At 63.2% G+C, this 115,343-nt stretch carries 88 protein-coding genes and 2 pseudogenes (2 of these 90 cut by a window edge); 44 read left to right on the top strand and 46 right to left on the bottom strand.

The genetic code is table 11. The features are described from left to right. The 3 genes and pseudogenes from AC6I6S_RS17885 to AC6I6S_RS17895 all read right to left on the bottom strand — a co-directional run. Window positions 1-354: the beginning of an LLM class flavin-dependent oxidoreductase gene (locus AC6I6S_RS17885; RefSeq protein ID WP_497952038.1), read on the bottom strand. It extends 627 nt beyond the left edge of the window; the window shows 354 of its 981 coding nt (coding positions 1-354); its start codon is at window positions 352-354; the stop codon falls past the left edge of the window. 202 nt (window positions 355-556) lie between these two features. After that, on the bottom strand, window positions 557-1,723 hold the full coding sequence (locus AC6I6S_RS17890) for an alpha-amylase family protein (RefSeq protein WP_497952039.1): 1,167 nt from the start codon (window positions 1,721-1,723) through the stop codon (window positions 557-559). Window positions 1,724-2,053: 330 nt separating this feature from the next. Further along, window positions 2,054-2,401: pseudogene (locus AC6I6S_RS17895) on the bottom strand (transposase); the annotation flags it as partial. Between AC6I6S_RS17895 and AC6I6S_RS17900 the strand changes: the two are divergent. Then, the gene (locus tag AC6I6S_RS17900; RefSeq protein ID WP_497952040.1) at window positions 2,393-2,773 is read left to right on the top strand and encodes a divalent metal cation transporter; all 381 of its coding nucleotides are present in this window, start codon (window positions 2,393-2,395) and stop codon (window positions 2,771-2,773) included. The pseudogene AC6I6S_RS17895 and the gene AC6I6S_RS17900 sit on opposite strands and share 9 nt — an antisense overlap. Before the next feature lie 58 nt (window positions 2,774-2,831). Here AC6I6S_RS17900 and tnpA read toward each other — a convergent pair whose 3' ends face one another. After that, window positions 2,832-3,230, bottom strand: coding sequence for an IS200/IS605 family transposase (gene tnpA / locus AC6I6S_RS17905; protein WP_497952041.1), 399 nt, complete (start codon window positions 3,228-3,230; stop codon window positions 2,832-2,834). Between the two features lie 43 nt (window positions 3,231-3,273). Between tnpA and AC6I6S_RS17910 the strand changes: the two genes are divergently transcribed. Then, the gene (locus AC6I6S_RS17910) at window positions 3,274-4,590 is read left to right on the top strand and encodes an RNA-guided endonuclease TnpB family protein (RefSeq protein WP_497952043.1); all 1,317 of its coding nucleotides are present in this window, start codon (window positions 3,274-3,276) and stop codon (window positions 4,588-4,590) included. Between the two features lie 519 nt (window positions 4,591-5,109). Here AC6I6S_RS17910 and AC6I6S_RS17915 read toward each other — a convergent pair. Then, the gene (locus AC6I6S_RS17915) at window positions 5,110-5,484 is read right to left on the bottom strand and encodes a RidA family protein (RefSeq protein ID WP_497952045.1); all 375 of its coding nucleotides are present in this window, start codon (window positions 5,482-5,484) and stop codon (window positions 5,110-5,112) included. Window positions 5,485-5,571: 87 nt separating this feature from the next. Here AC6I6S_RS17915 and AC6I6S_RS17920 point away from each other — a divergent pair, with 87 nt between their 5' ends. The 3 genes from AC6I6S_RS17920 to AC6I6S_RS17930 all read left to right on the top strand — a co-directional run bounded on the left by AC6I6S_RS17920 (window position 5,572) and on the right by AC6I6S_RS17930 (window position 9,061). Beyond that, entirely contained in the window at window positions 5,572-6,798 is a 1,227-nt protein-coding gene (locus AC6I6S_RS17920; protein ID WP_497952046.1) for a DegT/DnrJ/EryC1/StrS family aminotransferase, read from the top strand. Window positions 6,799-6,801: 3 nt separating this feature from the next. Next, the gene (locus AC6I6S_RS17925) at window positions 6,802-8,124 is read left to right on the top strand and encodes a neutral/alkaline non-lysosomal ceramidase N-terminal domain-containing protein (protein WP_497952047.1); all 1,323 of its coding nucleotides are present in this window, start codon (window positions 6,802-6,804) and stop codon (window positions 8,122-8,124) included. Window positions 8,125-8,206: 82 nt separating this feature from the next. Then, window positions 8,207-9,061, top strand: a complete 855-nt coding sequence (locus tag AC6I6S_RS17930) for a sugar phosphate isomerase/epimerase family protein (protein ID WP_497952049.1) — start codon at window positions 8,207-8,209, stop codon at window positions 9,059-9,061. Between the two features lie 54 nt (window positions 9,062-9,115). Here AC6I6S_RS17930 and AC6I6S_RS17935 read toward each other — a convergent pair whose 3' ends face one another. Continuing rightward, the gene (locus tag AC6I6S_RS17935; protein ID WP_497952050.1) at window positions 9,116-10,597 is read right to left on the bottom strand and encodes a sulfatase family protein; all 1,482 of its coding nucleotides are present in this window, start codon (window positions 10,595-10,597) and stop codon (window positions 9,116-9,118) included. A 121-nt stretch (window positions 10,598-10,718) separates the two neighbouring features. Here AC6I6S_RS17935 and AC6I6S_RS17940 point away from each other — a divergent pair, with 121 nt between their 5' ends. Then, window positions 10,719-11,867, top strand: a complete 1,149-nt coding sequence (locus AC6I6S_RS17940; protein ID WP_497952051.1) for a GNAT family N-acetyltransferase — start codon at window positions 10,719-10,721, stop codon at window positions 11,865-11,867. A gap of 37 nt (window positions 11,868-11,904) precedes the next feature. Here AC6I6S_RS17940 and AC6I6S_RS17945 read toward each other — a convergent pair whose 3' ends face one another. Further along, complete coding sequence (locus AC6I6S_RS17945; protein WP_497952052.1) at window positions 11,905-12,948, bottom strand: Gfo/Idh/MocA family protein; 1,044 nt, start codon at window positions 12,946-12,948, stop codon at window positions 11,905-11,907. Window positions 12,949-13,131: 183 nt separating this feature from the next. Between AC6I6S_RS17945 and xacF the strand changes: the two genes are divergently transcribed. After that, on the top strand, window positions 13,132-14,583 hold the full coding sequence (gene xacF / locus AC6I6S_RS17950; protein ID WP_497952053.1) for a 2,5-dioxovalerate dehydrogenase: 1,452 nt from the start codon (window positions 13,132-13,134) through the stop codon (window positions 14,581-14,583). Between the two features lie 167 nt (window positions 14,584-14,750). On the opposite strand, the gene AC6I6S_RS17955 is transcribed toward xacF, so the two are convergent. Then, window positions 14,751-18,545 (bottom strand): heparinase II/III domain-containing protein, encoded by a 3,795-nt coding sequence (locus AC6I6S_RS17955; protein ID WP_497952055.1) that lies wholly within the window; start codon window positions 18,543-18,545, stop codon window positions 14,751-14,753. A gap of 128 nt (window positions 18,546-18,673) precedes the next feature. On the opposite strand from AC6I6S_RS17955, the gene AC6I6S_RS17960 reads away from it, so the two are divergent. The 5 genes from AC6I6S_RS17960 (at window position 18,674) to AC6I6S_RS17980 (ending at window position 26,068) form a co-directional block, all read left to right on the top strand. Beyond that, the gene (locus AC6I6S_RS17960) at window positions 18,674-20,326 is read left to right on the top strand and encodes a glycoside hydrolase family 3 protein (RefSeq protein WP_497952057.1); all 1,653 of its coding nucleotides are present in this window, start codon (window positions 18,674-18,676) and stop codon (window positions 20,324-20,326) included. 41 nt (window positions 20,327-20,367) lie between these two features. After that, window positions 20,368-21,423, top strand: coding sequence for a HEAT repeat domain-containing protein (locus AC6I6S_RS17965; RefSeq protein WP_497952058.1), 1,056 nt, complete (start codon window positions 20,368-20,370; stop codon window positions 21,421-21,423). After that, a complete protein-coding gene (locus AC6I6S_RS17970; protein ID WP_497952059.1) occupies window positions 21,420-23,231 on the top strand; it encodes a BNR-4 repeat-containing protein in 1,812 nt (603 codons plus the stop codon). The genes AC6I6S_RS17965 and AC6I6S_RS17970 overlap by 4 nt, the downstream gene beginning before the upstream one ends. Window positions 23,232-23,469: 238 nt before the next feature. After that, window positions 23,470-25,224: a gamma-glutamyltransferase gene (gene ggt / locus AC6I6S_RS17975; RefSeq protein WP_497952060.1), complete on the top strand. Its 1,755-nt coding sequence runs from the start codon at window positions 23,470-23,472 to the stop codon at window positions 25,222-25,224. A 73-nt stretch (window positions 25,225-25,297) separates the two neighbouring features. Next, window positions 25,298-26,068 carry a sugar phosphate isomerase/epimerase family protein gene (locus AC6I6S_RS17980; RefSeq protein ID WP_497952061.1) on the top strand — a complete coding sequence of 257 codons (771 nt, stop codon included), beginning with the start codon at window positions 25,298-25,300 and terminating at the stop codon, window positions 26,066-26,068. 89 nt (window positions 26,069-26,157) lie between these two features. Here the strand turns inward: AC6I6S_RS17980 and AC6I6S_RS17985 are convergent, their stop codons facing one another. The 6 genes from AC6I6S_RS17985 to AC6I6S_RS18010 form a co-directional block, all read right to left on the bottom strand. Further along, a complete protein-coding gene (locus AC6I6S_RS17985; RefSeq protein ID WP_497952063.1) occupies window positions 26,158-29,514 on the bottom strand; it encodes an endo-acting ulvan lysase-like protein in 3,357 nt (1,118 codons plus the stop codon). Between the two features lie 296 nt (window positions 29,515-29,810). Beyond that, the gene (locus AC6I6S_RS17990) at window positions 29,811-29,984 is read right to left on the bottom strand and encodes a hypothetical protein (protein WP_497952064.1); all 174 of its coding nucleotides are present in this window, start codon (window positions 29,982-29,984) and stop codon (window positions 29,811-29,813) included. After that, a complete protein-coding gene (locus AC6I6S_RS17995; RefSeq protein WP_497952065.1) occupies window positions 29,969-33,733 on the bottom strand; it encodes a heparinase II/III domain-containing protein in 3,765 nt (1,254 codons plus the stop codon). Before AC6I6S_RS17995 ends, AC6I6S_RS17990 begins: the two co-directional genes overlap by 16 nt. A gap of 106 nt (window positions 33,734-33,839) precedes the next feature. After that, window positions 33,840-37,970, bottom strand: a complete 4,131-nt coding sequence (locus AC6I6S_RS18000; RefSeq protein ID WP_497952066.1) for a heparinase II/III domain-containing protein — start codon at window positions 37,968-37,970, stop codon at window positions 33,840-33,842. A gap of 124 nt (window positions 37,971-38,094) precedes the next feature. Continuing rightward, window positions 38,095-39,840, bottom strand: coding sequence for a family 20 glycosylhydrolase (locus AC6I6S_RS18005; RefSeq protein ID WP_497952067.1), 1,746 nt, complete (start codon window positions 39,838-39,840; stop codon window positions 38,095-38,097). A gap of 5 nt (window positions 39,841-39,845) precedes the next feature. Then, the gene (locus AC6I6S_RS18010; RefSeq protein ID WP_497952069.1) at window positions 39,846-40,703 is read right to left on the bottom strand and encodes an SDR family NAD(P)-dependent oxidoreductase; all 858 of its coding nucleotides are present in this window, start codon (window positions 40,701-40,703) and stop codon (window positions 39,846-39,848) included. Window positions 40,704-40,793: 90 nt separating this feature from the next. Between AC6I6S_RS18010 and AC6I6S_RS18015 the strand changes: the two genes are divergently transcribed. Continuing rightward, window positions 40,794-41,687: a Gfo/Idh/MocA family protein gene (locus AC6I6S_RS18015; protein ID WP_497952070.1), complete on the top strand. Its 894-nt coding sequence runs from the start codon at window positions 40,794-40,796 to the stop codon at window positions 41,685-41,687. 9 nt (window positions 41,688-41,696) lie between these two features. Here the strand turns inward: AC6I6S_RS18015 and AC6I6S_RS18020 are convergent, their stop codons facing one another. Then, complete coding sequence (locus tag AC6I6S_RS18020) at window positions 41,697-42,776, bottom strand: Gfo/Idh/MocA family protein (protein ID WP_497952071.1); 1,080 nt, start codon at window positions 42,774-42,776, stop codon at window positions 41,697-41,699. A gap of 135 nt (window positions 42,777-42,911) precedes the next feature. On the opposite strand from AC6I6S_RS18020, the gene AC6I6S_RS18025 reads away from it, so the two are divergent. From AC6I6S_RS18025 to AC6I6S_RS18035, 3 genes are all read left to right on the top strand, one after another. Next, the gene (locus AC6I6S_RS18025) at window positions 42,912-44,510 is read left to right on the top strand and encodes an N-acyl-D-amino-acid deacylase family protein (RefSeq protein ID WP_497952073.1); all 1,599 of its coding nucleotides are present in this window, start codon (window positions 42,912-42,914) and stop codon (window positions 44,508-44,510) included. 107 nt (window positions 44,511-44,617) lie between these two features. Further along, window positions 44,618-45,352: a fumarylacetoacetate hydrolase family protein gene (locus tag AC6I6S_RS18030; protein ID WP_497952074.1), complete on the top strand. Its 735-nt coding sequence runs from the start codon at window positions 44,618-44,620 to the stop codon at window positions 45,350-45,352. After that, entirely contained in the window at window positions 45,349-46,566 is a 1,218-nt protein-coding gene (locus AC6I6S_RS18035; RefSeq protein ID WP_497952075.1) for an aminotransferase class V-fold PLP-dependent enzyme, read from the top strand. The genes AC6I6S_RS18030 and AC6I6S_RS18035 overlap by 4 nt, the downstream gene beginning before the upstream one ends. 21 nt (window positions 46,567-46,587) lie before the next feature. Here AC6I6S_RS18035 and AC6I6S_RS18040 read toward each other — a convergent pair whose 3' ends face one another. The 4 genes from AC6I6S_RS18040 to AC6I6S_RS18055 all read right to left on the bottom strand — a co-directional run bounded on the left by AC6I6S_RS18040 (window position 46,588) and on the right by AC6I6S_RS18055 (window position 52,322). Further along, entirely contained in the window at window positions 46,588-47,283 is a 696-nt protein-coding gene (locus tag AC6I6S_RS18040) for a type 1 glutamine amidotransferase (protein ID WP_497952077.1), read from the bottom strand. Between the two features lie 126 nt (window positions 47,284-47,409). Beyond that, window positions 47,410-48,411, bottom strand: coding sequence for a Gfo/Idh/MocA family protein (locus tag AC6I6S_RS18045; RefSeq protein WP_497952078.1), 1,002 nt, complete (start codon window positions 48,409-48,411; stop codon window positions 47,410-47,412). An 86-nt stretch (window positions 48,412-48,497) separates the two neighbouring features. Continuing rightward, window positions 48,498-50,126 (bottom strand): SufS family cysteine desulfurase, encoded by a 1,629-nt coding sequence (locus AC6I6S_RS18050; RefSeq protein WP_497952079.1) that lies wholly within the window; start codon window positions 50,124-50,126, stop codon window positions 48,498-48,500. A 144-nt stretch (window positions 50,127-50,270) separates the two neighbouring features. Continuing rightward, window positions 50,271-52,322: an alpha/beta hydrolase family protein gene (locus tag AC6I6S_RS18055; RefSeq protein WP_497952081.1), complete on the bottom strand. Its 2,052-nt coding sequence runs from the start codon at window positions 52,320-52,322 to the stop codon at window positions 50,271-50,273. A gap of 131 nt (window positions 52,323-52,453) precedes the next feature. Between AC6I6S_RS18055 and AC6I6S_RS18060 the strand changes: the two genes are divergently transcribed. Then, window positions 52,454-53,905 carry an enolase C-terminal domain-like protein gene (locus tag AC6I6S_RS18060; protein WP_497952082.1) on the top strand — a complete coding sequence of 484 codons (1,452 nt, stop codon included), beginning with the start codon at window positions 52,454-52,456 and terminating at the stop codon, window positions 53,903-53,905. Between the two features lie 14 nt (window positions 53,906-53,919). Here the strand turns inward: AC6I6S_RS18060 and AC6I6S_RS18065 are convergent, their stop codons facing one another. Together AC6I6S_RS18065 and AC6I6S_RS18070 are read right to left on the bottom strand one after the other, a co-directional pair. Then, window positions 53,920-54,825 (bottom strand): hypothetical protein, encoded by a 906-nt coding sequence (locus AC6I6S_RS18065; protein ID WP_497952083.1) that lies wholly within the window; start codon window positions 54,823-54,825, stop codon window positions 53,920-53,922. Window positions 54,826-54,846: 21 nt separating this feature from the next. Further along, window positions 54,847-55,899 carry a Gfo/Idh/MocA family protein gene (locus AC6I6S_RS18070; protein ID WP_497952084.1) on the bottom strand — a complete coding sequence of 351 codons (1,053 nt, stop codon included), beginning with the start codon at window positions 55,897-55,899 and terminating at the stop codon, window positions 54,847-54,849. Between the two features lie 532 nt (window positions 55,900-56,431). Here AC6I6S_RS18070 and AC6I6S_RS18075 point away from each other — a divergent pair. From AC6I6S_RS18075 to AC6I6S_RS18085, 3 genes are all read left to right on the top strand, one after another. Further along, window positions 56,432-57,373 (top strand): dihydrodipicolinate synthase family protein, encoded by a 942-nt coding sequence (locus AC6I6S_RS18075; RefSeq protein WP_497952086.1) that lies wholly within the window; start codon window positions 56,432-56,434, stop codon window positions 57,371-57,373. A gap of 394 nt (window positions 57,374-57,767) precedes the next feature. Then, window positions 57,768-58,856, top strand: a complete 1,089-nt coding sequence (locus tag AC6I6S_RS18080; protein ID WP_497952087.1) for a M14 family zinc carboxypeptidase — start codon at window positions 57,768-57,770, stop codon at window positions 58,854-58,856. Window positions 58,857-58,936: 80 nt separating this feature from the next. Continuing rightward, a complete protein-coding gene (locus AC6I6S_RS18085; RefSeq protein ID WP_497952088.1) occupies window positions 58,937-59,497 on the top strand; it encodes a YdcF family protein in 561 nt (186 codons plus the stop codon). A gap of 64 nt (window positions 59,498-59,561) precedes the next feature. Here the strand turns inward: AC6I6S_RS18085 and AC6I6S_RS18090 are convergent, their stop codons facing one another. Further along, window positions 59,562-61,454 (bottom strand): ABC transporter substrate-binding protein, encoded by a 1,893-nt coding sequence (locus AC6I6S_RS18090; protein WP_497952090.1) that lies wholly within the window; start codon window positions 61,452-61,454, stop codon window positions 59,562-59,564. 170 nt (window positions 61,455-61,624) lie between these two features. Further along, entirely contained in the window at window positions 61,625-61,921 is a 297-nt protein-coding gene (locus AC6I6S_RS18095; protein ID WP_497952091.1) for a hypothetical protein, read from the bottom strand. A gap of 191 nt (window positions 61,922-62,112) precedes the next feature. Here AC6I6S_RS18095 and AC6I6S_RS18100 point away from each other — a divergent pair, with 191 nt between their 5' ends. The 7 genes from AC6I6S_RS18100 to AC6I6S_RS18130 all read left to right on the top strand — a co-directional run bounded on the left by AC6I6S_RS18100 (window position 62,113) and on the right by AC6I6S_RS18130 (window position 70,718). Further along, entirely contained in the window at window positions 62,113-64,299 is a 2,187-nt protein-coding gene (locus tag AC6I6S_RS18100) for an ABC transporter ATP-binding protein (RefSeq protein WP_497952092.1), read from the top strand. 70 nt (window positions 64,300-64,369) lie between these two features. Continuing rightward, a complete protein-coding gene (locus tag AC6I6S_RS18105; RefSeq protein WP_497952093.1) occupies window positions 64,370-64,603 on the top strand; it encodes a hypothetical protein in 234 nt (77 codons plus the stop codon). Window positions 64,604-64,673: 70 nt separating this feature from the next. Continuing rightward, entirely contained in the window at window positions 64,674-65,696 is a 1,023-nt protein-coding gene (locus tag AC6I6S_RS18110; protein WP_497952094.1) for an ABC transporter permease, read from the top strand. Further along, window positions 65,683-66,801: an ABC transporter permease gene (locus AC6I6S_RS18115; protein ID WP_497952096.1), complete on the top strand. Its 1,119-nt coding sequence runs from the start codon at window positions 65,683-65,685 to the stop codon at window positions 66,799-66,801. The genes AC6I6S_RS18110 and AC6I6S_RS18115 overlap by 14 nt, the downstream gene beginning before the upstream one ends. 294 nt (window positions 66,802-67,095) lie before the next feature. After that, window positions 67,096-68,730, top strand: a complete 1,635-nt coding sequence (locus tag AC6I6S_RS18120; RefSeq protein ID WP_497952097.1) for a hypothetical protein — start codon at window positions 67,096-67,098, stop codon at window positions 68,728-68,730. Between the two features lie 174 nt (window positions 68,731-68,904). Then, complete coding sequence (locus tag AC6I6S_RS18125; protein ID WP_497952098.1) at window positions 68,905-69,435, top strand: S-layer protein; 531 nt, start codon at window positions 68,905-68,907, stop codon at window positions 69,433-69,435. 8 nt (window positions 69,436-69,443) lie between these two features. After that, window positions 69,444-70,718 carry a CapA family protein gene (locus AC6I6S_RS18130; protein WP_497952099.1) on the top strand — a complete coding sequence of 425 codons (1,275 nt, stop codon included), beginning with the start codon at window positions 69,444-69,446 and terminating at the stop codon, window positions 70,716-70,718. A 62-nt stretch (window positions 70,719-70,780) separates the two neighbouring features. On the opposite strand, the gene AC6I6S_RS18135 is transcribed toward AC6I6S_RS18130, so the two are convergent. Next, on the bottom strand, window positions 70,781-71,605 hold the full coding sequence (locus AC6I6S_RS18135; protein WP_497952101.1) for a PIG-L deacetylase family protein: 825 nt from the start codon (window positions 71,603-71,605) through the stop codon (window positions 70,781-70,783). Between the two features lie 66 nt (window positions 71,606-71,671). Continuing rightward, window positions 71,672-72,691, bottom strand: coding sequence for a zinc-dependent alcohol dehydrogenase (locus tag AC6I6S_RS18140; RefSeq protein ID WP_497952103.1), 1,020 nt, complete (start codon window positions 72,689-72,691; stop codon window positions 71,672-71,674). A 173-nt stretch (window positions 72,692-72,864) separates the two neighbouring features. Between AC6I6S_RS18140 and AC6I6S_RS18145 the strand changes: the two genes are divergently transcribed. The 3 genes from AC6I6S_RS18145 to AC6I6S_RS18155 all read left to right on the top strand — a co-directional run bounded on the left by AC6I6S_RS18145 (window position 72,865) and on the right by AC6I6S_RS18155 (window position 76,590). Then, window positions 72,865-73,626, top strand: a complete 762-nt coding sequence (locus AC6I6S_RS18145; RefSeq protein WP_497952104.1) for an IclR family transcriptional regulator — start codon at window positions 72,865-72,867, stop codon at window positions 73,624-73,626. Between the two features lie 368 nt (window positions 73,627-73,994). Next, on the top strand, window positions 73,995-74,843 hold the full coding sequence (locus AC6I6S_RS18150) for a GNAT family N-acetyltransferase (protein ID WP_497952105.1): 849 nt from the start codon (window positions 73,995-73,997) through the stop codon (window positions 74,841-74,843). Between the two features lie 634 nt (window positions 74,844-75,477). Next, complete coding sequence (locus AC6I6S_RS18155) at window positions 75,478-76,590, top strand: mandelate racemase/muconate lactonizing enzyme family protein (protein ID WP_497952107.1); 1,113 nt, start codon at window positions 75,478-75,480, stop codon at window positions 76,588-76,590. A gap of 54 nt (window positions 76,591-76,644) precedes the next feature. Here the strand turns inward: AC6I6S_RS18155 and AC6I6S_RS18160 are convergent, their stop codons facing one another. After that, the gene (locus tag AC6I6S_RS18160; RefSeq protein WP_497952109.1) at window positions 76,645-78,813 is read right to left on the bottom strand and encodes a dipeptide ABC transporter ATP-binding protein; all 2,169 of its coding nucleotides are present in this window, start codon (window positions 78,811-78,813) and stop codon (window positions 76,645-76,647) included. A 183-nt stretch (window positions 78,814-78,996) separates the two neighbouring features. On the opposite strand from AC6I6S_RS18160, the gene AC6I6S_RS18165 reads away from it, so the two are divergent. Beyond that, window positions 78,997-79,209, top strand: coding sequence for a hypothetical protein (locus tag AC6I6S_RS18165; RefSeq protein WP_497952111.1), 213 nt, complete (start codon window positions 78,997-78,999; stop codon window positions 79,207-79,209). 9 nt (window positions 79,210-79,218) lie between these two features. Here AC6I6S_RS18165 and AC6I6S_RS18170 read toward each other — a convergent pair whose 3' ends face one another. From AC6I6S_RS18170 to AC6I6S_RS18180, 3 genes are all read right to left on the bottom strand, one after another. After that, window positions 79,219-80,253, bottom strand: coding sequence for an ABC transporter permease (locus AC6I6S_RS18170; RefSeq protein WP_497952112.1), 1,035 nt, complete (start codon window positions 80,251-80,253; stop codon window positions 79,219-79,221). Then, window positions 80,240-81,244: an ABC transporter permease gene (locus tag AC6I6S_RS18175; RefSeq protein ID WP_497952114.1), complete on the bottom strand. Its 1,005-nt coding sequence runs from the start codon at window positions 81,242-81,244 to the stop codon at window positions 80,240-80,242. The genes AC6I6S_RS18170 and AC6I6S_RS18175 overlap by 14 nt, the downstream gene beginning before the upstream one ends. Before the next feature lie 151 nt (window positions 81,245-81,395). Then, window positions 81,396-83,207: an ABC transporter substrate-binding protein gene (locus AC6I6S_RS18180; RefSeq protein WP_497952116.1), complete on the bottom strand. Its 1,812-nt coding sequence runs from the start codon at window positions 83,205-83,207 to the stop codon at window positions 81,396-81,398. Window positions 83,208-83,775: 568 nt separating this feature from the next. On the opposite strand from AC6I6S_RS18180, the gene AC6I6S_RS18185 reads away from it, so the two are divergent. Both AC6I6S_RS18185 and AC6I6S_RS18190 read left to right on the top strand, forming a co-directional pair. After that, on the top strand, window positions 83,776-84,540 hold the full coding sequence (locus AC6I6S_RS18185) for an IclR family transcriptional regulator (protein WP_497952118.1): 765 nt from the start codon (window positions 83,776-83,778) through the stop codon (window positions 84,538-84,540). 140 nt (window positions 84,541-84,680) lie between these two features. Then, on the top strand, window positions 84,681-86,276 hold the full coding sequence (locus AC6I6S_RS18190) for a family 10 glycosylhydrolase (RefSeq protein WP_497952119.1): 1,596 nt from the start codon (window positions 84,681-84,683) through the stop codon (window positions 86,274-86,276). Window positions 86,277-86,298: 22 nt separating this feature from the next. On the opposite strand, the gene AC6I6S_RS18195 is transcribed toward AC6I6S_RS18190, so the two are convergent. The 5 genes from AC6I6S_RS18195 to AC6I6S_RS18215 form a co-directional block, all read right to left on the bottom strand. After that, window positions 86,299-87,480 (bottom strand): anhydro-N-acetylmuramic acid kinase, encoded by a 1,182-nt coding sequence (locus tag AC6I6S_RS18195; protein ID WP_497952120.1) that lies wholly within the window; start codon window positions 87,478-87,480, stop codon window positions 86,299-86,301. Window positions 87,481-87,564: 84 nt separating this feature from the next. After that, window positions 87,565-89,106, bottom strand: coding sequence for a glycoside hydrolase family 3 protein (locus tag AC6I6S_RS18200; protein ID WP_497952122.1), 1,542 nt, complete (start codon window positions 89,104-89,106; stop codon window positions 87,565-87,567). Beyond that, window positions 89,106-90,272: an exo-beta-N-acetylmuramidase NamZ family protein gene (locus AC6I6S_RS18205; RefSeq protein ID WP_497952124.1), complete on the bottom strand. Its 1,167-nt coding sequence runs from the start codon at window positions 90,270-90,272 to the stop codon at window positions 89,106-89,108. Before AC6I6S_RS18205 ends, AC6I6S_RS18200 begins: the two co-directional genes overlap by 1 nt. 63 nt (window positions 90,273-90,335) lie before the next feature. Beyond that, on the bottom strand, window positions 90,336-91,328 hold the full coding sequence (locus AC6I6S_RS18210; protein WP_497952126.1) for an LLM class flavin-dependent oxidoreductase: 993 nt from the start codon (window positions 91,326-91,328) through the stop codon (window positions 90,336-90,338). Window positions 91,329-91,459: 131 nt separating this feature from the next. Then, entirely contained in the window at window positions 91,460-92,632 is a 1,173-nt protein-coding gene (locus AC6I6S_RS18215; protein ID WP_497952128.1) for a hypothetical protein, read from the bottom strand. A gap of 197 nt (window positions 92,633-92,829) precedes the next feature. On the opposite strand from AC6I6S_RS18215, the gene AC6I6S_RS18220 reads away from it, so the two are divergent. Beyond that, entirely contained in the window at window positions 92,830-93,582 is a 753-nt protein-coding gene (locus tag AC6I6S_RS18220; protein WP_497952349.1) for a creatininase family protein, read from the top strand. Between the two features lies 1 nt (window position 93,583). On the opposite strand, the gene AC6I6S_RS18225 is transcribed toward AC6I6S_RS18220, so the two are convergent. The 6 genes from AC6I6S_RS18225 to AC6I6S_RS18250 are packed head-to-tail and all read right to left on the bottom strand — an operon-like array spanning window position 93,584 to window position 98,344. After that, window positions 93,584-93,952 carry an AbrB/MazE/SpoVT family DNA-binding domain-containing protein gene (locus AC6I6S_RS18225; protein ID WP_497952130.1) on the bottom strand — a complete coding sequence of 123 codons (369 nt, stop codon included), beginning with the start codon at window positions 93,950-93,952 and terminating at the stop codon, window positions 93,584-93,586. Continuing rightward, entirely contained in the window at window positions 93,952-94,611 is a 660-nt protein-coding gene (gene phoU, locus AC6I6S_RS18230; protein WP_497952132.1) for a phosphate signaling complex protein PhoU, read from the bottom strand. The genes AC6I6S_RS18225 and phoU overlap by 1 nt, the downstream gene beginning before the upstream one ends. 2 nt (window positions 94,612-94,613) lie before the next feature. Then, window positions 94,614-95,450: a phosphate ABC transporter ATP-binding protein PstB gene (gene pstB, locus AC6I6S_RS18235; RefSeq protein ID WP_497952134.1), complete on the bottom strand. Its 837-nt coding sequence runs from the start codon at window positions 95,448-95,450 to the stop codon at window positions 94,614-94,616. Window position 95,451: 1 nt separating this feature from the next. Continuing rightward, window positions 95,452-96,354, bottom strand: coding sequence for a phosphate ABC transporter permease PstA (pstA, locus tag AC6I6S_RS18240; protein ID WP_497952136.1), 903 nt, complete (start codon window positions 96,352-96,354; stop codon window positions 95,452-95,454). Further along, window positions 96,354-97,358 (bottom strand): phosphate ABC transporter permease subunit PstC, encoded by a 1,005-nt coding sequence (gene pstC, locus AC6I6S_RS18245; RefSeq protein WP_497952138.1) that lies wholly within the window; start codon window positions 97,356-97,358, stop codon window positions 96,354-96,356. Before pstC ends, pstA begins: the two co-directional genes overlap by 1 nt. A gap of 14 nt (window positions 97,359-97,372) precedes the next feature. Then, window positions 97,373-98,344 carry a PstS family phosphate ABC transporter substrate-binding protein gene (locus AC6I6S_RS18250; RefSeq protein ID WP_497952140.1) on the bottom strand — a complete coding sequence of 324 codons (972 nt, stop codon included), beginning with the start codon at window positions 98,342-98,344 and terminating at the stop codon, window positions 97,373-97,375. A gap of 320 nt (window positions 98,345-98,664) precedes the next feature. On the opposite strand from AC6I6S_RS18250, the gene AC6I6S_RS18255 reads away from it, so the two are divergent. After that, window positions 98,665-98,895 (top strand): DUF7511 domain-containing protein, encoded by a 231-nt coding sequence (locus AC6I6S_RS18255; protein WP_497952141.1) that lies wholly within the window; start codon window positions 98,665-98,667, stop codon window positions 98,893-98,895. Window positions 98,896-99,145: 250 nt separating this feature from the next. Here AC6I6S_RS18255 and AC6I6S_RS18260 read toward each other — a convergent pair whose 3' ends face one another. Then, window positions 99,146-100,765 (bottom strand): transposase, encoded by a 1,620-nt coding sequence (locus AC6I6S_RS18260; protein WP_497952143.1) that lies wholly within the window; start codon window positions 100,763-100,765, stop codon window positions 99,146-99,148. A gap of 113 nt (window positions 100,766-100,878) precedes the next feature. On the opposite strand from AC6I6S_RS18260, the gene AC6I6S_RS18265 reads away from it, so the two are divergent. The 3 genes from AC6I6S_RS18265 to AC6I6S_RS18275 all read left to right on the top strand — a co-directional run bounded on the left by AC6I6S_RS18265 (window position 100,879) and on the right by AC6I6S_RS18275 (window position 102,780). Beyond that, a complete protein-coding gene (locus AC6I6S_RS18265; protein WP_497952145.1) occupies window positions 100,879-101,310 on the top strand; it encodes a hypothetical protein in 432 nt (143 codons plus the stop codon). A gap of 283 nt (window positions 101,311-101,593) precedes the next feature. Further along, window positions 101,594-102,046 carry a hypothetical protein gene (locus AC6I6S_RS18270; RefSeq protein ID WP_497952147.1) on the top strand — a complete coding sequence of 151 codons (453 nt, stop codon included), beginning with the start codon at window positions 101,594-101,596 and terminating at the stop codon, window positions 102,044-102,046. 125 nt (window positions 102,047-102,171) lie between these two features. Then, entirely contained in the window at window positions 102,172-102,780 is a 609-nt protein-coding gene (locus tag AC6I6S_RS18275) for a hypothetical protein (protein WP_497952149.1), read from the top strand. A gap of 24 nt (window positions 102,781-102,804) precedes the next feature. Here AC6I6S_RS18275 and AC6I6S_RS18280 read toward each other — a convergent pair whose 3' ends face one another. From AC6I6S_RS18280 to AC6I6S_RS18290, 3 genes are all read right to left on the bottom strand, one after another. After that, window positions 102,805-103,332: a hypothetical protein gene (locus AC6I6S_RS18280; protein ID WP_497952151.1), complete on the bottom strand. Its 528-nt coding sequence runs from the start codon at window positions 103,330-103,332 to the stop codon at window positions 102,805-102,807. 111 nt (window positions 103,333-103,443) lie between these two features. Next, window positions 103,444-103,812 carry a hypothetical protein gene (locus AC6I6S_RS18285; protein WP_497952153.1) on the bottom strand — a complete coding sequence of 123 codons (369 nt, stop codon included), beginning with the start codon at window positions 103,810-103,812 and terminating at the stop codon, window positions 103,444-103,446. Window positions 103,813-103,832: 20 nt separating this feature from the next. After that, window positions 103,833-104,054 (bottom strand): hypothetical protein, encoded by a 222-nt coding sequence (locus AC6I6S_RS18290; protein ID WP_497952155.1) that lies wholly within the window; start codon window positions 104,052-104,054, stop codon window positions 103,833-103,835. A gap of 604 nt (window positions 104,055-104,658) precedes the next feature. On the opposite strand from AC6I6S_RS18290, the gene AC6I6S_RS18295 reads away from it, so the two are divergent. The 4 genes and pseudogenes from AC6I6S_RS18295 to AC6I6S_RS18310 form a co-directional block, all read left to right on the top strand. Beyond that, window positions 104,659-105,927, top strand: coding sequence for a tyrosine-type recombinase/integrase (locus AC6I6S_RS18295; RefSeq protein WP_497952157.1), 1,269 nt, complete (start codon window positions 104,659-104,661; stop codon window positions 105,925-105,927). 453 nt (window positions 105,928-106,380) lie between these two features. Then, window positions 106,381-107,277, top strand: coding sequence for a ParA family protein (locus tag AC6I6S_RS18300; RefSeq protein WP_497952159.1), 897 nt, complete (start codon window positions 106,381-106,383; stop codon window positions 107,275-107,277). Further along, complete coding sequence (locus AC6I6S_RS18305; RefSeq protein ID WP_497952161.1) at window positions 107,274-107,696, top strand: DUF7970 domain-containing protein; 423 nt, start codon at window positions 107,274-107,276, stop codon at window positions 107,694-107,696. Before AC6I6S_RS18300 ends, AC6I6S_RS18305 begins: the two co-directional genes overlap by 4 nt. 245 nt (window positions 107,697-107,941) lie before the next feature. Then, window positions 107,942-108,994: pseudogene (locus AC6I6S_RS18310) on the top strand (RNA-guided endonuclease InsQ/TnpB family protein); the annotation flags it as partial. An 849-nt stretch (window positions 108,995-109,843) separates the two neighbouring features. Here the strand turns inward: AC6I6S_RS18310 and AC6I6S_RS18315 are convergent. After that, on the bottom strand, window positions 109,844-111,949 hold the full coding sequence (locus tag AC6I6S_RS18315; protein WP_497952163.1) for an alpha-L-arabinofuranosidase family protein: 2,106 nt from the start codon (window positions 111,947-111,949) through the stop codon (window positions 109,844-109,846). A 63-nt stretch (window positions 111,950-112,012) separates the two neighbouring features. Then, on the bottom strand, window positions 112,013-113,065 hold the full coding sequence (locus AC6I6S_RS18320) for a family 43 glycosylhydrolase (RefSeq protein WP_497952164.1): 1,053 nt from the start codon (window positions 113,063-113,065) through the stop codon (window positions 112,013-112,015). A gap of 130 nt (window positions 113,066-113,195) precedes the next feature. On the opposite strand from AC6I6S_RS18320, the gene AC6I6S_RS18325 reads away from it, so the two are divergent. Further along, on the top strand, window positions 113,196-114,488 hold the full coding sequence (locus AC6I6S_RS18325; protein WP_497952166.1) for an extracellular solute-binding protein: 1,293 nt from the start codon (window positions 113,196-113,198) through the stop codon (window positions 114,486-114,488). Window positions 114,489-114,549: 61 nt separating this feature from the next. After that, window positions 114,550-115,343, top strand: partial view of a carbohydrate ABC transporter permease gene (locus AC6I6S_RS18330; protein WP_497952351.1) — the 5' portion only. It continues 64 nt past the right edge of the window; only the first 794 of its 858 coding nucleotides appear in the window; the start codon lies at window positions 114,550-114,552; its stop codon lies beyond the right edge, outside the window.

Below are 115,343 nucleotides of genomic sequence, written 5' to 3' on the forward strand. Positions count from 1 at the left end.
CATCGGCACGCCGAAGGGCTCGATTTCGGCTTCGCGATAGCCGACGGCGGCCCCGAAGTGCATCCTCCCCTCCGAGAGCCGGTCGATCATCGCGACGTACTCGGCGAGGTGAAGCGGGTTGTACAGCATCGGCAGCATCGCCATCGTCGAGAGATCGAGCGTCTCCGTGCGTGCGGCGATGGCTGCGAGGCCGGTGATCGGCTCGACGACGCCCTCGTCGTGGACGTGCCGTTCGCCCAGCGAGACGCCGTCGAAGCCGACGTCCTCGATCAGTTCGACCTGGTCGTAGAGGTCGGTCACCTCGAACTCGCCGTCGGGCGTGTAGTACTGGTTGAGAAAGACGCCGAACTTCATACGGAGTTCACCCGGGTTCCGGTCGGAACGGGGAGACGCCGTCGACAGTTCTGGCAGCACATCGACATCCGTGTATCTTCGATACGACAGACAGACATTCGTTCGAGGCGATGTACGCGATCCTAATGTACCTTGTGGTGGGTGTAATCGTGTACCACTCAGACTCGAGTGAACCGACGCGCTCGGGCCGTTTGACCGCAACTCAGCCGTCGAGGGCGCTCGCGATCCACTCGAGGTGTGTCTCAGTCAGGAGGCTGTGGTGATAGACGAATGGCTCACCGTCGGTCGCCGCTCGAATCGCCGATACCAGTTCGACGAGTCGGTCCTCGCTATCGATAACGTCTGGGTCGAGCGTTACGCCCGCATCGATCGGACAGCCGACGGCCGCCTCGAGCGCCCCGATCCGTTCTCGCGCCTCCCCCGGATCGGCGACGTAACAGATCGCAGTCAGCCGATCCAGGTGCTCCTCGAGCCGCGAGAGGTCGACGCCGGCGAGTCGGAGCGCGTCGGGGTCGGAGCCGAAGGCCTCCATCGCGTAGTAGTTGAGCGGCGTCGAACCGGCGGCGGCTGCGATGTCCTCGAGCAAGTCCTCGATGATGGCGGCCCGGAACTCGAACAGTGCCTCGAGTTCGGGCTCCTCCTCGAGCAGAGCCGCAGCCGGTGGCAACGAGGCGGTCGGGTCCGACAGGCTGGGCTCGAGTAGCTCGCGTACTCGCGTCTGTGCGCGCTCGAGGTCGACCTCGTGGTTGTCGGCTGCGGCGCGACAGCCCTCACAGAAACACTGCGAGAGCAAGGCGGCCTCGCGGTCGTCCGTGATCGTCTGGCGCTTGTCGTGGCCGAACGCCGCGCCGTGATCGTGGAACGCGCCGGGAAAGCCGATCGACTCGAGCTGAATCTCGTCGACCCCGCGGTCCCGGATGGCGCCGACGACGGTCGCGTAGTACTCTCGGACCGCGGGGTGGGATGGACACAGCGAGTGGTCGTGGATGTCGTCGAACGCGCTCTGGAAGCGGTAGTCGGGGTTCGCCGTAGCCAGGGCGGTGTTGTGGAGGATGACCGTCCAGGCGTTGACCGCGACCCCGTGATCGTGCATCCCGTCGACGATCTCTCCCAGGGGATCGTTCCACGGGCCGACGTCGTTGACCGGTGGCTCGATCTCGAGATCGTCGAACCGATGGCCGGGTTCGAAGTAACAGCCGCCGGGGTAGGAACGAAAGAGGTCATCTGGAAACCGCGGCTGCATCGATCGAACCGAGTGGTAGTGACTGGCCACGTTCAGCGCGTCGATCCCGTGGGCCTCGAGTTCGGCGCAGGTATCGTCAAAATCGTTCTGCGCGAGCGTCCACGGATAGGTCCACAGTGCGGGCATACCCCGACAGTCGAAGACCGGGGTGAAAAGTATTCGCGACGCGGCCGACAGCGCCGTTTTCCCGATGAACGGTCCGATATCTATATAATATCGTGACTATCCACTGCTGGTGTATGGTCACACGAGACACAGGTTCAGTGGAAACGGGGAGTGTTTGGTCACGGCTCGGTGCCATCGGCCCGGCGCTCGTTCTGGCGGCTGTCGTCGTCGGCCCCGGCAGTATTGCACTCAGTACGATCGCGGGGAGTTTCTACGGCTTTGACCTCCTCCCGCGCCTAAAGTCGCGGGAATCCCACCATGGGATTTCAGGCCGATCGCGGCCCTAAGGTTTCAAGACGCATACGTTCCAAGCGTCTCTTGCTGGGTGTCAGCATCGGCTTGGCTGTCTTGTGGGACGGTCAAACGTCCCCCTTCCTCAGCCGAGTCATCGTCACTCATATATTCTCTTGAGTGACTCTCTCCGCTGAGGTAGCGGTCTGCAATATTGAGCGCGGCGTTAACGTCTGCTTGGTACTCCGAAACCCAACACTCCGAGTTGGAACACTTGAACGTCGCCTGCTTCGGACGGTAGCCCTGTTCTCCGCAACAGTGGCACGTCTTCGAGGTGTACGCGGGATTCACCGTCTCCACACGAATCCCTCTCTCAGCCGCTTTGTAGCGAATCTGAGCGTGCATCTTTTCTTCGCGAGCCTCTCCTCGCTCGTCGTCAACGCGCTCATCGGCGCGACGCTCCTCGTCGACGGCCTCGGGCGCGATCCGTCGATGGACAGTCGACCGGTCAAGCGCTGGTCGACGGCTGCGATCCTCTTCGGGCTGGCGATCGTGCTGGTGTTCGAGAGGGATCCCATCCACCTCCTCCGACTCGCCCAGGCGTCGGCCGTCGTCGCGTTCCCGATCCTCGGCTTTCTCATCCTCTCGATTGCCAACGACGACGCGCTTATGGGCCGGTACTCGAACGGGTGGATCGCGAACGGGCTCGGAATCGTCGGCTATCTCGCGATCATCGCGATCGTCCTCAACTACCTGTATGAGGTCGTCCAGTTCGTCTAAAGAAAACAGCGAGAGTTCCACGGGTCACCTGACCCGTGGGTGAATCGCGTACGCTCGCCTAATGTTCAGTCTCTTCGATGTACCGGCGAACTACATCCTCGGAAACAGCACCAGTCGTCCCGACGTAGTAGCCGTGCTTCCACAGTCCACTTCCCCAGAAGTACTGCTGTTTGATTTCTGGGTGGCGTTTCAGGATTGCTCGACCTGAGTATCCCTTGAATTGCTTGGCAATCTCGGCAGGACTCCATTTCGGGTCGGTCTCCACGAACAAGTGAACGTGGTCAGTAGCAATCTCCACCGACACAATCTCGTGACCGAACCGTTCAGTAGTTCCTCGGAACAACTCCGAAAGTTCGTCTCGAACTAACTCCAACATCCCGTGGCGATACTTCGGACACCACACGAAATGATACTTACACAAACTGATTGAATGTGCATGACTCCGGTACTCTTCCATCCTAATCCCTAATTTTATTATCACTTGGTTCGATAGTCAATGTATGGGTATCGAAGAAGTCACGAAGACCGCACGCACCCGACTCTGCATAGAGTCTGGTGAGCGGTCGTGGCTCAAAGATGCCCGTTACACCGCACGAGACCTCGCCAACGACACACTCCGACTCAAACAAAACGGCTACTCACGCACCAAGATTCAGAAGAAAGTTGACCGTGATGACTTCCTTCGGAACAACAAGTGCGCGGTCGTCGGGAAAGCCCTGGAAGCGTGGGACTCCTATAAAGAACTCCTCAACTGGTGGTACGACCAAGACGACACCAACGTTGGAAAACCGTCGCCACCCGCCACGGACAAGAAGGGAGCCTACCCGCTCGTCATGGCGCACACCGAAGGCTATCGGCTCACCCACAACGACGAGACCGACCGTATTCGGTTCCGTGTGAGTCCGAAGCCGTACAAGAAGGTGAAAGGACACCTTCGAGGGCGACCAGAAGACCTTAAACTCATCAAGTCAGCCTTGACCGAAGACGAATGGTCGTTGGGACAGGCCGAACTTTTGTACCGAGATGGCGTGTACTACCTACACGTCACGGTCAAAACAGAAGTTCAAGTGCCTGAACCCGAAGACGCTGACACACTCGTCGGCGTCGATATTAACGAGCGCAACATCGCTCTCACCGCTCTTAACCGTGAGACGATGGACACGCTCGGAACACTCGTGCTAGATTACGGCTCGGTGAAAGCCGAACGCCAACGCTACCACACCATCACGAAACGTTGTCAGGAACACGGCCAACACTCCATCCATCACCAACTCGGTGAGAAAGAAGAACGCTACACTGAGTGGGTTCTTCACCGACTCTCCCGAGTCGTGGTGGAGTTCGCCCAACAGTTCTCGAACCCCGTTATTGTATTCGAGGACTTGAGTGGGATTCGAGACGCCATCAAGTACGGCACGTATATGAACCGTCGTCTGCACAAACTGCCGTTCCACAAGTTCGAGCAACAAGTTCGATACAAAGCAACGTGGAACCAGATACCGTGTGAGACGGTTGAGTCGCCGTACAACTCGAAATCCTGCTCGTGCTGTGGAAACCGTGGCTACCGCCAAGGTCGGCGGTTCCGGTGTACGAATGACTCGTGTGAGGTTCAGCAAGACCACGCTGATCGGAACGCGAGTGTGAATGTGGCGTGGCGAGCGTGGGCAAAACACGCTAACGTGGACGTTGAATCAGTTAATTACCGGACTCGCAAAACCCAACCGTTTGTTCGGAAGGTGAGCCTGTCTGGGTCGGGGCGTTCAGTAAACCGCCCATCCTCATCCCGCGAAATCGCTTCGCGTGGAGTGCTTACGACATAGGCTGAGGGAACAAGAAAAGCCACGGGTCACCCGACCCGTGGTTGTTTACGCCGAGATTCTATTGATTTGGTGATATGGCCGGACGGATTCCGGCTGCACAAAAGTGTTTGGCTATACAAAACAAATTCTAATTGTACACAACCAATTCTGGCCGCCCTGTGGACCAATAGCTACCGAGTTCACACCCTGTGGAAATAGCCGTTGTCGCGCCCCACAGGTGGCACACATCCTCTCATGGGCCGTGTGCCCAGCCCACAACCGTTACACGGATATGCGTGTAATCTGTTGCTACAATTCTATCCCACCGTACTTTTTCTGACCCCCAGACGTTTGGAATCGTCGAACGAAAATAGAAACAGTGTATTCGAGGACGTCCGGATAACTATCCCGAAACACCTGGAGGGCCCTCGAGTGGGTACTCTCCGATGACACTCGTTCCCGTAGCCACCCACGAACCGACGGCGAGAAGAGTCGGCCTCGAGCCGTCACTCCGTTGGCTCGAGCCGTCGTTTACTCTCGCTAAACTTTCGCGACGACTTCGATCTCGACGCCGATGTCGATCGGCAGGTCCGATACCTCGACGGCACACCGGGCCGGGAACGGATCGGACATGTACTCGGCGTAGATGTCGTTCACCGCGTCGTAGTTGTCCATATCGGTCACGTAGACGTTCGCCTTGACCACGTTCTCGAGCGATGATCCCGCTTCCTCGAGAATCGCGCTGATGTTCTCCAGGGTCTGTGCCGTCTGGTCTTCGATGCTCTCGACTTCGACCTCGCGCGAGTCGGGGTCCGCAGGACCCTGTCCGGAGACGTAGACGGTGTCGCCGTGAACGACTGCCTGTGAGTACGGGCCGATGCTGTCGGGGGCGTCCGCTGAGTTGATCGCGTCCATGCATCGTCACGGTCACGCGAGGGGATGATAAATCCTCCTCCTGCTGTGGACGAACATTTATCACCGCCCCGTGTGAGTGATGGCAACATGGGAGAGCTTGCTATCAACGGTGGTCCGAAGGCAGCCGAAGCGCTATCGGTGCCGGAGTGGCCACAGCCAACTGACACTGCTCGAGAGTACCTCCTCGAGGCGTTCGAGGGGGCACAGTGGAGCCGCGGCCCCTGGATCGAGCGACTCGAGGAGGAGTTCGCCGACTACCACGACGCCGAGCACGCGATTGCCGTCGCGAACGGCACTGTAGCGATCGAACTCGCGCTGCGAGCCATCGGCGTCGAACCCGGCGACGAGGTGCTCGTTCCCTCCTACTCTTTCATCGCCAGTGCCAGTGCCGTGCCGGCGGTGGGCGCAGTCCCCCGATTTGTCGACACCAATCCAGAGACCTACAACATCGACCTCGAGTCGGTCCGCGAGCGGATCACCGAGGACACGGTCGGGATTATCGGCGTCCATTTTGCGGGGTACCCAATGGACATGGACGAACTGCTGCCGATCTGTGAGGAGAACGACCTCTTCCTGATCGAGGACGCCGCCCACGCCCAGGGCAGCGAGTGGAACGGCGAGAAGGTCGGCACGTTCGGGGACATCGGGACGTTCTCCTTTCAGGAGACGAAATCGCTCCCCTCCGGCGAGGGGGGTATCGTGGTCACCGACGACGACGTGCTCGCCGAGCGGGCCAGCATCATGCAGAACATCGGCCGCTCACGGGGCGAGACGGGCTACCGCCACTACCACCTCTCCTCGAACTCGCGCATGTCCGCGCTCCAGGCCGCCATCGCGATCGGCGCACTCGAGAAACTCCCCGAGGAAAATCGGATCAGGGAGGAAAACGAGGCGATCCTGCTCGAGGAGTTCGCCGACATCGACGGCATCGGGACCAAACCGCAGGACGACCGGATCACCGCCCGTGGCTACTGTCTCGAGAATCTCCGGTACGATCCCGCCGGATTCGAGGGGCTTTCTCGCGACCGGTTCATCGAGGCGATGCGCGCCGAGGGCGTGCCGGTGTACGACGGCTACGAGGTTCCCATCTACAAACAGCCGGCGTTCTTCCGCGATCAGGTGCGCCGGCTCCTGCCCCCGGGAACCGAGATCCCCGACTACCGGAACCTCCACCTCCCCGGTGCGGAGGAGCTGTGTGCGAGGAACGTCTCCTACTCCCACCCCGTATTGCTCGCCGACGAGGCCGGCATCCGGACGATCCCGGAGGCAGCCCGGAAGATCAAGGCAAACGTCGGCGAACTGCTCGAGGACTGAGCTGTGAGCACTTCGGACGCCGACGCGAGCGCCGACCGTACAACCGGCTGGGAGGCCGGCACCGCCACACGAGTCATCACGCCCGAAGATCCGCTGTGGATGGCCGGCTTCGCCTCGAGGGACGAACCCGCCGACGGGGTCGAAACCGACCTCCACGCGAAGGCCCTCGCGATCCGTGACGACGGCGGCGAGACGGTCGTCCTCGTCAGCGTCGAGGTGATCTCGATCCCGCCTGCGATGCGCGAGGAACTCGAGGCGCATTGTCTCGAGGAATACGACCTCGGCCCCGAATCGGTCGCGTTCACGGCCACGCACACCCACTGCGGACCACTCCTCCAGGAGTTCCGCGGCCGAATGTACGACGTCGATTCCGACCTGATCGACGCCTCGCTGGCCTACCGCGAGCGCCTGACGGACGACCTCGTCGCGCTCGTCGGGGAGGCGTTGGCGGCCTGCGAGCCGGCGACCCTCGAGTACAGCCACGCCCGCTGTGGTTTCGCGATCAACCGCCGGCTGCCGACGCCCGAGGGAATCGCCCACAGCGTCAACCCCGACGGCCCCGTCGACCACGACGTCCCCGTGCTGGCGGTCGAATCGGGTGGCGACCTCGAGGCGGTCGTCTTCGGCTACGCCTGCCACGCGACGGCGCTGAAACTCGACCGCTACTGCGGCGACTGGCCCGGCTACGCCATGGCGACGATCGAGGAGCGTTATCAGGAGGCGACCGCGCTGTTTCTCACCGGCTGTGGCGGCGATCAGAATCCGCGACCGAAACGACGGCTAGCGGTGGCGAAACAGCACGGCACTGCGATGGCGAACGCCGTCGAAACCGCACTCGAGGCCCCTCGATGGACGCTCCACGGTCCGCTGCGGCTCACCCACGAGGAGATCCCCATCGAGTTCGAGGGCTACGACCGCGACGACCTCGAGTCCCTGCGTGACTCCTCGGACCCCTACGAGCGACGTCACGCCCGGCTGTTGCAGGCGGAACTCGAGGAGTCCGATGGCGACGAGCTGCCGACGACCTATCCGTACCCGATTCGGGCGGTCGGCTTCGGCGACGACCTGACGCTGCTCGCGCTGGCCGGCGAAGTCGTCGTCGACTACGCGCTCGCACTCAAAGACGAGTATCCGGACCTCTGGGTCGCAGCGTACACTAGCGGCAGTTTCACCTACGTCCCCTCGAGGCGCGTCCTCGCAGAGGGCGGCTACGAGGGCGGCGACGTTACCCGCTTCCGACGCTACCCGGGCCGAGTAACTCCCGACACCGAGGAACAGCTACTCTCGAATGCCCAGGCGCTCGTCGATCGGGTTCGCGGTCCCTGAGGCAGTCGGATTCCGTCGCTGCTCGAACGCCGTTTCGGCGATTCACCGGTCTTTATTTCCCTTCCCTGTGAGGGGTGGACACATGGCACTCAAGCCCGCCCTGTTCAGCAAGGTGCTCGAGGAACGCAGCCTCACAGAAGTCGCAACGAAGACCGCGGAACTCGGCTACGACGGCCTCGAGCCGATGTGCCGTGATCCCCACCTCGGTGCCGACTGGTCGCTCGAGGCGGTCGCCGAGTTCGGGGACCACCTGGACGATATCGGTCTCGCAGTCCCCTGTCTGGCGACCTACACTGGCAAGTACGCCGGCCTCACCGAGGCCGAGTGCGAGGAGGAACTCGAGACCCTCGAGACCTTCCTCGAGTTCGCCGAGATCCTCGACTGTGAGATCGTCCGCCACGGGCCGGGAAAACCCGGCCTTCGTGAGGCGACCGATGAGGACTTCGAGCACGCCGCAAACTGGATGCAGAAGGCCGCCGACCGCGCGGCAGCGTACGACGTCACGATCGGGATGGAGATCCACGCCGACCGGCTGAGCGAAACCGTCGACTCGACCCGGCGGTTGCTCGAGGCGATCGACCGGGAGAACGTCGGCGCGATCCACGACGCCGGAAACATGTACCTCGTGGGCGAGGACTTCGGCCGGGAGTCGGTCCAGCGCCTCGGCGACGACCTCGTTCACGTCCACGTTAAGGATCTCGCACCTGCCGACGACCTCTCGGAGCCGGGGGCGTTCCAGCTCGAGACCGACGAGGGGCTAGAGACGTTCGGCCGCCACCTACTCGGCGAGGGCGCGGTCGATCACGGCCCGCTGTTCTCCGCGCTCGAGGAGACGGGCTACGACGGCTACGTTACCGCCGAATCGACGTTCGGCGCGGAGGACGACCTCTCTCTTGCGACCCACGAACTCGAAGAAATGCGTCGGTTGATTTCCTGACTCCCGCTGGAAACGTGCCGTCGTGAGAAACGACGTGGGCGGCGCTCGAGGTGGTTAGCCGTACTGCTCAGCGATCCACTCGGCGTGTTTCTCCCGACCCGTCTCGAGCAGTCGATCGACGTACGGCTCGAGGTGGTTCCAGGTGTAGAACGGCCCCTTCTCGCCTAAGACGTTCCACATTGGATCGGTGAACGCCCCGGGGGCGTGGGGGTTGCCGCCGTTCTCGCCGTTGGCCGTCTCGAACCGGCGGTCATCGTGCCAGCGCTGGAGTTTCGCCAGTCCCGCGTCGACGATTTCGGGATGCTTGTCGGCAAGATTCGTCGTCTCGTGGGGGTCAGAGGCGAGGTCGAACAGCATCACGTCCTCGAGGTCGCTCTTGAACGCGGTGTGGTAGGTTCGGAGCAGGAGCCAGTCGTCCCAGCGAACGCCCCGCTGGCAGGTCCAGGTCCCCTGGCTGATCACGAGTTCGTCGCGCCCGCTCTCTGCGCCGTCGGTGAGGGTGTCGGTGAAGGAGTTGCCGTCCCAGCCGTCGGGAACGTCGCCGCCGACGAGGTCGACCAGCGTCGGCGCGAAGTCGAGTTGGTAGCGAAGTCCGTCGTCGGCTCCCGGCTCTACCCCGGGGCCGCGGACGATGAGCGGGACGTTACAGGTCATCTCGTCGGCGGTCTGGTGGTCGCCGTAGACGTTGAGTTCGCCCAGGTTCTCGCCGTGGTCGCCGCTGATCACGATCAGCGTCTCCTCGAAGATGTCCTCCTCACGAAGCAGATCGAACAGCTTCCCGATGTAGTGGTCCATGTAGTGGACGCCGATGTCGTAGCCGTCGATCATCTGCTTGAAGTCCTCTCGCGAGGTGATCTCCTCGGGCATCAGATCGTACTCCCACTTCCGCCCGCCCCACCCTCTGAGATCCTGGGCGCTGTGTGCGCCGCTTTCCTCGTAGTGCTCGTCGATCATCTCCGCGGTGAGCCAGTCGGGCGCAGGCTCCTCCGAGAAGGGGTTCCCGTGCTCCGTGGGCGTCCGGTACGGCGTGTGCGGGTCCCAGAAGTTAACGTGGAGGTACCAGTCGTCCTCGCCCGCGTGGGACTCGAGCCAGTCCCGGGCGGTGGGATAGACTTCGTCAGCGGTCTCGCCGCCGTTGCCGCCAGTATCGTGGAGTTCCCTGAATCCCTCGACGACCTGCCAGCCGTCGTGGCGCGCCGGGAACGGGCTGATCATCGAGGTGTAGAACCCCTCCTCTCTCAGGATCGACGCCAGGGTTCGGTACTTGCGGGGGTATCTCGCGTGTCGTGGTTCGCCGTGGCGTCTCGGGTCGGCGTTTCGTCCCCCGTGGTTGACCACGCCAGTGTGGATGCCGAATCGACCCGTGTAGAAGGCGGTTCTCGAGGGCAGACACGGCGCATCGGAGGTGTAGACGTTCGTGAACGTCTTCCCGCCGGCCGCCAGTTCGTCGATGTTCGGTGAGGTATCCCGCTCGTAGCCGTAACAGCCCAGGTGGTCCGGGCGCAACGAGTCACAATCGATGTACAGGATCCGCATACCCGTGTGCTCTCACTCCGCTGCAATAACGTTTTCTCGAGTTGAGTGTACCGATAATGTGAGTCTCCTCGCGGGGAACGCATCTTTATGACGATGGGATACCTCGTAGCCGGTAGCACGCATGACGGACAGCAGCCCACGTCTCGCCACGACGGACGACTTTCCCGAGATCACCGAACTCATCGATCGCTACTTCGCCTACGAACGCGAGGGAATGGCCGCCAGACTCCCGTTCTGTTACGACCCCGATCGTCCCGAACGCCACGCCATCGTCGAGGCGGACGGTCGGATCGTCAGCCACATCGCGGCGGTTCCCCAGACGCTCGCCGTTGGCGGCGGCAGCGTCGAGTGCTGGGGGATCGGCGGCGTCGCCACGGACCGACGCTACCGGGGTAACGGCTACATGAGCGATCTGCTCGAGTTCTGGCTCGAGCGGATGGAAGCCGAGGGGGTTCCGCTGTCGGAACTCAGCGGCAACCGACAGCGCTACGGCCACTTCGGCTACGAGCGCGCCGGCATCGAACACCGGTATCCGATCGACGGCCGCTCCTTCGTCGGCACACCCGAAGCGGCCGACGACGAACTGATCTCGGTGTACGAGGGCGAGGCCGACCGGCTCTCGACGCTCCGGGAACTTCACGAGCGCGAACCCTACCGCGTCGAGCGCGACCGGGAACTCAGCGAGATTACGTTCGGCCAGCGCGGCCTCGAGACGCTGCTGTACGAGGGACCGGAGGGGCCAGCCTACCTCAGTCTCTCCAGGGAGAGCCGCAGCCGAACGATAAAGGAGTTCGGCGGCTCGAGGGGCGGCGTCGAGACGCTGCTCTCTCACGTTCTCGCCCTCTACGACCTGAACGAGCTCACGGTCCAGGTCCACCCGCGCCACCCGCTCGATTCGCTGTTTCACGAACACAGCCGCTACTGGAGCCAGCGGCCTCACCGCATGGTGAACATCCGGAGCCTCGAGGGGCTGTTCGACGGGTTCGGGGCACAGCTCGAAACGGCCTGGCGCGAGAGCGGCCGCACCGAGAGCGGAGACGTCACGCTCGAACTCGTCGAAACTGGCGAAGCCGTCGAGATCGTCTACGGACCCGGGGAACTGTCCGTCGACGGCGCGGCGGGTGAGCCGGATCTCTCGCTCGACCGCCGGGGAATGGCGACGCTCCTGTTCGGCTTCCACGAGCACATGCGCGACGTCCGCCGATCGGAACCGGTTCTCGAGGCGACGCTGCCGCTGCAGTTCTACATCTGGCCGACCGAGCACGTTTGAGGGGCTAGTTCTTTTGCCACTCGCGACTTCGATTTCCTCAGAGCGTGACGGGTTCGTGACGTTCCCCTGATTCGTAGGCCCCACGAACGATCTCGAGGGCGGCCCGGCCGTCGCGGCCGGTGATCGGCGGCTCCCGCCCCTCGAGCACCGCCGCCGCGAAGTCCTCGATCAGGCGATCGCCCGAGGGGCGGCGCTCGGGGCTCGAGACCTCGTGCCACTCCTCTGCGGGGCCGAGGTTCGTCTCGGCGTTCGTCCGGACCAGCAGCGGCTCCTCGAGGACGAGTTCGCCCTCGGTGCCGTAGATTCGTGTGCCGCGAGTCGACCGGTCTCGCGGGGCATCCTCGAGGAACGAACTCGCGTGAACGATGCCGATCGCGCCGTTGTCGTAGCGCAGCGAAACGCTACAGAAGTCCTCGACCTCCACGTCCGTGGCGAACGTGTCGAGTTCGGCGTAGACGCGGACGATCTCGAGGCCGGTCACGTATCGAACCGCATCGAGGTTGTGTATCGCGTTCATGTTCAACACGCCGCCGCCGCTGCGCTCGGCCGAGGTCCGCCAGTCGGTTTCGACCCGGCCCGTGTAGCCTCCGGTCCAGTAGCTCTCGGGCTTTCGCGCCATCACCTGCACCCGGATACCGATTACGTCGCCCAGCAGGCCGTCCTCGAGCAACCCTTTCGCCGTCTCGACCTGCGGGGAGTACCGACGGGGCATACAGACCGAGAGCGCGACCTCGTTTGCCGCACAGGCGGCGATCATCTCGTCGGCCTCTTCAACGGAGACCGCGATCGGCTTCTCGACCAGCACGTGTTTGCCCGATTCGGCGGCCGCGATCGTACCCTCGGCGTGGAGGTGATGCGGCGTCGCGATGTACACCGCGTCGACCGCTTCGGCCTCGAGCACGTCGGTCCGGTCGGTCGAGTGTGGAACGTCGAACCGGTTGCCGATGTCCCGTGCAGCCTCCTCGTCGACGTCCATAACCGGTCCGAGAGCGGCGTTTTCGGCAGTGTCGATACTGTCCGCGGTTCGTTTGCTCGTGATCTCGCCGCAGCCGAGAACCCCGATGACACAGGTCTCAGACACGGCTCACCTCCGATTGGGTGCCCCGTCCAGTGACGAACCGCCGACCGGGAACACCCCCTCTCGTGTGCGTTGCTGACATGGCTCGTCACGACCGAAGTGGTGATTCGTTATAAACGTGTCTGGCGAGACGACTGCATCGATCGAAAGCTATGTCCCGGTCGACGGAGAGTACCACCTGAACGCATGTCCGAGACACGCAGTAACTTCATCGGTGGCGAGTGGATCGACTCGGAATCGGGCGAGACGTTCGCCGTCCGAAACCCGGCGGACCCGAGCGACGAAATCGCGTCGTTTCAGCAGTCGACGGCCGAAGACGTTGACCGCGCTGTCGCGGCCGCGAGCGACGCCGCGGCGGCGTGGGCCGACACTCCCGCGCCCGAACGCGGGGCGATCCTCTCGCGAACCGCACGGGAACTCGAGGCCCGAAAAGACGAACTGACCGAGACGCTCGTCCGCGAGGAGGGGAAGACCCGGCCGGAGGCCGGGGGCGAGGTCGGCCGCGCGATCGACATCTTCGACTACTACGCGGCGAAGACGCACGATCTCGGCGGGACCGTCAAGTCGCCGAGCAGTTCCCGACAGAACCTGTACACGATCGCCGAACCCGTCGGCGTTACCGCGCTGGTCACCCCCTGGAACTACCCGATCGCGATTCCGGCCTGGAAGCTCGCACCGGCGCTCGCTGCCGGAAATACGGCCGTACTCAAGCCCGCCACCCTCGCCCCGGAAATCGGCCGGCTCCTGATCGAGTGTCTCGAAGAGGCGGGCGTCCCCGAGGGCGTCGTCAACTACGTCACCGGGTCGGGCAGCGAGGTCGGTGACGCTCTCGTCGGCCACGAGGACGTCGACGCCGTTTCATTCACCGGCAGCGCCCGGGTCGGCGACGCGGTCTACCAGCGCGCCGCCGAGGACCAGAAGCGCGTGCAACTCGAGATGGGGGGCAAGAACCCGACGATCGTTTCGGAGAGTGCGGACGTCGAGGAGGCCGCCGAAATCGTCGCCTACGGTGCGTTCGGCGTCACCGGTCAGGCCTGTACCGCCTGCTCACGGGCGATCGTCCACGAGTCGGTCCACGACGAGTTCCTCGAGGCCGTCGTCGAGCGCGCCGAGGGCATCGACGTCGGCCCCGGCCTCGAGGACGGCGGGATGGGCCCGCAGGTCAGCGAGGACGAACTTGAGAGCACCCTCGAGTACGTCGACGTCGCGAAACGGGAGGGTGCGACGCTCGAGATCGGCGGCGGCCGGCCCGAAGCCGAACAGTGTGAGTCGGGCTACTTCGTCGAACCGACGGTTTTCTCGGGCGTCGACTCCGAGATGCGAATCGCCCAGGAGGAGGTGTTCGGTCCCGTCCTCTCCGTGCTTTCCGTCTCGGACTTCGAGGAAGCCGTCGAGGTCGCCAACGACGTCGAGTACGGCCTCTCGGCGAGTATCGTGACGAACGACCACGCCGAGGCGAACCGATTCGTCGACGAAATCGAGGCCGGTGTCGTGAAGGTGAACGAGATGACGACCGGGCTCGAACTGCACGTCCCCTTCGGCGGGATGAAGGCCTCCTCGAGCGAGACCTACCGCGAGCAGGGCGACGCCGGACTCGACTTCTACACCATTACGAAGACGGTGTACGACAGCTACTGACGCCAAGGTTGTTCGGCGCCGATTTCTTCCCGACTCGACCGTGAGCGGACGCTTCCGTGGCTGCGGTTTTCACAGGAGTCGCCGGAGTGTCCGCGCCGCTTTCGGTCGCGGTGTTCGATCGAGAGCCGAATTCGAAAACGAGCGTAAAGCGCGCCCGGCAGGGGCGATTAGTCGGCCGACCAGGTCGACACCAGCGGGATCGATACGTCGTCGTCCTCGTCGATGATGTACCGGTAGCCGCCCGCTTCGAGCTGGTCGGGGTTCTCGAAGTCACGGGTGAACGTCTTCTCGCCGACGTCGACCGTGACGAGATTACCCCGCCCGCTCGAGAGCCCCTCGATCGGGTAGGCGCCGTTACCCCGGCCGCGCCGGCCGCGCGCGAACGGCGGCTCCTCGGGGTCGGGCTCGCCGCGCCACGGGTTCGACTCGTCGTTGTCGACGTAGACGAAGCCGGCGTGGCGCTCGAGGTCGTCGCGATTGCCGGCGACCCGCATCGTGAGCTCGTTCTCGAGGCTGATCTCGCGCGTGAACTCCTCGACGAACGCCCGGACCGACGCGGTCGACTCCTGTATCAGCTGCTCGCCGTCGACTGCGAGGTGGGTCCCGTCGTGGACGTAGGCGTACTCCGGTTCGCCGTTTTCGACGGAGCAGACGCCGAAGAAGCCCTTGAATTCGACGGTGCCGTCGACGACGACGGTGTCGTCCTCGTCGAACGCGCAGACGACGTAGTCGGTTCGTCCGTTCACGAGGTCGACCCTGACTGCGCGTGCGTCGACAGGGTCGCCGTCTTCATCGGTGACCGACGCGGCGTCGACCGAGTCGACGACCCGGTCGCCGTCGTAGTGCTCGATCGTCGAGACGAACGTGCTCTCGAGGTCGCTTCCGGTGCGGTGAAGGAACGCGTACGGAATCGAGGGCTCCGGCGTCGCGCCGTCGGTGCTGTTCGGCGGGTAGCCGTCCGCGAGGGCGACCTCGTCGAACTCGCCGAAGGAGGTCAGCCGCATGGCGACGCCCTCGGCGTTGTCGTCGCGGACGCCGAAGTGGTCCTCGACGTCCCACTCGATCGAGACCTTCTCGCCTGGATCGACGTCCCGGGAGACGGAGTCGAAGTAGTTGAAACCGGCGCCTTCCGCTCTTCCCCACCCAGGGATTCGCTCGGCGTTGTACTCTTCGTCGGCGAACGGCACGTCTTCGCCGGCCAGCGTCCCGCCGTTCTGTGGGACGAGATCCAGTCCCTCGGTGTTCACGTTCGCCCGCGTTCCGTGGAAACTGAAGTGGTGATCCTCGCCGCCGGCCACGCGGAAGAAGTCCACCGCGTAGGAGTGGCCCTCGTCGACGGTGATCATCGCGGTCGTGCGGCGGTACTCGTCGGCTTCCTCGTAGACGTGGGGCGCCTCGACGTCGATCAGGTTGACCCGGTCGTCGCTGCCGTCGAAGTGTCGTGGCAGTCCGACCCAGTGGTGGCGCTGGCCGGCCTTGTTCACGACGACGGTGTTGTGGCTGATCGTGTTATCGGTGAAGAAGCGCCGCGGCGGGTGGTCGCCGGTCGCTTCGGGGTAGCCCAGATCTCGAGCCAGTTCCATCTCGTTGGCCGCGAGCCCGATGTTCAGCGTGTCGCGGTGTCCGTGGGCCGTGCCGCCGGCGCTGATTCCGTTCCGGCCGTAGTACATCCAGAGTTCGCGTTTGGAGTTGCCGAGTTCGGCCACCCCGTCTCGAGTCTCGCGGTCGTCCTCGTCGAGCAGTTCGAGGTAGTACAGCGCCATCCGGTAGCCGTTGGCGTCGTCGTTCCGGCCGACGTTTTCGAACCGGATCTCGGTCGTTCCCGCGGCCAGTTCGCGCGTGTAGGTCAGCGTTTCGCGGCCGCTGCCGTCTGCCATGAAGTCGATCGTGTCGACGTGTTCGTCGGCGATATACAGCTCGTAGATGCCGTAGGTGTCGACGAACAGCGCCTCGATCTCGAGTTCGTACTCCTCGCTCGAGTCGATATCGAGCTCGAACGTCCACTGCTCGCCCGCGTCGTTCGCGTTGAGCTGGATCGCCTCAGGGAAGCTGTCGTCGATGTTCGCCGACGCCTCGACGAACAGGTTCGAGAAGTCGTAGGTGGTGCCGTAGGACTCGGTCAGGTAGTTCTCCCCGTCGCGCAGGGCGGCGAAGCCGTAGCCGGCGAGGTTCTCGCTCCGAAGATCGAGCGGTCCTTCCGCATCGATGACCGACTGAATCTCCGCGTCCAGTCCCTCGGGGTCTGCGTCGAAGATCGACCCCCGGATCCCGTCCGTGGAGTAGCCGTTCAGGAAGTGCCAGTACTGGGCGTAATAGCTGTCGCCGGTGACGTGGTAGCCGTCCTCGATTCCTGTACGACTCACCTGGTACGGCGGGCTCATGTCGTAGGTGTGCGTGTCGCCGATCTCCGGGACGAGGGTATCGAGGAGAACGAGATGGGAGTTGATACCCAGCGCCTGCTGGAGCTTTGGGTGCTGATAGAGGTCGGCACCCGCGAACCCGTCGTAGCCGTCGAGTACCTCCGCAACCTGGCGGACCGAGGACATCTGAATCCGGTTGTACAGCTGTGCGGCCTCGTGCCAGTACCCGTCCCGATCGCAGTTGTTGACGATCGGGGTCAGAATCTCCCCGCCCGTCGTGTTCCAGTTCTCGGGTTCTTCGTTCCAGACGTCGCCGTCGAAGATCTCGCCACCGGGCTGGAACAGCCACTCGAGGGCCTCGCGGGTGTACCCGTCCTCTCGGACGTCGTCCTGGACGCGCGCCGAAACCGCGATCGTCGGACGCTGACCCCGATCGGGGACGAGATCGGAGTTCTTCGCTGCGGGGAGCATCTCCATGATGAAGTTCTCCTCGATGTTCTCGCGGACTGCCTCGACGGAGTCTTTCGCCGGCAGGCCGGGATACTCCTCGACCCGGCCGCCCAGGAACTCGAGGACCTCGCCTGCGACGTCCTCGTCGTCGAGGGCGGGGAAGAACGCGTCGTAGGCGCGGATCAGCGGCCGCACGAGGTTCGTCTCCCAGGAACCGCCGATGATGCGGCCGGTCTGGCGGCCGCCGTGATTGTTCCAGAAGCCGTGGAGCGTGTCCGTGTACGCCGTGAGGTCCATCTCCGGGTAGACGTCGGCGATCCGGTCCAGCACGACGAGACCGGCGACGGCGTACTTCGAGTCGCCGGTCAGGAGGTAGGCGTCGGCCAGCCCAGGAACGATGTCGTCGATGCCTCGCGGCCGCCAGACGAACCAGTGGTTGTAGTAGGCGACGAAGTTCCACCGGTTTCCGGCGCCCAGTCCGAGGTCGTTGTTCTCGTCGTGCCAGCCCCAGCCGTCGTCGACGCCCCACCCCTCGCCCATCTCGGGGTGTTCCTCGTTTACCAGCAGCGAGTCGTCGGCGAGGTCGGGATCGAACATTCCGCGGTCGTCCAGCCCGCTCTGCCGGTAGGCTCCGAAGTCGTTCGTCGGCAGCACGAAGTTGCCGTCGCCGTGAGGGTTGTCGATCGTCGACTCGATCTTCCACGGTCTATCAGTGCCTGGGTTGCTGAACCCGCCGAGGGCGTGTCGTTCCGACGTCAGGCCGCCGCCGCGGGGAATTTTCTGGGAGGTGACGTGTCGCCAGAGACTCTCGAGATCCGGCCCCCACCGGTCGAGGTGCGATTCGGCGGTCGACACCGCCCCGTCGCGCTCGCTGGCCGCCCAGTCGTAGTTCTCGACGTTCTGTCGGGCGTTCTCACGCATCCCCTGGGTGTAGAGCGTCGGCCGGCTCTTCAGGTGGTAGGCTCCGTCTCCGTCGTCGGCCGCCGCACCGACGGCTCCGAACCCGGTGAACATGCCGCCGACGATCCCTGCCCCGGTCGTCTGCAGCAGCGTTCGTCGCGAGAAGCCGTCTCCGAGCTGGTCGTCGCCACTATACGATTCTGTCTCCCGCGATGTACCGTTCGGTAGGTCCCGATGGCTATTGCCTGCCATGGTTTGGCATGGCGTCCCCCGCTAATAACAGTTCCTGTGGCTTTCAACCAAATGAACACTTCAGGCATGGACGCCGTGGATCTCCCGGTCTCCACAAGAATATTATCGTCTCGCTCGAGAGGGAGCGTATGGTTGATTCGCCAACAGCGGCGGCAGAGCTGTCGCTGGAAGGGAAAGTCGGACAGCTCCTGCACATCGGAATCGGTCTGGGCCACCTCGAGACGGAGGCGGGGTGGCCGGCCGAGGAGATGCGGACCGTTATCGAGGAACTCGAACCGGGCGGGATCAGGGTGTACGGGAATCACGGCGTCACGCCTCACTTCATGGCGCAGTACACCAACAAGCTTCAGGAGTGGGCGGCCGAGACCTCTCACGGCCTCCCCGTACTGGTCTCCTGTGACGGCGAGTACGGCACCGTCGACATCACGCGCCACGAGGCCCAGGCCTATCCGGCGCTGATGGGCCGAACCGCAACCGGCGACCGCTCACTCGCGGCGGACGTTTCGAGCGCGGTCGCTCGCGACATGCTCGCGCTCGGGCTGAACATGAACCACCAGCCGGTCGTCGACGTCAACACGAACCCCGACAACCCGGTCATCGGGGTTCGATCGCCCGGAAGTGACCCCGGGACGGTCGCCGACTACGCCGAGGCTGCCCTCGAGGGAATCCACGCCGAAGATCAGATCGCGGTCGCGAAACACTTCCCCGGCCACGGCGACACGGAACTCGACTCCCACGAGGTACTTCCACACGTCCGGTACGACCGGGAGACGCTCGAGGAGATTCACCTCCCGCCCTTCTCGGCGATGATCGAGGCTGGCGTCGACTGCATCATGACCTCCCACATCGTCGTGGAGTGTCTCGACGACTCCCAGCCGGCGACGCTCTCGAAACCGGTGCTCACGGGGCTGTTGCGGGAGGAACTCGGCTACGACGGCGTCGTGATCACCGACGCGATGATGATGGACGCCATCGCGGACAACTACGGCGTCGGCGACGCCGCGGTGCGAGCGATCGACGCCGGTGCCGACCTCATCCTGACGGGGTTCGTCTCCGCCGCGGATCTCCGGACGACCCGCGACGCCATCCTCGAGGCCGTCCGCGACGGCACGCTGAGCGAGGATCGGCTCGACCGCTCCGTCGAGCGGATCCTCGACCTCAAGGAACGCTACGAGCTGGCCGACCGCCGGTCGGTCGACCCCCTCGCCGCCCTCGAGACGATCGGCAGCGACGACAACGCCTCGCTCGCGAGCGAGGCGTACGAACGTTCACTCACGCTGCTCGGAAACGACGACCTCCTGCCGCTCGGCGCCGATACGGACGTGCTCCTGACCGGTATCCGTGGCGTTCACGCTCTCGAGCCCCACCTCGACGCCGCCTTCGGCGATGTCGTGAGCTGTTCGCTCGCCGCCGGCGATGCACGGATGCTCGACGACGTCAAACCCGAGACGGAGCCGACCTCCCTCGAGACACAGCTCGAGACGATCCGGTCGCTCTCGGCGACCGTCGACTGTGCGGTCATCACCACCTACTCCCGCGAACGTTTCTCGGACGCCCAGCGTCGGGTGGTCGAAACTCTCGCGGCCGAACTTCCAGTTGTGGTCGTCTCGCTCGGCCTGCCAAACGAGTACGACGGCCTCCCCGAGGACGTCGCCTATCTCGCGACGTACCTCCAGGATCGGCTCGGAATGCCGGCACCGGTCCCCGACGAAGCCGCCAGCGCCGTCGCTACAGCCCTCGAGACGGGCCTCGAGGCTCGGCCCGATCTCCCGGTTCGGTGAGTATCAAGCTATAAGCACTCTCGGACGCTGATACGACAGGTATGAACGGGGTAGATCACGATCGGGCGGCGACGATTCGTAAACGCGCCGAGTCCGAACCGTCGGCGGTCGACATCGCCGACGTCGTTGCGATACTCGTCCACGGCACTCGCGACGAACGCGGTCTCGCGATCGAGGCGTACGATACCGTCGTCCGGGAACGTCCGGACGCCGTCGAGGCGGCCGCGGCTGCCCTCGAAATCCACCTCACGGACGAGTCGGCGGACGTCCGGTGTCGCGCGGCGAAAACCGCGACCGCGCTCATCGAACGCGACCCCGAGGGCTACGACGCCCTCGTCCCGTCGCTCCGGTCGCTCGCGGCCGACCCGGCCGAATCCGCTCGCGAACCGGCCGTCCTGGCGCTGGTGGCGCTCGCCCTCGAGCACCCCGACCGCGCCGCTCCGGCAAGCGACGCCCTCCTGTCGATGGCTCGCGCTCGCCTCGCCGATTCGGAGGACTCGACCACCGGCCCGAACCCAACCCGTGATCCGACGGTTCCGGACAATCCGGAACGGGAGCGACGCGACCAGATACGGGTTCGGGCGATGGCGGGGCTCACCCGGATCGCCGCCGAACAGCCGACAGCGGTTCGCGACGACGTCGCGGCGTTTGCGGCTCTCCTCGAGGACGATCATTATCACGTGAGAACGGGCGCCTGCGAGGTTCTCGACTCACTCGCGGCGGCAGTTCCCGAGAATGTCGAGCCACACGCCCACGCGCTGGCGACGCGGATCGACGTGGACACCAAACACCCCGTTCCCCGGCGGGCGGCCGACGCCCTCGAGACGCTCGCCGACGCCGCTCCGGAGCGCGTCGGTGAGGCGGTCGCCCCGATCGCTCCCGCACTCGAGCCGATGCTTGCGGCGCGGAAGCCGGCCGTTCGCCGAACCGCCCTCGAGCTGCTGGTCGTCGCCACTCGCCAGGAGCCGAGCGCCGCTGATGACCTCGTTCCGACGCTTCGCGAATTGCACGCGACGGACCCCGACGAGGAGATCCGGGGGCTAGCACGACGTGCGCTCGAGCCCGTCGACGGGAACGCCCCGGAGGACGGCGTATGAACGGGTCGCCGAATCAGCACCTGGTCGGTCACTGGCCGCTCTCGAAGCTGGACGACGGGCGGGCACGGGAGTCGGTTTCCGGTCGAGATGGCCGGCACGGCCTCGACGCGCGCTGGATCTGGTTTACCGATCCGCGGGCGGTCAGACACGTCGACCGGCACGATCGAACGTACGTCGGCTATCTCGGCGGGCCAACTGGCGGTGACATTCAGGTCGCCGCCTTCAACCACGAGACGGGAGCGCTCGAGCGAACGACGCTCGCCGCCTCGTTCTCGACGGACGACCACACGAACCCGTCCGTGCTCGTCTCCGAGTCCGGCCACCTACACGTCTTCTGGAGCGCCCACAACGGGGACGCGATCTTTCACCGACGCTCTCGCCGGCCGGAAGCGATCGACGAGTTCGACCCGGCTGCCCGGCTGGACGGGAACGTTGTCACCTATCCGAACCCGGTCCAGCTTTCGAGAAACCGGGACGCGCCGCTCTATCTCTTCTATCGGGATCGAACGATCACGCGGGACGCGACGGACGACGAGTACGGCTACATGGGCGACGGCCACGCCTACGTTCGCCGGTCGACCGACGAGGGAGCGACCTGGAGCGACGAAACGCGGCTCGTCACCGCCCCGGAGGGTCACTACGGGGCCTACTTCGTCCACGCCTCGACCCCCGACGCTGCCCACCTGTTCGTCACCGATGCCGAGCGCGGCGGCGACGCCCCGAAGTGGGACGTTCGCCACGCCCGCTTTACGGGCGACCGTCTCGAGACCGCGGACGGAACCCTCATTGCGACGCGCGAGGGGTGGCCGGTTTCGATCGCGGACCTCGAGTGCGTCTACGACTCGCGGGCCGAAGACGGCGAGCACGCCTGGGTGTGGGACGCGGCCGTCGACGACCGGGGCGAACCGGCAGTCGTCTACGCGACGTTCCCCTCGACGACCGCCCACGAGTACCGCTACGCCCGGTGGAACCCCGAGGCGGAGCGCTGGCTCGACGTCCACCTCCGCGATGCGGGCGGATTTATCGAGGAGGCCGGCGTCGAGGGTCACTACTCGGCGGGCGTCGCCCTCGATCCGACGGACCCGGACGTCGTCTACGCCTGCGTCGGCGCGGAGGGCGAGCAACTGCTCGAGCGCCTCGAAACGAGCGACGGCGGGCGAACCTGGCGGTCACAACCGGTTCGATCGAACCCCGTCGGCACGCCGCTGCGACCGGTCGTCCCGGTGAACGCTTCCCCGGAGCGTCCCGTGCTCTGGCTCGAGGGCGAGTACGAGAGCATGCACGCCTCCCAGACGGTGCTGTGTGGGTTCCCGTCGCCCGATAACGCGGCTGAAGGCGGACTGCAAGCCACCGGAGACGCCGGCGTCACGCTTGGGTTCGACTGCTTCGCCGCAGAGACGTTCGCCGATGGAATCTCGGTGTCGGCGACCGCCTCGACGACTACCCCCCGCGAGACACAGACGATTTTGCAGTTCGGCGGCGGTGTTCGGCTCGACATCGCCCGCAACACGGCCGACTCGCTCGAGTGGACGCTCTTCGACGGTGACGAGGCGGTCACCGCGAACTCTTCGGCGCTCGAGGCTGGCGAGCGCTACACTGTCGAGGGCCACTGGTCGGCGAGCGAGGCACTGCTTCGCCTCCGCGTCGACGGCAGCCTCGTCGACGAGCGACCGTTCGCGGGGCCGATCGCGTTCGACGGCCCGCGCGCCTCCTGGACGCTCGCGAAGGACGAGTACCTGCTCGGAAACGGCCTCCGCGGCGACCTCGCGGATGTTCGCCTGTATACTCTGGGGGAAGCGAGACGCTGATCTCACGGCCAATTCGCTCTCGACGGATGATGTCCGTGTCCTTGAGCATCTCTGTGATAGTATTGGATATCACCGATACACTTACTACGCACCAATGGGAGATAGTATTGCTATGTCAGACAGTCACAAGTCTGGGAACGATAGACACGGGGAGAACCGTTCGGACGATACGACCGGTCCCGGCCGTCGCGACTTCGTTAAAGGAACTGCCGCGGTGTTTGCGGTATCGGGAGCCAGCTTGCTCTCATCACCGGCCGCTGCGAGCGAGGGCGGCTGGGAGGTCGAGACGATCCGCGACGACGAGGGGATCGTCGCTGCCTCGCAGCCTGTCGCAGCGGAGGTCGGACGCGACGTTATCGCTGCAGGCGGAAACGCATTCGACGCTGCGGCGGCGGTACAACTGGCGCTGACGGTCGTTGACCCGTACGGTTCCGGTATCGGTGGCAGCGGGATGATGGTCGGCTACTCCGCGGCCGACGAGCGTACCTACACGCTCAACTCCCAGGTTCGTGCGCCGATCGGCGCCTCGGTCGACATCCGCTACGACGACGACGGGAACCTCAAGCCGTCGACTGAACGGCGCTTCGGCGGAATTTCGATTGGGACACCCGGCGTCCTCCGCGGGCTGGACGTGATGGTGAAGAAGTGGGGGACGATGTCGCTCTCCGAACTGGCGGGCCGCCCGGCCGAGATCGCCGAGGAGGGGTTCGAGGTGGACGAACGCGTTGCGAGCGTCGCCGCGGGCGTCGCCTGGCGGTTCACCGACGCTGCCGCGGAGATCTGGGCGCCGGACGGGGAGCCGGTTCAGGCGGGTGACACCGTTGTCCAGGAGGACCTCGGGAAGACGCTGCGTCTCATCGAAGACGACGGGATTCGCCCCTTCTATCGGGGTGAAATCGCCGAGGCGATCGTGGACCTGGTTCAGGACGCCGGCGGCGTGATGACCCTCGAGGACCTGGCGTCCTACCGACCGACGATCGACCGGCCGACGCAGGTCCGCTACGAGAACCCCCACCCGACGATCGCGAACAACGAACCCGTCGACGTGGTTTCTGCCCCCGCTCCCGTCGAGGGCGGGCTGATCGTCCCGGGTATGCTGAAGCTACTCGACGAACTCGACCTGTCGGACGTAGACTCGCGATCGGCAGAGCGGTTCAACCTCACCTGGCAGGCCCGCGCCGCGATGGAGAACCCGGTGATCACGACCGCCGCCGACCCCGAGTTCGTCGACGTGCCCGGAACCGGCATCCTCGACGAGGCGTTCCTCGACACCCGACGCGAGTTGATGGAACCCGGCTCGCGGAACCCGGACCTGCTCGGCGCGGAAAGCGACCCGTGGGCCTATCAGGCCGGCGAGCCGTGGACGACCGACCCGCCGGTCGGAATCGACGAGGCGGACGTGCCGGACGAACACGAGCCCCCGGCGGAGGACACGACCCACTTCACCGTTGCCGACGGCGACGGAAACGTCGTCTCGTTTACTGGCACGCTCTCTTCCGGGTTCGGTACCGGTGCGGTCGTCCCGGGCTACGGCTTCTTCCTCAACAACTCGGTGGCCCAACTCGGCAACAGCGGGCCGACCCAGATCGGCCCACTCCGACGGTACACCACCACCGTTGCGCCAACCATGGTGCTCCGCGGCGGGAAGCCGCTGTTCACGTGCGGTTCTCCCGGCGGCATCGTCATCTCCCAGGCGGTCGCGGACGTCCTCGTCAACGTCCTCGAGTACGGGATGTCGATACAGGAAGCGGTCGAACATCCGCGGATGTACGTCTTCACCGGTCAGTGGGAGCCCGGCACCCCCGAGGAAACGATCGAGGGTCTCGAGGCGCTCGGGTACGGGATGAACGCCTCGCCGGGCGGCGGCGTCGGCGACACCCAGATGATCGCCATCGACCAGGAACGCGACGAACTCGTCGGCGTCTTCGATCCGCGTCGGGGCGGCGGCGTCGCCGGAACCGGTAGCGGCCCCGGTCGCCCCCCGCGACGGTAGCGCCAGCCGCGACGTCCGGCTACCGTGGCGAACGGAACTGTTTTGGTTCCGGCGTAACGTGAGGAAACCATCCATGCAGATCGGGTTATGCACGCTTTCGGATACGGGATCGCCCGTCGATTCAGTTCTTCGAACGGCCGGTGAGGCTGGCTACGACGGCGTCGAAATCTGGGGAAAAGACCACGTTGGGGAGGGGACGGTCGAACGGTGTCGATCGATTCGCGACGCCGCCGGGAGCAACGGACTCGAGATTCCGGTGTACGGCTCCTACGCGCGAGCCGGTAACCCCGAGTTCGCCGAGGAGATCGATCACGAAATCCGAGTCGCCGATCGGCTGAACGCGGACCTGATACGTCTCTGGGCTGGAAGCCAGGAGTACGGCGATCACGCCGACGCACACTGGGACGCGGTCGTCTCCGATCTGCGAACGGCCACCGAACGGGCCGCAGACCGTGGACTCGCGGTGACCGTCGAAAAACACGCCAACTCCCTCACGAACGATACCGACGGTGCCGAGAAACTGATCGAGGCGGTCGATCACCCCGCCTGTCGGCTCAACTGGCAACCCGTCTTCGGAATGCCGGCCGACGAGATCGTGCGCGACGCCGAACAGTTGGTCGACCTCTCGAACAACGTCCATATCCAGGCCGTTCCCGATCCGGAAGCGTCCGCGAGCAACCGCTGTCTCCTCGAGGACGCCTACTTCGACATCGAGGCCATCCTCGACGTGTTCGCGGCCGACGGCTTCGACGGCTTCGTTAACGTCGAGTTCGTCACCGACGACGAACCGTACGAGGAGGCTATTCGTGCGGACCTCGAGTACCTCCGCTCGTCGACCACGTAGGGGCGGTTCAGGCAAACGGTAGATGCCAGAAAGAGCGTCACGCAGCACGACGCTCGCAAGCGAGAGTGGGGCCGCAAGTGGAGGCCGGGCTACGACCGCGACCAGGTCGTCACCAGCGGAACGCGGACGTCGTTGTCCTCTTGGATGACGTACTCGTAGCCACCGGCCTCGAGTTCGTCGGGATCCGAGAACTCCCGGACGAACGTTCGCTCGCCGACGTCGACGGTCACCGTGTTGCCGCGACCGGCGGTGACCCCCTCGACCGGATAGGCCCCGTTACCGAGTCCGCGCTGGTTGCGTTCCTCGATGGGCTGGTGTTCCTCGTAGCGGTCGCCACGCCAGCTATCGGAGCCGTCGTTGTCGATGTAGACGACGTCCGAGATCCGCTCCTCGAGGTTGTGCGGTCGACCCGGGATCCGTAACTCGAGTTCGTTCTCGAGACTCATCTCGCGGGTAAACTCCTCGACGAAGCCGCGGACGAAGCCCTGACTCTCCTGGATCAACTGCTCGCCGTCGACTGTGAGACGGGTTCCGTCGTGGACGTAGGCGTACTCGGGCTCGCCCTCTTCGAGCGAGAGCACGCCGAGGAAACCCTGGAACTGGAACGCGTCGTCGACGGTGACGGTGCTCTCCTCGTCGAACGCACAGACGACGTAGTCGGTCCGACCGTTCTCGAGGTCGACCCGAACAGCGTGTGCGTCGCCGCCAGAAACCGGCACCTCCTCGACGGAGGTGACGGCGCGGTCGCCGTCCCAGTGTTCGATCACGGACGTGAACGTGCTTTCGATGTCGGCCCCGCTCCGACGGAGCAGCGCGTATCCGAGGCTGTCCGGGTTGTCGCCGAGGTCGGGCGGATGACCATCAGCCACCGCGACCTCGTCGAACTCGCCGATGCTGGTCAGTCGCATGTGAACGCCCGCGGCGTCGTCGTCGCGGTGGCCCCAGTAGTCCTCGATATCCCACTCGACGGCGACGTTCTCGCTCGGGTCCGTATCACGAGAAACGTTGTCGAGGTAGTCGAAGCCGTTGCCGACCTCTCGGCTGTATTCGGTTTCTTCGCCGTAGTCCGGTTTGGGAACGTCCTCGCCGGCGTAGGTGCCGCCGTCCTGGAGAACGAGGTCGACGCCCTCGGCGGTCGTTTCACCCACCTGCCCGTGGAAGCTGAACACGTGGTCGTCGCCGCCGTCTACATGGAAGAAGTCCACGGCGTAGGAGCGCTCCTCGTCGACGGTGATCATCGCGGTGGTGCGCCGGTACTCCTCGCACTGGTCGTAGGCGTGACGTGCGTCGACGTCGATCAGGTTCACCCGCTCGTCGCTGCCGTCGAAGTGGCGCGGATCGGCCACCCACTGTGGATCCTGCTGTGCGGCGTCGACGGTCACCGTATTGTGGCTGATCGTTCCCTTGGTAAAGGCGTGTTTCGGCCAGTCGCCGGTCTGCTCGGGGTAGCCCAGATCCGGCGAGAGGTCCATCCCGTGGGCCATGACACCGAGGTTCAACGTGTCATAGTGGGTGTGAGAGGTGCCGCCCGCATTGATGCTGTTCCGGCCGTAGTACAGCCAAAACGCACGCTTTTCGTTACCGAGACCGTCCCCTGTGTCCGGCTCCTGGCCCACCTCCTCGAGCACGTCGTAATTTTGCCCGTCGCGGAGTGCGGCGAACCCGTAGCCTGCGAGGTTCTGGCTCGGCAGGTTCAAGGGGCCTTCGGCGTCGATGACCGCCTGAATTTCGTCTCCGACTCCTTCGGGGTCGGCGTCAAAGATACCCCCGCGCATCCCGTCGGTCGAGTAACCGTTCGAGTAGTGCAACAGTTGCGCGAACAGCGTCCCGTTCGTCACCTCGTAGCCGTCTTCGATCCCGCTTTGACTCCAGGCGGAACCGGTCGGAGTGTGCGTATCACCGATATCGGGGGATCGTTCGTCGAGCAGGAGCAGTTCGGCGTTGATCTTCAGTGCACTCTGGAACTTCGGGTGCTGGTAGAGGTCGGCACCATCGAAGCCGTCGTATCCCAGTAACGTTTCGGCGACCTGTCTGATGGAGGACATCTGGATACGGTTATAGCCCAGGCCGGCTTCGTGCCAGTAGCCGTCGCGGTCGCAGTTGTTGACGACTGGCGTCAGGACCTCGCCGCCCGTCGTGTTCCAGTTCTCGGGCTCTTCGTCCCAGACGTCGCCGTCGAAGATCTCGCCGCCCGGCTGGAACAGCCACTCGAGTGCTTCGCGAGTGTACCCGTCTTCTCGGACGTCGTCCTGGATGCGTGCCGAGAGAGCCACCGTCGGCCGCTGACCACGTTCGGGGATGAGGTTCGAGTTCTTCGCGGCCGGGAGCATCTCCTGTAAAAAGTTCTCTTCGATGTTTTCACGGATCTTCGCGACCGAATCCTTGTCGCCCAGCCCGGGATACTCGTCCGTTTTCTCACTCAGGAAGCCGGTGACCTCAGCCGCCACCTCCTCGTCGTCGAGCGCGGGGAAGAACGCATCGTAGGCGGGCATGAGGTTTCGAACGAGGTTCGTTTCCCAGGACCCGCCGATAATTCGTCCCGTCTGGCGGCCGCCGTGATTGTTCCAGAAGCCGTGGAGCGACTGGGTGTACTCCGTGAGATCCATCTCCGGATAGACGTCGGCGATCCGGTCGAGCATGACCAGTCCGGCGACGGCATACTCCGACTCGCCGGTCAACAGGTACGCGTCCTGCAGCGCCACGAGCGTTCGTCGGATTCCACCGGGTCGCCAGGTGAACCAGTGGTTGTGGTAGGCGACGAAGTTCCAGCGGTTGCCCGCACCGCCGCCGAGGTCGTCGTCTTCGTCGACCCAGCCGTAGCCGTCGTCGACGCCCCACCCCTCGCCCATCTCGGGGTGTTCTTCGTTGACCAGCAGGTCGTCGTCCGCAAGGTCGGGATCGAACATTCCGCGGTCGTCCAGCCCGCTCTGCCGGTAGGCTTCGAAGTCGTTCGTGGGAACGGTCAGCTTTCCGTCGCCATGGGGGTCGTCGACGGTAGTCTCGATCTTCCAGAGGCGGCCGTCACCGGAACTGGAGAATCCGCCCAGAATATCGCGCTCGAGGACGACGCCGCCACCGCGAGGGATCTTCTGGGAGGTCACGAGTCGCCAGAGACTGTCGAGATCCGGTCCGTACTGATTCAGATAGCTCTCGGCTTGCTGGACGGCACTGTCGCGCTCGTCTCTCGCCCAGTCGTAGCGTTCGACGTTCGATCTGGCGTTCTCCCGATCCTGCTCAGTCCAGAGCGTCGGCCGACTCTTGAGGTGCAGTGTCTCGTCGTCGTCGGCGCTCCCGATGCCGCTCGCGAGCGCCCCGGTCAGTCCTGCGCCTGTCGCGGCCAGCCACCGTCGTCGCGTCAGTTCGAACTCGAGCGCGCCCCTGCCGACGGAACACAGTTCCGAGGGGGACCACACCTCGTCGTCGTTGCCCTGATTATTGCGTGACATCCACACGCACTGTTAGCTCCATTGGTAATATAGTTTCGGTTATATTCTATGGAAACTAGATGGATCGTTGACCATATCCGGCTCTTTCGCGTGCCGATTCGTCCGAGGCAATGCCAACGGGGCGACGCGAGCGCTGCTACTGGATCGAAGCCGGTGATGGAACCACAGGTCGCACGCTCGAGGCTCGTGACTCGAGTCGCTGCTGGCCGACTCACACGTTCGATGGTCGGCGTTCCCCAGGGTCAGTGTTTTTATTGGACCGGGCTTCGGCGACGGGGAATCGACACGTCGCCGTTTTAACCGAGGACGTACTCGTCACCGTCCTCGAAGTCGTCGGGATCGGTGAAGGACTTGATGAACGTCCGGTCACCGACGTCGACCGTCGTGGTGACCCTCGAGTCCGTTCCCGTGGACCTCCGAACGAAGGAACCGTCGGTGACGAGCGACAGTCCCCTTATCTCCCGTCCCACGCCGCCGATAGCGGGATGCGGACGTCGTCGTCCTCGGAGATCATGTACTCGTAACCGCCGTCCTCGAGCTGATCGGGGTCGCTAAACTCGCGGACGAACGTCTGGCGGCCGACGCTCACAGTGTATCGGTTACCGCGGCCGGGTTCGACGCTCTCGATCTCGTAGACGCCGTTGCCGCGGCCGCGCTGGTTGCTCGCAGCCAGCTTCTCTTTGGGATCGGCGTCGCCGCGCCACGGATTGGAGTCGTCGTTGTCGATGTAGACGAAGCCGGTGTGGCGCTCGAGCTCGTTCCGTCCGCGCATGAGCTGAACGTCGAGTTCGTTTTCGAGGCTCATGCCACGGGTGAAGTCCTGGACGGCGCCGCCGACGAAGCCCTGGTCGACCTCGAGGAGTGGCTCCTCTTCGTCGGTGGGTGCCAGCAGCGTGCCGTCGTGGACGTAGGCGTACTCGGACTCGCCGTCCTCGAGGCAGTAGACGCCGAAGAAGCCCGCGAACTCGAAGGTGTCGTCGACGACGACCTCGTCCTTCGCGAACGAGCAGACGACGTAGTCCGTGCGGCCGGTCGTCAACTCGACCTTGAGCGCGCGACCCTCGCCGCCGGCAACCTCGACCTCCTCGACGTCCTCGACGACGCGCTCGCCGTCGTAGTGCTCGATGAGCGAGAGGAACTCGCTCTCGACGTCCTCGCCCTCGCGGTTGAACAGTGCGTAGTCGAGGGAGTCCGGATTATCGTCGCGATCGGGCGGGTGGCCGTCTGCCAGCGCCACCTCGTCGAACTCGCCGAACGTGGTGAGTCGGAGGTGGACGCCCTCCGCGTCGTCGTCGCGGTGGCCGTAGTGGTCGATCACGTCCCAGTCGACGGTCACCTTCGAGTCGGGGGCGTCGTCGCGGGCGACGTTCGTGAGGTAATTGAAGCCGCTGCCGTTCTCCTGGTTGTACTCCGTGTCCTCGCCGTAGTCGGGCTTGGGAACGTCCTCGCCGGCGTAGGTGCCGCCGTCCTGGGGAACGAGGTCGACGCCCTCGGCGGACGCCTCGCCGGCCTGGCCGTGGAAGCTGAACACGTGGTCGTCGCCGCCGGCGACGCGGAAGAGGTCCACGCCGTAGGAGTGGGCCTCGTCCACCTCGATCATCGCCGTCGTTCGGCGATACTCCTCACACTGGCCGTAGGCGCGGAAGGCGTCGACGTCGATCAGGTTCACCCGCTCGTCCTCGCCGTCGAAGTGTCGCGGGATGCCGACCCAGTGGCCGTCCTGTCCGGACTCGTCGACGGTCACCGTGTTGTGGCTGATCGTGTTCTGCGTCCAGTTGAAACGTTTGGGCCACGAGCCCGTTGCCTCCGGGTAGCCGAGGTCGGGCGAGAGCTCGAGATCGTGGGCCGCAACACCGATGTTGAGCGCGTCCCTGTGGTTGTGGGTGTGGCCGCCGCCGTCCGAGCCGTTGCGGCCGTAGTACATCCAGATGGCGCGCTTGGCGTTACCGAGGTCGGCGAGTTCCTCGTCCTCCTGCTCCTCCTCGTTGAGGACGGCGATCCGGTACAGCGCCATCAGGTAGTTGTCGGAGTCGTCGTTCTTGCCGACGTTCTCCCACCGCATCTCGTTGGTTCCCTCCCGGAGTTCGACGTCGTAGGAGATGGAGTCCTGCGTGAACGAGGATGCGTAGAAATCGACGGTATCGACGTGCTCGTCGTTGATGTACAGCTCGTAGATGCCGTAGGTGCCGACCCACAGTGCGTCGATCTCGAGTTCGTACTCCCCGGCTTCGATCATGTCGAATTCGAAGGTCCACCACTCGCCAGGCTCGTACGCCTGTAGCTGGATCGCCTCGTCGAAGCTGTCGTCGACGTACGCCGACGTCTCGACGAAGATCTCCGAAGTGTCGAACTCCCCGGCGCGCGTCTGTAAGCTGTAGTTCTCTCCGTCCTTCAGGGCCGCGAACCCGTAGCCCGGAACGTTCCGGCTGGGCAGGTCGAGGGGACCTTCTGCCTGGATTATCGCATCGATCTCCTCGGAGAGTCCTTCGGGGTCCTCGTCGAAGATCGATCCGCGGATTCCGTCCGTAGAGTAGCCCTCGTCGAAGTGCCACACCTGGGCGAACAGGGGCTCTCCGGTCACCTCGAACCCTTCCTGAATGCTGGTCGAGTTCCACTCGGAGGTGTGCGGTCCGTGCTGGTTCCCAATCTGCGGGGTAAACTGATCGATCACGAGCAGCGGTACGTTCACGTCCAGCGACTGCTGGAGCTTCGGGTGCTGGTAGAGGTCTGCGCCCTCGAACCCGTCGTACCCCTGCAGGAAGTCCGCGAACTCGCGGGTGCCGCTCAGCTGGATGGTGTTGTATCCCGGGCCCGCTCTGTTGTTGTAGCCGTCCCGATCCCAGACGTCGACCATCGGAGCGAGGATGTTTCCACCCGTAGCGTACCAGTTCTCCGGCTCCGCGTCCCAGACGTCGCCGTCGAAGATGTGTTCGCCGGGCTGGAACACCCACTCGATGGCCTCCTCGGTGTAGCCGTCTGGCTCGTCGAGGACGCGAGCGGCCTGTGCAAGTGCGCTGTTGCCCCCGCTGTCCATGTTCAGATCCTTCATCGCCGGGAGTATCTCCCGGAGGATGTTATCCTCGATGTTTTTTCGGATCTTCGCGATCGAATCCTTGTCCTCGAGTCCCGGGTACTCCTCGGTCTTCGCGTCCAGGAAGTCCACGAGTTCGTCGTCGCCCTCCATCGCGGGGAAGAAGGCGTCGTACGATCGGATGATCGGCCGCATGACGTTCGACTCCCAGTAGGCACCGACTGCCTTACCGGTCATCATGCCGCCGTGGCTGTTCCAGAACCCGTCGTTCCACACACCTGGCGGTTTCAGCATGTACTCCGTGATGTCCATCTCCGGGTAGACGTCCGCGATGCGGTCGAGCAGGACGACACCGGCGCGGGCATACTGCTGCTCACCCGACAGCAAATACGCGTCCGTCAACTCCTGTAGCACGCGCGCAAGGCCGCCGCCGTGGTGCCACACCGCCCAGTGGTTATAGTGAGCGACGAAGTTCCAGCGGGTGTAGTTCTCGTCGGCCACGCCGAGGATGTTCTCCTCGTCGACGAAGCCGTAGCCGTCGTCGACGCCCCACCCCTCACCGAGTTCCGGATGCTCCTCGTTGACCAGCAGGTCGTCGTCGGCCAGGTCGGGGTCGAACATCCCCCGGTCGTCGAGGCCGCTCTGACGGTAGGCCTCGAAGTCGTTCGTCGGGACCGTGATCGTTCCCTCGCCTTCCGGGTTGTCGACGCCGGTATCTGTCTTCCACATCCGACCGTCGTTGCCCGCGTCCGCGGAGATATATCGCTGCGGGGAAAAGCCCGCACCCCGCGGGATCTCCTGGGAGGTTACCACCCGCCAGAGGCTCTCGAGATCGGGCGTATCCGCATCCGAGCCAAATCGTCCCTGCCAGTCCTCGAGGCGGGATTCAACCCTCGAGATGGCGCTGTCTCGCTGGTCTTCCGCCCAGTCGTACTGCTCGACGTTGTTACGGGCGTTCTCGCGGTCCTCCTCGGTCCAGATCGTCGGTCGGGTCTTCGTGTTGAGCGCGTCGGACTCCTCGGCTCCGGCCGTCCCCGCAGTCGACAGGAGTCCGCCGAGGATTCCCGCTCCGGTCGTCGCCAGCATCGACCGCCGCGAGAGGTCGAATCGTCCGGTCGAATCGACAATCGAACACAGTGCGTCTCGAGACCAGTCGCTTTCGCGCTGGCTACCGCCATTGGGTGACATCTGCTCACACGACTCATTCACAAGTGCTTATAGCTTCTGGATGTCCCCGCTGGAATACAGATGCGAAGAAAAACCGGCTGGTCGACGGCCCGCGGCTTGTAGCCTGCTACTCTGCAGACCAGCTCGCGGTTAGCGGGATGCGAACGTCGTCGTCCTCGTGGATCACGTGGTGATAGCCGCCGTCCTCGAGTTGCTCCGCGTCGACGAAGTCCCGAGTGAACGTCTTCTCGCCGACGTCGACGGTGACGATATTACCCTCACCATCCTCGAGCCCCTCGATCGGGTACACGCCATTGCCACGGCCGCGCTGGCCGCGGGCTCCGATCGGGTCCTTCGGATCCGGGTCGTCGCGCCACGGGTTGGAGTCGTCATTGTCGACGTAGACGAAGCCAGCGTGGCGGTCGATCTCGCGGCGTCCGCGCATGAGCTGGACGTCAAGCTCGTTTTCGAGAGTCATTTCTCGAGTGAAGTCCCTGACGGCGCCGCCGACGAACCCCTGCAACTCGTCGATACTCGCGTCGCTGTCGAGCGCTTCGAGCTTCGTCCCGTCGTGGACGTACGCGTATTCAGATTCGCCGTCTTCCTCGCAGTAGACACCGAAGAAGCCCTTGAACCTGAAGGTATCGTCAACGACGACCACGTCGTCCTCGTGGGGTGCGATGACCACGTAGTCCGTCCTGCCGGTAGTGAGTTCGACCTTCACGGCGTGACCGTTCCCACCCTCGACCGGCACCTGCTCGGCGGTATCAACGATACGCTCGCCCTCGAAGTGCTCGATGATCGAGAGGAATGCGCTCTCGATATCGTTGCCCTGGCGGCGAAGGAGCGCGTACGGCATCGTTTCGGGGTTCCCGCCGAGCTGTGGCGGGTGGCCGTCTGCCAACGCAACCTCGTCGAAGTCGCCAAAGGAAGTGAGCCGCATGTGGACATCTTCGGCGTCGTCACTCCGGTAGCCCCAGAAGTCTTCGAGGTCAAACTCGATAGCGACTTTCGATCCGGGGTCGTCGTCGCGGGCGACGTTCGTGAGGTAGTTGAAGCCGCTCCCGACTTCCTGGTTGTACTCCGTGTTCTCCCCGTAGTCGGGCTTGGGAACGTCCTCGCCGGCGTACGTCCCGCCGTCTTGTTCCACGAGGTCGACGCCCTCAGCGGACGAGTCGCCTGGTGCGCCGTGGAAGCTGAACACGTGGTCGTTCCCGCCGACGATACGGAAGAGGTCGACCGCGTAGGAGTGTTCCTCGTCCACGGTAATCATCGCTGTCGTGCGGCGGTACTCATCGCAATGCCGGTAGGCGTGTGGCGCCTCGACATCGATCAGGTTGACGCGCTCGTCGTCGCCCTCGAAGTGACGCGGGTGTGCCGCCCACTGCGGGTCCTGCATGGATTCGTCGACTACGACCGTGTTGTGACTGATCGTGTTCTCAGTCCAGTTGAGCCGCTTGGGCCAACTGCCGGTCTCCTCGGGATAACCGAGGTCCGGCGAGAGTTCGATGTCGTGGGCTGCGACGCCGAGGTTCAGCGTATCGGCGTGGTTGTGCGCAGTACCGCCAGCGTCGTTGTTGTTCCGGCCGTAGTACATCCAGAACGCACGCTTGTGGTTACTGTCGGACTCCTCGCGGGCGGCCTCATCGGCCAGCGAGATGTCGTACAGGGCCATATTCTGACCGCCGGAGTCCTCGTTCGTGCCGACCAGCTCCCAGCGCATCTCGTTGGTTCCCTCGACCAGGTCCACCTCGTAGATGATGTTACCGGGCGAGAAGCTGTCGTAGAAGTCGACGGTGTCGACGTGCTCGCCGTTGATCTCCAGGTCGTAGGTACCGTAGGTGTCGCTCCACAGCGCGTGGATGTCGAACTCGTAGGAGCCACCTTCCGGCACGTCGAACTCGAAGGTCCACCAGTCACCCTCCTCCTCGGGTTCGAATTGAATCGCGTCGTCGAAGCTGTCGTCGACCGGTGCCGACGCCTCGACGAACAGGTTCGAGGTGTCGTAGTCGAGTTCGACGCCGACGTCGTCGTCCAGACCCAGCGAGTACAGCGCCATCTTGTACTCATTGGCGTCCTCGTTGTTGCCGACGTTCTCCCAGCGCATCTCGTTGGTCCCGTCGGCGAGGTCGAGCGTGTACGTCAGCGTCTGTCGACCGTCGCCGCCCGCGTAGAAGTCGACGGTGTCGACGTGTTCGTCGTTGACGTACAGCTCGTAAATGCCGTAGGAAGCGGGGCCGAACAGTGCATCGACTGCCACCTCGTACGTCCCAGCCTGGGGGGCCTCGAACTCGAAGCTCCACTGCTCTCCTTCTTGTTCGCCCTCGAGTTGGATCGCCTCGTCGAAACTGTCGTCGACCGCAGTTGAGGCCTCGACGAACAGTTGAGAGGTGTCGTAGGTAACCTCTGTGTCGGTGCCGATCGTGTGATTCTCGCCGTCGCGGAGTGCCGCGAATCCGAAGCCGGCGAGGTTCTGGCTCGGTAGGTCCAGCGGCCCCTCGGCGTCGATGATCGCCTGCAGTTCGTCGTCGAGTCCTTCGGGGTCCTCGTCGTAGATCGACCCGCGAATACCTGCCGTCGAGTAGCCATTGGAGCGGTGCCACAGCTGAGCGAAGATGGTGTCTCCCGATACTTCGTAGCCGTCCTGGACTCCAGACGTACTCCAGGCGGTGCTTGTCGGTGAGTGTTCGTTGCCGAGTTCGGGCGTGAGGCCGTCCAGCAACAGCAGGTCGGAGTTTTGCTTGAGCGCCTGCTGGAACTTTGGATGCTGGTAGAGGTCGGCGCCTTCGAAGCCGTCGTACCCCTTCAGCGCCTCCGCCACCTGGCGCACGTTGGACATGTTGATCCGGTTGTAACCGGGGGCAGCCTCGTGCCAGTAGCCGTCGCGGTCACACACGTTCACGACGGGGATAAGCAGCTCGCCGCCAGTCATGATCCAGTTTTCGGGCTCCTCGTCCCAGACGTCGCCCTCGAAGACCTGACCGCCTGGTTGGAACAACCACTCCAGCGCCTCGCGTGTGTAGCCGTCTTCGCGAACGTCGTCCTGAATGCGTGCGGACACCGCTACGGCGGGACGCTGGCCTCTGTCCGGTCGGAGGTCACAATCCTCAGCGGCCGTGAGGATCTCCTGGATCCAGTTCTCCTCGATGTTCTCTCGGATCGCCCGAACGGAGTCCTTGTTCTCGAGCCCAGGGAACTCCGCAGTCTTCCCTTGGAGGAATCCAAGCACCTCGTCAGCCACTGCGTCGTCGTCGAGCGCGGGGAAGAAGGCGTCGTAAGCCGGCATGAGGTTCAGCTGGAGGTTCCCCTCCCAGCCACTGCCGATGATCTTGCCTGTCTGGAGTCCACCGGTGTTGTTCCAGAACCCATCCATTTGTCCATAGACACCGGTCCACATCTCCGGGTAGACGTCGGCGATCCGGTCGAGCATGACGAGCCCAGGGATCGCGTACTTCGGGTCCCCGGTTAACAGGTAGGCATCCGTGAGTGCGACGATGATCCGCCGGATTCCACCGGGTCGCCACGTGAACCAGTGGTTGTGGTACGCGACGACGTTCCAGCGGTGGCCCTCGCCGTGCCCGAGGTCACCGTCCTCGTCGATCCAGCCCCAGCCGTCGTCGACGCCCCACCCTTCGCCCATCTCGGGGTGTTCCTCGTTGACGAGCAGTGAGTCGTCCGCGAGTTCGGGATCGAACATCCCACGGTCGTCATGGCCGCTCTGTCGATACGCCTCGAAGTCGTTCGTCGGGAGGACGAAGTTCCCGTCGCCGTGGGGGTTGTCGACGGCCGTTTCGACTTTGAACCGGCGGTCGGTTCCGGACGACGATCTCCCTCCGAGCGTCTCGCGCTCCGCTGCGACGCCGCCACCCCGCGGCACCTTCTGTGAGGTGACGAGCGACCACAACGCGTCGAGGTCCGGGTCGTCAGCATCGCCCGCGTACTCTTCCAAATAGCTGTCCGCCGAGTCGACGGCGCTGTCGCGCTCGTTTTCCGCCCAGTCGTATCGTCCGATGTTCGCCTGTGCGTTCTCACGATCCTCCTCGCTCCACATCGTCGGCCGCGTCTTGAGGTGGTACCGCTCGTCGTCCTCGTCGGCCGTTACACTGCTCGAGGCCAGCAACCCGCCGACCAGCCCGGCACTCGTCGTCGCTAGCATCGATCGTCGGGAGAGATCGAACGTTGTCGCCCGATCGACGACCGAACACAGCCGGTCGTGCGTCCACTCGCCGCTGCCATCGCCCTGCTCGTTACGTGACATCGTTAAGCACGAGAGACTATACCAAAATATAGACGATGGGTATCGGCAATCGCCTCGTCCCACTACCGTCGATGGCGAACGTTTCGGCCCATCCGCCTGCAGTGCGGTTCGAGGCCGACGCTTCTCAGGGTCGGTCGATTACGCCCCGTCCCTCGCGGTCTGCGACCTCACAGAGCCACTCGAGGGTGTCGACGTACGCCTCGACGGTTTCGGGGTAAACGGCCTCGTTTTCGGACTGGAGCCCGGTGAGCGTCTCGAGGGTTTCCTCGTATCCCGCTCGCGCGGCCGCCGGCGCGCGATCACCGAGCGAGGCGTTGGCGTGAGCCCACGGCTCCTTGCCCGACCGTCGCCAGTTCGTCGGCACGATCAATCCACCGAGATCCCGGTAGATGTCGAATCCGTCGGGCAGGAACGGCCCGAGCGCGTGGCGCGTCACCGCCTGCGAGAACGCCGCTCTGTCGGCGTGGGGCTCCGGGTTCCAGAGTCGATCCGCGAAAATCGGGATGGCGGAGGGAAGCGCTCGCTCGAAGTAGGCGCGGCGCTCCTCGCTCGAGGGCTCCCACGCGAGCAGTTCCCCGCCCTGGACCTGCGAGGCGCGTTCCTCGGGGACCGCCGGCCGCCGTCGGGGTGCCCAGCCGAGCATGTACTCCTCGGAGATCCACCCCCTGACGTAGGCGGCGTGAACGTAGGAATTGAGGACGTCGAACCCTTCCTCGAGGAAGCGCTCCATGCTACAGCCCTCGACCGGGCCGCGACCGGGGCCCGCTACCCGCCAGAACTGGATCAGGATATCTCGAGGGAGGTCCGGTGACTCCGAGATATCGATCTGATCGTTCCACATGATCGTCCGCCGGTCGCGGGCCTCGAGGAAGTCGTGGAGATGGCGGACGAAGGCGTAGAAGTGCTCCCTGACCGTTTCGCTGCCGTCGTCGGTCATCTTCTCCCGACAGTCGACACATTCGTCCCACGAGCGGCCGTGCATCTCCCACTCGTCGCCGCCGATGTGGACGTACTCGAACGGGAACCGCTCGATCGCCTCCACGAGCAGCGTCTCGACGAACTCGTACGTCTCCGCACAGCCGATACAGATCGTCCGGTCGGCCGCCTCACCGTCCGGAACGGTACACCGGAGTTCGGGGTAGCGCTCGATGACGTGTGTCGCGTGGGCCGGTACGTCGATCTCCGGAACGATCTCGATCCCGCGCTGGCTCGCGTACGCGACCAGTTCCTCGATGTCGGCCGCCGAGTACGCCGGTCGCTCCGTGCCGTCGATGTCCTGATTCAGCTTCGGGTAGGCCGCTGACTCGAGGGCGTACCCCTCGTCGTCGAGCAGGTGGAGGTGCAGCCGGTTGTACTTCGCGCGGGCGGCCTGATCGATGCGGCGTTTCACCTGCTCGACCGGGAGGTAGCCCCGAGCGGGATCGAGCATGAACCCGCGCCACTCCGTCTCCGGCCAGTCGTGGATCTTGCAGGCGGGGAGCGTCCACAGCTCTCCCGCCGCTCCGTCATCTTCGACCGCGAGCGAGGTCACGAGGGTCTGACAGCCGTGGCGCAGTCCAGCAGGTGTCGACGCGCTGATCGTAACCCGCTCGCTGTCGGTGTTGGCCTCTAGGACGTACCCCTCCGGATCGTCGAACCGGTCTGCGGGGTCGGCTTCGAGCAGTAATCGAACGTTCGGCTCCGCGCTGCCGTTGGCACAGACGACGGAGCCGTTCGTCTCGCGCTCGAGCAACGTTGCAAGCAGCGCCGCCACCGACTCGCTCTCGCCTCCGCTCGTTTCGACGACGAACGGGGACTCGAGTCGGATGTCGTCCGATCGCATTTCGACGTGTCGCGGCCGCGGAACTGCGGCTAGTTCTTTACTCGTCATCGATATCACCGCTTGCTGGGTCGCGTCGGCCGTTCGTCGCTGTCGAAGATCTGTCGCTGGAAGCCCCAGTCCAGGCCGGCGGTGAGTCCGCCGTCGACGACGAGATGTGTGCCGTTGACGAACGACGCCATCTCCGAGACGAGAAACAGCGTCGCGTCGGCGACCTCCTCCGGGCGACCGAAGCGGCCGGCGGGATACTGATCGATCCACTGGTCGCGCTGGGTCCACTCCCCCTCGTCGGTGTCGCGGCTCTCCCCGACCTCGTCCATCTGTCGACCTCGGCGGTCGGTTTCGATGGTCCCCGGACAGACCACGTTCGAGCGGATCCCGTGGCGACCGTACTGGGTCGCGATGAGTCGTGACAGTCCGAGGACGCCGCTTCTGGCCGAGGAGTAGGCGATCTGGCCGATCCCGTCGAGTCCGTTGACCGAGGACATGTGGACGATCGAACCCCCGCCGCTCTCGACCATCGGTGGGAGCACCTCACGGGAGACGAGAAACAGCGACTTGAGGTTGAGTTCGACGGTTCGATCCCAGGCTTCTTCGTCGATCCGGTGGAGATTGTCGTCGTTAATCGACCCGCCGGCGTTGCTCACGAGGCCGTCGATCCCGTCGAAGCGCTCGAGTGTCGCGTCGACCATCGCCTCGATCTCGGCCGGGTCGGTGACGTCACAGGAAACGCCGACCGCGTCGATGTCGTACTCGGTTCTCAGGGCGGCGGCGACGTCAGCCACGTCGTCCTCGCTGCGCGAGGAGACGACGAGGTTCGCGCCCTGGGCTGCGAGTCGATCGACGACTGCCCTGCCGATTCCGCGGGTACCGCCGGTGACGATGATAGTCTCGTCTGCGAGTAGCGGAGTCATCGTCCGTACCGTTGCGAGGGAACCACCTTAACCGATTGGTTGGGGAAACGGGGGGCAGAACTATATATCCGGACCGTCCAGTTACGGAGGATGATCGAGGTCGGAGTCCTTGGACTGGACACCAGTCACCCCGAAAAGTTCGCGAGCATTCTGGGTGACCGCGACGACGTAACCGTTACAGCCGTCTGGGACGGCGGTGAGATACGCGACGACGCGTACACGAACGAGTTCTGTGCTGACCACGACGCGACCCGCTACGACGACCCGCACGCGATGGTCGACGACGTCGACGCGGCCATGATACTGACCGTCGACTGGTGTTCACATCGGACGCTTTCCGTGCCGTTCCTCGAGGCAGGGGTACCGACGATGATCGACAAACCGTTGGCCGGTTCGGTCACCGACGTCGACGCCATCGAGGCCGCAGCGGTGCGCGGTGAGGCGCCGCTGTACGGTGGTTCCGCGGTTCCGTTTCATCCGGATCTCGAAGCGTTGACCGGGATGAACCCGAAGACGGTATTCTGTTCGGGCTACGGCGATCCCTTCTACTACGGCGTTCACCTGGTCGATACGATCCGGTACGTGATCGGCGCCGACTGGACGCGAATCGAACCGATCGACGGCGCCGGTCGGGTCGCGATGGTCCACTTCGTCGACGGCTCGACGGTCACGCTTCGGTTCGACGGCCCCGAGGAAGAGGGAACCTTTGCCTTCCTCGGCGTCGGCGACCGAACGAACACCGTCCACATCGAGAGCACGATCGCCGAACTCGAGCGGATGTACGATCCGTTCATCGACGGCTTCCTCGAGGCCGCCCGGGGTGAACGCGACGACCGCGAGCGGCTGGTCGACGCTGCTCGCCTGCTGCTCGGCCTGCAGACGGCCTTCGAGGAGGACGAATCGGTGCCGCTCGACGACGTGATGTCGACGGCGACGACCCGCGACAGTACCGCGTTTCTGGCTAACTACGAGCCGTACTACTGATTCACTCGCTCAGTCGTCGTCGGAACCCGGCGGACGCGGCGAGAGTTCGCCGCGTTCGACCATCGACACCAGCGGATTGTCCTCGATCTCGAGCGGCAGGTCGACGCGGCCGCGACGCCGCGAGGACTCGTAGCCGGCGAAGATGATCTCCATCGCCGCGAGCGCCCGCCGCGCGCTCAGTTCGGGTTCGTCGCCGGTCTCGAGACCTCGGACGACGGCGCGGGTCGCGGCGGGGACGTCCGAGAACGGGCCGTCGGTCACGATCTCCTCCCAGGGTTCGGTGTCGCCGGGTTTGAGCCGGAGCTGTGCGTCGCCCGGCGGGTTGAGCCGAATCTCGCCGTCGGTGCCGAGCACCCGGAGGTCGCAGTCGATAAAGTCGGCGTCGTCTCCCATCGCCGCGACGGCGTCGGCCCCGCCCTCGTAGTGCCAGCGGACGAACGCCTCGTTCTCGTTGTGGACGCCGTAGCGGACGTTCTCGGTCCGGTAGTCGAGCTGTCCGATGACCCACTCCGCCGGCAGGTCGCCGAGGACGGCGTTGCAGACGTCGATGAAGTGGGTTCCAGAGTCGAAGAGGTTCCTCGTGGTGAGTTCGACCCGGTCGACGTCGCCGATCGCGCCCTCGTCGACGAGGGTGCCGAGTCGTTGGGTCGGCGCTGCGACCCGTCGCTGGTGGTTGAAGGTTAGTTGTACGCCCTCGCGCTCGCACACCGCCTTCATCCGTCGGCTGTCGGCCATCGTGGCGGCCATCGGCTTCTCGCAGTGGATCGCCGCCGGCCGGTCGTCATGTTCCGCACAGGCGACGACGATCTCCGCGTGCGTCGGCACTGGCGTGCTGACGCTCACGATATTCGGGCTCGTCGCCTCGAGCATCCGCTCGAAGTCCGTGAACACGTTCGCCGGGTCGATCCCGTACCGATCGGCGAACGCGAGGGCGTTCTCTTCGACCAGATCCGCACAGGCGGTCAGTCGACACGCGGACTGCTGTTCGTACCCCTCGGCGTGGCGGTAGGCCATCGCAGCGCTCTCGCCCCAGACGGGGTTCTCCGGCTCCGGACCCGTTCCGATGAATGCGATCTCGTACTCGCTCACAGTGGCCTCACTCTTGGAGATGGGCAAATAGGTTCCGGCGATCGGAACGGCGTTGCGACGTTCCCAACGGGCCGCCCCCCGCCAGCGCTCGCTCGAGCGGTGGATTTAGGACGGTAGCGGCGAACTGGGTGAGGTATGAGCCTCGAGTTACTCGTCGAGAACGCCCGGATCGTCGACGGGACCGGTGCCCCCTGGTTCCGCGGGACGGTCGGCGTCACCGACGGTCGGATCAGTCACGTGAGCAGAGCCCAGGACCACGGTCTCGACGCGGAGGCGCGGATCGACGCCGCCGGTAGTGTCGTCGCGCCGGGCTTCATCGACGCCCACTCTCACTCGGATCTGAAGCTGTTTGCCGATCCCGCCCTCGCGCCGAAGACCCGCCAGGGGATCACCACCGAAATTCTCGGCCAGGACGGGTTCTCGATGGCCCCGCTGTACGACGAGGACGGCATCGACTCCTGGCAGGAGTATCTGAGCGGCCTCGCCGGCCGCCTCGAGGGCGAGTGGATCTGGAACTCGATGGCCGAGTATCTGGACGCGATCGACGACGCCGATATCGCGCCCAACGTCGCCACGCTCGTCGGCCACGGCACCGCCCGCTACGAGGTGCTTGGCATGGACGACGTCGAACCCGAGGAGGCCGACCTCGAGGCGATGGCTGATCTGGTCGCGGAGGGGCTCGCCGACGGCGCGATCGGCTTCTCGACGGGACTGGTGTACACGCCGCAGGTGTACTCGGATACCGACGAAGTCGCCCGGCTGGCGGCCGAACTGAAACCGCACGGCCGGCCGTTCGTTGCTCACATCCGAAGCGAGGGCCGCTGGATCTGGGAGGCCTTAGACGAGTTCTTCGATATCGGCGCCGACCACGGCATCCCGGTGCACATCTCTCACTTCAAACTCACCGGGAGCGCCCAGCACGGGAAGACCGACCGACTGCTCGCGCTGGTCGAAACCGCCCGCGAGCGCGGGATCGACGTCACGGCGGATCAGTACCCCTACGCCGCCGGCAGCAGCATGCTCACCGCTCTCTTGCCGCCGTGGGCGCAGTCGGACGACGCTGCGGAGCTACGGGCGACGCTGTCGGACCCCGACAAGCGCGAGGAGATCCGCCGAGACATCGAGGAGTGGCGGATCGACGGCTGGCAGAACGTCGCCGGCAAGACCGGCTGGGACCGTATCCAGGCGACGAACCTCACCTCCGAGACGTTCCGCGAGTCGGGCGGCGAGACGATCGCGGCGCTCGCGAGCGACCGGGGCATCGAACCGGTCGACGCGCTCTGTGAGGTGTTGCTCGCCGAGGATCTCGAGGCCTCGATGATCGCCCACGGGCTGGTCGAACCCGACGTTCGGGCGATCATGGGAAGCGACCGGGTCGCGGTCGGCACCGACGGCCTGTTCGGCGCTCGTCCTCACCCGAGGGTGTACGGCTCGTTCCCTCGCGTTCTCGGCCACTACGTCCGCGAGGAGAACGTCCTCTCCCTCGAGGAGGCCGTCTACAAGATGACGGCGCTCCCCGCTCGAGCGATGGGGCTGGACTCGAAGGGAGTCCTCCGGCCGGGGCTCGACGCGGATCTGGTGGTCTTCGATCCGGCGACCGTCGACGACCGGGCTACATTCGACGACCCAGAACGCTTCCCGATCGGCATCGAGCACGTGATCGTCGACGGCGTACCGATCGTTTCCAAGGGCGAAGACACCGGTGCTCGCCCCGGCGGCGCGATTCGGGCCTGAGAGCGGGCTATCGCGCGGAGCGGTTCGGCCAGGGGTCGACTCACGCTCCGACTTCCGGCGGGATGACCGAAAGAACGTTAGTGTGTGGGGACAACCCTCGAGGCACAATGCGAACGGTACGATTCGAAGACCCAACGGGCTACGCGCGACGCGGCGAGTGGACCGACGACGGAATCGTCGCGAACGGCAAAACGTACGACACAGCGGAGGTAAACGTCCTCCCGCCGACCGAACCGACGAAGGTCGTCTGCCAGGCCGGCGGCTACATGGACCACCGCGAGGAGTCCGGGTTCGAGGACCGCCCCGAGCGCCCGGAACTGTTCCTGAAGACGCCAAACTGCGTGGTCGCCCACGACGACGCCATCGAACTGCCGCCCGGACGCGAGAGCGTGGAGTTCGAGGCCGAGTTCGGCATCGTCATCGACGAGCAGTGTCGCGGTGTCTCGGAAGAGGAGGCGATGGAGTACGTGGCGGGCTTCACCTGCGTCAACGACATCTCGAACCGCGACGACCAGGAACAGGAGCGTAACTGGGTCCGCGGCAAAGCGTTCGACGCATCCTGTCCGATCGGCCCCGTCGTGGCGAGTCCCGACGAGGTGCCCGACGACGCCACCCTCACCCTCCGACTCAACGGCGAGACGAAACAGGAGACCACCCGCGAGCACATGATCTTCTCCGTGCCGGAACTCGTCGCGGACGTGAGCGAACTCATCACGCTCGAGCCCGGCGACGTGATCGCCACCGGCACGCCGTTCGGTCCGGACGAACTCGCCCCCGGCGATACCGTCGAGGTGGAATTCGACGGCGTCGGCGTCCTCGAGAACCACGTGATCGCCCGATGACGCTGGACGGAGACACGATCTACGACGACCTCGGCGTGCCGCCCGTCGTCAACGCGACGGGGACGAAAACTCGGATCGGTGGGACGCTGATCAGAGAGGAAGCCCTCGAGGCGATGAACCGGGCGGCCGAAGCGTTCGTCCGCATCTCCGACCTGCAGGCAGCCGCATCGGAGCGGATCGCCGAGGCGACCGGTGCGGAGGCGGGCTACGTCACGAACGGCGCGAGTTCGGCGCTCACGCTGGCCGCGGCGGCCAGTATCGCGGGCGACGACCTCGGGGCGATGGCCCGACTGCCCGACACGGAGGGCGTTCCGAGCGAGATCATCGTTCCGCGGACCCACCGGAACGGCTACGATCACGCGCTCCGCGTCGCGGGTGCGGAGATCGTCGACGTCGGCGGCAACGACTACCACCTCGGAACCGGCTCGGAGAACACCGAACTCTGGGAAATCGAGGACGCGATCACCGAGGAGACGGCGGCGATCGGCTATATGGAGAAACCGTTCACCCAGCCCCCGCTCCCCGAGGTCTGCGAGATCGCCCACGCCCACGATGTGCCGGTGATCGTCGACGCCGCGGCGGAACTGCCGCCGACGGAGAACCTCCGGAAGTACACCGACCAGGGCGCGGATCTCGTCGCCTTCAGCGGCGGGAAAGCAATCCGCGGCCCGCAGTCCTCGGGCATCCTCGCCGGCCGCGAGGACCTCATCAAATCCGTCGCCCGCCAGCATCTCGACATGCACGCCGCGGAGGCGGCCTACGAACCGCCGGAGAGTCTCGTCGACGTCGAGGAACTGCCCGGCGTCCCCCGCCAGGGGATCGGCCGCTCGATGAAAGTCGGCAAGGAGGAACTCGCCGGGCTGATCGCCGCCCTCGACGCCTTCATCGAACAGGACGACGCGGCCGTCCTCGCCGAGTGGCACGACCGCGCCGAGCGGATCGCTGCGGCCCTCGGGCCCGTCGACGGCCTCGAGGCCGAACTCGCGAACGCCGGCAAGACGGAGGCGGTCACCTCGGTGACTGTCACGGTGGCCGAATCGGCACCCGTCGATGCCACTGCCATCGTTCACGGACTGCGCCAGGAGAACCCGCGCGTATTCGTCGGCGCTGACGACCTGCACCTGTCGCAGTTCACGATCAACCCGCGGTGCCTGCCCGAGGAGGAGGTCGACTACGTCGTCGATCGGATCGCCGCGAACGCGGGCGGCGAGTAGTCGGATCGCTGCTGTCACCTTTCAGTTTTCGGCCGCTCGTCGATCGCAGGTTCTGGCGTACTCGAGGAAGTTGTCGAACACCACTTTTGCGTCTGCGGCTGCCGCGGCGTTCTCGTCGGTGATCCCCTCGAGCACCCCGTCGATCCGCTCGTCGGGAAGGTCCTTGCCGCGCGTCACTCGGACCGCGGTGTCGCGGTCGTATTCCGGGTGAAACTGCACCCCGAAGACCCGATCCTTGCGAAAGGCCTGGATCGAGTAGTCGTTTTCGGCGAGCACGTCGGCGCCGGGCGGGAGCGCGACGACTTCGTCGGAGTGGGTCGCGAAGGCGAGAAAGCGCTCGGGAAGTCCCTCGAGAAGTTCCGAATCGCGTGTTCGTTCCATCTCGCGGTAGCCGAGTTCGTACTCGCCCATATCCCGGACCTCGCCGCCGAGGGTCTGTGCGAGTAGCTGGTGACCGAAGCAGACGCCGAAGATCGGCAGGTCGCGCTCGATCGCACCCTCAAGCCAGTCTGAGAGCGGCGGAATCCACTCCTCGTCGCCGTAGGCGGCCGCGGCTGACCCACTCACGAGTACGGCACCCCACTCGTAGTGTTCCGGTAGGTCCCCCTGGCTGACCGCGAACGAGGCGACGTCGGCGGCCACGTCGCGTTCGAAGTTCCGGTCGGTCGCCTCGTCGTTGAAGGAGGCGTTCAGCAGCGCCACGCGTAGCGAATCCATCGTGGTGGGAACATCCTCTCGAAACGTAATGAAGGTTGGCCTCGAGACGACCTGCGCTTCGACCGCCCCGAGTCACCGCTCGAGCGTTCCATCTCGAAAACCCCGGTTTACTCCCGAAACCGCGCCCTACAGCTCCTCGAGCGCGACTGCTCGCCCCCGATCGCTGGACTCGTAGATCGCCTCGAGCACCCGCTGGACGGTCAGCGCCTCCTCGACCGTGCCGCTCGGTTCGCGCGTACCGTCGACCATCTCAAGGAACGCCTTGGCTTCCCGCGCGTACATGTCGATAGCCTCGGCCCGAACGGGTTCCGGTTCAGTGTCGGGGTCCGCATCTACGAGCGTTAGATCGGCTTCGCTCACGTCGAATCGCACCCCGGACTCAGTGCCCCGGAGCACGCAGGCTCTCGAGGGCTCTGCGGTACCGTGCCAGGCGACGTCGACGGTGATCGTCTTTCCGTCGGCACACCGGAGGAAGGCGCTCGCGGAGTCGTCTACGTCGTACTCGCCGAACGCCGAGCGGACCTGCCCGCTGACCTCGAGAACGTCGGGATACTCGAGCAGGTGCAGTGCGAGGTCGATCACGTGGACGCCCAGATCCATCAGGACGCCGCCGCCGGCGAGTTCCTCGTCGACGAACCAGCCGCCGTTTCGCGGCACGCCGCCGCGTCGGAGGTAGTCGACGCTGACGTCCGAGAGCGAGCCGAACCGCCTGTCTTCGCGGAGAGAAATCGCCCGCTCCGTCGGGACGGCAAAGCGCATCGTGAAGCCGACCGCACAGAACCCCGCTGCCTCGCGGGCGGCCGCCGCGATCCGTTCGGCGCTCTCGAGTGAGTGCGCCATCGGTTTCTCGAGCAGCACGTCGACGCCGGCCTCGAGCGCGTCGACGGCGATCTCCTCGTGAAAGCGGTTCGGAACGCCGATGATCACCGCGTCGACGTCGGCCTCGAGCAGCGCCTCGTGGTCGGGGTAGGTCGGGGCGTCGAACTCGTCGGCGAACGTCTCGCGGGCCTCGGCGTCGAGGTCAGCGCCGAGGAGGTCACAGTCGAGGGGCTGGAGTCGCGTCGCGTGGATCCGCCCGATGGTTCCCAGGCCGACGATTCCGACTCGCGGTGGTGTTTCGATACTCATTGTGGGACGTTCACACGGGCTGGTGCAAAAAGCTGCGTCATCCGGTGGCTGCAGATGATCACTCCGTGACTCCGTTCCGTACCTGTCTACCGGACCGGTGGCTCCTCGTGTGCCTCGAGGTACTCCCTCGCACCCTCCCGGATCACGTCCTCCGGTCCGACCACGCAGTCGTGTCTGAGGTCGGGGAACTCGCCCTCGAGCAGCGCTTCGACCTCACCCTCGAGGGCCGCCGCCTCCTCGATAGACCGGCCCTCGAGGTGGTCGGTGAGAAGACTCGCGACCGCCGTCGATACCGCACAGCTCTCGCTCTCGAAGCCGAGTTCCTCGATCGTGCCGTCGGAGGCGACGAAGACGTGAAACTCGCCCTCGTCGCCACAGGAGGTCTCCGCGGAGTGTTTCGTGAAGCTGGGGTTCGCGAGGCCGCCAGCGTTCTGGCGATCCCCATGATGTGCAAGGATCGAGTCGTGGTAGGACGACTCGAGATACCCCTCAAGTTCGTCGGCCGCGTCGTCGACGGCCGCGAGCAGCAGGTCGATCTCGTCGGTGGTGTTGTAGATATAGAAGGAGGCACGGGCCGAGCCGGGAATCGAGAGAATGTCGTGTAGCGGCTGCGTGCAGTGGTCGCCCGCCCGGACCGCGATGCCGCGGCGGTTCAGCAGCGACGAGAGGTCGTGGCCGTGGACGCCGTCGACGTTGAACGCGACGACGCCGGTCCGTTCCTCGCCCGCCGGCGGGCCGTAGGTTTCGACGTGATCGCGCTCGTCCAGGCGCTCGAGGGCGTACTGGGCGAGTTCGTTCTCGTGGTCGCGGATGGTGTCCATTCCGATTTCCTCGAGGTAGTCCGCCGCCGCGGCCAGGGCGATCCCCTCGGCGATCGGCGGCGTGCCGGCCTCGAACTTCCAGGGGAGGCCGTTCCAGGACGAGTCCGCGAAGGTAACGTGGCGGATCATTTCGCCGCCGAAGAGGAACGGGTCCATCTCCTCTAAGACCTCGCGTTTGCCGTAGAGGCCGCCGATGCCGGTCGGCCCGGCCATCTTGTGCCCCGAGAAGGCGAAGAAGTCGGCGTCCATCGCCTCGACGTCGATCGGTCTGTTGGGTGCGGACTGGGCGCCGTCGACGAGCACGTGGGCGTCGTGTTCGTGCGCGAGATCCGCGATCTCTCGGACGGGGTTGACAGTCCCGAGGACGTTCGAGACGTGAACAACGGAGACGATCGCGGTGCTGGGACCGATGACTTCGGCGGCATGGGCCATATCGAGGCGGCCGTCGTTGTCGACCCGGATGAAGCGGAGGGTGGCGCCAGTCTTTTTCGCCACCTGCTGCCAGGTGACGAGCGAGGCGTGGTGTTCCATCTCCGTCGTGACGATCTCGTCTTCGGGGCCGAGTTCGTTCACACCCAGACCATAGGCGACGAGATTGATGCTCTCGGTCGTGTTCTTCGTGAAGATCATCTCCTCACGGCCCCCGCTCGCGCCGACGAACTCCGCGAGGCGGTCGTGGGCTTCCTCGTAGGCGACCGAGGCCTCGTGGCTCAGTCCGTGAATGCCGCGGTGGATGTTCGCATTATAGCCACCGTAGAACTCCTCGTAGACGCGGTACACCTGCTCGGGCGTCTGCGTGGTCGCCGCGTTGTCGAGATAGACCAGCGGTTGGTCGTCGATCCGACGCTCGAGTATCGGGAAGTCTTTCCTGATTGCCGATACGTCAGGGTCCATGCTCGACTGTTCGGTGGCAACGACATAAATCTACGCAGTCGTCTCGCTGCAGTCACTCGAATTGCGCCCGGTAAGAGGGGGCTACCCGAGCCGTTCGGCGCGACCGGATGAGCCGTAACCAGTCTGGTTATCAGGCGCCTGCTGTCAGCGAGCTGTCGATGAGTCGACCAGGTCGAGACTCCGATCCTCGAGTACCGGCAGCAGCTGGGGCAGGTCACAGACCCCGACGAGCCCGTGGACGCGCCGGCGGAAGTCGATCTCGTACTCGTGACTCGTGGCGTTGTCGTGGAACGAGGGTGGCAGGTCCGTGAGCCGGATCTCCTCGAACGCGGGGTCGGCGACGGCGGCGTACGCGGCGTGGAGCGCGCCGAGGCCGACTCCCTCGAGACCGTACCTCTGGACATCCGCGGAGAGCACGTCTGCGTCGTCGACCCGGTGGGCGAGGTACTCGCGGGTCCGACAGACGTCGAACACCCGCATCCCGAACACTGAGGTGCCGAGCATGAGCGCATCGCTGCCGAGTTTGTACTCCGTCCCGTGGTAGTCGAAGTACTCCCCGCCGTTGGACTGGGGCGTGTTTACGTCACGTGCCCGCACGGCGCCGACGCCGCGGGGGTCGAACACTATCGCGGCACCGCGCTCGCGAGCCAGCTCCGCGGTACGGTCCCGGTACGCGTCGAACTCGTTCGTTCCGCGATCCGGCAGAACGACCGTCGGGACGACCGTGTCGGGCGACTCGAGCGCCACTGCCACGATTCCCGTCACGATAATTCCGGGCTCGCTGTAGAAGAACGTCTTCTCCCAGCGGACGCCGCGCTCCTCGTCGACCTCGCGTTCGATCCGACGGGGGTGTAGATCGCAGTCGGGGCGCTCGAGATCGAGTGCGTCGATCACCGTCTCGCGCATCTCCTCGGCGTAGGCCGCTCGGTCCTCGACCGCGGGCGGCGTCCCCGCCTCGTCGTGGCGCTCGTCGATGAACGATCGGGTGAGTTCGACGACGTGCGTCTCGTCGGGATACTCGCCGTGGACCTGCCCGGTCTCCGTACACTGGAGGTCCGACTCGTCCTCGACGGCGGGGTCGCCGGTTTCGAAATCGGGCTCGAGACCACGGAGGTGTTCGCGGAACCAGTTGACCATCGCCTCCCGGAGCGGCGGCGAGAGCCCGTGGGGGCGGTCCGCGACCGCGAGGTCGACGTTCTCCGGGCGGTCGTAGAGGCCGTAGGCGGTCTTGGCTCGCTCGAGGCTCTGGCGGGCGCCCTCGATGCAGAGGAAGTCCGACTGGGCGGCGCCGATCAGGGCGGGTTTCGGCGCGAATGCCGAGACGAAGTCGTCGTAGTTGAGGCCGCGGTCGATCGCGCCGTGGACGATCTGCTCGCCGTCCTGGGCCTGTCCCGTCCGCATGTACGCCTCCCGTGAGGTGACGAAACAACAGGGCACCGCCGCCTCGAGGCGGTCGTCGGTAAGCATCAGGAAGCCGGTCTGCATCCCGCCGCCGGAGTTGCCGGTCGCACCCAGCCGGGTTTCGTCGACGTCGGGGCGGGCCTCGAGGTAGTCGAGCGCCCGGATCATGTCGTGGACGAAGTAGCGGGCGAGATTCGACCCCGCAGCGGCACACTGCTGGCCGAGGTAGGTGTGTTCGGCCGTGTTCTGGCGCGGAATCTCGCCCGTCTCGGGATCGTAGCTCTGCATCCGCTCGCCCTGACCGATCGGATCGATCGCGAACACGACGAAGCCGTTGCGGACGAGTTCGATACAGGCCTGCTGGTAGCCGCCGGCGGCCTTGCCGACGGCCGCGTGGCCACAGAGGAAGAGCACGGCCGGATAGGGGTCACCTTCGGACCCGTCACCGTTCGCGTCTCCATCGTCGCCCCTTCGAGTCGGCCGGTAGAGGTTCCCCGTGACGTGGAAGTCCTCGAGACTCTGGAAGACGACGGTTTCGACGGCGTAGCCGTCGCGCTCGAGGGTTCCGGTCGTCTCCGCGGAAAGCGCCGGCCGCTCGTCGGGAAGGCCGCCGAGTCCCTCGAGAAACGCCTCGCGCATCTCCCGGGCGTGGCGCTCGTGGTCGTCGACCGTTTCGATCGCTGACTTGCGTTCGCGTTCGGTGTCGAACCGCTCGCGTACCCGTTCCAGCAGGTATCGCGGGAGCTGGTTTTCGACGTCGTAGAACCCATCGATGTGGCTGTCGAACCCGTCCATTACCTCGTAACTGGCGACCGGCACCTTCAACGTTTTGACGGCGGCGACCCGCTTCGACGGTTTCATGGCTCGAAGCGGCCCGGTCGCGTGATCACGTACACTTATATCACTCCGTGGCACTGCTCTGCGTAATGGCTATCCAGGTCGTCAGCACCGACCAGTACGTCCGAACCAACGAGAAACGGATGGCGTTTCACTTCGGCAACGTCGTCGCGACCGAGGGTGCCCACCACTTCCTCGAACTCACCCTCGATATCGACGGCGACCGTTCCTCGGGTGTCTCGATGGTCGGCATCGCACCGGCGTGGTTCCTCAAAGACCCCGACCGTTCGCTGGTCGAGCAGTATGAACAGCTGTGTGAGGTGTTCGAGGCCGCCTGCGAGCACGCCGCCTCCCTCGAGCCCGCCGATTCCCTCTTCGACTGCTGGTACGACCTCTACGAGCGCCAGCGCGAGTGGGCAACCGACACCGACCATCCGCCGCTGCTGTGGGGCTACGGCGTGAGCATGGTCGAGCAGGCGTTGCTCGACGCCTACTGCCGACACCAGGAACTCACGTTCGCGGAGGGGATTCGAACCGGCGCGTTCGGCGTCGAACCCGGCCGAATCTACGACGAACTCGAGGGCGAGACGCCGGGAGACCTCCTGCCTGCCGACCCGACCTACGAGGCAGCCGTTCGCCACACGGTCGGGCTCACGGACCCGCTCGCTGGCGCCGAAATCGCGGCCGAGGATCGGCTCGAGGACGGCCTTCCACAGGCGCTCGACGAGTACATCGAACGCGACGGCGTCGACCACTTCAAGATCAAGCTCTCGGCCGATCCCGAACGCGACGCCGACCGCCTCGCCGCCATCGGCGACGTGCTCGAGGCGAGTTCGCTCGAGTCCTGGTTCTGTACGGTCGACGCGAACGAGGGGTACGAGGACGTCGAGACGTTCAAAGAACAGTGGGAGCGCCACGTCGCGGATCCGTCGCTGGCCGCCGTCGTCGATCACGTCGCCTACGTCGAACAACCCCTGCCGCGTGACGAGGCGCTCACAGAGGACACCCGCGCGGTGCTTACGAACTGGGAGCAGCGACCGCCGATCATCATCGACGAGTCGGACGACCGTCTCGACAGCGCGGGCCGCGCCCTCGAGTGTGGCTACGCGGGAACGAGTCACAAGAACTGCAAGGGCGTGTTCAAGGGCGTCGTCAACGCCTGTCTCCTCGAGAGACGGCGCCGTGAGGATGCAGACCGCGAGTACGTCATGAGCGGCGAGGACCTCACCACGATCGGCCCCGTCGAACTGCTCCACGATCTGGCGGTGATGGGCACGCTCGGAGTGGAGCACGTCGAGCGAAACGGCCACCACTACTACCGCGGGCTGAGCTTCCTTCCCGATGACCTGCAGGAAACCGTCCTCGAGGCCCACGGCGATCTCTACGGCAAACACGATGCGGGGTTCGTTGCACTCGACGTCGAGAGCGGTCGGATGCGCTTCGACAGCGTGATCGACGCGCCCTTTGGTCGGGATTTCGCCCTCGATCCCGCTCGGTTCACGCCGCTCGCGGAGTGGTCGATCGAGTCGTTGTTCGAGTAGCCCGCAGTCGTCGGCTATCGGTCGACCAGTTTTCCGCCGGCGATGCCGCGCTCTCCGGCGATCGCGTAGAACAGGTAGGTGTCTCCCTCGTCCTCGAGAACGGCGGGGTCACGAAGCGCCCGCGTCGGTTCGTCGGCGCTCCCGTCGCTCGAGGTGACCAGCGGCAGGGTTCCACCTTCGTACTCCCGTGTCGGCCAGAGGACCGTCTCGGGCGGGTGGGGCTCCGGTCGCCACGACTCGTCGTCGGGCTCGAGGTCCATCGTCGCCACCAGCAGCCGTTCGGGGCGGTCGCCGCGACGCGTCAGGAACAGCTGGAGCCGATCGCCCCGGCGCCTGACGGCGAAGTGCCGGTTCCGGGGAAACAGTTCCTGGCACCGCTCGAACGGAGCCAGCGGGTCCGTACTTCGATACAGATGGCCGTCGTTTGCGACGGCGTAGTGGACGTCCCCGTACTCCCACACCCGGAAGTAGGAGGTGCCGAGCGTCTCCCCGCGAACGTCGAACGCGAGCCCATCGGTCGACGTCGCGACGTCGGTTACCTGACTCATCTCGCCGGCCTCGTGGTCGAACGGGCCACAACAACCGTGGAAGTACATTCGTATACGCTCTTCTTCGTGGTCGACGTGGACGTCAGGTGAGGCGATGTGCTCGTCGAACCGCGTGTCCTCGAGTCGGAGCGTTCCCGGCGGGTGAACCGTCCACGGACCGCAGGGAGAGTCGGCGTAGGCGAGTCTGATGAACGTCCCGCTGTGGTGGGCGAAGTACAGATAGTAGCGGCCGAGCGGCTCCTCGAGCCACGCGGGGGCACGAATCACCGACGGTCCGTTGACGTTCGTCCCGAGACTGTCGTCCGACTCAGGAGTGATGAGGGGATTTTCGTCGAATCGGTCGATGGTGACGGCGAGATCTTCAGTGTGCATGGCGGGTATCGACGGTAGTCATTATTCCCGTGCGGGCGGCAACTCCCCGGAGTCGATCATCGCCGCGAGCGGATTGTCGTCGATCTCGAGGGGGAGCTCCACGCGGCCGCGGCGGCGCGCAGACTCCCAGATCCCGAAGACGATTTCGGTGGCGCCGAGCGCTCGGTCGGCGCTGATGACCGGTCTGGAGCCGCTCTCGAGCGAGCGGACGACGGTGTCGATCGCGGCCTCCTGTGCCGGCATCCCGTCGACTGCGACGGCTTCCCAACCCTCGGTGTCGGGCGTGCGAAGTCGGTACTTGTCGGCCAGTTCGAACTCGATCTCGCCGCCCGAACCGAGAAACCGGTTGGTCATCGGACCGACCGCCTCCTTGCCCTCTCCGGTCGAGCAGAGCCCGTGGACGCCGGATTCGTACCGCCACATGCCCAGCCCCTGGACCTCCGCCGGCATCTCGGTGTACCAGACGTGCTCGTCGGGGTAGTCGATCTGTCCGATCACCCATTCGACGGGCTCGTCCTCGAGCACGAAGTTCGCGATGTCGACGTGATGAAGGCCCGTCTGGAGCAGATCCTGGCGGCCGAGTTCGACCCGCTCGAGGTCGCCGATGACTCCCTCGTCGATGGCCGATTTGATCTCGCGTGCGACCTCGGTACATCGGTTCTGCAGATTGATCGTTAGCTGGACGTCGTTTTCGGTACCGATTTCGACGAGTCGTCGGCTTTCACCTGCCGTCGCTGCCAGCGGCTTCTCGCAGTGAACTGCCTTCACGCCGTCGTGGCGCGCACACATTTCGACCAGTTCGACGTGTGTGGAGGGAGGCGTACAGACGCTCACGATGTCGGGCGATTCGGCGTCGAGCATCGCCTCGAGATCGGTGTAGACGGCATCATCGAGGCCGAATTCGGTACCGAACGCGTCAGCGTGTTCGTCCATGACGTCTACACAGGCCGCTAGACGGCAGCCGTCGACCGTTTGGTAGGCTCGCCCGTGACGATACCCCATCGAATAGCCGTCGTGATCGGCCCCGTCCGGGTGTGGGCCCGTTCCGACGACGGCGACGGTGTAGTCGCTCATGCTGTATCGGGCCGTAGTTGCGCGGAGTTTCCCATAGTTCTGCCGGTGACTGCTTATCGATCGTGTTTCGGGTCTCGGCGCCCGAACGAAACCGTGTCAACACGCCCCATGGGCGTTTTGTATATCAAAACGCACTGCGCGACGACTTTCGTTATACTCGTCTCGAACTGTCCTATTTCGTCCGCTTCAGCGCTGTCAACACGAGAAACGGTGAAGTGTGTTTTGCGTCATCAAACAATATGCCCCCTCATCGGTATCTCGTCCCTCCGTCAGTCTCTCTCAATGGGCGCGCGAACGAATGCCAAAGACCGGCCGAAATGTTACAAACATATGCATGTAATATTTTTCTGCCTCTCTGCGGACACACCCGTTGTTATACCTCCCGACGTTTGGCTCTGCAAAACAGTATCTGTGGGGTGACGACCCGCGTCCCCCGTTCGACCGATGCCACGTCGATTCGCTGCTTCCGAACCAGAAACCCCTCGACCGGAACGCTAATGCCGGCCGACTTCGAAACGTGCCACTGTCACTCATGTCATACAAGAATGTCCGCGAGAGTCTCCGGAGCGTCTCGTTTACGACGGCAACGCCGTTTAGCGACGACGGTCAGCGGGTGCTCGAGGACCGGATCGCGCAGAACGCCCAGTCTTTGTACGAGAGCGGCGCTCGCGTCTTCATCCCGTGTGGAAACACCGGCGAGTACTATTCGCTCTCACAGGATGAACGGATCGACGTCGTCAGCGCGACCGTCGATGCGCTCCCCGGAGATGCGACGGTCGTTGGTGGCGTCGGCGGCAGCACGAAGAACGCACTCGAGTTGCTCGAGGCCTACGAGGTAGCCGGTGCGGACGCCGCGATGATCATGTATCCTCGGCATACGTACATCCACGAGGAGGGATTGATCGAGTACTATCGGACGCTCGCGGATTCGACCGACCTGGGGATCGTTCTGTACAAACGCGGGCCGCTGCTCAGCGAGACGGTGCTCGACGAACTCTCGACGATAGAAAACGTTCTGGCCGTCAAGTACGCTGTCAACGACATCAAGCAGTTCGCCCGCGTGACCGACACTGTCTCCGGTGACGTCGTCTGGCTCAACGGCGTCGCCGAACGGTACGCACTGGCGTACGCACTCGAGGGCGCAACTGGGTTCACGACAGGCATCGGAAACTTCGTCCCCGAGCCTGTGTTGGCCCTCGAGAGCGCGCTCAGCGACGGCGACTGGTCGCGGGCGAAGGAGATCCGTAACGCGCTCAGGCCCTACGAGGACCTCCGTGAAGAGGCCGGCGGCGGTCCCGCCTTTGGAGCGGCGAAGAACGTCCCGGTCGTCAAGTACGGGCTCGATCTTCAGGGAATGCACGGCGGCCCCGTTCGGCACCCGCTCGTCGAACTCGAGGACGCAGACCGCGAGCGCGTCGAGCGGTATCTCGAGCGCCTCGAGGAGGCGGCGTATCGAACCACACCGAACGCATAGACGTCTACTACCGGCGTTCGAATCCGTCACAGTAACTAGTTTTATACCACTCCGGTACGTATGGCAAACGTCGGCATGCGGCACCGACAATGCGGGGTATCGGCACTTGACCACACCCAGGGCAATGCACCCATCATATAGCCTCCGTGGCATGAACCCCGTCCACCGGTAACGGCTGATCGAAGCCGGTTCGCAAGAGCCGGACCGATCAGCCGACCGGACTGGGGTCCACGTTTGTTGTCACCAGACGGTACCTCCGGTAGCGGGGGTATCGTCGTCACGTGGGTCGCCGGATTCGCCGCGACCGGACGGACTCGGTTTCCACACCGTCATTTCAGCGTATCGTCCCAGGGAGCCGAACGTTTAAGCTGTATACGTTCTTTGGTCGGACGTGATGACCGACGACCGTCGCGAGACGATGACGTACACGGAGGCCGTCGACCGTATCCCCGATCGGACGCTGCCGGAGTTCTGGATCGGCAGCCTCGAGGCGCTCGAGGCCCAGTTGGACGGTCTCGAGCGCGGCCGCGTCGAAGAGCTGACTGTCTCGCCGAGCGATCGACCGATTCGCCTCGTGACTTACGGTGAGCGGGAGGCGACCGACGGCCGGGCGAACTTCAACTCGGCCGTCGCCGGCGGCGATCCGACGGTGTACGCCGATCGGAACGACCGAACGAAACCGGTCGTGTTTTTCGTCGGACCCGTTCACGGCCACGAAGTCGAGGGGCTGACGGGACTGTGCAACCTGCTTTCGGTTCTCGAAACCGGGAGTGACCTCCGCGGCCGGGAGCAGCCGACGCTCCGGCGGCTGGCCGACGAGTGTCGGATCGTCGTGCTCCCGTGTGGGAACCCTGACGGACTCGCCCGGTTCGAGCCGGAGTCCTTACACGGGCTAACCCTGGCGGATCTCGAGTTCTGGGGTCAGGGGACGTGGGCCGACGATACGCTCATCGGCTATCCGGACGCGAAGAAACGACATCCGATGGTCGGTGACGACGTCGGCTTCCTGGGCTGTTACTTCGACGACGACGGCGTGAACCCGATGCACGACGAGTTCTTCGATCCGATGGGGCCGGAGGCGCCCGCGATACTCGACGTCGCCCGACGAGAGGCGCCCGAGTTGACTGTCTCGCTCCACAGTCACGGCTATCCGCCGGGACTCCTCCGGACGAAGTACGTCCCGCTCGAGGTACAGGCCGACGTCCGGTCGATCCACCGGGAGTACAACTCGTTGCTCGCCGACCTCGAGATTCCGCGGATACATCTCGCGGACGTCGCAGGGGAGAGCGGGAGTCCGCCCCCGTATTTCAACCTGGTCAGTGCAGCCTATCATACGAGCGGCACGACCGGACTGCTTCACGAGTCCGCACACGGGTTATCCGACGGCTACACTGGCGACATCTCGCTCGAGGAGATTCTCGACGCCCAACTCGCTCTCTACGAGGCAATGTTGCGACATGCAACGACCGACGCCGACCCGTAGGACGACTCCGGGAACCGACTTCCTGCCCGCTGTACACAAAAACGTAATGTATTTTGTGGGCCGGTGAATGACCTATAGTAATGGTCGTTGTCGTCCTTGGACAGGAACTCTCCGCGCCGGCGATCCACCCACACCTCCGGGATCGCGTCGAAACGGGAATCGAGGCGTTTCGAACCACTGATTCCCGGTATTTACTCTTCTCGGGTGGGAGACGCAACCGAGATCTTCCGCAAGCCGAAAGCGACGTGATGCGGGCGTACGCGCGCCGATGTGGCGTCGATGAGGAGTCGATGCTGGGAGAGCGGCGCTCGCGCGACACGATCGGAAACGGCTACTTCTCACGGCTCGTCGTCGACGGCCTCGAAGGAGCCCCCGGCGTAATCCGGCTCGTTACCGCAGACTCCCACGCCGAGCGTGCGGCGTACGTGTTCGAGCAGTGTTTCGGCGACGGGGTGACGATCGATACGACGCACACCGTTTCGACGCCTGACGACGGTGACGAGTCCGGTCGGCCCGAATCGTACGACCGAACGCGCGCGTTCTTCGATCCAGTCACAGCCGGTGATACGGAGACGATTCGCCGGCGTCTCGTCACGAATCACGACTGGTACGACCTCGAGCCGGTGGTACTGACGGTCTGAACGGACGCTTCGACTCGGTGTTTGAGCGCAAAAAACGAAATCGGCTCGATCCGAGTGGATCGGTTTATCGCGGGTTGACCATTCCGCGCTTCAGCTGGTGGTAGGCTGCGCGGTAGACCTGCCAGCCGACGTGGTCCGGGTTGAAATCGAACTTCTCAGTGTTACCCCAGGAGCCAGTCTGTGGCTCGATGAGGTCGATCTGGGGGAGCTGATAGTTCCAGTACCACGTCAGCGTCTCGGTGAGTTCCTGGGTTTCTTCCTCCGACTGGGCGCTCTCGAGTGCGTTGTGGAGTTCAAAGAGGTTGATTTCCTGGCTTCCACCGGAGAGATCCTCCGCACCGACTTCCTCGGGGATCTCGAGAACCATCTCACGGCCGTTGTACTCCGCGCGGGTCGCGCCGTCCGCGATGTTGCGCTCGACGACACCGTAGTCTCCCAGGTCGTTGCTGTGAGAGTGGTTGATACGGAAGTACCAGAACGGGTGTGGGTTCTGTCCGCCGTGGCTGCCGACGGTCATGTCGAAGTCGACCCGGTCTTCGCGCCGAGCGTTGTAGGTCGCTCCCTCGAGGGCGGTGAAGTCGATCTCGAATCCGAACGATCCGAGCTGGTCCGACACCGTCCGGGCGATGTTGGTGTGCTCCTCGGAGATCACGAGTTCGAGTGTGACCGTGTCGCCGTCCTCGTCGACCCAATTGTCGCCGTCGAGTTCGTAGCCGGCGGATTCCATCAGGTCGGCCGCGCCGTCTTCATCGCCCTGGTACGGGTAGTCGATGAAGTCGTCGGCGTAGTCGCCGAGCAGGTTCTCGGTCATCGAGGAGGTGATCCCCGTCTGCTGTTCGCGGGGGATCGCTTCCGAGGGATAGTTGTTTGCGATGTGGCTGTGATCGAGCACGTGTGCGATCGCGCGGCGAACCTCGATCTGATCGAGGTGTTCCGAGCCAGGACCGTTGTGGAAGAACTCGAGTTTGCGCATGAACGTACTGGTGTGAACGCCGACGTTCTCCGCGTGGTCCGGCGCGTTCCCTTCGCCAACCCAGTTTTCGACCATCGCGAATCCCATGTCGACGTCGCCAGCCATGATCTGCTGTGCGAGCGCCTCGTCAGCCGCCAGGTTCCAGTGGAATTCGTCGACGTTGATCTCGTCGGCGTAGGGGTGCTGGTCGAACTTCTCGAAGCGCATCCCTTCAGTGTCGTAGTCGACGAGTTCGAATGGACCGGCGCCGAGTCCTTCGTCCATCACTGTCGAGATGTGAAGCGGCATATCCTCGCCCATCTCCTCCTGGATTGCCAGTCGCTCGTCCTGATCGCCAGCATCCTGGAGTTCTTCGGCCCACGGCTGGAATTTTTCGCCTTTACCCCTGAGCATCGGACCGAGATAGCCGCCGACCTGGAACTCGATGAGCTGTGGGCTCTGTGGTTCCTTGAAGTGGTAGACGAGCGTGTTGTCGCCTTCCTGAAGTTCGAGGTCGTCCCAGTCGGAGCCCTCGGGGTCGTACAGGTGGGCACACATGTTGTACCAGTAGGCGTCCTCGGCGGACACCTGATCGCCGTTCCACCAGTAGAACTCGTCGCTGTAGGTAACCGACAGCGCCTGATCGCCCTCGTCGTACGACCAGTCGTCGACCAGGTCGTGTTCGACCGACCCGTCGGCGAAGTACCGCGTGTGGAACTCCATGAACATCTTGGCGTTGTCCCACGGGTATCCCGACGCCCAGGTGTTGAAATTCATCTCGTCTGGGATCGTCGGCATCGCCATCGTGACCGTGGTCGCTTCCCCGTCGCCCCCATTACCGTCGCCGCTACCGTTGCCGGTATCGTCACCGTCGTCGTCTTCACCGCCGCTCAAACATCCTGCAAGCCCAGCACCCATCGCTGCCGTCCCGGCACCAAGGATCTGCCGGCGGCTAAAGAGCTCCTCTATCGAATTGACGGTCCCGTCTCTGCCATTGCGTGACATACAACAGATATACTTATCTTCAGGTGTTATATATCTTTCTCCTGGGCGGGGTGACGCCCGGATTGGTACGGTCGACTCGACCAGCGTATGGAAACGTGTGGCATGGGTCGAAGTCTCGCTCTGTGTCTATGCCTGTTTAGCGACTGCCGCCGTCTCGTCGCTCGCTCGTGCTACTTCCGCTGGACCAGCTGCAAAATCACGTACCCCGCTCCGGCAGCGACAATCGACGAAACGCCGAACACACCAAGCATGCCGGCGATGACGCCGTCCTGGCTAGTGATCTCGAAGCTGGTGACGTTCGCGATTTCGAACACCATTCCGATCGCGAACAGGACGATCCCCACGGCGACGAACGACAGCAGGAGCGATCCGCGCAGCAGTTTGAGCGTTCTGTACGCGACGCTTTTCGTCTCGTGCGATTCGGCGTCTTCCGACTCGGTCGGTCCGGACTCGGCTACTGTTCCCATCGTATCTACCTCCAGTGTTATCGAAGCCATTATAAATATTTGGTGTCGGACGGCACAGACTGCCGTTTCAGAACCCGATCACGGAAAAGATTAATATGGCCGTTGTCCCAACTGCTCTCTCATAGGAACCCACCGTACTCCTGGATGGTTCGACACCCCCTGATCGAGTACGCCACAATCGCTCATCTCATATGACTCAGACCCAATTCGACGCCCCAAACCGGAGTGACGGACGACAGGACGTAATTCTCGAGGTGCGCAACCTCGACGTCGCGTTCGACATGGACCGCGGAAAGTCACGCGTCATCGACGACGTCGACTTCGACGTCTACCGAGACGAGATGCTCGGCATCGTCGGCGAGAGTGGCAGCGGGAAATCAATGTTCGCGTCCGCGATGCTAAACGCCGTCGTCGATCCGGGAGTCGCGAGCGGCGAGGTAATCTACCACCCGAAGGAGGGCGATCCCGTCGACGTCCTCTCGCTGACCGACAGCCAACTCGAGAAGTTCCGCTGGGAGGAGGTCGCGATGGTGTTCCAGGGTGCGATGAGCTCCTGGAACCCGACGATGAAAATCGGCGATCACTTCGTCGAAACGATCAAGGCCCACGGCAAGAACGTCGACGATCGAATGGCACACGCTCGCCAGCTTATCGCGGACCTGTATATGGATCCCGATCGGGTGCTCGGTGCCTACCCACACGAGCTCTCGGGCGGGATGAAACAGCGGACGCTGATCGCGCTGAGTCTCGTCCTCGAGCCGCCGGTGCTCGTCATGGACGAGCCGACGGCGGCACTGGACCTGCTCATGCAGCGGTCGATCATGAGCCTCCTCACGGAGCTTCAGGAGCAGTACGACTTAACCATCCTCTTCATCACGCACGATCTGCCGCTGGTTGCAGGTATCGCGGACCGCCTCGCCGTGATGTACGCCTTCGAGTTCGTCGAATACGGTCCGAGCGAGGAGGTGATCCGGGATGCGGCCCACCCGTATACGCGCGCGTTGCTGAAATCCGTCCCGAGCGTCGACGCCCCGATCGAGGAAATGAACACGATCGACGGCGAAAGCCCCGACCCGGTGAACACGCCAACCGGCTGTTCGTACCATCCGCGCTGTCCAATGGCGACCCAGCAGTGTCGCGAGGAGGATCCGGCGTATCACGCGGTGGATACCGACCGCGGGGCCACCTGTTTCCACTGGGAGCAGTCGGCAGACGAGATCCAGTACTCGCTCGGCACCGACGAACTCGATCCCGACTCGATCGAATCGGTGGCCCAGTCGACGGAGGAGACCGTCGTTTCGCTCGACGATGTCGACGTTCACTTCAACATCTCGGGACTCATCGACGAAATGTTCGGTGAGGAGACGATCGTCAAGGCAGTAAACGACGTCACACTCGACCTCCGTGAGAACGAGGTCGTCGCTCTCGTCGGCGAGTCCGGCTGTGGGAAAACGACGCTTGGGAAAACGGCGATCGGGATTCAGGAACCGACCGGCGGCACCGTCTCCTATCGCGGTCAGGACATCTGGGAGGCGAAGGACGGCGGGGGCGAGATTCCGTTCGAAGACATCCGACGGTCGCTGCAGATCGTCCACCAGGACCCCGGCAGTTCGCTCAACTCCTCCCGGACGGTCCGGGCGAGCATCGCCGCCCCGTTAAAGCGGTGGCGTCCCGACCTCAACGCCTCGGAGCGAGAGACGGTGATTTACAACCTCCTCGAGCGGGTCGGGATGAAACCCGCCGAGGACTACGCGCTGCGGTTCCCCCACCAGCTCTCGGGTGGCGAACAACAGCGCGTCGTGTTGATGCGGGCGCTGTTGATGAGTCCCGACCTCATCCTCGCCGACGAGGCGGTGTCGGCGCTCGACGTCTCGCTGCGCGTCGAGATGATGGATCTGATGCTCAACCTTCAGCAAACGTTCGACACCTCGTACCTGTTCATCTCACACGACTTCTCGAACGCGCGCTATCTGACCGAGAAGTCCGGCGGACGGATCGGGATCATGTACCTCGGTCACCTGGTCGAAATCGGCCCGGCGCAGGAGATCATCCACGACCCGAAACACCCCTATACGAAGGTGCTGAGCTGGGCGACGCCGCCGCTCGACCCCGATGCCGCGAAAGAAGCGAACGCGACGAAACCGCCGATCCGCGACATCGACATCCCCGATCCGACCGACCCACCCGAGGGCTGTCCGTTCCACACCCGTTGCCCGGAGGCCCGCGAGGTCTGCACCCGGGAGATGCCGGACCTCCTCGAGAGCGGAAACCACTCTCGCGTCGCCTGCTTCCGCGAGGAACCCAATCACGAGTACTGGAACAGCGAACCGGTCGAGGAGGAGACCATCGACCTCGAGGAACAGACGGCTCAGGACTGAGGTGAGTGCCACTCGATCGATCGACGTCAGGTAAACTATTTTTATCACCGCTCGAAACTACCGCGGACGAATGAGCAGCAAATACGACAAAAGCTTCCTCGATCATCTCTGTGACTACGAGCAGGCGTGGCGGCTCCTGTTTACGTTCTCGGTCGCCGTCATCGGGCTCATGTCGCTGTGGCTCTTCACCGCCGACCGGGAGTCGGCGACGTTCGTAATCGTCGTGTTGAACATCCTCGGTGGCGCAGTGTTTGCGCTGCTGAGTGGTTTCCTTCTCTGGAAGTGTCGGTGGAGTAAGGGCTAAGCGACCGAATCGTTGTACCGCACCCTGGGAAAGATATAATATGTATGCAGCCAGACTCAGGAGTACCTAGATGAGGTATTTTGTCAATCGCGTGTTACACGCTTTCGTGGTACTAATTAGCGTGACGACGGTCACGTTCGCGCTGTTTAGATTGATGCCGGGGAGCCCGGCACAGGCAATGCGTGCAGAGTTCGAGCGGCAGGCCGAAGCGCGAGGACAGACAGTCAATCCCGATTACCTCGACGCGATGGTCGAACAACACACTGGGTTCGATCCCGACCAGCCCTGGTACATCCAGTACGTAGAGTACCTTCAGGACATCATTCTGTACCAGGACTTCGGCGAGTCGATCTTCTACAACGACCCGGTGTTCGACATTCTCTTTACGGCGATGCCCTGGTCGATCTTTATCAGCGTCTACGGACTGGCGTTCGGTTATACAGCGAATATCCTTCTCGGTGCAGCGATGGCGTACGCCGAGGGATCACGTTTCGACAGTTACACGACCGTCCTCGCGACGTTCCTGAACTCGATACCGTACTACGTCGGCGCGATCCTCTTTATTACGTTCTTCGCGCACCAGCTCGGCTGGTTCCCGACCGGCGGCCGGTACAACACGAACCTGGAAGCCGGACTCAACGTCCAGTTCATGTCGAGTATCGTCCACCACGGAACGCTACCGATCATGTCGAGTTTCATCGTCGGGTTCGGGGGTGGTGCGCTGGCGATGCGGGGCAACTCGATACGAATTCTCGGGGAAGACTATCTGCGAGTCGCCCGGCTCCGGGGGATCAGTTCCGAGCGCATCGCGACCCGGTACGTCGCACGAAACGCGATCCTCCCGCTGTACACCGAGATGATGATCGGCATCGCCGCGGTGTTCTCGAGCAGCGTCGTCCTCGAGTTCATCTTCACGTATCCTGGCGTCGGCTGGTACACCTACGATGCGGTCATCCGGCGTGATTATCCGCTGCTGATGGGGTCGTTCCTCTTCTTTACGATCGTCACACTGATCGGTATCCTCATCGCCGAGTTCACGTACGGAGTCGTCGACCCACGGATCGGATCTGGTGATAACAATGAGTCATACTGAGGGATCTGGTGCAGGCGGAGACGAACCGCTTTCGGACGAACAACTGTTCGGTCAGCTTTCCGAGGGCCAGAGTGTCGAACTCTCGCGCAAGGAACGGTACGCCCGTGCATTGGACGCGTATGTCCTCGCACCGGCCCGGGTTGCCTGGGAGGATTGGCGGATGCGCTTCGGCATTTTCATCATCACGATGTTCGTGTTCGTTGGTACCGTCGGCACGTGGCTCGTCCCCTCTCCGGGGACCAACCAGGCGCCGAACAACCTGCAGCCGTTCCACGGTGGGGTTTCCGCGCTCTGGGAGGACGGCGGCTGGATCGACATCGGCACCGAGTACTCGTTCTCGCTACAGTACGTCTCTATCCCCGGGTTCGACCTGGAGTTCCCGCTCGGCGCCGACAACTACGGGACGCCAATCGGCCGAAACCTCGTTCACGCGACGCCGGACATGCTCGAAATGGTCGTCGCAGGTGCGATGGTTTCCGTCGGGTTCGCCGCGATCATTGGCATCACGGCCGGCTACAAGGGTGGGAAAGTCGATTCGTTCCTCATGTATATCACCGACGTTGTGATGACGATGCCCGGCCTGCCCCTGATCATCGTTATCGCGGCAATCTATCCGCCCCGGGAGCCCTGGATGGTCGGTATCGTCCTCGCGATCGACTCCTGGCCCGGACTCGCACGAGCGCTGCGGTCGCAGGTGCTTACGCTTCGCGAGGAGTCCTACGTCGAGGCGTCGCGAACGATGGGGCTCTCCTCGAGTACGATCCTCTCGCGGGATATCACGCCTCAGCTGATGCCGTACATTCTGATCAACGCCGCACATGCCGGCCGCTCGGTGATCTTCGGAGCCGTCGCGCTGTACTTCCTCGGCATTCTTCCGTTCACCACGGCTAACTGGGGTATCATGATGGATACGGCGTATTCGGAAGCCCACGCACTGGTCAACCTCTCGAACTTCTACCAGATCTTCTGGCCGATGTTCGCGATCGTGATCATCTCGTTCGGCCTGATCATGTTCGCCCAGGGGATGGACCGCGTGTTCAACCCCCGGATCCGCGCCCGCCACGCGAAGAAAGTGGGAGGCGACGGCGAATCGGTCGACAACTAACGCGTTCGAACTCATTTCATTTCCCTCGTGTTGTCAGGCAAAACGTACAGCGAGGCGCTCGGGCGAAGTAGGTCTCGACCGGTATCGGAACCCGATGCCACCGCTAGATAGACATCAGTAGGGGTCGAACCTCGGTCGGCCACACCGACACAACCCATAATTATCGGCATCAGATGTATCCTATACCAACAGTTTTGAGGATCGAGTATGTTGTGAACACCGAACAAGGGGTGTGGAATCACCCTCCTCGTATCGTGGTACGAGGTGTCGATACCCCTGTTCGAACGACTTACAATGACAGACCGAAACGGAAGCGCGGACGATGGACGGACAGCCGAACGGACGGGCGGGTCGTCGCTCAGTCGCCGGGGGATGCTCGCGGCGAGCGCGGTCGGCCTCGGACTCGCGGGCGTCGGAACGGCGGCGGCAGACGACGGCGACCAGGGGAGCGAAAACAGGCCGTTTGCCCCCAGAGATCACGACCACAGCGGACGGGTCCTGGGCGGCGACGAACCCGTCGAGGCGCTCATCGCCGATGCCGTCGATACACAGACACTCGAGGCGACGAGCGCCACGGTCGATCACCTCTCTATCGCGGGCGCAAACCGCGTCGACGTCGTCGGCGAGTCCGAGATCGATCACGAGGGTGACCTCGCTGCCGAAATCGACGCCTACCTCGCGGATCGAGAGACCAACCACCTGTTCGTCCTCCCGGCAGGGGCCTACACGTGGAACTCGCAACTCGAACTCTCCGAATTCGAGTTCTTCGGCGTCGTCGGCGCGCCACACGCCATCCTCGAGATCGAGAGCCACGACCCGGACTACGCCTTCGACCTCGAGGGGGAGCGGGTTCTGCTCAAAAACTTTACCGTCGACATTACGGCGAGCGACACCCACGACTCGGGGATCGTCTTCGCCTCGATCGAACAGCGCGGCCTGATCGAGAACCTCGAACTCCTGGGGAAGCGAAACTACCACCAGCCGGAACGCGGCGGCAAGTTCACCTGTCGTGTCGATACGATCGAGGAGGACGGCTACACGGAGGTTCGCAACGTCCGGCTCCCCGACGGTGAAGTCGAAGACACCGGCGGTTCGGTGATTCCGTTTGCCGCGGACCCGCCCCACGTCGGCACGAACATCTGGGACGGCTGTTTCGTCGAGGGCTGGACTTCCGGGTTCTACGTAATGAACAACGCCGGTCGGAACGTCCTCGAGCGGTGTCTCACGATCGACTGCAACAACTTCGGCATTCGGCTCGGCCGAAACGACGTCTGCCGCGACTCGCGGATCGTCCTCTCGGACGCCTCTGATCGGGACACGCCGGGGATGGGGCTCGTTCTCTACGGCGGCAGCCCGGTCGTCGAGAACGTCCAGATCGAGGCACCTGACGTCTGGAACAACGTCATCTGGGTCGGCGGGCCTGCAACCGGCGGAACGGTGCGCGACGTCGACATCTACATCGGCGAGATCTCGCCGGTTCACGCGATCGACATCAGTGGCTCTCTCTCGCTCGAGGAGGAGCTCCTGTTCGAGAACGTCACCATCGTCGACGAGAGCGACGGCTCTGCTCACCCTGTCCACGGTCCCGGCTTCGACTACTCGATCGAGGTCGGAACACCCAACGTCACCTTCCGCGACTGCCATTTCGAGTCCCCACACCGGGACGGGATGCGGGTCATCGGCAGCTCCGCCGATACCGGCGTCACTATCGAGAACTGCACGTTCGACACCGGTGGTACAGACCTCCGGTTCACCGTGGAAGACTCCGGCCACAACGTCTGCAACAACCGTTTCGGTGGCGACGTTGCGTGGGACGACCCCCTCTCGGAGGTTCTCTGGATGGGGAACCGACACGCCGGCTCCGTCGAGTCTGGTGGCACTGACGACTGGAACGCGCTCGCTAACTGGGGCTTCGACGTAGACGCGTAGCACAGTATCGGCGGTACCCGTCTCGCGCCCTCTCTACTCCATCTCACTCTGGACCGGAGCAGACGGCTCCAATCAGTACGGCGCCCATAACTCGTTATACTCATTCTTTAGGTATGGAAAAAGGACCTTCTCTAACACAAACACTTATGCCCGGCCGGGTAAGAGCGGTTACTTATGAGGCAAACACGTCTCAGTAGACGACGTTTCGGTACCGCCGCAGCACTCGGTATCACGGCAGCACTCGCGGGCTGTACTGGTGACGACAACGGCGATGACGACGACAACGTTACCGACGACGGTGCGGACGATGTCGGGGACGACGATGGAGCTGACAACGACACAGACGAGAACGACACCGATGACGCCGACGACTTCGACGAGGACGACCTCGAGGACGACCCGGTCGGCGAACTCAGAATCATCCTCGAAAACGAGGACGGCGACCCGGTTTCCTCCGGCGTCGAGATCACAGCCGATCCCGCGAACGACAACATGTCCTACGGGGCCGGTGACCCGGACATCGAAGACGGAGAGGCGGTGATTTCGGTCGACGAACCCGACGACTACACGGTAACCGTCGAGAGTACGGACGACGCGTTCGAAGCCCAGGAAGAGGAAGTCACCGTCGGCGAAGACGACGTGGAAGTTGAGTTCACGCTCGAGGGCGCAGCCGGCGACGAGGAGGACGAGGGCGACGACGAGTGACCTGAACGATGGGCACCGAGTCGCAAACACGTCTCGACCTGGCCGGACCCCGTAGTGTCGACGACGGCGATCGCTGGTCGATGCTCGTTGCAGGCGACTACATCATCGACCGAGACGTGCCACCGACTGCCGAATCGACACTTTCTCCGGGAATGCGCGAACGGATCGCTGGCGCTGCCGTTTCGATCGTCAACTTCGAGGCACCGATCCCCGGTGCGGCGACACCGATCGCAAAGAGCGGCCCGGTTATCGAGAACCCGCCCGAGGCTGCGGAGGCGGTCGCCGACGCCGGTTTCGATATCTGTACGCTCGCGAACAACCACGTCCGGGACTACGGCCCCGGCGGCGTCGCTTCGACTGTCGAGGCGCTTCGTGATGCCGGCTGTGAAACCGTCGGCGTCGGCGAAAACCAGGACGACGCCGTCGAACCGCTCGAGGTAGTCCAGGGCGGCGCCTCGATCGCTATCGTCAACGTCTGCGAACGCGAGTTCAACATCGCCGGCGAGGACAGCTACGGAGCGGCGTGGCTCTCCGACCGGCGGACTCGAGAGATGATTCGACGCGCGAACAGGGAGTACGACACCGTGATCGTTATCGCCCATGGCGGCGCGGAGTTCGTTCCGTTTCCCTCGCCGGAGCTTCAGGGCGTCCTTCGGGAGTTCGTCGACCTGGGTGCCGACCTCGTGCTCGGACACCACCCACACGTTCCGCAGGGGTGGGAACGGTACGGCGACGGCGCGATCTTTTACAGCCTCGGCAACTTCCTGTTCGACCGACTGGCCGACTCCGAGAACTGCTCGTGGGGGCTGGTCCTCGAGATCGAATTCGAGGGCGCGGTGCCGGTCGGCGTCGACCTCGTCCCCACGGAAACGGTCGACGGCGTGGTCTCCGAACTCGGCCGAGAGCGCGACCGCGAGGATCACCTCGAGTACCTCCACCGCCTCGCCGAGATCACCGCCGACCCCGAAACGCTCGAGCCCTACTGGCAGGAGGTCGCCATCCAGACCTTTTACAAGCGGTACTCGAACTGGCTCCACATGGGCTGTGGCACGGGCCTCGCCCGCGCTCGGTCGGCGCCGAACGACCCAGACGCACAGCGACCGCTGTGGGATATCGAGGCGAGACGCCGAGAAATTATGGCGCTGCTCACGATCATCCGAACCGAGTCACACCGGTGGCTTATGACGACGGCGCTGTCGGTGCTCACCGGCGAAACCGAAGATCGACGAACACCGACGATTCGCGACGAGGCAGAACTGTTGCTCTCTCGCACCGAGCGATAGGCCGATCCGGCTCCTGCGGATCTTTCGACCATTGCCATCGACGAACCGACACCGCACCCAGTTCAGACCGAAAACAGATCGTCAGCGAGGTCCGGTGTGAGTTCGCCCCCGTACTCGGAGATTTCGAAGGCCTCGACGTACTCGATCTCCCTTCCTCGATCGCTGCCGTACGCTTCGATCAGGTGGTCGCGGAACCTGTCTGCACTGCCAGCCATCTCCTCGAGTCCGGAGAGCGGATCGGTTGCCAGCCACTCCCGGCGTGTCCCCGGTTCGTCGGGCACTGCCTCGAGTTTTCCCTCGGTGTACGGCAGCCACTCGTACATCTGGGATTCGTGGCAGTCGAGGGTGTCGTACTTCCGCTCGAGCGTTCGCTCGTCGATCGGGACGATCACGTCGGGGGTAAACGGGTACGGCCGCTCGAACGTGTCGAGGAGGTAGGCAAACACCGGGTTCGTTTCGAGCGGCGGGACGTCCGGGCACACGTTCGGGACGGTGACCATGTACGCCGCGTCACGGACTAGCTGAGAGGTGTAGCGGTGGTCCGGGTGATAGTCGTTCGATCGGTGAGTCAGGACCACGTCGGGATCGGTTTCGCGGATCAACCGGATCACGTCCTCGCGGTTCTCGAGGGTTGGTCTGAGACGGCCGTCGGGTGTTTCGCGAACGTCGTACTCCGCGATCCCTGCCGTGTCGGCCGCTGCGGCTGCTTCGCGACGTCGTCGCTCGACGAGGTCGGGACCGTGGTGCTCGTGATGGCCGCTGCGACCGTCGGTAATCGAGACGAACCGGACCTCGTGTCCGGCTTCGGCACACGCGCAGGCGAACCCACCGGCCCGGATATCAGGATCGTCGGGATGGGCGCCGACGACGAGTATCGTACGGGACATGCTCGAGGGATAGAATCCGATCGGGGAAAACCTGCCGATCGTCGCCGCGTGCGGCCGGGTCTCCGATCAGGGCCGCAATACGGCCTTGATAACGCCGTCGCGGCGCTCGCGAACGCAGTCGATCGCCTCCTCGTAGTTCGCGAGGTCGAACTCGTGGGTGACGATGCCGTCGATGGTGAGTTCGTCGCGTTCGAACAGTTCGATGACGTCGCCGGTCGCGTTCGCGGCGGTGACGCCGCCGACGACGGACAGCTCCTTCGCGACAATCTCGTTCGGATCGATCTCGCGAGTGCCGTCGAACACACCGGTCAGCGCGATCTGGCCTCTCTTGCCGGCCACCTGCAGGCAGGTACTTACCACGTCGCCGGCACCCGCCGCCTCGACACAGATGTCGACGCCGTCCCCGTCGGTGTACTCTTCGAGCGCTGCCACCGGGTCCTCCTCACGGACGTTCACCGTCTTCGTCGCGCCGAGGTCGCGACCGACCGCCAGGCGCTCCTCGCGCGTCCCCGTGAGGACCACGTCCCGAACGCCCCAGGAGCGCAACAGCTGAACGCCGAACAGGCCGAGCGAGCCCGGCCCGAGGACGGCGGCAGTGTCCGATACCGACGTCTCGAGGCGCTTCATCGCGTGCAGCGTACATCCTGCCGAGTCGATCTGGCAGGCCTCGAGGTCGGAGATCCCGTCGGGGATCGGCGTGAGCGTATATGCGGGAAATGCGGCGTACTCCCGGTAGCCGCCCGCGACGGTGAAACCGATCTCTCGGAGGTCGTCACACTGGTAGTATCGACCCTCCCGACACGGAGTGCAGGTTCCACAGTAGATAAATCCGTGAAGGGCAACCCGATCGCCGACCGAGAGCGTGTCGACGCCCTCGCCGAGTTCGACGACCTCCGCACAGACCTCGTGGCCCGGCACGAGCGGGTACCGGGTCCAGGGGGGGCCTTCGCCGCCAATCAGACCGATGTCGCTACCACAGATCCCGACCGCCCGAATTTTGACGAGGACCTCGCCGTCGTCGGGGTCGGGTCTCTCGTGTGTCTCTTCCCAGATCTCGCCGTCGCCGTCGGTTACTATTGCTCGCACGCGGTATCACTCCAGTCTTCGAATGAGCGTTGCGTTCAGGGTATAATAAATCACCACCCTCCAGTCGGGAGTGCTGATGACTCGCCGGAACCGGTGGCCGTTTCGCGCGTCCACAGTACCGTTTGGTAACACAAAACATTTATCTGGTATGTGTCCTCACTACACGCTAGACGATGACGAAAGCAAAAAACCCGGTCCACGCGGTCCAACGGACGCTCGAAATAATCTCGGTGCTGCAGGAAACTGGTGGGGCGCGCGTCACCGAGATCGCCTCGGAGATCGGCGTTTCGAAGGGGACGGTTCACTGTCACCTGGCGACGCTCGAGGAGAACGGTTACGTCGTCAACGAGGACAACGAGTACAAACTCGGACTCCGATTCATCGACCTCGCACACTACGCGAAAGACCGCATCGACATCTACGACATCGCGACCTCGGAGATCGACACACTCGCCGAGGAATCAGGCGAGCTGGCGCTGTTTACCGTCGAGGAGGACGGCCAGGGGGTCTGTCTCTATACGGCAGAAGGGGAGGAGGCCGTCAAGACCGAGGTGTACGTCGGCTACCGGAACGAACTCTACCACACGGCCGTCGGCAAGGCGATACTGGCGTTTATGCCGCCGGAACGGCGCGACGAGATCATCGCCGAGACAGAACTCGAGGCGCTCACGCCGAACACCATCACCGATGAGGACGAACTGCGTTCGGAACTCGAAGAGATTCGCGAAAACGGAATTGCGTACAACCACAGCGAAACGATTCAGGGACTGGTCGGTGCCGGTGCTCCGATTCGTAACCAGAACGGGGACCTCTACGGTGCGATCAGTATCATCGGCCCGGCGCGACGGATGGATGAGGAGCGACTCGAGAACGAAATCCCCGAGATGATCCATCGAGCAGTCAACATCATCGAAATAAACACTACTTCGCTGTAATCTCTTGTTTGGATCTGCAAAACAGCCTGTGTGACCTTCTCTCACGTCCGGTGTTGGTCCCGATTCGTTACCGATTATTCGGGGTGCGGCGTCACTGCTCGGCGTACTGTGACACACGTTACGAACTGCAACTTTGACTACGTTACGTGCATATCTATGTAATCCCCGGCCGTATTGTCCGGAGAATACACCGTCCACGGATAGCATCGTTCACGTCTATAGCCAATTCCCCCACTTTTTCATCCACTCTGTTTAGCGGTGCCAAACACCACTGCTAGTCGAGGCTGTCGCAGACGTCGATTCGATCGTAGTACAGCCCGCTTACCGGCAAGTCTATTGACTCTCCCACGCAACCGTTGCGCGAGTGTATGTTCGATATCCGACCGCTCACCGGTGCGGACCTCGGCGACGCGATGGGACTCTCGAGGCAGGCCGGCTGGAATCAATGTCGTGCGGACTGGGAACGACTGCTCGCGCTCTGTCCCGAGGGTTGTTTCGCGGGCACCGTCGACGGTCGCCTCGTTGCGACCACTACCGTGGTCTCCTACGACGACGTAAGCTGGATTGGAATGGTGCTCGTCGACGAGGATCACCGTAGCCAGGGGTACGGCAGCCGAATTTTCCAGCACGGCCTCGAGTACGCACTCGAGGCGGGCGGGCCGATCGTCGGGCTCGACGCGACGCATCTCGGTGAACCCATCTACGAATCTCACGGGTTCGAAGGAGTCGCCGCGGTCTGGCGCTGGAAGGGGTCGCCCGAGTTCCCGGACCGGGCCGAGACGATCCGGGTCGAGGAGATCACTACTTCCTCGGAGATCGACGTGGTGTGTGAGTTCGACCGCCGCTGTGTTGGAACCGAACGAAGCGAGCTCCTCCGAACGCTCCTCACCGACCCCTCCGTTCGCGGGTACGTCGTGCCCTCGTCGAGCGGGACCGACGGCTACGTCGTCGTCCGTCCAGGTCGCACGGCCCCACAGCTCGGGCCACTCGTCGCCACTGATCCGACGGCGATAGAACCCCTCCTTCGCGCCGTCTCGGAACCGCTCGAGGACGAGGAAATTATCGTCGATGCTCCCGAGCGGGACTGCATCGAATCGTGCCTCGAGGCCGGCGGTCTCTCGAGAAGTCGGGAACTGGTCCGGATGAGTTATCCGGAGGCAACGTCGGCGTTGCTTACGGATCACGTTCACGCGTTCGTCGATTTCGCCTTCGGGTGAGGCGGGGGTGGATTTCGAAAGCATCGTATGCCAGTCATCACGGTGTGGCAGAGCCGTCGTACGCACGGCGTTACGATTTCGCTGGCTCCTTCTTCCGACGCGTATTCGAACTATCTGAATGACTATGAATTCGGCTAATTAAACGATAACTGGTAGTAACATTGACTAGACATCCGAGAGACGGTCCGTTACGTCCACGGTGGGTCGGAATCGCTGTAGGGGAGACCGCTAACGCTCCCGATATCATCCGAACCGGTACTGCAGAGGGAGTGATGACGGACACCGATCCGCGGTAGCTGCCGGCGCGGCCAGAGGCCAGTTAGAACCGATCGGATTGCACCCGGCCGGTGATCGATCTTCCGACTCCCGATCGTCTCTCCGTCCGAATATTCTTGATTCGACGTCTCTGCCGGCTACTCGATCCGATCGGTATTGAAGTAATAATTCACAGATATTATCTCTTAGATATTCAGTACTGGTATCTGGTATATGTGCGACTCACTGATAGTCGTGACCGAAAACGAGTCTCTCCGGTCACGTCGCTACGGCAAACCAGGAGCGACGATGCAACCGGACTGACGTTCACCGGAGGCGGTGAACGAAGACTTTTGTCACCGCCGTGGGAGACGTACCTATGGCGGTTACACGCGTCGCGGCAATACCGATCGAAGTTCCGGTAGCGCCCCTCGAGGAGGGTGGTCTCGCTCCGTACAGCAGCAACCACGACGAGGTCGAAACGGTCGGCCGAACGCTCGTCCGCGTCGACACCGACGACGGCGTCACCGGCTGGGGAGAGATGCTCACGGCGATGCAGTCGCCGCGGGTGACCGTCGCGGTCATCGAGGACGTCATCGCCCCGGAACTCGTGGGCCGCGACCTCGAGGATATTGGCGGCTTTCTCGACGCCTTCTACTATCCGTACGTCAAGACGCGTCCGTTTCTCGGGGCGGTCGAAACCGCACTCTGGGACGCCCTCGGAAAGCAGCGAAACGCGTCCGTCTCCACCCTCCTCGGCGGCGGCGTCCGGGAGTCGGTCGACGTCGCGTACTGTCTGGGAATGCACTCCGTGGAGACGTCGCGAACCCATGCGTCGGAGGCCCTCGAACGCGGATTCGAGGTTCTGAAGACCAAAGCCGGCCCCGACTGGAAACACGACGTCGAGCGGGTTCGAGCGATCCACGACGCGACCGACGGCGCCCTCGAGATCCGCCTCGACCCGAACCAGGGCTGGAGTTTCGAGGAGGCCGTCCGGGCGGGCGCGGCACTCGAGGACGACGGTATCTACCTCCAGTATCTCGAACAGCCGTGTCGGATCGACACCTACGGCACCTACGAACGCCTGCGCCAGCGGTTGCGCCAGCCCGTCGCCGCGAACGAGGATACCTACTTCCCGCGAAACCTCTACTACCTCTGTGAGCGATCCGCGATCGACGTCGCCTGCGTCGACCTGGTGCCGGCGGGTGGCCTGCGCGCGGTGCGAGAGCAGATCGCCGTCGCCGACGCTGCGGGCGTCTCGGTGGCCCACCACAACGGGTTCGACCTCGGGGTGAAACAGGCGGCCGTGTTGCATCTCTACGCCTCCACGCCGGCGCTGAACCTGCCGCCGGACTCCGTCTACTACGGCTGGGCGGATTCGATTCTCGAGGAGCCACTGGTCGTCGAGAACGGCTCGATGCCGGTTCCGACCGGGCCGGGTCTCGGCGTCAACGTCGACGAAACTGCCGTCGACCGCTACCGAATCGACTGACCCGGCTCGAGCTCTCGATGAGCGATTCCGCGGGCGCTGGCGTCTCGAGTCGAGCTAAGCGGAATCCGGTTCGGCCACCTCTTCTTCGAGCGGGTCGCTCTCCCAGTACTCGTGGCTGTCGGGGTACTCCCTGAAGCAGGCGGCGTGGTGGTCGAGTTCGCCGTCGTGGGTCAGCGCGGGATTCGCCTGCGTGCAGGCCGCCCGGGCCTCGGGACAGCGCGTGTGAAACGAGCAGCCACTCGGCGGGTCGATCGGATCGGGAATGTCGATGGCGCGCAACGGCGAGTCGTCGACCTCGTCGTTTACGTCCAGGTCCTCGGTCGCCCACTTCAGGATCCTTGTGTAGGGATGTTTCGGATCTTCGATCACCTCCTCCGCGGGCCCGATTTCGACGATCTCTCCGAGATACATGACCGCGATTCTCCCGCCGACGCTCGCCGAGAGATACCGCGCGTTCGAGAGGTTGTGCGACGTAAACAGGAACGAGGTGTCGAACACGTCCTGAAGCTCGAGCATCAGATCCATCATCTCGACGCGCAGCGAGACGTCGAGCGCCGACACCGCCTCGTCGGCGAAGATCACGCCCGGATTCATCGACAGCGCCCGAATCAGGGCGACGCGTTGCTGTTCGCCGCCGGAAAGCTGGTGGGGGTAGCGCTGTGCGTAATCCTCCGGCGGGCTCATCCCGACGTGCTCGAGCATCGACAGGATTCGCCTTTCGCGGTCGGCGTACTCGAGGTCCGGCTGCCACTGTTTGAGCGGCACCGCGAGGTTCGACTGAACCGTCCGGTTCGGGTTGAGCGAACTGCCCGGATCCTGATGAATGATCTGGAGGGACCGGCGGATCTCCTCGAAGGAGGTCGCTGCGTCGCCGTCGTCTTTCGCCGCCCAGACGTCTTGGCCGTTGTACTCGAGGCTGCCGCCGGTGGGTCGCTGTGCGGCGACGGCCGTTCTCCCGAGCGTGGTCTTCCCACAGCCGCTCTCGCCGACCAGCGCGATGACGTCGTTCTCGTAGATGTCGAGATCAACACCGTCGACGGCCCGGACGACGCTCGGGTCGGTGAACAGACTCCGTAGCAACCCGGTTTGTTGTTCGAAGTGGACCTCGACATCGGATAGGGAGAGGATCGGTTCAGTCGACTGATTACCGCGTCTGTCGGGTGCTGTCGGCGAGGCGCCGGTCGTCGAGAGCGGGATCTCCTCCGGCGCCTCTTCCGTGTAGAAACAGGTCGCCACGTGCCCGTCGTCGCCGTCGATCGCGTGGTAGTTCGGCTCCTCCCGGGCACACCGCTCGTCGGCGAGTGGGCACCGGGGATGGTACGAACAGCCCATCGGTAGGTTGACCGGATCCGGAGTCGTCCCCTCGATCGGGGTAATTTCTTCCAGACGGGTTTCGAGGCTTGGGATCGCCTTCAGTAGCGACCGTGTGTAGGGGTGTGCCGGGTTCGAGAAGATGTCGCTGGCGTCGCCGACCTCGACGAAATCGAACCCGTACAGGACGGCCACTCGATCGGCCAACCCCGTGACGAGCGGCAGGTCGTGGGTGATGAATACGATCGTGAGTTCGTACTCGTCTTTGACGTGCTCGAGCAGGCTCAAGATCGACCGCTGCATGAGCAGGTCCAGCGCCGCGGTCGGCTCGTCCATCACCAGCACGTCGGGTTCCAGGACGAGACTCAGCGCGATCAGTGCGCGCTGTGACATCCCGCCGCTCAGTTCGTATGGATACGACTCGAGGACGCGGTCGGGATCGAGGTAGAGATCGGCGAGTAGTTCTTTCGCGTGTTCGATGCCCTCCTCGACGGGATAATCGTGTGCTTTCAGCGTCTCCTCGAAGTGGCCGCGGATGTCGAGGGTCGGATTAAACGAGTTCATCGCCCCCTGAAACACCATCGAAACCTCCTCCCATCGGAAGCGACGAAGTTCCTCGGAACTGAGATGCAACACGTCGGTGGCGGTTCCGTCGCTGGGGTGATACGTGATCGACCCGCTGACCTCGCCGGGTTCGACGACGGAGTCGAGGAGTGCATCCGCGAACATCGACTTTCCCGATCCGGATTCGCCGACGATGCCCAGGATCTCGTTTCGGTGTATATCCATGCTCACCGAATCGAGAACCCGGGACGCCCCTCGATCCATCCCGAACTCCACCGTGAGGTCGGTTGCCGACAGGACGACGTCGGTACCGTCGTCCGCCGTTCTCGCTTGTTCACCCGTCGCCATCGATGTCACCGACTCGTCCGTGACGACGAAACGGTTAGCACTGCTCGCCCCTGGTCATCCGTATGCATTGTCATACAGTGCGATGGTCTATCTACGTACTTGTATGTTTTGTCACCAGAACGGAACGGCCGACGCGACACTCTCGCCCACAACAGTTATACTCGCGTGTCGTCATTTCGCGCTATGGCCACAGACAGCTTGGACCGGATCTGTGAGTACGAGTTCGTCGCTCGGCTGCTCGCTATCCTCGTGTTCGCGCTGGCGGTGCTTACTGTCCTCTCGTTTCCACTTCTCGAGCCCGGCTCGGCGGAGTACGTTATCGCTCTCTACAATATCGGCGCTATTGCGGTTCTCGCCGTCGCTCTGGTCGGATTTCGGTTCGCGTGTAACTCCTGACCGCGGCCGTTAGGGGGTTCGCACGTCCGTCGGCGCGTCGTCGGGCTCGGACGCCACCTCCCCGCCGCCGGTCGTCGTTTTCTGGTGGCGAGCCCGAATACGCGGGTTGAACAACCGGTCTGCCGATTGTGCCAGCAGGATCAGCCCTAGCGATAGCAGTACGATCGCGGTCATCGGCACGAGCAGCCAGTGGGCGGCCCCCCACGAGTAAAGCGCTCCGCCGCTCGAGTACGCCGTGTCGATCGTCACGCCCCAGTTCGGATCGCTCGTCGGCAGGACGCCGAGGAAGTACAGCGCGACCGAATCAAAGACGATGCCCCGGGAGGCGCCGACGAAGCTGACGAGGATGTAGGGCATGAGGTTCGGGGCGATGTCCTTCAGGAGCACCTTCCACGTCGGAATCCCCATCAATCGGTTGGCTTCGACGTACTCGACGGATCGCAGCGGCAGCATCTGTGAGCGGATCGACCGGGCGAGCACGGACCACGCGGGGATCGCGAGCAGTATCCCGACCAGATACGGGTTCCGTGGCTCGAACAGGAACGCCAACACGATCACGAGCGGCAATCCGGGGATCGCCATCAGCGTGTCCGTGACGAGCATGAGCGCCTGATCGACGCGACCTCCCTTGTAGCCGGCGACCATGCCGACAACGGAGCCGACGGTGACGGCGAAGACGCCGCCCGCGAACACCATCTTCAACATCGGCGGCGTCGCGTGGACGGTGTCCGCAAAGACTCCCCGACCGGAGCTGTCGGTGCCGAGGGGATACTCCCACGTCTCGAACGGACCGACGAGCATGTTCGCCGTGTCGGTCTGTGGTGGTGAGATCACGTAGGGGCCGGCAAGACCGATCACGAGATAGCACGCGATGATTGTCACGCCGACCTTGCCGCGCCAGTCACTCAGAATAATGCGCAGCGGCGCGAGAACCGATCGGTCGACCGTTCGTCGCAGGCGTTGCTGTCGTGTCGTCTCGCTCGTCGCCTCCGTCTGAAACGGGAACTCGGTGTTCCCGCCCCCGGCGGCGTCAGAACGACTCATCGTGCCCCCCTTCCTGTGCTCGCGGATCGAGCTTCCCGTACGTGAGCTCCGACAGGAACAACGCCGTGACGACGGCGATCGTGATCACGATGAATCCGCCCATCATCAGCGGATAATCCCTGGCTTCGATCCCTCTGAAGAGATAGTAGCCGACGCCGCGATAGACGAAAATCGTCTCGAGGACGACCGCGCCTCCGAAGGCGTAGCCGATCACGACCATCATGTTCGTGTACAGTGGCAAGATCGCGTTTCGGGCGACGTACCGCATGGCCAGCCGACTCGTCGGGAGTCCGCGGAGCTGTCCCACGCGGAGGTAATCCTCGCCGAGGATGCTGATGCTGTTCGCACGCATCGCCAGCGCCCAGCCGCCGAGACCCGCAAACGCCCACGACAGCGCCGGGAGTGTTGCGTGATAGATAACGCCCCTGATGAACTCGAGGTTGAATCCTGGCGTCGTTCGATCGTTGTACCGGCCGGTGACGGGAAAGAGATCCCACTGGTGGCCGACGACGTACACCAGCAAGATTGCGATGACGTAGTACGGAATCGAGTTGCTCACGATCGCGAGCACCGTCGAGACGTTGTCGAACGTGGTTCCCTCGAGGTACGCCATCAACGCACCGAGCGTGATGCCGAGGGTGAACGAGATCAGGATCGCGTTGAGCATCAGAAAGACCGTCCACGGAATCGCGGTCGCGAGCATGTCCGCGACGGGCTCGTTGTAGTAGATGGACGTGCCGAGATCACCAGTCAACAGCGACGACATGTAGTCGATGTACTGATCGAGCAACGGCTCGTCCGGATGAATGTTGAGATAGACGTCCGCCATCGCCTCGATCTCTCCCTCGCTGAAGCCCTGTTGCTGGGAGAGCTGTGCCTGCAGATAGTCCATCGGACTCCCCGGAAGGAAATGGATTAGCAGGAACGTGAAGTGCACGACGAGAAAGACGGTGAGCACTGCCCGTCCTGCGCGTTTAATGATCCAGTTCATTCACACGATACGTCGGTATCCCCAGTAGTAAATAGATACCGATGAACATATGGGAAGGGTCCGCACGGACGCCGTGCTGGCGGGCGATTTGGAGGGCCGAAAGCGCCGATCGCGGCCGGTGGCAGGCGGGCCAGTGAACGGGTGAGACGACCTATTCTGAGGCGCGCAACTCACCGGTTCGCGTCAGGTACGTCCAGGGCTGTTCGGACATGATCTTCGGATCGTCCATCTCGACGCCCCAGTCCCAGTTGTCGGTGGCGACGTAGTTCAACCGGAACTCCGTACAGGTCTGGATGCCGTGAACCCACTGGTTGTAGATCCACGCCAGTTCCTCGACGAGCTCTTGGACGTCCTCGTCGCTCTCCGCGTTCGCGAGCGCCGTAATTCGGTCGTCGATGCTCACCGTTTCGACGTCGTTTTCGTCGTCGCCCGGCGGCCACGGAACGTCGACCTCTCCGATCTGGTTGTTCCACCGCGTCGTATCGGGCGCGGAGACGTCCCCGATCATGTTCCGGTACGCAGAGAGGGGATGCGGACCGAAGCCGGTCGTGTAGACGGCGATTTCGAAGTCGTTCGCGGGCATCGACTGCGTCTGCACCGTCTGGAAATCGTCACCGACACCTTCGGCGTCGATCCCGAACCGGTTGAACTGCTCGACGATGTTGTTGTACGACGGGACGTTCGCATCGAAGTCGACCGGATAGAGCACCTCGGCTGTGAGCTGGTCACCGCTGTCTGCGTCGACCCAGTCGTCGCCGTCGCGCTCGAAGCCGGCTTCCTCCATCTTCTCCTCAGCCAAGTCCTCTCTGATCCACCCGGAGTCGCTGCTCCCGTAGTCGGTGAACCCGCCGACGACGCCGTCCAGCCAGATGTCGTCTTGAGTGGAGTTGAGCCCGGTCACGTTGTTGGGATCCGGGTAGTCCATGATCTCCGCACCGAAGATATCGACGTACTCGGTCGGATCGTACATATACGCGATCGCCTGCCGGAGCGCACGGCTCTCTTCGGTGTCCTCTCCCCAGATCGTCTCCGGGCTGAACTGGATCGCCTGGAATCCGTCCTGTGGGGCGTTCAACACTTCCCAGTGGTCGCCCATCGAGTTGCGAACCTCCTCGGCGGTGTCGCCGGTGAACCCGTCGATGTTGTCGGCGATCGCCGCCTGGTGGAAGTCGGACTCGGAGTCGCCGAAGTCGACGATTTCGAACCCTGCCCAGTTGATCTCCTCGTCGTCGCCCCAGCCGATCGGATAGTTGTCGTAGGGCTCGAGGACGATCCGCGAGTCGGTAACTTCGACGAGTTCGACGGGTCCGTTGCCGATACCGGCGTCGATCGCATCGTCGCCGCTGATCCTGTAGGTCGCCAGATCCTCGTTGATCTCACTCAGTTCGTCGTCGCTCGAGGCGTCTTCGGCGCGTTCGATGAACTCCCGGTGTAGCTCCGGGTGGGTCGACAGCCAGTGGTTCCACATGTCGCCCAGGAAGACGGGTTCGATGATGCTCTGTGCGACGGGCTCGAAATCGAACTCGAGCGTGTGCTCTTCGGGTGCGTGGACGTCCGTCGCGAAGTCCCAGACGGGAGAGCCCCAGACCTCGGCGAGTCGGAAGTGTGAGACGGCGTGGTCTGCGGTGTAGGTCGTTCCGTCGTGCCACTCGATATCGTCTCGAAGCTCGAGTGTGACCGTGTATGCATCCATGTCGAACTCCCAATCGGTTGCAAGTTCCGGATACCAGTCTATCGCCTCGTTCGAGAAGTGCGTGAGGCCGTCCCACAGCACCCGCACCTCGTAGAACAGTTCATTGTCGAGACTCCACGTGTTGAAGTGGGCCTGCTCGAGGTTACCGACCGCCGGGACGACGAAGTAGTCGTCTTCGGTCGACCCCGTTCCGCCGTCGTCGTCCCCGTTTTCGTCGCCCGTACAGCCTGCAAGCGCACTCGCTGAGCCGCCGACTGCGAGCGCTTTCATCCACTGGCGTCGGGAATAGTGACTCCTACCCCTGTCAACGGTCCTGTTTGACATACGTACTCACATGATCAATAGAGACAATATAAATCTACCGGCAGTTCGCCGTCGGAGAAATCTCCCACCTCTGTCGGTGGTGAAATCAGCGCGGGGCCGGATCAACGGGTTCCCATCGGTCCTGCGAATGCGCCATCTGACGTTCGTAGCGCGACTTCAGGACCCGTCTGTTTAACTGCGCGACACGGACGAAGTCGAGCCGTTTCTCTCATACGAAATCGCGTACGGCACAGGGATTACAAACCTATCGCTGTAAATGATGCGGTGCGAGTTATTCACCGGCTATTACCGTTTCTCACCTCTCACGAGGAGATGCCACGTGACATGTTCTCACAACTCGGTGACTTCCGGGTTTCGAGAGCCGTTTCAGTAATACTGAAACTGAGCAACACCTCGATTTCGTCGGCAACGGGGCGGAGCCTCGGGTGAAACGCGGCGATGACGGGCGTCCCGCTCCCGAGGCGATATGTCGGAAACGAACCTATATACGGGTGCCAGCCAAACCGTGGCGCAAATGACACGCGAGGCGAAAAATCCGGTGAAAGCGACTCGGCGTTCGTTCGCCGTCCTCGAGGCGCTGTTCGAGATGGGAAGCGCCCGCCTCACGGAGATCGCGGACCGACTCGATCTCACGGTTAGTACCGTCCACAACCACCTCAGCACACTGGTCGAGACGGGGTTCGTCACGCGGGACGGGGAGCGCTATCGCCTCAGCCTCCGATTTCTCACGTACGGTGAACTCGCACGCGACCGCCACAAGATTAGCGGCGCGTGTCGAGTGGCGCTTCGGGATCTGGCGGCCGAAACCGACGAGTCAGCGAGCGCCGTAGTCGCTGAAGCGGATCACGGCTACGTGCTCGTGCACGAACGGGGCGGAACCGACCTCCCGATCGATCTCTTTCCGGGAAAGCGCGTGGCGCTACACGCGACCGCCTTCGGCAAGGTGCTGCTGGCGGATCTGCCGGACGAAGCGACGGACAGCTACCTCGACCGCCGGGGATTAGCTGCGCTGACCGCGGAAACCATCACGGAGCCGACGGAGCTGCGCGCGGAACTCGAGTGCGTTCGGTCACAGGGGTACGCGGTGAGCGACGAAGAGCGCCTGCGGGGCGTTCGCTCGATCGCCACGGCGGTTCGAAACGAACGCGGGGTCGCCGTCGGCGCGATTGGGATCACCGGACCCACGAGCCGGTTGACCGACGACCGGCTCGAGGGATCGCTGCTCGAGGCGGTGATCGACGCGAAAAACGTCATCGAACTCCAGATCGCCTACTCGTGAGGTGCGTTCGGTCATGTATGGGAAATAGTTATTAGGTAACACAATCACTGTGGGTAATGTGAGCGATTGACGGGATCGCTCACGGTAACCGGATCACTCGAGCGCCGGCTCGAACGGCTCCGGGAAACGGAAGCGATATCATGAGACGACACACACCACCGACGGTCGACAGACGAACGATTCTCAAAGCGAGCGGCGCGGCTGCGGGTTTCGCCGGAATCGGTCTTGCCACGGGTGCAAGCGCGAGCGACGACAACCCCTCTTCGACACAGTTTCGCGCCTACTGGGCCGATGCGTTCAACGAGGGAATCTACAGTCCCGAGCAGGTCAGCGACCTCGTCGCCGCCGCAGAGCGGGCGAACCACAACGCGATCATCGCGCAGGTGGTTCGCCGGGCGGACTGTTTCTGCAACGACGCGACACCGCCGCGGACCGACGCCCCGGTCGAGGAGCCGCCGTACGACCCCCTCGAGGCGCTGCTCGAGGAGGCCCACGCCGCGGGACTTGAGGTCCACGCCTGGATGAACATCAACACGATGTGGAACCAGGCGGAGCCACCCGCTGCCGACGACCACCCGTTCAATACGAACGGTCCCGACAGCGACGATTCGTGGACCAGCGTCCGCGAGGACGGCGTCGTCGAGGCACCCGGCAGCAACTACTACTTCGACCCTGGCCACCCGGACGTAGCGGCCTACCTGCTCGAGACGGCCACGAGTCTCGTCGAAAACTACGACGTCGACGGTATCAACCTCGACTACGTCCGCTATCCGGACTTCAACCTCGAGACGGGTACCTCCTCGTGGGGGTACAACGACGTCGCCGTCTCCCGGTTCCAGGAGGCGACGGGCCGAGACGACGTCCCCGACGCAGACGACGCGGAGTGGGCGCAGTGGCGTCGCGATCAGGTGACCCAACTGGTTCGCCGGATCTACCTCGAGAGCTACGAAATCGATCCCTCGGTTTGCGTCAGCATAAACTCGATCACCTACGGTTTCGGCCCCCAGAGCCAGGGTGGCTGGGAGTCGACGCGCACCTACGCCGAGGTGCTTCAGGACTGGAGAGCGTGGATGGAAGAGGGCATCGTCGACCTGAACGTCCCGATGAACTACAAGCGCGACTGGATGGAGAGCCAGGCCCAGATGTACCGCGAGTGGAACGAGTTCATCGCTGACCACCAGTACGACCGCCAGGCGGTCGTCGGTTCGGCGATCTACCTCAACGACATCGCGGACACGGTCGACCAGATCAGAGCCGCCCTCGAGCCGACCGACGCCGGCAACGAAGTCGTCGGCTGGACCGGCTACTCCTACGCGACGCCCGACCTGCAGACGTTCGAGGGCGAACGTTCCGCCGAGGAATCGCGGGCGGAACTCGAGCGAGCCGTCACCGAGGAGAGCGAGTACGACGACGAGTCGCCGCCGGTGTTCGCCGAGGAGGCCGCGGTTCCGGAGATGACGTGGAAGACAGACCCGGATACCGGCCATCTTAGCGGCACCGTCACCGCTGGCGGGGACCCCGTCGACTCCCTCACTGTCGAGGTCCACAGCCGCGGCGAAACGGTCGCGACGACGACGACGGACGGAAACGGCTGGTACGGCGTCGTCGACCTCGAACCCGGTCGCTACCGCGTTCGACTCCCCTCGAGCGAGGTTCGCGGGCGCAGCACGCGGCCCGTTTCCGTCGACCCTGGTGCCGTCAGCGACGGGAGTTTCGAACTCGTCGACACCGCCTGAGGAGCCGAGGGCGAACCGACGATCAGGTCCCCGCCGGCCCTCGAGCGAGCGTTCCGAGAACGACTGTCCCGGCCGCACCGGTGACCGACGGCAGGTTGCCCGGTCGCCCGGCGTCGAACAGTGCCGCGAGCAACGCGAACAGGACGGCCTCCCGCGCGTCGGGATCGATCCCGTGGTCACGAGTCGGTTCGACCGGACACGGGAGATCGGCCTCGAGCATCGAAACCAGCGTCTCGTTCCACGCGCCGCCGCCCGAGAGGAGCACGCGGTCCGGTTCTATCCCCGTGTGACGATCGTAGGCGTCGACGATGGACGCACTCGTGAGCGCCGTCGCCGTGGCGACGACATCCGAATCCGACAGCCCCCGTTGGCGGGCCTGCTCGAGCAGATCTCGTGTGAACGTCTCTCCGAACTGCTCTCGCCCGGTCGACTTCGGTGGCGTTCGGCCGAAGTACGGGTCCTCGAGCAGTTCAGCGAGCAATTCGTCGTCGACGGTGCCGGCGGCCGCCATCTCGCCGTCTTCGTCGTAGCGGCGCTGTCCCTCCGTGAGTTCGGAGACGACAGCGTCGATGACCATGTTTCCTGGGCCCGTATCGAACGCCGCGACCTCGGAGCGATCGCCGCCGGCGGGAAGGACGGTGCAGTTCCCGATGCCGCCGACGTTCTGGACGATCCGTGCCTCCTCGCCGGCGAACTGGATCCAGTCGAGCAGCGGCGACAGCGGTGCGCCGTGGCCGCCCGCGGCGATATCCCCGCCACGAAGGTCGAAGACGGTGTCCATCCCCGTCTCCCGTGCGAGCCGGTTCCCGTTCCCGATCTGGACGGTCGCGCGTGTTCGGGTGTCCGTTCCGGGAACCGCCTCGAGCGCGGGTGCGTGCCAGATCGTCTGCCCGTGACTGCCGAGCAGGTCGACCGCTTCGGGAGCGACCCCGGCGTCAGCGAGGAGCCTGTCGACGGCCGCTGCGAACCGGTCCGCGACCGCAATGCTCGTTCGCGCGACGGTTTCGGGCGACGCCTCCGGAGTGCAACAGGCCTCGAGCGCCCGGCGGAATTCGGGGGCGTACGCCTCGGTGCGAAACGACTCGAGGTCGATCGTCATCTCCGTGAGCGGCCCGCCGTCGGGTACGTCGATGCGACACAGCGCGGCGTCGACGCCGTCGAGGGAGGTTCCGGACATCAGGCCGACGGCGCGGTACTCGGTCATACCGCAGGCATCGAACGGCGAGAGCAAAAATGCGGGGGGTCGAGGCGGTCGGTGATCCTGGCGACGAGTTCTCGAACTCGGGCGTTATCGCAGACTCGGCAACACCCGTCCCTCGGGGGCTCGGTCTCCCGCCAGCACCTCGACCAGCGCCTCGAGGTTCGATTCGGTCGGGTCGTACGTCGTCAGGGTGTCGACTGCCGGAAGGTGGGTGACGTCGTAGGGGTTTCGCAGCGCGGCGACGACCGGTTCGTGGCCGGCCTCGAGCAGCGCTTCGACGGCCTCGACCTGATCCGGATTTCGAGTGACGTCGGTCGTACAACACAGCACGGCGGCCCCGGCGGGTATCTCCTCGGACGTCTTCGAATCGACCCCGACGCGAGTGACGGAGAACCCTCGGTCGGCCAACTGCGCTTGCAGCGCGTCGACGTAGGGGTACTCGTCTTCCGCCAGCGACCCGCGCGTCGACTGTCCGGCGACGAGATACAGCGGCTCGTCCGTATCGAACGGGAACGCTTCGGCGCCGGACTCGAGCAGGGTCACCGATCGCCGGGAGACCGATCGGAACGTCTCTCGAGCCTCGTCCGGTTGCGACACGGGCTCGGCCTCGGGGACGAGCTCTCGTCGCCGTTTCAGCGAGAGGCTCCGCTCGACCGCCTCGTCGACGCGAGACTCGGGGAGGTCGCCTGATTCCACGGCGTCGATGACCGCCTCGATCGCTCGCCGCTGGCGGTCGTGGCTGTGTGACACCAGCACGACGTCGGCGCCAGCGCGTATCGCCTCGACGGCGCCGCGGGCCACCCCGACCCCGTCGGCGATCGCGTCCATCTCCAGGCAATCCGTGACGACCAGTCCGTCGAACTCGAGGCGGTCTCGAAGGCACTCCGTGAGGGCGGCACGTGAGAGCGTCGCCGGCTTCGTCTCGGACCCGGTGATCGAGGGGAAGGCGACGTGGGCGGTCATGATCGCGTCCACGCCCGCGTCGATCGCCGCCTCGAACGGCGGAAACTCGACGGCGTCGAGGCGGTCTTCGCTCGCGTCGATGACCGGCAGGTCGACGTGTGAGTCGATCGCGGTATCGCCGTGGCCGGGGAAGTGTTTCCCGCAGGCGACGACGTCCATCGACTGCAACGCCTCGAGGTAGTGACGACCGAACTCGCCGACTCGCTCGGGCTCCTCGCCGTAGGATCGCACACCGATCACCGGGTTCGCGGGGTTGTTGTTAACGTCGAGCACCGGCGCGAGGTTGAAGTTGATCCCGACGCTTCTGAGATGGCGGGCGATGGCAGCCCCGACGGACGCCGCCGCGGTCGGATCGTCGGTCGCGCCGATGGCCATCCCGCCCGGCGGTTCCGCGTAGTACGGAAGTCGCCTGACCGTTCCGCCTTCCTGGTCGGTCGAGACGAGAAGCGGCAGTCCGAGTTCGCTCTCGCTCGCCGTCGCCTGCAGCGACCGCGAGAGCGCTCGCGTCTGTGTGGGCGTCTCGAGGTTTCGACTGAAGTAGATGATCCCGCCGACGTGGTGGTCTCGGATCAGCGATTCGACTTCGTCGGTTGGCTCGGGTCCGGGAAAGCCGACGTGAAAGAGCTGCCCGACTTTTTGTTCGAGGGTGAGTGTGTCCGTGTTCATCAGTAGAGCGTATACTTCTCGCAGACCCCTTCGAACGTTTCGGTTTCGCCAGCCCACTCCTCTCGGAGCGATTCGTACACGTCGTCGGCGCTCGCTCCAGACTCGAGGTCGTCGATCGTTCGTCGAAGCGAGGGGCCACCGGCGAGTTTGTCGATGAAGTAGTCGCCGTCGGACTGCACCCAGTCGGCCTCCGGATACCGCTGGAACGCCGAGATCAACATCTTCACGCCGATTTCGACCGGCGAGATCCGATCGCGGTCCATCACGTGAACCTGGACGCCCTCGACGGTCCGACGTTCGTGTTTCGAGAACATCGGCGAGAAGTACGCCGGGCGGAACGCGCCGCCGTCGATCTCGAGGTCGTTGAGCGCGGCCGCCCACTCCTCGGCGTCGATCCAGGGTGCGCCGATCAGTTCGAACGGTTTCGTCGTTCCACGGCCCTCCGAGAGGGTCGTCCCCTCGAACAGGCAGGTGCCGGGGTAGATCGTCGCCGTCTCGAGGGTGGGCATGTTCGGCGAGGGTGGTACCCAGGCGAGTTCGAGTTCGTCGTACCAGGTCTCGCGGCTCCAGTCGGCGAGTTCGACCACGTGGAGGTCGGCGCCGATCTCACACTCCCGGTTGAAGTAGCGAGCCAGTTCGCCGATTGTCAACCCGTAAGTGATCGGCAGCCTGCGGTCGCCGACGAACGAGCCGAATTCGGGTGGGACGCGATTGCCGCCGACGCCGAGGGGCGCGATCGGGTTCGGCCGATCCAGAACCACGAACCGGGTGCCGGCCTCGCTGGCCCCCTCGAGTGCGTATGCGAGCGTGTAGATGAGCGTGTAGAAGCGACAGCCGATGTCCTGCATGTCGTACACCACGCTGTCGAGATCCGCGACCGTCTCCGGGTCGAGTCGGCGGCTCTCGCCGTACAAGCTGGTCGTCGGGAGCCCCGTGCGCTCGTCGACGCTGTCTTCGATTTTCACGCCGGCTTGCTTGTTCCCGCGGATGCCGTGTTCCGGGCCGAACAGTCGAACGAGGTCGACGCCGTCGTGGCGGTGCAGTGTGTCGATCGTGGGAACGAGTGCCGAGTCGACGCCCGATGGATTCGTGATGAGTCCGATCCGATCGCCGTCGATCACCCCCATCCCCGTCTCTACGAGCGTCTCGATGCCTACGCGAACCATGTCCTCGAGTACTGAGCGAGGCCATATATATGTGGGTGGCCCACACGCGCCACGGGCCGCCCGCTATTCGAAGCGGGGCATCACGTTCTCTGCGAGCGCGTCTATCGTCTCCCGCGGATCGCCCACCTTCGAGACGACGATGATCCGGTCGACGCCGACCTCGTGGAGGCGCTCGATCGTCGGAACGAGTTCCGCCGGATCGTCAGTGACGTTGTTCAGTTCCATCAGCGTCTCGTCGCTCACGTCCGCCAGGGCGTCGTTCGCGATCGATTGAATCTCGCGAGGGTCGGCCGTCTCGAGTTCCTCGTGTGGCGTGTACTCCCCCTTCTGACGGAGTTCGGTGACGATCTCGTCGGGATCGCCGACGTGCGCCGAAAGCTGCACCGAGATCGTTCCGTCGGGATCGCCCGAATTCTCGGCCAGTCCTGACTCGAACGCTTCCGCGAGCGTTCCCTCGATCAGATCCGCGTCGCCCGCGGTGATGAGGTTGCCGGCGTACTTCCCGGCACAGCGAGCCGACTGTGGGCCCCAGGCGGCCCAGTGGAAGGGGATCTCGGATTTCGGCTTCGTGTACAGTTTCATCTCGTCGTAGGCGTAGTGCGTACCCTCGTGTGTGTGATACTCATCGGACTCCCACAGCGTCTCCATGATCTCGAGCGACTCGATGAGCCGTCCCGCGAGGGTGCCCCAGTTCGGCCACTCGCCGTCGAGAAAGCGGGCCTCGTTGAGCGCTTCGCCGGTTCCGACGCCGAACTCGAGGCGACCCGGATAGGCGTTGTCGATCGTGGCGAGTGCCTGTGCGAGTACCGGGGGATGATACCGGATCGTCGGACAGCTCACGCAGGTGCCGACGGTGACCTCGGGTACTTTCTCGACGAGCGAGCCGAGCCACGGGAGCACGTGATGGGTGTACGGGCGGTTGTCCAACCACGGAACGAAGTGATCACCGATCCAGATCCCATCGAAACCGGCGTCGGCGGCGTCGGCCGCGAGTTCGAGATCGGCCATCGGGGATCGAAAACAGCCGGCGACGTTGTAGTGCCACTCGAGAGTCATACACACACAGGCGAAGTGTGGCCAGTTAAACCCCGCTGATTCGGACTCTCTCACCGGTACCTAAGCCCGCTCTCCGGGACCGTTCGGGTCGACCACCACCTCGTCGGAGAGACGATCCGCCGCGCCGCCGCTCAAACTGGGCGCGTGTCTCGGGCTGCGATCCACTCGAGGTGTTCTGCGGTCGCCAGCCCGTAGTTGTAGACGAACAGCGTTCCGTCGATTCGTTCGGTCGCCCGGTCGGCCAGTCGCCGCCAGTGATCCCGTCCGGAAACGACGGCTGGGTCGACCGTGACGCCCGCGTCGACAGGGTGGGCGAGAGCGTCCCGACAGGCGTCGATTCGCCGGTCGACCTCCTCGAGGTCGGCCGTGTAACAGAGGACGGTGACGTCGTCGACGTACGTCTCGAGGAGGCCGGGAGTCACTCCGCTCGGCCACAGTTCGGCGGGCGTGTAGCGGCCGCCGTCGGCGACGTAGTACGACAGCCTCGTCTCGCCGCTCGCGCGCTCGAGGCGCGCCAGCAGGTCCTCGATGACGGTCCGCCGAACCTCGAACAGCCCCTCGAGCACCGGATGCTCGGCGACGAGGTCGGCCAGCGACGGCGTCTCCCCCGCGGGTCGGCTGAGGTACCGCTGACAGAGCGCAGAGACGGTCTCTCTGGCGGCTTCGACGTCGACCGTTCCCTCGGCGGCCCGTCGGCAGCCGTCACAGAAACACTGGGAGACGAGAAACTCGCGGGCTCTGTCCGTGATCACGTGATCCTTGTGGTGGCCGAACTCGTGGCCGTGTGCGTGACGGACGCTCGGAAAGCCGAGCGATTCCAGGTCGATGCGGCCAACCTCGGTCCGGGAGACGGAGCGGACGACTGCGGCGAGATACGTCCGCACCTCGGGATGGGACGGGCACAGCGCGTGGCTGTGGGCGTCACCGAAGGCGTCCTCGATCGCGTACGCAGGATTCCGATTCGCGAGGCGCGTCCCGTGGTTGCAGACGACCCACGCGTCGATGTCGAACCCGCGGTCGGCCGCCGCGGAGACGACCGCTTCGAAGGAGTCGGAGCGGCCGTCGACGGTGTTTCGCGGCGGGTCGATCGGGGTTCCCTCGAAGTTGGCTTCGTCGGGGTCGAACAGACAGCCGCCGGGAAGCGTCTCGAACCCGCGGGACAACGCTTTCGGGTCCAGCGTTCGCACCGAGTGGTAGTGTGCGGCGACTTTCAGGCGGTCTACGCCCGCTTCTGCCAACGTCTCGAGTGACGACTCACGGTCGGAGTCGGGAAAATCCCAGGGATAGGTCCACAGACCGGCCATTGATCAGTTCGTTTTCGATGGACCGTTAAAGCTCTTCTCACCGACTCAATGGGTTCGCTCGTCGTCGAGTCGACTGAGCCTCTCCGAGTTCGCGGCCCTGGCCGACGGCGGGTCCACGGACAACGTATTTACGGGGGTAGTGCGAGTGCTCGCTCGTGTTCGATACAGACCTCTCACACCCTCGCTCGTGGAGTGCGATGAGCGCCCCCGAAATCCGAACCCTCGGGGCCGAAGACGGCTCGATACTGCTGGTTCCAGTCGGGAGCATCGAACAGCACGGCGACCACCTGCCCGTCGGCACCGACACGCTGCTGGTCTCGGCGGTCGCGAAACTCGGCGCGGACCGAGTGCCCGAGGTCCCGCTCGTCATCGCGCCGGCGGTGTGGAGCGGTTACTCTCCCCACCACCTCGAGTTCGGCGGCACGCTGTCGCTGTCGTTCGACACCGCACTCGCGGTGCTCCGGGATATCGTCTCGACCGGCCTCCAGAACGGGTTCGACGCAGTACTCTTGCTCAACGGTCACGGCGGCAACACCTCGCTGATCGGCGCTGCGGTCAGCGAACTCGGTGTCGAGCACCCGGAGGCCGAAATCACCGGCCTGACGTACTTCTCGCTCGCCGAGTCCTTCATCGACGAGATCCGCGACAGCGACCCCGGCGGGATGGCCCACGGCGGGGAGTTCGAAACCTCGCTGATGGCCCACCTCTATCCCGACCTCGTCGGCGAGGACGGCGAGGCGACGCCGCTCGAGGAACCATACGACCTCGGCGACGAGGACCTGCTTGAGGGCGGACCGCTTTCGGTGTATCGGTCTTTCGGAGAGTACTCCGAGTCGGGAGCGATCGGCGAACCGGTGCTCGCCTCCGCCGAAAAGGGGGCCGAAATCTTCGAGCGACTCGGCGACGAACTCGAGGCGCTCTGTCGTGACGTCCACGAGCGAAACCGGTAGCTCAGTACGCCGCTAGCGTCTCGAGGTACGCCTCCCACACTGCCTCGGGGTCCTCGCAGGCGATACTCGAGATCGAGGCACAGCCGTCGTACCCCCACATGAAAACGCTGTCGACGCCACCCTCGACGGCCGTTCGCGTGGCGGTTTCGACGGCGTCGATCGTCGCCGTCCGGTCGCGCGAGGAAACGGTCTCCGTCGCCGCGACCAGCCGATCCCGGTGTGGATAGAGGAACATCGACGACCCGGCCTCGAGCCCCTGCTCGATTGCCCAGGCTTTCGGCAGCGAGACGACGAACGTGGCGTTTCCTGCGACCTGCACCGACCGCTCGACGGGGACCGTGGCCCCGCCCGACAGCTGTTCGTAGATCATTAGTAGATCAGTTTGTCGTCGTTTTCGACCATGTACAGCGTCCGTGCGGCGATGTTGACCGCGTGGTCGCCGATCCGCTCGATATCCCGCAGGGTCAGGAGGAGCCGCGAGACGTCCTCGAGGAGACGGTCGTCGGCCCCCTGGCCCTCCATGAGGTCGCGGACGACGATCCGACTCGCACGCTCGCACCGTTCGTCGATCTCGTCGTCGGCCGCGGCGACCTCGTGCGTCAGCGCCGCGTTCTCGGCCGTGTAGGCTCGCATGGCGTCTTCGATCATCGTGACCGCCTCCCGGCCGACGTGCACGACGTCCAGGTCGGGGTAGCGGTCGCGTTCGGCCTGCTTCGTGTACGCCCCCAGGTTGACCGCGAGATCCCCGATCCGCTCCAGATCGGTGATGATCTTGAACGAGGCGGCGACGAACCGTAAATCGCCCGCGACGGGTTGTTGGAGCGCGAGCACGTCGATACAGTCGCCCTCGAGTTCGAGGTATCGCCGGTTGATCTCGTAATCCCGACTGATGACGTCCTCGGCCAGCGCCTCGTCTTTTCTCTCGTAGGCCTCGAGGACCCGTTCCAGTCGGTCACAGACGACCTCGCTCATCTCGAGGACGTCCGTACGCAAGGTCTCCAGTTGCTGCTGGTAGCTCTCTCGGGACATTGTTAGCCGAACTTGCCGGTGATATAGTCTTCGACGCGGTCGTCGCCCGGATCCTCGAATACCCGCCGAGTTTTGTCGAACTCGACGAGTTCGCCGCCGGTGAGGAACACGGCAGTCTTGTCGGAGATACGGGCCGCCTGCTGCATGTTGTGGGTAACGATCACTACGGTGTACTCCTCGACGAGTTCGTCGATGAGGTCTTCGATCTTCGAGGCGGCGACGGGGTCGAGCGCGGACGTCGGTTCGTCCATCAGGAGGACCTCGGGATCCGTCGCGATCGCACGGGCGATACAGAGGCGCTGTTGCTGGCCACCCGAGAGATCGAGTCCGGAGCTCTCGAGTTTGCCCTTCACTTCGTCCCAGAGGGCCGCACCCCGCAGGGCGCGTTCGACCGCGTCGTCCAGATCGACTTCGTCGGCTTTCCCCTGGACTCGCAACCCGTAGGCGACGTTGTCGTAGATCGACTTGGGAAACGGGTTCGGTTTCTGGAACACCTGCCCGATCCGTCGGCGCAGGGCGACGGGATCGACGTCCTCGTCGTAGACGTTCTTCCCGTGGAACGAGAGCTCGCCGTCGACGCGGCAGGCGTCGATCTGGTCGTTCATCCGGTTGATACACCGGAGGAACGTCGACTTCCCACAGCCCGACGGCCCGATGATCGCAGTTACCTTGTGCTCGGGAATTTCGATCGAAACGTCCGAAAGCGCCCGCTCCTCGCCGTAGAAGACGTCGAGGTTCTGTGACTCGAGGACGGTTTCGTCGGGCCGACTCGAACGCTCGGTGTCTTCGGTCTGTACCTCGGTCGTGATCAGTGACTGATCGTGGTCAGGTGGCGCCATGTTAGATCTCGGTTTCGTACTTGTTTCGCAGGTAGATCGCGACTCCGTTCATGCCCAGCAGAATCACCAGCAGGACGACGATCCCGAGGGCGGCGAGGGCGTGAAAGTGGGCGTCGAACTCGAACGCCCACTCGAAGATCGTGACCGTAATCGCCGTGATCCGGTCGAACGGTCCCCACGGAACGTGTCGCGCGCCGACCAGCGCACCAACCATGAGCAGCGGTGCTGTTTCGCCGATGGCGCGGGCCAGCGCGAGAATTGTTCCGGTCAGGATTCCCGGCAGTGCCGCCGGAAGGACGACCCGGCGGATCGTCTGCCACTTCGTCGCGCCGATCGCCTGCGAGCCGTTTCTGACACTGTCGGGAACCGCGCGCAACGCTTCCATGGCCGAGACGATGATGATCGGCATGACGAGCAACGCGAGGGCGACCGCCCCAACGAGGATGATTCGCGCGAATCCGAGGTTGTTGACCAGCAGTCCGAGAACGACCAGGCCGTAGACGACCGACGGGACTCCCGCCAGGTTGGCGAGATTCGCATCGATCAGCCGGGTCAACCGGTTGTCGGGGGCGTACTCCTCGAGATAGATCGCGGTTCCGACTCCGATACCGAACGCGAAGATCGCCGTGAAGACGACCAGCAGAACCGATCCCATGATCGCGGCGAACAGCCCCGCTCGCGACGGCACCGTCGAACCGACACTCGTGAGGAACTCGACGACGTTAATCTCGTACTCGACGATTCCGTAGGCGGCCTCCCAGATGATGTCGCCGATGAGGAAGGCAAGCGTGACGAGCCCGAAGATCGACGCGCCGAAACAAACGGCCAGAAACACCCGATTTTTCAGGTGCTCTCTGCCGAGGTCGACGTCAGTCAGTGGATCACTGTTCGTGTCGGCCGCCATCAGACGTATTCCTCCCGGAAGCGACGTTTCATGTGGTTGTTTATCAGGTTCAAGAGTAACGTTACCAGGAACAACAACAGGCCGACGGCGAACAGACTCTGGTAGGAGACGGTCCCGAGCATGGATTCACCCTGCGATTGAGTTACCATGAACGCGGTCATCGTCTGGATCTCTTCGAACGGATTCGCCGTGATCTGCGGGGTGAATCCGGCCGCGAGAACGACCGCCATCGTCTCGCCGATAGCCCGGGAGATTGCGAGGATGTACGAGGCGAACACCCCGGAGATCGACGCCGGGAGCACGATTCTCGTCGAGACGTTGTACTTCGTGGCCCCAAGGGCGTACGCGCCGTTTCGCAGTTCGTCCGGAACCGAATTCATCGCATCCTCGCTGATCGAGGCGACGATCGGGATCGTCAGGATACCGACGACGATACAGCCGGCCGCGGCGTTTGCGACACCCGCACGGTACCCGAAGATGCCGGCGAGTGGCTGAATGAAGTGTGGCGTAATGAACGAGATCGCGAAGAACCCGTAGACGATCGTCGGAATTCCGGCGAGGATCTCGAGTCCCGGCTTGAGGTACTTTCGAACCCCCTTGCTGGCGTACTCCGACAGGTAGATCGCCGTGAGCGTCCCGATCGGGATCGAAACCAACGCCGCGCCGGCGGTGATGTACAGTGTCCCGCTGAGCAGCGGGAGGATACCGTGTCGGGGATCGATGGCGTGATTCGGCCGCCACTGCGTGTCCGTGAAGAACTCGAGGAACGCCACTCGCTGGACGATCTCGGCGCCCGTAACTACTCCCACGACGATCCCGATCAATTTTCGATTGAAGAAAAACTGGGTCGCCTCGTTGAGCAACACGCCGAAAATGGCGAGCGTCGTGATGATCGTCACCGAAACGCAGCCGAACAGCAGCCCGCGTGCGATCACGTTCCGGCGTTTGTCCGCAGCGACGGCCTCGTCGTCGAGGCGTAGTTCGGAATTCGCTTCTGTACTCATTGTAGATCCTCGGGTTATTCGTCGACGATCTGATCCATTTTTCCGTGGTTCGCCTCGAGTTCCTCCGGGGTCGCACCGAAGAACCCGGCGTTGGGGGCGACCTCGGGTACGTTGTCGAAGTAGAACCTGGCGAACTCGCGGACGATCTCGCGATCGAATGACTCGTGGTTGATGAAGATGAACAGCGGCCGAGTCAGCGGCGTGTAGTCCCCGGCATTGATGTTCTCGTCGGTCGGCTCGTAGGCCTCGCCCGCGTCCCGATCCTTGATCGCCGCCGCGTCGACGCGGTCCTGGTTCTCAACCCAGTAGCTGTGGCCGCCGAACCCGATCGCGTACTCGCCCCCGGCGACGCCGTCGACGACTGCGGATGTCTCCGCTCGAGCGGAGTAGTCCGTGCGGATGTTGCCCGCTTCGCCGGTGAGCGCCTCAGTGAAGTAGTCGAACGTCCCCGAGTCGCTGTCGCGGCCCCAGACTTCGATTTCCTCGTCGGGCCAGTCGTCGCGGACGTCGCTCCACGTCTCGACATCGGACTCGTACTCGTAGATCGCCTCGAGTTCGTCGACCGAGAGGTAGTCGACGAAGTCGTTGTCAGGGTTGAGATAGACGACGAGTCCGTCCTGACCGACGGTAAAGCGCGTGAATTCGATGTCGTTCTCGTCGGCACGCTCTTGCTCGTCCTCGGCGATGTCTCGACTCGCGTTCTGAATGTCGGTGTCGCCCTGTGTGAACTCCTCGAATCCGGCACCAGTGCCGGGTCCGCGGACGTTGATCACGGCGTCTTCGTTCTCCTCGAACGCTTCCGCGACCGCTTCCGTCAGCGGGCGAACGGTGTTCGATCCGGACGCTTCGATCGAGTCGTCTCCGCTACTGCTCATCACGTCGCTGCATCCTGCTACCCCTACGATCCCCGCTGCACCCGCACCGGCGAGGAACTTCCGTCTCGTCGTGACTCCGATGCCGACGTTTGTGGACATTTCGTCCGTCATCACTTGAGCGATGCCGAGGGACGTATAAAGAGGATGCTAATATTCGTATATCTTGGAGTATACCCCCTCATCGCTCTCTATACCCAACTATAGACCCACATATCCGATCCATCGACAGACGAACCGATACTTCGCCTCCGCGAACTCGTTGCGAGCGTTCGCACTGTCGTCGTGGTGGGCATTCGTTCACCAGGTGCTCTATACTATCTACGTACTACTACGGGCCCCGAGAGTTACGTATCCCTCAATATCCAAATTAGTAGCAGTCTTATCCGTGTTGCCTGTTCGACCAGTTGCGGTTGCACCGCGGCATACTCTACATGAGCGGATTTGACAGCAACTACGACGGCGAATCGTTCGACCGACCAAATACCGCAGATCACCGCGCTCGGACGGATGCGTTTCCCACTCTCGAGGCGGTCGTCGTCCGATACGAAAACCAACCCGACCAGTGCACGATCACGCCCAGTTCGGCCACCGATGGCGAATACCTGGCAACATGGTTGTCAGCAGATCTAGTCGTGTTTGTCGACCTCGAGACCGTTCGATGACGGTTCACGGACTCGCTGGCTGCTTGTATTCAATGATAACGTGTGCGTGTCTCTGAGCTCTCACAGTTTCGGAGGATAGGCTAGTTTTGGGCCAAATTAGCGTCGACCCGTCGTCAGATGCATCAATAGGACACCGATTCGAACCTTTTCAGCCGTAATTATCGGGCAGATGTGAGAAGTCATACGAATTCTGTCGCTGTCAAATAGCGTTGCTACTCCCGAGCGGCGGACTCGGAGGGAGTGTAGCCGGTTAATCGGGCGGGATCAATGCCGAGGCTACAAGCTCACCACACTCACCCGCTGTCAGTAGAGGCGCATAGTCCATCTCGCCGTCGATGCCCGTTTTCAGCAGGAAGTCAGTCAGCCGCCAGATATTGTACAACAACACCGCGAACACGAAATAGAACAACCGTACACGGTAATCTTTCGAGGAGGTCTTCGCCAGAAAATCGTTCTTGATGCTCTTGTACTCGTTTTCGATCTGCCAACGGCAGCTATAACGCCGACAGAACCTCTCCGCCTCGTCCGGCCCGACGCTGAGATTCGTCGCGAACACAGCCGTTCCATCGCCGTTCGTTGAGGGCACGTACAGAAATTGCATCGAGTGGCCCCCCGACTCAACGTGTACAGAGGCAGATTCGACGGCAACGTCTTGGCCGTCAATATCCATCTGGTCGATTACCTCACGCTCGTTGCTGTTGATCCGTTTTGGGATGAGGTAGTTCACACCGAGGTTCGAGAGGGTTTGAAAGACACGCATCGAGTCAAACTCGCGGTCGCACAGGACTGTCTCAATTGGAATATGTTGCTTGGCTCGCTGAACCAACCGGCGTACGACGCGATGGATCTGATTGGGAGGGTTCTCGTCCCACGCTGAACTCTCTCGGACTGGTTCGACAGCCAGCACAAGCGGGATATTCAGCCCAATAATCGACAACGTGGCGAACTTGAACGCACGCTCCTCCTGATTGAGTCCGCTGACCATCGCCATCCCGTCGACGTCACCGTAGTAGGGGACGGTTGTGATATCGATTGCGACTGTGACCGGCCGCCGGAACGACGCTTCCGAAGCGATTCTCGACACCAGCTGATTCGTCGCTGTATCGAATCCTTCGATCAAACATCTGGAGTCAAATTGCTTGACGGCGCGAAGATGAGTATCACCATGTGGGCCATACTCTTCGCCTCGTCGGAACTGGAAGCGAGCGGCCCCCTGAGCGGTCCCACAGCCGACCATCCCCATGAACGTCTGCAACTCGAAGAATTGCACGTCCTCGTACGAGGCGTTCTGCGCTCGACCAGAGTCGAACCCATCGAACCCATGATCTCGTGCGAGACGTGTTGTTCGGCGAATCTGCTCGTTCGAGAACTCAACGTCCGTAGACTCGTCTTCCTCACCGTCTTCGGCCGAGTCCGGTTTCGAGTCAGTGACCTCTTCTTTCGGGCGTACCGCGGGGACGGGTGAGCCGTAGTCGTGGATTTCTTTGACTACAAAGTGAGCAGCGACAGTCACGTATTCGCGAACACCATCGCCGAAGCGATTCCGCCAAGTGCGCGAGAGCACGGATTCGTCCGGAACGTGGTCCAATCCGAACGGTTCAGCGAGTTCCTGATACGTTTCGAGTGAGCGGTAGCTGTCGCCCGTGATTTCCCGGTAGATGAACAGACGGAGCATCCCTCGAAACGAATCGGGTGCCGGGTGCCACTCCGGATAGCCGTCTTCGAGTCGATCTGTGTAGAGAATGACCTCGCTCACCGCAGCCCGGAGACACGCTCCATCCCGTAGTGTATCTCTGAGTTCGATCCCAGTCTTGTAGGCGTCGGTCATCCGGCGGGCACGATCCGAAAGTGGCTTCAGCGTCTCCGGCATTGAATCTTGGTTGTACCGGCGGAATAGAAGTGACTGAGGATTCAGTCTGCCCTGACTAATCATGGAGTTGTTCACTACAACATCTGCTTCACGCACCAGAGGGAACCACCGGATTGAAGCAACTGGTCGTGAAAGCCTGTCACATATCAACTGCCGATGAGCGAACCGGACCAGCCCCCAACCCCCGACCGCCTGACCGACCTCCTCGACAAAGGGATCACGAGGAGGTGGTGGCGCTCTATCGGTTCGGCGTGGCTGAGCCTGACGCTCGCAAGCGTGCGCTACGGGCGGTTCGGAACGGAGCCGAGGACCGCCCGACCGCTCTGGAGGAGTTGGCGACGCCGTTGGCAGTATTCCTGACCGACGACGACGACCGGGCAGTCCGACTAACGACCGCCAAACTGTTCGTCACGATCACCGCCGGGGAGCCGACACACGTCCGGCCGGTCGTCGACGTCCTCACGGCCCGGCTGGCCGACGACGAGTGCTTCGGGCATTCGACCGATCATATCGTGAAGATTCCCGAGGACACCAAACTGAGATAGTTGGAGCGCACGTTTTGCCAGACGGAGAGCTCAACATCCGGGATATTTCGGAAGCGTAATCAGCGCAACACCGACAAGACTTATCAGTTGCCTCTATTTTAATTCATACTGAATGGTTAGAGTATAAAGGGCGCATCAATTCCATCCTCTGAGGCTGCGAATGAATAGTACCGCTACTCCCGAACGATACACTTGATTATTCCCCAATATTCATTGGCGTATTGTTATAAATAACTAGTTGGTTAATATCAATATCCAAGTAGTAATAATGAATTCATAGGCTATGGGATTTGGAAATAGCCCAACGCGAAGAAACGTATTGAAAAGTATTACAGCTGGAAGTATTGTATCCGCATCTTTTACTACGATTGGTGCTGGGTCGGATAAAGGCGTAGAACTTGTCACAGGGATTCGGGGAGACGGACACGAAGCAACCGACGTTGTTTCCGAAGAATGGCTATCTCATGTGAAGCAAGTGCGAAGAGTCCAAGAAAATCTAAAGAGTTCTCATAAGTCAAAGAGTTGGTTTGATTCGATTGGACGAAAAGCGGCTGACGGTGAAATAGATGGCCTGAAAAAACTAATTATTGAAATAAAAGCGAGTGATACGAGAGCTGCTGAAAACAGTCTTCCAAAAAGCATTGAACGGGTTCCTATTAAAACAGTCTTCCAAAAAGCATTGAACGGGTTCCTATTAATGTTGAGGAAAAGGTCCCAGAAAGTAATCGCCATCTAGATGACCACTATGACGGCGGTAATTGCAACGATGATATACGGTCGTGTGTACGAGGAGGAGATCGCGTTAGCACTGAGTATGTTGAGGACACTGATTCAGACGATTGTACTAACCAGTACGGCCACGTGACTTCGACAGGTGCCGTCAGAAGAAATGGAAATACATATTTAATGACCTGCCAACATGCATTTTCTACTAGCTTTGGGTGTGGAGTTGACTCTACTGGGCAACCAGCCTTTACTGGAAATTGTAGTGTTACTGGGGATAAAATTGGTGAAGTCGAATTTTATGATGATGAGTTTGACGTAGCGTTAGTAAGTACTTCAACTAGTGTAAACACTGCGAATGTCACAGCGAACGTCGCAGGGACATCACGAAAGCTCATGGGATATACAACTGAATCTGGAATTGATTATCTAGCTTCCAGCGGAGAAACAGTGCAGAAATATGGCGCGAGAACATGCTATAGCTCAGGGAGAGTGACTGGAACAGAAATAGATGGTCTTTGTCGCGACAATAACTGGGTAGAATTCACAACAGAGGCTGCAGGGGGCGATTCCGGCGCACCACACTATCGAGTTAGAGATGATTATATGGAACCATATCTTGAACTAATTGGACACCACGTTAGGCATTATACGACTGATGATGACGATCATGATGTGTCTCGTGCACCACCAGCGTACAAACTAAACGAAGAACTGGATATTGAGTTCTCAGACATTAGTTGTTAAAGTACCTTGGTATTTTAGATAATATCAGCCGTCAATGTGTGACTCTCTAAACCAAAGGAAGATTATGACATCGTCATAATCGATGTAAATTCCCTCCTCACCATCCACCTCCACCAAATCAAGTTCTGATTTTGCATTGACTGCTTCTTTACCTTCTTCAGTCGTACGGTCGCGCCACGCTTGCTCTCCAACTGTCACACCTATGAGCTGTTCATCATCTTTTTCCTCACGTTTTTTATCCACTTCATTGAAGACTTCATTGATCAATTCAACATCCTTAATTCGTTTATCATCCGCCGCTATTAGGTCCGCTTCATCAGAATATTCATCTACTATTGTACCCCGGATATGTATCACCGGCATACCCTGATCTAGATCATCCATTTCGTCCGAAGCGTTGCTTTGACTGTCATTTGAACCCTTATCGTTGGAATTGACAGCAGAATTTTGCGTCTCGTTCTCCGACAACCTATCTTCTGTATTGCTCACACATCCTGCGATACTAACTGAAACTACAGTTCCAAGACCTATAATCATTGAACGGCGGTTCATAACTATCTACTGTATATGCAATGGTAAGAGCTTTCGGCTAACTAAAATGGATTTTTAAGCATAACGAAGCTCAACTTCTCGTGAACACTTTGTGTTGGTAAGTTTCAGTCATTAATCATCATCCGGATCGAACGCGAGACAGATCGTGCCGATCTGCTCGTTCAGTGTTCCATCGTCGATCGAGCGGCCGCCGAGCAGCGGGACGCCCCCACTCGAATAGATCGTCAGGCTACACTCGTCGAGGTCGACCCCGGGCGGGACATCCCGCTCGAGGATGTCGACTAGGTGGCACCCGTCGCTCCATGTCGACCAGTAGTAAGCCATCTCGAGCGGGCACTCGACGCCATCGGGTCCGCACAGGGTGGTGTGATCGTAGATGCCGGTGTCAACGTCGAGGAAGAGATAATCCTCGCGCGGTGCCTCAACTGAGTCGACGATGTCCTGCAACACGGCCCGCAGCCGGGGAATGGAATCGAACATAGCAGTCTCACCCCGCACAGTCATACGATCCCGGAGACGTCAACGGTCATCGTCTCCTCGATGTGGGGCGTGATCGCGATGAGCGGTTCCTCCAGCTGGCCGGGCAGGGCATCGGCTACCCAGATGTCGATCGCGATCTCCCCGGAGTCGACGTCGACGTCGTCGAGGCCGAGATGCTCGAGCCCCCGGGGCGGGATCACCATCCGGATGTCGTTGCCCTCCAGGCGGAGGTTCCATGCCAACGGCTCGGCCCGGCCATCGACGCGTTCGCTCAGCGCCGTCGCGACCAGGACGTGGTCGTTCGTCGGCTCAGGTTTGAGCGCGGTCGCGTCCTCGAGGTCGAGCGCTTCGAGCGCCTTCCGGACCGTCGACGTGATCGAGCCCTACTGGTTGCGTAGAGTCGCAGTCTGTACTTTCCAAAACTGTGGCACAGTTTCGGAGTTTGATTTTGTTGCGTGCCTTATTTTCATTGGTGGTGATTGGGCACTATTCAAGTGATTTCCTGTCCACCCTGGCGAGGCAGGTCAGAAAAGTATTCTGAATGCCAGAAAAGTAGAATCGGCGGACAGTGCCTGTTTCGCGGCTAACTGGGTCGAACAGAAGGAACGCATCAATCCCATTCTCCGAGGTTGTGGAGCTCTAAACCGCCCACATTTGATATCGCCACATGAGGTTTATGGACATGTCGTCGCCGACATCGGTGTTCACACAGACTCTTACGGTCTGTGTGTCCCCAAAACCTATGTAGTATCTGATCATACCGCTCTATCACGCGAAAATGACTGTCTTCGATCCGGATAGGCGGACAGCGAGGCTGTTTCCGGCGCGAAACGGGGGGTTGCGTCCGTGAGTGAGCTCTCTGAGCCGTCGGGCGGGGTAGCTGAGCCCGATATCGCCTGGACCGTCCTCGAGCTGGAGGAACTCGTCGATGCCTACTGGGACGTCGTCGCACCGAAACTCGAGGCCGAGGGAATCGATTCTCAGCACGAAAAACCCACCCATCAGTGGCTGCGAGAGCACGATCTCCGCCCCTTGCTCTACGCCCTTCGGGAGCACCACGACAGGACCTTCTCCGAGTTCTGGGCCGAGGATCTGGGCCTCGAGGCCGAGAAGACGGGCTACGACTGGGCGACGGCTGACGATCGGACGGTCGACGCGCTCGAGTCGTTCCTCAGCTCTCGGCGCAATCGCAAGGGTCTCGCCGATTCATCGATCGAGACGCTGCGCTACCGGTTAAACCGGTACCTCCGGGCCTACCAGGCGGAAAACGGCACGGGCGACCTGATCACGCCGATCGCACGTGACAGCGACGTTCCCGCGTACGAAGCGGTAGACGCGTGCTGGGCTGCGTTCGACCGACTTCACACGGACCTCGATGGCGGCCAGACGAAACGCCGGATCCATCTCGCGGTCTCGAACTGGTACGCGCATCTGGTGCGCCGAAAGTGGGCCGCGGTGAATCCCGCCGACGGTCTCGACGACGAGTTCGACTGGTCGACGAGCGAAGACGGGTCGGATACACCCTGTCTCTCAGCCGACCACGTTCGTGCGCTCTACCACGCTGCAACGACCCCGGAGGAGCGATTACTGGTACTCGCGCTCTGTGCTTGGGGGCTCCGTCCGAGCGAGGTCGCACAGCTCCACGTGCGCCAGTTCGTTTTCGACGATTCTGATTCTGAGGTTCCGTATATCGCATTTCGGGAGCGAAAGAACGGTCCTGGAGAGGTTTCCCTTCTCTACGGTCGCGACGAACTCGAGGCGTATATCACGGAAACGACGGACGAGTGGTCCGGCCACCTGTTCCCGTCACCGCATGCATCGCGAAAACACATCTCCAGGTGGACGGTCTGGAAACGCTTCGACAGACTCGCCGACCGGGCGGAACTACCCGAGGAAATCGACGGCGTCTCACCGGCGCCGAAAATGGGCCGTCGGTTCTGGTACGACGCTTACTCTTCTTCGCTCGAGGTGGTCCTGGGAAGCCTCGACGAAATCGCGACCGAACAGGGTAGTGCGAGTGCAGAAGTCGTCTTGCAGAACTATCTCTCCGATACTCGTGCTCGAACACTCCGCCGAACGTACATGCGCGAGCAGTTGTCCGCAGCGTTCGATTGAGGGCTACTGCTGTTCCAAACGTTTGAATTTAGTGCTTGTTGCAAACAGACGGTTCAAACGGTTGTTGCAAAAATTGGGGTGCAGCGATCGTAACGTTCCGTTGTTCTCTCTATAAGGCACGCACCGTCATTGGTTTGGTTTCACCAGTTGGTTCGATCGCTGTCTACGTGTCGTTGTTTCGGTGAGTTGGTGTGCCTATACGATTCAAACGCCGGGTCCGAAAGAACCATACATACCGTCTCAACAACTATCTCCTTCAAATGCTGATGCCTATTGATGGTCTCAATTGCTGGGTACAATCGTTTGTTTCAAACGTCTGTTTCAAACGGTTGGTGCGTGTGGTGCCTTCGTTTGTTTAATACGGTGCGTGGGTTCGGTTACTACATTCGCTCACACGAGACGATCAAAACGTCTGACGAAAACTTATGAACGAAGCCTTCGATGGAATCATCAATGCTCTCATACGCGGTTTACAGTGAGGCGGGTGGTGTCGGGAAAACGACGCTCACGGCGAATCTGGCGGTTGCACACGCTCGAGCCGGGCTCGACGTGCTGGTCGTCCCACTCGACCCCCAGGACGGAGACCTGAGCTACCTGTTCGACGTCGACCAGGACCGAACCAATACGGACGTCGAAACGCTGGTTCACCACCTCGTCGGCCGAAACACCGGCGAGTTCTCGGATCTCGTTCACACGGTCGAACACGGGATCGACATCATCCCCGAGCACAACCGACTCGAGGATCTCGGCGAAGCCCTGCGAAAAGAGCAGGAAGCACGGAGCGATTTCGGCGAGTCGTTCCCGATGTGGACCCAGCTACAGCGCGTCCTTCGAGAGGCCGAGGTCAACACGCAGTACGACGTGTTGATCATGGACCCGCCCGCGAGTTCCGGGCCACACCTCTACAACGCACTCGATGCGACGCGGAACCTGGTTCTTCCCGTCGAGCCCTCGGGGAAGGGCCAGGCGTCCGTCAGCGGCCTCGACGTCCTGGTACGTAATCTCGAGGAACAACTCGAGATCAACATCGGCGTTCTCGCTGCCGTTCCGAACCGTGTCAAGGGAACGCGCGACCAGGAAGCGGTGATCGAGGAGGTCACCGAGCAAGGGTTCGACGTGCCGGTGATCCTCCGCGATCGTACGTCGCTCCTGGAGGGCTGCTGGCGAAAACGCTGCAGCGCGTTCACGTACGTCCGCGAACACCGCGAGCGCGAGCGCGAGTACGAACTCGAGACCCTGGCGAAGTTCGATACTCTGGCTCGCCACCTCGAAGCGGAGGGGGGACTCGAGGCCCCGAACCCGCCGGAACCGGGCGAACTCGAGCACGATGAGCTGGAGGTTCGTGCATGACTGGCCTGAAATCCGGCTCCGGGGACGACCTCTGGGACGATGACGGGGGACAGGAGGACGCCGAGTCGGACGAACAGGCGACCGACGAGGAGAGTGGTTCTGCAGTCTCCGAACCGGAGTCGGTAACTGAGGCAACCGAGGCGGAACAGTCCACCGGCTCACCCGCCCATTCGTATATCGTTCGCCGCGCCATCCAGGACAAATCCGTCCAGTTCGAGCGCGACGAGCGCCTGACGTTTTTCGTCCACGACGATGTCGTCGAGGGCGAGCGTGACCTCGTTACGGAACTCGAGTCGGCCCTCGGACGCGACGTTCCCAAGTTCGACGTCCGCGAAGCGGTGTACCGCGCAGCGCTGGAGAACCCCGATGACGTGCTCGAGGAACTGCTCTCGATGGGGTATTCGTTGGACGAGTCGTAACGATAAACCGCATCTCGCTATACGAAGTCTCGTCCCCCAGGCCAGACACATCAACATTCTCTGGACACCTGCTTGCCTTCTGGCAACTCCCCGGTCGAAAACGGGGGCTGGTGTTTGGATTTCACGGGCAAACTCGATATGCTCCGACGAAATCCACAGAAGCGCAGGGTTCGAGTCGAATTCAGCATAATTCGAGGTGGAGCCTCCGACCTCAAGGAGCGACCGGAGGGAGCGAGTAGGTCGGAGAGGAAACCGACCTCACCGCGAACCTCGTTCAAGAGGCCATCCGACGCGCCGTACAAGCGACGAAGGGGTGCGTCGAACGGTGGAAACAGGGCAAGCGGGTGAGCCAGCCGGAGTTCACGTCATGGAGCATGGTCTACGACAAGCGGAGCGCGACGTTCTACCGCGACCACGTCTCCCTTTCGACCGTCAACGGGCGCGTCGAGTGTGACTTTGAACTCCCGGCGGATAGTCCGACGCCCTACGAACGATACGTTCTTTCGGAGGACTACGAGTTCCGAGCGAGCACACTGCAATACGACAAGGCGACCGACGAGTTCTACTTCCACATCACGACGCGGAAGTACGATAACTACGAATCCTAGGTTTCGGAAGATACCAAGCACCAAACAGTCCTTGGTATCGACCTCGGTGTCAACAGCCTCGCAGTAGCTTCGACCGGCACGTTCTGGCAGGGCGACGAATACGACCACTGGTGCCGCGAGTTTGAGAAGCGACGTGGTGAGATGCAACAGCGCGGAACGCAAGCCGCGCACAACGCGCTCCTTCGCCTCGGCAAACGCGAAGAAGCGTGGCGAAAGCAGTACATCCACACGGTCGCCAACGAGATTGTCTCGGAAGCCGTCGAACACGACTGCGATGTAATCGCGTTCGAGGACTTAACGGACATCCGTGAGCGGCTTCCACAGGCGAAGTGGAACCACATATGGGCGTTCCGACGCCTCTACGAGTACGTCGAGTACAAGGCACCGGAGCGCGGCGTCACGGCGAAGCAGGTTGCGCCGAACCACACGTCCCAACGCTGTTCTCGGGCGGACTGTGGGTTCACGCACGAAGCGAACCGTGACGGCGAACACTTCCACTGCCAGAAGTGCGGCTACGAGATCAACGCGGACTACAACGCGGCGAAGAATATCGGGCTACGCTACGCCCGAAAGCGGAAACACAGACTCCGTTCCTCGCCCAAGTCGGGGAGCGGAGACGCACCAGTAGACGTGCGTGTGAATGGTGGGACGTTGAACGGCAAGAGTCACCAGCCAATTGCCGGTGACTGATTGCTGGGAGTCCACATCAAAGCCCTACCCTCAACGAGCGAACCTCGTATGGGGTGAGCGAAGTAGGGTAGGGTAGTTTACACGGATACATGCGTCCGATCGGATTCCCGTAATGAGTTTTCGATCTCCAATCTGTCTTCGGATGCGCCCAGCATGCCCGATCCGTAGCGGTCGAGCTATGGAGTCGGGCCGCGCTCACTACGTCCGGCACCTCTCCAGCATCGATCGAGTGACGAATCATCCGGGTTCGACCACGGGACAGTCGGCCACGAGGAGTGGGGTCAACCTGGGGCAACGACCGAGTAGAATTACGAACAGTATCTCCGCTCCTCTGGGGTCTACTCGAGTCACGATCTCCATCCGGTTCCTAATCGAGTCTCGAGGTTCGGACGCGGCCAGGGTGTGAGACGAATAACTTCCTGATGTACCCTTCGTCACCGTTTCTCAATGAGAAATGCTATAGCGGTGGTCCAGTGCCATTCACTTCTCCAGACTGATCACCGTCCGGAAGCCCGCTGTAAACTTTACAAAGATAGTTTTGTAACGGGGTTGGATTCTCCCGACCAGTGATCGTTTTCCAGGGCCCTGGTGGCTCTTTCTGCGGTCCGGTACTCAAAACCTTCTTCGAATCGTACCGATATTCCACCGTTGCGGGGCGGGGCATGCTCGCTCCCGTTCGAGGACGCTGTTGCTATATAGGAAACGCCGGCTGAGAGTACCGAGCGGCGGGCGGTAGAAACCAGAGTAGCGCCGCTCGTCCGTCACCGTGTCGGGTTCTCAGGACGTATCGACGACCGCGTGTTTCTCAAATAGAAACGCTGCGCTCGAGGACGGGTCCGAAACGCTGGGCTACAGCGAGAGCCTCGTCAGAGAGAACGGTGGAATCACGACCTCGAGTTCGCCCTCGTTAACTGGAACGGTTTCGGATACTGGCGATACCCGGTCGGGCTCCTCGTAGACGTTTTCGACACCCATCCCGTCCGCAGAGAGGGTGACCGCTTCCGCCGTCGGCCCCGTCCGAATCTCGGATGCGTCTACGGTCAGTTCGATTTCGTCCACTCCCGAGCGGTTGACCACGGTGATGGTGGTTGTTTCGTCCCCCTCGGCGGCGAGCACGTCGACGACCGGAATCGAATCGTTCGCACGAATGTCGCCGAATGATCGGTCCGTCTGAACCACCTCGCAGTCGACGTCGACGCCGATCGGTGTTCGGGTCGCCAACGAACTGAGAAGTCGGTGTCCGTGGTGTGCGGGATCCGGCCACGTTCGTTCGCGTTTCTTCTGGAGCCCACCCCCGTGATTGACCGTCGCGGAGTGGGTAAGCATCTCTACGAACGAGCCGATGCGGCTACACTCGTGGACGACCGTCGCCAGATACAGCGGTTCGGAAATCGTCGTTCGGGTCGGCATGTTGGCCGGGGTGAGTCGACCACCGTGGTGTCCGATCTCGCGGTTCGTGACGAAGTCCGCGAACAGTTGCAGTTCGGTGATTGCGAGTCTCGGCTCTTCGACCCCCGCCCGATGCATGCGCTCGCGGAGCGCTCGATACTGTTCTCCCAGTTGATCGGCGTATCCCATGAACGCACGGAACAGCTCCGTCGGGTCGGTGCCGGCGTCTACGCGACCACCCGTGAGGATGTGATCCGTAATCACTTCGACGTCCGCGCCGGCCGCCTCGAGCAGATGCTCGTTCCACCGGTCGTCGGGGGAGTTTCGGTTGCCACACGCCTGCACCTCCACTTCGGGGTCCACCTCGAGAATCGCCTCTCGGAACTGACGGTACCGGTCGGCGTTTCCGGACGGCGTCGTCCAGCCGACCTGCCAGCGACCGAACAGCTCGTTGCCGACCTCCCAGTACTCGACGTCGAACGGCTCGGGGAAGCCGTGGGCAGCGCGAAGCGCCCCCATCTCGCTGTCGGTCGAGCCGTTGCAGTACTCGACCCATCGAGCCGCTTCCGCGGGCGTCCCGTTTCCGGCGTTCACGCAGATCATCGGTTCGCAGCCGACCGCTTCGCAGAACGAGACGAACTCGGCCGTCCCGAACAGATTCGACTCGACGTGACCCCACGCCGGGTTGACCCGCGATGGCCGCTCAGCGACGGGACCGACTCCGTCTTGCCACCGGTAGCCGGAGACGAAGTTGCCGCCGGGCCATCGGAGCAGCGGGAGGTTCGCCTCCCGGAGGTACGCGACGACCTCCGGATCGGCCTTGTTCACGTGGTCGTCGGGGTAGATCGTGAGTCGGTCGAGCACGAGGTCGCGGTTGCCCGGCGCCGTGAGGGCGACGGTGTACGCCGCGTCGTCGGCATGTGTCGGGGAGACGGTCAGTTCGCCCTCGGCGGTCGACCACTCGCGACCGACGTCGACCGTGGTCGCCGCCAGCGGTTCGGCCGTCGTTGGATCCGCCTCGGGTTCGTAGATCCCGACGGTGACCGGGGTCGGCTCCGTTGCGCGGAGTCGGCAGGTAACCTCGTACGTATCGGTTCGGTGAAACGGGAAGTGTGTTCGCTGGCTGATCCCGCCCTCGCCGTCAGCGAGAGCGATTCGCTGTGCCCGGTCGCCCTCGGGAGAGACGTCCGGCGTCGTTCTGACGGCGTCGTCGGTGGAGACCCAACCAAACGCCGTCCCGTCGCAATAGGCTCGAAAGCGGCCCTCAGGATCCGGGAGATCCCACTCGTCGCAGTACTCCCGGATTTCACTCCGCACGGAGGCTTCATCGATCGCGGGCCGAATCCCGCCGTCGGGATGGTCGTCGTCAGCGGGGAACTCCCACGGGCCGAACGTCGGGTTCAGGAGCACCTGGGCGTGCATTCCGTTCGCGATGTTCCGGCCGAGATGCTCACAGAACTTTCCGAACAACCGTTCGTCGACAGGTTCGCCCCGCCGCGAGGGATCCAGCGTGACTCGAGCGTCAGTCGATACCTCCCGGTGTCGAAACAGCGGGCTATCGGTCATCGTCTGTACCTCAGACCGTGGTCACTTAGCTCTACTGTGGGGTGTGCCGGGGGAAGCGGGCGGTCACTCCTCGATCGTGGGGATCCCGGCCTCCGCGTTCGGGGTCCCTCCGTTGACCGTCGGCCATCCGTCCTCCCACTCGATCGGGTCGATCATCAGCGTCCGACGCGGCGTGTCGTTGATCCAGTAGTCGTCGGCGTCGTACGCGTGGTAGACGATCCAGTCGTCGCCCGCGTCGTCCTGTACGACCGCGTTGTGACCCGGACCGACGAACTCGTCGTCGCCCTCGAGGATTCTCGTGCCGGGATTCTCCGTGATCGGATCGCCGTTCTCGTTGACGTACGGGCCGTCGAAGGATTCCGAGCGGCCGACGACGACGTGATAATCGCTGTCTTCGCCGTTGCAGCAGTGACCGTTGGAGCCGAAGAAGTAGTAGTAGCCGTCGCGCTCGATGAGGTACGGCGCCTCGAAGTGGTCATCGTCGGCGATCCGGAACGGCTCGCCGGCGACCTCGAAGCCGTCCTCGCTCAGTTCGACCCCCCAGATACCGTGCCAGCTCCCCCAGAAGATGTAGGGTGTGCCGTCCTCAACGTGGAAGTACGGGTCGATCGAGTTCTCGACACCGATCCCGTCGCTGTCGAACAGTTTTCCGTGGTCTTCGAACGGACCCTCGGGATGGTCAGCGGTTCCGACGCCGATACCCGGATTGTCGTCACCCCACTCGGAGTAGGAGTAGTAACAGTAGAATCGATCCTGGTGCGCTGCGATCTCCGGCGCCCAGAGCCCGCCGCCGTCCTTCCAGTCCGGTTTGCTGTCGAACACCTCGCCGACGTACTCCCAGTCGACGAGGTTCGCCGATTTGACGATCGGCATGTACTGCAACCCGTGTGTGTCGTGCTGGTTCGCTTCTCCGTACCAGTGGTCTTCGGTTCCGTACGCGTAGAAGACATCCTCCTCGTCGTCGGTGTGCCGAACGATCGACGGGTCGGCGAGGGTCGGCTCGAAAACCGGGTTTTCGTAGGTTTCGCCGCCGAGCCCGGCCATCTCCATACAGCCCGCGAGCACACCGGCGAGCGGGAACGAGACGGCTCCCGCTAGAAACTGTCTGCGGTCCATACACTCCTCTGTTGGCTCGATGCCAATAACGTTACCTGTCGGCTGTACAGTCACGACCATCCGGTTTCCATACGATATTCGTGAACAATTGCGGAACATATATATACGTGTGTTTGATTGGTATGCTCGTATGACAGCCGATAGCAATCGGTGCCGTAGTGGGGAGACTGTAACCAGCGTTCGCCGACGACGGTTCCTGCAGGCCGCGGGTGCAACGGCTACCGTCGGAGTAGCCGGGTGTACTGGGTTCATTGGAGGGGGAGGCGAAGACGGGGTCGAGTACTGGACGCTCTTCGGCGGGGGCGACGGTGATACGATGGAAGCGATGGTCGAGGACATCAACGAGGGAGACGACCACGACCTCACTATCAACAGACAGCGCGTTCCACACGACGAGTACTACGACCGCCTTTACACGTCGCTGACCGGTGACGAGAAGCCGGATGTCGCCGTGATGCACGCGCACATGATCGAGGAGTACGAAGACCTCGTGGTTCCGGTCACGGACGAGATCGGGACCGATCCGTACGTCGAAGACATCGCCGAAGAGGGGGTTCGCGACGGCGAACAACTCGCCGTGCCCCTCGACACACATCCGATCGCGATGTACTACAACAAGGAGGTCTTCGAAGACGCCGGGCTTGATCCCGACGACCCGCCGAACACTCCGGAACGGTTCGCCGAGGCCGCCGACACGATCCTCGAGGAAACCGATCACTTGCCGTACCAGTTCCACGACGGCGGGTTCACGGTCGATCTCTTCCGGATGTTCCTCGAGAGCCGCGGCGGCGAACTGCTCACCGATGACCTGGAACCCGCGTTCGACACGGACGACGGTCTCGCCGTCGCCGAATACATGCACGACTGGGTTCACGAGCACGAGTGGGCGCCGGACGACTCCGACACCGGATGGGACGCCTGGAACCGCGGCGAAGCGGGCATGATCATCGAGGGTACCTGGCACGTCGGCGTCGTCCAGGACGCCGGCTTCGACTTCGGCGTGACGGAGCCGTTCATCATGCCCGACTCCGAGGATCCCGTCACGCAAGCCTCGAGCCACATGCTGATCATTCCGGAAGACGAGAACCGCGACGAAGAGAGACAGGAAGAGGCGATCGAAGCGGTCCGACTGCTCACCCAGGACTACAACGACAGGTGGGGGTACGACGCGGGTCACCTGCCGGCCAGTCAGGAAGCGCTCGAGAGCGACGAACTCCGCGACAGCGAGTTGTGGGATCTCACCCTCGAGACGTTCTACGGGTTGGCGGAGAACGAACAGCTCAGTCCGCCGCCGACGACGCCGAACAACGACGCACTCAACGAACAGATCTACCAGTACCTGGACGACATGCGCAACGGAAACCTGACCCCCGAAGAGGCGCTCGAGAACGCCGCCGACGGCGTCAGTCAGACTTTCGACTGATAGCGACATGGCACAGACAGACCAATCGAGTGCGGACGATACGAGGCGGTTCGGCCTCGACATGGCCGACCGATCCACTCGCGAGAAGATCGCGGGCGTGAGCTTCGCCCTTCCGTACCTCATCATCGCCGGCGGGTTCCTGTTCGGGCCGTTACTCCTGGGGTTCTACATGAGCTTCCACGAGTGGAACGTCGCCGATCCAAGCCAGTCCGAGTTCGTCGGCCTCGGGAACTACCAGACGCTGGTCTCCGATCCGCAGTTCTGGAACGCGCTGTGGAACACCGTCTACTTCGTGATCCTGACGGTGCCGCCGATCGTCGTCGGCTCGCTGCTGCTCGCGCTGGGCGTTAACCGGGACGTCAAGGGACAGTGGCTGCTCCGGACGATCTTCTTCAGCCCGTACGTGCTGACCGTCGCCGTCATCGGCCTGCTCTGGGCGGACATCTTCAGCGCCTCAGGGCTAGTGCCGTACTACATCGGCGGCGGCAACTGGCTGAGTTCGCACACGCTCGCGATGCCGGCAATCGCCATCGCGACGATCTGGTGGACGATCGCGTTCAACTTCATCATCCTGCTCGCAGCCCGACAGAACGTCTCCGACCGGCTCTACGAAGCCGCGAAACTGGACGGTGCGAGCACCTGGCGAATGATGCGGGACATCACCATCCCGCAGATGAAGAACCCGCTCATCTTCGTCATCATCGTGACGTTCGTCGGCTCCTTTCAGGTGTTCGGCCAGCCGTACATCATGACCGACGGCGGCCCGAGTTTCCAGACGACGACGATCGTAATGTATCTATACAGTTCGGCGTTCGCCGGCCGCGAGTTCGGCTATGCGGCGGCGATCGGCTACGT

The organism is Natrononativus sp. DTA114, assembly GCF_059736515.1.

Excerpts from the sequence above, each read along its gene's own strand:
- AC6I6S_RS17890 (WP_497952039.1), bottom strand. The coding sequence starts at position 1,723 with ATGCCCGCACTGTGGACCTATCCGTGGACGCTCGCGCAGAACGATTTT.
- tnpA (WP_497952041.1), bottom strand. The coding sequence starts at position 3,230 with ATGGAAGAGTACCGGAGTCATGCACATTCAATCAGTTTGTGTAAGTAT.
- AC6I6S_RS17910 (WP_497952043.1), top strand. The coding sequence starts at position 3,274 with ATGGGTATCGAAGAAGTCACGAAGACCGCACGCACCCGACTCTGCATA.
- AC6I6S_RS17915 (WP_497952045.1), bottom strand. The coding sequence starts at position 5,484 with ATGGACGCGATCAACTCAGCGGACGCCCCCGACAGCATCGGCCCGTAC.
- AC6I6S_RS17920 (WP_497952046.1), top strand. The coding sequence starts at position 5,572 with ATGGGAGAGCTTGCTATCAACGGTGGTCCGAAGGCAGCCGAAGCGCTA.
- AC6I6S_RS17930 (WP_497952049.1), top strand. The coding sequence starts at position 8,207 with ATGGCACTCAAGCCCGCCCTGTTCAGCAAGGTGCTCGAGGAACGCAGC.
- AC6I6S_RS17935 (WP_497952050.1), bottom strand. The coding sequence starts at position 10,597 with ATGCGGATCCTGTACATCGATTGTGACTCGTTGCGCCCGGACCACCTG.
- AC6I6S_RS17940 (WP_497952051.1), top strand. The coding sequence starts at position 10,719 with ATGACGGACAGCAGCCCACGTCTCGCCACGACGGACGACTTTCCCGAG.
- xacF (WP_497952053.1), top strand. The coding sequence starts at position 13,132 with ATGTCCGAGACACGCAGTAACTTCATCGGTGGCGAGTGGATCGACTCG.
- AC6I6S_RS17955 (WP_497952055.1), bottom strand. The coding sequence starts at position 18,545 with ATGGCAGGCAATAGCCATCGGGACCTACCGAACGGTACATCGCGGGAG.
- AC6I6S_RS17960 (WP_497952057.1), top strand. The coding sequence starts at position 18,674 with ATGGTTGATTCGCCAACAGCGGCGGCAGAGCTGTCGCTGGAAGGGAAA.
- AC6I6S_RS17965 (WP_497952058.1), top strand. The coding sequence starts at position 20,368 with ATGAACGGGGTAGATCACGATCGGGCGGCGACGATTCGTAAACGCGCC.
- AC6I6S_RS17970 (WP_497952059.1), top strand. The coding sequence starts at position 21,420 with ATGAACGGGTCGCCGAATCAGCACCTGGTCGGTCACTGGCCGCTCTCG.
- AC6I6S_RS17980 (WP_497952061.1), top strand. The coding sequence starts at position 25,298 with ATGCAGATCGGGTTATGCACGCTTTCGGATACGGGATCGCCCGTCGAT.
- AC6I6S_RS17985 (WP_497952063.1), bottom strand. The coding sequence starts at position 29,514 with ATGTCACGCAATAATCAGGGCAACGACGACGAGGTGTGGTCCCCCTCG.
- AC6I6S_RS17995 (WP_497952065.1), bottom strand. The coding sequence starts at position 33,733 with ATGTCACCCAATGGCGGTAGCCAGCGCGAAAGCGACTGGTCTCGAGAC.
- AC6I6S_RS18000 (WP_497952066.1), bottom strand. The coding sequence starts at position 37,970 with ATGTCACGTAACGAGCAGGGCGATGGCAGCGGCGAGTGGACGCACGAC.
- AC6I6S_RS18005 (WP_497952067.1), bottom strand. The coding sequence starts at position 39,840 with ATGACGAGTAAAGAACTAGCCGCAGTTCCGCGGCCGCGACACGTCGAA.
- AC6I6S_RS18010 (WP_497952069.1), bottom strand. The coding sequence starts at position 40,703 with ATGACTCCGCTACTCGCAGACGAGACTATCATCGTCACCGGCGGTACC.
- AC6I6S_RS18015 (WP_497952070.1), top strand. The coding sequence starts at position 40,794 with ATGATCGAGGTCGGAGTCCTTGGACTGGACACCAGTCACCCCGAAAAG.
- AC6I6S_RS18025 (WP_497952073.1), top strand. The coding sequence starts at position 42,912 with ATGAGCCTCGAGTTACTCGTCGAGAACGCCCGGATCGTCGACGGGACC.
- AC6I6S_RS18030 (WP_497952074.1), top strand. The coding sequence starts at position 44,618 with ATGCGAACGGTACGATTCGAAGACCCAACGGGCTACGCGCGACGCGGC.
- AC6I6S_RS18035 (WP_497952075.1), top strand. The coding sequence starts at position 45,349 with ATGACGCTGGACGGAGACACGATCTACGACGACCTCGGCGTGCCGCCC.
- AC6I6S_RS18040 (WP_497952077.1), bottom strand. The coding sequence starts at position 47,283 with ATGGATTCGCTACGCGTGGCGCTGCTGAACGCCTCCTTCAACGACGAG.
- AC6I6S_RS18045 (WP_497952078.1), bottom strand. The coding sequence starts at position 48,411 with ATGAGTATCGAAACACCACCGCGAGTCGGAATCGTCGGCCTGGGAACC.
- AC6I6S_RS18050 (WP_497952079.1), bottom strand. The coding sequence starts at position 50,126 with ATGGACCCTGACGTATCGGCAATCAGGAAAGACTTCCCGATACTCGAG.
- AC6I6S_RS18055 (WP_497952081.1), bottom strand. The coding sequence starts at position 52,322 with ATGGACGGGTTCGACAGCCACATCGATGGGTTCTACGACGTCGAAAAC.
- AC6I6S_RS18060 (WP_497952082.1), top strand. The coding sequence starts at position 52,454 with ATGGCTATCCAGGTCGTCAGCACCGACCAGTACGTCCGAACCAACGAG.
- AC6I6S_RS18065 (WP_497952083.1), bottom strand. The coding sequence starts at position 54,825 with ATGCACACTGAAGATCTCGCCGTCACCATCGACCGATTCGACGAAAAT.
- AC6I6S_RS18070 (WP_497952084.1), bottom strand. The coding sequence starts at position 55,899 with ATGAGCGACTACACCGTCGCCGTCGTCGGAACGGGCCCACACCCGGAC.
- AC6I6S_RS18075 (WP_497952086.1), top strand. The coding sequence starts at position 56,432 with ATGTCATACAAGAATGTCCGCGAGAGTCTCCGGAGCGTCTCGTTTACG.
- AC6I6S_RS18080 (WP_497952087.1), top strand. The coding sequence starts at position 57,768 with ATGACCGACGACCGTCGCGAGACGATGACGTACACGGAGGCCGTCGAC.
- AC6I6S_RS18085 (WP_497952088.1), top strand. The coding sequence starts at position 58,937 with ATGGTCGTTGTCGTCCTTGGACAGGAACTCTCCGCGCCGGCGATCCAC.
- AC6I6S_RS18090 (WP_497952090.1), bottom strand. The coding sequence starts at position 61,454 with ATGTCACGCAATGGCAGAGACGGGACCGTCAATTCGATAGAGGAGCTC.
- AC6I6S_RS18095 (WP_497952091.1), bottom strand. The coding sequence starts at position 61,921 with ATGGGAACAGTAGCCGAGTCCGGACCGACCGAGTCGGAAGACGCCGAA.
- AC6I6S_RS18100 (WP_497952092.1), top strand. The coding sequence starts at position 62,113 with ATGACTCAGACCCAATTCGACGCCCCAAACCGGAGTGACGGACGACAG.
- AC6I6S_RS18105 (WP_497952093.1), top strand. The coding sequence starts at position 64,370 with ATGAGCAGCAAATACGACAAAAGCTTCCTCGATCATCTCTGTGACTAC.
- AC6I6S_RS18110 (WP_497952094.1), top strand. The coding sequence starts at position 64,674 with ATGAGGTATTTTGTCAATCGCGTGTTACACGCTTTCGTGGTACTAATT.
- AC6I6S_RS18115 (WP_497952096.1), top strand. The coding sequence starts at position 65,683 with ATGAGTCATACTGAGGGATCTGGTGCAGGCGGAGACGAACCGCTTTCG.
- AC6I6S_RS18120 (WP_497952097.1), top strand. The coding sequence starts at position 67,096 with ATGACAGACCGAAACGGAAGCGCGGACGATGGACGGACAGCCGAACGG.
- AC6I6S_RS18125 (WP_497952098.1), top strand. The coding sequence starts at position 68,905 with ATGAGGCAAACACGTCTCAGTAGACGACGTTTCGGTACCGCCGCAGCA.
- AC6I6S_RS18130 (WP_497952099.1), top strand. The coding sequence starts at position 69,444 with ATGGGCACCGAGTCGCAAACACGTCTCGACCTGGCCGGACCCCGTAGT.
- AC6I6S_RS18135 (WP_497952101.1), bottom strand. The coding sequence starts at position 71,605 with ATGTCCCGTACGATACTCGTCGTCGGCGCCCATCCCGACGATCCTGAT.
- AC6I6S_RS18145 (WP_497952104.1), top strand. The coding sequence starts at position 72,865 with ATGACGAAAGCAAAAAACCCGGTCCACGCGGTCCAACGGACGCTCGAA.
- AC6I6S_RS18150 (WP_497952105.1), top strand. The coding sequence starts at position 73,995 with ATGTTCGATATCCGACCGCTCACCGGTGCGGACCTCGGCGACGCGATG.
- AC6I6S_RS18155 (WP_497952107.1), top strand. The coding sequence starts at position 75,478 with ATGGCGGTTACACGCGTCGCGGCAATACCGATCGAAGTTCCGGTAGCG.
- AC6I6S_RS18160 (WP_497952109.1), bottom strand. The coding sequence starts at position 78,813 with ATGGCGACGGGTGAACAAGCGAGAACGGCGGACGACGGTACCGACGTC.
- AC6I6S_RS18165 (WP_497952111.1), top strand. The coding sequence starts at position 78,997 with ATGGCCACAGACAGCTTGGACCGGATCTGTGAGTACGAGTTCGTCGCT.
- AC6I6S_RS18170 (WP_497952112.1), bottom strand. The coding sequence starts at position 80,253 with ATGAGTCGTTCTGACGCCGCCGGGGGCGGGAACACCGAGTTCCCGTTT.
- AC6I6S_RS18175 (WP_497952114.1), bottom strand. The coding sequence starts at position 81,244 with ATGAACTGGATCATTAAACGCGCAGGACGGGCAGTGCTCACCGTCTTT.
- AC6I6S_RS18180 (WP_497952116.1), bottom strand. The coding sequence starts at position 83,207 with ATGAAAGCGCTCGCAGTCGGCGGCTCAGCGAGTGCGCTTGCAGGCTGT.
- AC6I6S_RS18185 (WP_497952118.1), top strand. The coding sequence starts at position 83,776 with ATGACACGCGAGGCGAAAAATCCGGTGAAAGCGACTCGGCGTTCGTTC.
- AC6I6S_RS18190 (WP_497952119.1), top strand. The coding sequence starts at position 84,681 with ATGAGACGACACACACCACCGACGGTCGACAGACGAACGATTCTCAAA.
- AC6I6S_RS18195 (WP_497952120.1), bottom strand. The coding sequence starts at position 87,480 with ATGACCGAGTACCGCGCCGTCGGCCTGATGTCCGGAACCTCCCTCGAC.
- AC6I6S_RS18200 (WP_497952122.1), bottom strand. The coding sequence starts at position 89,106 with ATGAACACGGACACACTCACCCTCGAACAAAAAGTCGGGCAGCTCTTT.
- AC6I6S_RS18205 (WP_497952124.1), bottom strand. The coding sequence starts at position 90,272 with ATGGTTCGCGTAGGCATCGAGACGCTCGTAGAGACGGGGATGGGGGTG.
- AC6I6S_RS18210 (WP_497952126.1), bottom strand. The coding sequence starts at position 91,328 with ATGACTCTCGAGTGGCACTACAACGTCGCCGGCTGTTTTCGATCCCCG.
- AC6I6S_RS18215 (WP_497952128.1), bottom strand. The coding sequence starts at position 92,632 with ATGGCCGGTCTGTGGACCTATCCCTGGGATTTTCCCGACTCCGACCGT.
- AC6I6S_RS18220 (WP_497952349.1), top strand. The coding sequence starts at position 92,830 with ATGAGCGCCCCCGAAATCCGAACCCTCGGGGCCGAAGACGGCTCGATA.
- AC6I6S_RS18225 (WP_497952130.1), bottom strand. The coding sequence starts at position 93,952 with ATGATCTACGAACAGCTGTCGGGCGGGGCCACGGTCCCCGTCGAGCGG.
- phoU (WP_497952132.1), bottom strand. The coding sequence starts at position 94,611 with ATGTCCCGAGAGAGCTACCAGCAGCAACTGGAGACCTTGCGTACGGAC.
- pstB (WP_497952134.1), bottom strand. The coding sequence starts at position 95,450 with ATGGCGCCACCTGACCACGATCAGTCACTGATCACGACCGAGGTACAG.
- pstA (WP_497952136.1), bottom strand. The coding sequence starts at position 96,354 with ATGGCGGCCGACACGAACAGTGATCCACTGACTGACGTCGACCTCGGC.
- pstC (WP_497952138.1), bottom strand. The coding sequence starts at position 97,358 with ATGAGTACAGAAGCGAATTCCGAACTACGCCTCGACGACGAGGCCGTC.
- AC6I6S_RS18250 (WP_497952140.1), bottom strand. The coding sequence starts at position 98,344 with ATGACGGACGAAATGTCCACAAACGTCGGCATCGGAGTCACGACGAGA.
- AC6I6S_RS18255 (WP_497952141.1), top strand. The coding sequence starts at position 98,665 with ATGAGCGGATTTGACAGCAACTACGACGGCGAATCGTTCGACCGACCA.
- AC6I6S_RS18260 (WP_497952143.1), bottom strand. The coding sequence starts at position 100,765 with ATGCCGGAGACGCTGAAGCCACTTTCGGATCGTGCCCGCCGGATGACC.
- AC6I6S_RS18270 (WP_497952147.1), top strand. The coding sequence starts at position 101,594 with ATGGGATTTGGAAATAGCCCAACGCGAAGAAACGTATTGAAAAGTATT.
- AC6I6S_RS18280 (WP_497952151.1), bottom strand. The coding sequence starts at position 103,332 with ATGAACCGCCGTTCAATGATTATAGGTCTTGGAACTGTAGTTTCAGTT.
- AC6I6S_RS18285 (WP_497952153.1), bottom strand. The coding sequence starts at position 103,812 with ATGTTCGATTCCATTCCCCGGCTGCGGGCCGTGTTGCAGGACATCGTC.
- AC6I6S_RS18300 (WP_497952159.1), top strand. The coding sequence starts at position 106,381 with ATGCTCTCATACGCGGTTTACAGTGAGGCGGGTGGTGTCGGGAAAACG.
- AC6I6S_RS18305 (WP_497952161.1), top strand. The coding sequence starts at position 107,274 with ATGACTGGCCTGAAATCCGGCTCCGGGGACGACCTCTGGGACGATGAC.
- AC6I6S_RS18315 (WP_497952163.1), bottom strand. The coding sequence starts at position 111,949 with ATGACCGATAGCCCGCTGTTTCGACACCGGGAGGTATCGACTGACGCT.
- AC6I6S_RS18320 (WP_497952164.1), bottom strand. The coding sequence starts at position 113,065 with ATGGACCGCAGACAGTTTCTAGCGGGAGCCGTCTCGTTCCCGCTCGCC.
- AC6I6S_RS18325 (WP_497952166.1), top strand. The coding sequence starts at position 113,196 with ATGACAGCCGATAGCAATCGGTGCCGTAGTGGGGAGACTGTAACCAGC.